General features: G+C 57.1%; 96 protein-coding genes and 8 pseudogenes. 54 read left to right on the top strand and 50 right to left on the bottom strand.

The window, feature by feature from the left end; genetic code table 11:
- Nucleotides 1-1,149 precede the first annotated feature (1,149 nt).
- Nucleotides 1,150-2,520 (top strand): DUF3696 domain-containing protein, encoded by a 1,371-nt coding sequence (locus PL599_RS19055; RefSeq protein WP_271359635.1) that lies wholly within the window; start codon nt 1,150-1,152, stop codon nt 2,518-2,520.
- On the top strand, nt 2,520-3,017 hold the full coding sequence (locus PL599_RS19050) for a hypothetical protein (RefSeq protein WP_271359633.1): 498 nt from the start codon (nt 2,520-2,522) through the stop codon (nt 3,015-3,017). Before PL599_RS19055 ends, PL599_RS19050 begins: the two co-directional genes overlap by 1 nt.
- A 229-nt stretch (nt 3,018-3,246) precedes the next feature.
- Here the strand turns inward: PL599_RS19050 and PL599_RS19045 are convergent, their stop codons facing one another.
- On the bottom strand, nt 3,247-3,609 hold the full coding sequence (locus PL599_RS19045; protein WP_271359631.1) for a type II toxin-antitoxin system RelE/ParE family toxin: 363 nt from the start codon (nt 3,607-3,609) through the stop codon (nt 3,247-3,249).
- 2 nt (nt 3,610-3,611) lie between these two features.
- On the bottom strand, nt 3,612-3,863 hold the full coding sequence (locus PL599_RS19040; protein WP_271359629.1) for a ribbon-helix-helix domain-containing protein: 252 nt from the start codon (nt 3,861-3,863) through the stop codon (nt 3,612-3,614).
- Between the two features lie 570 nt (nt 3,864-4,433).
- Between PL599_RS19040 and PL599_RS19035 the strand changes: the two genes are divergently transcribed.
- The 3 genes from PL599_RS19035 to PL599_RS19025 are packed head-to-tail and all read left to right on the top strand — an operon-like array spanning nt 4,434 to nt 8,139.
- Nucleotides 4,434-5,687 (top strand): glycosyltransferase family 4 protein, encoded by a 1,254-nt coding sequence (locus PL599_RS19035; RefSeq protein ID WP_271359640.1) that lies wholly within the window; start codon nt 4,434-4,436, stop codon nt 5,685-5,687.
- The gene (locus PL599_RS19030; protein ID WP_271359627.1) at nt 5,684-6,967 is read left to right on the top strand and encodes a glycosyltransferase family 4 protein; all 1,284 of its coding nucleotides are present in this window, start codon (nt 5,684-5,686) and stop codon (nt 6,965-6,967) included. The genes PL599_RS19035 and PL599_RS19030 overlap by 4 nt, the downstream gene beginning before the upstream one ends.
- The gene (locus PL599_RS19025) at nt 6,964-8,139 is read left to right on the top strand and encodes a glycosyltransferase (protein WP_271359625.1); all 1,176 of its coding nucleotides are present in this window, start codon (nt 6,964-6,966) and stop codon (nt 8,137-8,139) included. Before PL599_RS19030 ends, PL599_RS19025 begins: the two co-directional genes overlap by 4 nt.
- On the opposite strand, the gene PL599_RS19020 is transcribed toward PL599_RS19025, so the two are convergent.
- From PL599_RS19020 to PL599_RS18995, 6 genes are all read right to left on the bottom strand, one after another.
- A complete protein-coding gene (locus PL599_RS19020; RefSeq protein ID WP_271359623.1) occupies nt 8,103-8,711 on the bottom strand; it encodes a putative colanic acid biosynthesis acetyltransferase in 609 nt (202 codons plus the stop codon). The genes PL599_RS19025 and PL599_RS19020 overlap by 37 nt on opposite strands.
- A gap of 3 nt (nt 8,712-8,714) precedes the next feature.
- Complete coding sequence (locus tag PL599_RS19015; RefSeq protein WP_271359621.1) at nt 8,715-9,992, bottom strand: hypothetical protein; 1,278 nt, start codon at nt 9,990-9,992, stop codon at nt 8,715-8,717.
- On the bottom strand, nt 9,989-10,552 hold the full coding sequence (locus PL599_RS19010) for a YdcF family protein (RefSeq protein ID WP_271359620.1): 564 nt from the start codon (nt 10,550-10,552) through the stop codon (nt 9,989-9,991). The genes PL599_RS19015 and PL599_RS19010 overlap by 4 nt, the downstream gene beginning before the upstream one ends.
- A 142-nt stretch (nt 10,553-10,694) precedes the next feature.
- Nucleotides 10,695-11,840, bottom strand: coding sequence for an MraY family glycosyltransferase (locus tag PL599_RS19005; RefSeq protein ID WP_269825027.1), 1,146 nt, complete (start codon nt 11,838-11,840; stop codon nt 10,695-10,697).
- 477 nt (nt 11,841-12,317) lie between these two features.
- Nucleotides 12,318-13,577, bottom strand: coding sequence for an apiosidase-like domain-containing protein (locus PL599_RS19000; RefSeq protein WP_269825026.1), 1,260 nt, complete (start codon nt 13,575-13,577; stop codon nt 12,318-12,320).
- 64 nt (nt 13,578-13,641) lie between these two features.
- Complete coding sequence (locus tag PL599_RS18995) at nt 13,642-14,841, bottom strand: glycosyltransferase family 4 protein (protein ID WP_269825025.1); 1,200 nt, start codon at nt 14,839-14,841, stop codon at nt 13,642-13,644.
- Between the two features lie 270 nt (nt 14,842-15,111).
- Here PL599_RS18995 and PL599_RS18990 point away from each other — a divergent pair, with 270 nt between their 5' ends.
- The 3 genes from PL599_RS18990 (at nt 15,112) to PL599_RS18980 (ending at nt 19,035) form a co-directional block, all read left to right on the top strand.
- Nucleotides 15,112-16,344, top strand: coding sequence for a polysaccharide pyruvyl transferase family protein (locus tag PL599_RS18990; protein ID WP_269825024.1), 1,233 nt, complete (start codon nt 15,112-15,114; stop codon nt 16,342-16,344).
- Nucleotides 16,345-16,567: 223 nt separating this feature from the next.
- Nucleotides 16,568-18,079, top strand: a complete 1,512-nt coding sequence (locus PL599_RS18985; RefSeq protein ID WP_269825023.1) for an oligosaccharide flippase family protein — start codon at nt 16,568-16,570, stop codon at nt 18,077-18,079.
- The gene (locus tag PL599_RS18980; protein ID WP_142914180.1) at nt 18,076-19,035 is read left to right on the top strand and encodes a glycosyltransferase family A protein; all 960 of its coding nucleotides are present in this window, start codon (nt 18,076-18,078) and stop codon (nt 19,033-19,035) included. Before PL599_RS18985 ends, PL599_RS18980 begins: the two co-directional genes overlap by 4 nt.
- Before the next feature lie 32 nt (nt 19,036-19,067).
- On the opposite strand, the gene PL599_RS18975 is transcribed toward PL599_RS18980, so the two are convergent.
- On the bottom strand, nt 19,068-23,351 hold the full coding sequence (locus tag PL599_RS18975) for a CheR family methyltransferase (protein ID WP_442866955.1): 4,284 nt from the start codon (nt 23,349-23,351) through the stop codon (nt 19,068-19,070).
- 789 nt (nt 23,352-24,140) lie between these two features.
- On the opposite strand from PL599_RS18975, the gene PL599_RS18970 reads away from it, so the two are divergent.
- The 4 genes from PL599_RS18970 (at nt 24,141) to PL599_RS18955 (ending at nt 29,019) form a co-directional block, all read left to right on the top strand.
- A complete protein-coding gene (locus PL599_RS18970; protein ID WP_142914179.1) occupies nt 24,141-24,863 on the top strand; it encodes a LuxR C-terminal-related transcriptional regulator in 723 nt (240 codons plus the stop codon).
- A gap of 214 nt (nt 24,864-25,077) precedes the next feature.
- Nucleotides 25,078-26,472 carry a glutamate-1-semialdehyde 2,1-aminomutase gene (locus PL599_RS18965; protein ID WP_269825021.1) on the top strand — a complete coding sequence of 465 codons (1,395 nt, stop codon included), beginning with the start codon at nt 25,078-25,080 and terminating at the stop codon, nt 26,470-26,472.
- A 117-nt stretch (nt 26,473-26,589) separates the two neighbouring features.
- A complete protein-coding gene (locus PL599_RS18960) occupies nt 26,590-27,660 on the top strand; it encodes an NAD-dependent epimerase/dehydratase family protein (protein ID WP_269825020.1) in 1,071 nt (356 codons plus the stop codon).
- A 15-nt stretch (nt 27,661-27,675) separates the two neighbouring features.
- Nucleotides 27,676-29,019: a DUF4910 domain-containing protein gene (locus PL599_RS18955; protein WP_269825019.1), complete on the top strand. Its 1,344-nt coding sequence runs from the start codon at nt 27,676-27,678 to the stop codon at nt 29,017-29,019.
- A gap of 4 nt (nt 29,020-29,023) precedes the next feature.
- Here the strand turns inward: PL599_RS18955 and rfbC are convergent, their stop codons facing one another.
- Entirely contained in the window at nt 29,024-29,551 is a 528-nt protein-coding gene (gene rfbC / locus PL599_RS18950; RefSeq protein WP_269825018.1) for a dTDP-4-dehydrorhamnose 3,5-epimerase, read from the bottom strand.
- Nucleotides 29,552-29,857: 306 nt separating this feature from the next.
- Between rfbC and PL599_RS18945 the strand changes: the two genes are divergently transcribed.
- The 6 genes from PL599_RS18945 to PL599_RS18920 all read left to right on the top strand — a co-directional run bounded on the left by PL599_RS18945 (nt 29,858) and on the right by PL599_RS18920 (nt 36,881).
- Nucleotides 29,858-31,150, top strand: coding sequence for a class I SAM-dependent methyltransferase (locus tag PL599_RS18945; protein WP_269825017.1), 1,293 nt, complete (start codon nt 29,858-29,860; stop codon nt 31,148-31,150).
- Nucleotides 31,147-31,959 carry a glucose-1-phosphate cytidylyltransferase gene (locus PL599_RS18940; protein ID WP_269825016.1) on the top strand — a complete coding sequence of 271 codons (813 nt, stop codon included), beginning with the start codon at nt 31,147-31,149 and terminating at the stop codon, nt 31,957-31,959. Before PL599_RS18945 ends, PL599_RS18940 begins: the two co-directional genes overlap by 4 nt.
- A complete protein-coding gene (locus tag PL599_RS18935; protein WP_026330955.1) occupies nt 31,956-32,609 on the top strand; it encodes a PIG-L deacetylase family protein in 654 nt (217 codons plus the stop codon). The genes PL599_RS18940 and PL599_RS18935 overlap by 4 nt, the downstream gene beginning before the upstream one ends.
- An 87-nt stretch (nt 32,610-32,696) precedes the next feature.
- Entirely contained in the window at nt 32,697-33,401 is a 705-nt protein-coding gene (locus PL599_RS18930) for a response regulator transcription factor (RefSeq protein WP_269825015.1), read from the top strand.
- A 54-nt stretch (nt 33,402-33,455) separates the two neighbouring features.
- Nucleotides 33,456-35,618 carry a GumC family protein gene (locus PL599_RS18925; protein ID WP_269825014.1) on the top strand — a complete coding sequence of 721 codons (2,163 nt, stop codon included), beginning with the start codon at nt 33,456-33,458 and terminating at the stop codon, nt 35,616-35,618.
- A gap of 3 nt (nt 35,619-35,621) precedes the next feature.
- Entirely contained in the window at nt 35,622-36,881 is a 1,260-nt protein-coding gene (locus PL599_RS18920; RefSeq protein ID WP_269825013.1) for a polysaccharide biosynthesis/export family protein, read from the top strand.
- Between the two features lie 152 nt (nt 36,882-37,033).
- Here PL599_RS18920 and PL599_RS18915 read toward each other — a convergent pair whose 3' ends face one another.
- Both PL599_RS18915 and gmd read right to left on the bottom strand, forming a co-directional pair.
- A complete protein-coding gene (locus tag PL599_RS18915; RefSeq protein ID WP_271359610.1) occupies nt 37,034-38,026 on the bottom strand; it encodes a GDP-L-fucose synthase family protein in 993 nt (330 codons plus the stop codon).
- Nucleotides 38,010-39,080, bottom strand: a complete 1,071-nt coding sequence (gene gmd, locus PL599_RS18910; RefSeq protein WP_269825012.1) for a GDP-mannose 4,6-dehydratase — start codon at nt 39,078-39,080, stop codon at nt 38,010-38,012. Before gmd ends, PL599_RS18915 begins: the two co-directional genes overlap by 17 nt.
- A 300-nt stretch (nt 39,081-39,380) precedes the next feature.
- On the opposite strand from gmd, the gene PL599_RS18905 reads away from it, so the two are divergent.
- From PL599_RS18905 to PL599_RS18885, 5 genes and pseudogenes are all read left to right on the top strand, one after another.
- On the top strand, nt 39,381-40,475 hold the full coding sequence (locus PL599_RS18905; RefSeq protein WP_271359607.1) for a class I SAM-dependent methyltransferase: 1,095 nt from the start codon (nt 39,381-39,383) through the stop codon (nt 40,473-40,475).
- A gap of 202 nt (nt 40,476-40,677) precedes the next feature.
- A pseudogene (locus tag PL599_RS18900) lies at nt 40,678-41,225 on the top strand (cupin).
- 276 nt (nt 41,226-41,501) lie between these two features.
- Complete coding sequence (locus PL599_RS18895) at nt 41,502-42,485, top strand: TAXI family TRAP transporter solute-binding subunit (protein WP_137411073.1); 984 nt, start codon at nt 41,502-41,504, stop codon at nt 42,483-42,485.
- Between the two features lie 84 nt (nt 42,486-42,569).
- A complete protein-coding gene (locus PL599_RS18890; RefSeq protein ID WP_269825010.1) occupies nt 42,570-44,618 on the top strand; it encodes a TRAP transporter permease in 2,049 nt (682 codons plus the stop codon).
- Nucleotides 44,619-44,942: 324 nt separating this feature from the next.
- The gene (locus PL599_RS18885) at nt 44,943-45,617 is read left to right on the top strand and encodes an RES family NAD+ phosphorylase (RefSeq protein ID WP_271359605.1); all 675 of its coding nucleotides are present in this window, start codon (nt 44,943-44,945) and stop codon (nt 45,615-45,617) included.
- A gap of 42 nt (nt 45,618-45,659) precedes the next feature.
- Here the strand turns inward: PL599_RS18885 and PL599_RS18880 are convergent, their stop codons facing one another.
- The 10 genes and pseudogenes from PL599_RS18880 to PL599_RS18835 all read right to left on the bottom strand — a co-directional run bounded on the left by PL599_RS18880 (nt 45,660) and on the right by PL599_RS18835 (nt 58,585).
- Nucleotides 45,660-47,522, bottom strand: a complete 1,863-nt coding sequence (locus PL599_RS18880; RefSeq protein WP_269825008.1) for an ABC transporter ATP-binding protein — start codon at nt 47,520-47,522, stop codon at nt 45,660-45,662.
- A 364-nt stretch (nt 47,523-47,886) separates the two neighbouring features.
- A pseudogene (locus PL599_RS22860) lies at nt 47,887-48,063 on the bottom strand (RHE_PE00001 family protein); the annotation flags it as partial.
- A gap of 463 nt (nt 48,064-48,526) precedes the next feature.
- On the bottom strand, nt 48,527-50,923 hold the full coding sequence (locus PL599_RS18870; RefSeq protein ID WP_269825007.1) for an aldehyde dehydrogenase family protein: 2,397 nt from the start codon (nt 50,921-50,923) through the stop codon (nt 48,527-48,529).
- 10 nt (nt 50,924-50,933) lie between these two features.
- Nucleotides 50,934-51,893, bottom strand: a complete 960-nt coding sequence (deoC, locus tag PL599_RS18865; protein ID WP_269825006.1) for a deoxyribose-phosphate aldolase — start codon at nt 51,891-51,893, stop codon at nt 50,934-50,936.
- A gap of 19 nt (nt 51,894-51,912) precedes the next feature.
- The gene (gene rbsK, locus PL599_RS18860; RefSeq protein ID WP_271359602.1) at nt 51,913-52,851 is read right to left on the bottom strand and encodes a ribokinase; all 939 of its coding nucleotides are present in this window, start codon (nt 52,849-52,851) and stop codon (nt 51,913-51,915) included.
- 24 nt (nt 52,852-52,875) lie between these two features.
- On the bottom strand, nt 52,876-53,958 hold the full coding sequence (locus PL599_RS18855) for an aldose 1-epimerase family protein (protein WP_269825004.1): 1,083 nt from the start codon (nt 53,956-53,958) through the stop codon (nt 52,876-52,878).
- A 4-nt stretch (nt 53,959-53,962) separates the two neighbouring features.
- Entirely contained in the window at nt 53,963-54,961 is a 999-nt protein-coding gene (locus tag PL599_RS18850; RefSeq protein ID WP_269825003.1) for an ABC transporter permease, read from the bottom strand.
- A gap of 14 nt (nt 54,962-54,975) precedes the next feature.
- Entirely contained in the window at nt 54,976-55,953 is a 978-nt protein-coding gene (locus PL599_RS18845) for an ABC transporter permease (protein ID WP_269825002.1), read from the bottom strand.
- A gap of 13 nt (nt 55,954-55,966) precedes the next feature.
- Nucleotides 55,967-57,466 carry a sugar ABC transporter ATP-binding protein gene (locus tag PL599_RS18840; RefSeq protein WP_269825001.1) on the bottom strand — a complete coding sequence of 500 codons (1,500 nt, stop codon included), beginning with the start codon at nt 57,464-57,466 and terminating at the stop codon, nt 55,967-55,969.
- Nucleotides 57,467-57,538: 72 nt separating this feature from the next.
- Nucleotides 57,539-58,585, bottom strand: coding sequence for an autoinducer 2 ABC transporter substrate-binding protein (locus PL599_RS18835; RefSeq protein ID WP_173991742.1), 1,047 nt, complete (start codon nt 58,583-58,585; stop codon nt 57,539-57,541).
- Nucleotides 58,586-58,922: 337 nt separating this feature from the next.
- Between PL599_RS18835 and PL599_RS18830 the strand changes: the two genes are divergently transcribed.
- The gene (locus PL599_RS18830; protein ID WP_269825038.1) at nt 58,923-59,654 is read left to right on the top strand and encodes a DeoR/GlpR family DNA-binding transcription regulator; all 732 of its coding nucleotides are present in this window, start codon (nt 58,923-58,925) and stop codon (nt 59,652-59,654) included.
- A 265-nt stretch (nt 59,655-59,919) separates the two neighbouring features.
- Here PL599_RS18830 and PL599_RS18825 read toward each other — a convergent pair whose 3' ends face one another.
- On the bottom strand, nt 59,920-60,819 hold the full coding sequence (locus PL599_RS18825; RefSeq protein ID WP_269825000.1) for a LysR family transcriptional regulator: 900 nt from the start codon (nt 60,817-60,819) through the stop codon (nt 59,920-59,922).
- A gap of 142 nt (nt 60,820-60,961) precedes the next feature.
- On the opposite strand from PL599_RS18825, the gene PL599_RS18820 reads away from it, so the two are divergent.
- The 3 genes and pseudogenes from PL599_RS18820 to PL599_RS18810 all read left to right on the top strand — a co-directional run.
- Entirely contained in the window at nt 60,962-61,735 is a 774-nt protein-coding gene (locus tag PL599_RS18820) for an SDR family oxidoreductase (protein ID WP_269824999.1), read from the top strand.
- Nucleotides 61,736-61,803: 68 nt separating this feature from the next.
- A complete protein-coding gene (locus PL599_RS18815) occupies nt 61,804-62,073 on the top strand; it encodes a hypothetical protein (RefSeq protein WP_269824998.1) in 270 nt (89 codons plus the stop codon).
- A 4-nt stretch (nt 62,074-62,077) separates the two neighbouring features.
- Nucleotides 62,078-62,320: pseudogene (locus PL599_RS18810) on the top strand (hypothetical protein); the annotation flags it as partial.
- Between the two features lie 238 nt (nt 62,321-62,558).
- Here PL599_RS18810 and PL599_RS18805 read toward each other — a convergent pair.
- A complete protein-coding gene (locus PL599_RS18805) occupies nt 62,559-62,756 on the bottom strand; it encodes a hypothetical protein (protein WP_112346404.1) in 198 nt (65 codons plus the stop codon).
- Here PL599_RS18805 and PL599_RS18800 point away from each other — a divergent pair.
- Complete coding sequence (locus PL599_RS18800; RefSeq protein WP_269824997.1) at nt 62,658-62,864, top strand: hypothetical protein; 207 nt, start codon at nt 62,658-62,660, stop codon at nt 62,862-62,864. The genes PL599_RS18805 and PL599_RS18800 overlap by 99 nt on opposite strands.
- A 196-nt stretch (nt 62,865-63,060) precedes the next feature.
- The gene (locus PL599_RS18795) at nt 63,061-63,462 is read left to right on the top strand and encodes a hypothetical protein (RefSeq protein WP_112346403.1); all 402 of its coding nucleotides are present in this window, start codon (nt 63,061-63,063) and stop codon (nt 63,460-63,462) included.
- On the opposite strand, the gene PL599_RS18790 is transcribed toward PL599_RS18795, so the two are convergent.
- Both PL599_RS18790 and PL599_RS18785 read right to left on the bottom strand, forming a co-directional pair.
- Nucleotides 63,437-64,549, bottom strand: a complete 1,113-nt coding sequence (locus PL599_RS18790) for an ArdC family protein (RefSeq protein ID WP_269824996.1) — start codon at nt 64,547-64,549, stop codon at nt 63,437-63,439. The two genes, PL599_RS18795 and PL599_RS18790, sit on opposite strands and share 26 nt — an antisense overlap.
- A gap of 597 nt (nt 64,550-65,146) precedes the next feature.
- A complete protein-coding gene (locus PL599_RS18785) occupies nt 65,147-66,013 on the bottom strand; it encodes a LysR family transcriptional regulator (protein ID WP_269824995.1) in 867 nt (288 codons plus the stop codon).
- Between the two features lie 94 nt (nt 66,014-66,107).
- Here PL599_RS18785 and PL599_RS18780 point away from each other — a divergent pair, with 94 nt between their 5' ends.
- The 9 genes from PL599_RS18780 to PL599_RS18740 all read left to right on the top strand — a co-directional run bounded on the left by PL599_RS18780 (nt 66,108) and on the right by PL599_RS18740 (nt 75,686).
- Nucleotides 66,108-66,521 (top strand): VOC family protein, encoded by a 414-nt coding sequence (locus tag PL599_RS18780; protein ID WP_269824994.1) that lies wholly within the window; start codon nt 66,108-66,110, stop codon nt 66,519-66,521.
- Nucleotides 66,522-67,327: 806 nt separating this feature from the next.
- Nucleotides 67,328-68,362, top strand: coding sequence for an ABC transporter substrate-binding protein (locus tag PL599_RS18775; protein ID WP_269824993.1), 1,035 nt, complete (start codon nt 67,328-67,330; stop codon nt 68,360-68,362).
- A 4-nt stretch (nt 68,363-68,366) separates the two neighbouring features.
- Nucleotides 68,367-69,170, top strand: coding sequence for an ABC transporter ATP-binding protein (locus PL599_RS18770; RefSeq protein WP_137412171.1), 804 nt, complete (start codon nt 68,367-68,369; stop codon nt 69,168-69,170).
- A 56-nt stretch (nt 69,171-69,226) separates the two neighbouring features.
- The gene (locus PL599_RS18765) at nt 69,227-70,003 is read left to right on the top strand and encodes an ABC transporter permease (RefSeq protein WP_173991752.1); all 777 of its coding nucleotides are present in this window, start codon (nt 69,227-69,229) and stop codon (nt 70,001-70,003) included.
- 10 nt (nt 70,004-70,013) lie between these two features.
- A complete protein-coding gene (locus tag PL599_RS18760; protein ID WP_269825037.1) occupies nt 70,014-71,387 on the top strand; it encodes an FAD-dependent oxidoreductase in 1,374 nt (457 codons plus the stop codon).
- The gene (locus PL599_RS18755; protein WP_149147399.1) at nt 71,384-72,541 is read left to right on the top strand and encodes a CaiB/BaiF CoA transferase family protein; all 1,158 of its coding nucleotides are present in this window, start codon (nt 71,384-71,386) and stop codon (nt 72,539-72,541) included. The genes PL599_RS18760 and PL599_RS18755 overlap by 4 nt, the downstream gene beginning before the upstream one ends.
- Nucleotides 72,538-73,323, top strand: coding sequence for an enoyl-CoA hydratase-related protein (locus PL599_RS18750; RefSeq protein WP_137412168.1), 786 nt, complete (start codon nt 72,538-72,540; stop codon nt 73,321-73,323). The genes PL599_RS18755 and PL599_RS18750 overlap by 4 nt, the downstream gene beginning before the upstream one ends.
- Before the next feature lie 49 nt (nt 73,324-73,372).
- Nucleotides 73,373-74,296, top strand: coding sequence for a LysR family transcriptional regulator (locus tag PL599_RS18745; protein ID WP_137412167.1), 924 nt, complete (start codon nt 73,373-73,375; stop codon nt 74,294-74,296).
- Between the two features lie 4 nt (nt 74,297-74,300).
- Nucleotides 74,301-75,686, top strand: a complete 1,386-nt coding sequence (locus PL599_RS18740) for an amidohydrolase family protein (RefSeq protein ID WP_269824990.1) — start codon at nt 74,301-74,303, stop codon at nt 75,684-75,686.
- Between the two features lie 16 nt (nt 75,687-75,702).
- Here the strand turns inward: PL599_RS18740 and PL599_RS18735 are convergent, their stop codons facing one another.
- Nucleotides 75,703-76,023 carry a 4Fe-4S dicluster domain-containing protein gene (locus PL599_RS18735; protein WP_173991728.1) on the bottom strand — a complete coding sequence of 107 codons (321 nt, stop codon included), beginning with the start codon at nt 76,021-76,023 and terminating at the stop codon, nt 75,703-75,705.
- Between the two features lie 460 nt (nt 76,024-76,483).
- On the opposite strand from PL599_RS18735, the gene PL599_RS18730 reads away from it, so the two are divergent.
- The 6 genes from PL599_RS18730 (at nt 76,484) to PL599_RS18705 (ending at nt 84,271) form a co-directional block, all read left to right on the top strand.
- Nucleotides 76,484-76,981, top strand: a complete 498-nt coding sequence (locus tag PL599_RS18730) for an RNA polymerase sigma factor (protein ID WP_173991727.1) — start codon at nt 76,484-76,486, stop codon at nt 76,979-76,981.
- Between the two features lie 90 nt (nt 76,982-77,071).
- Nucleotides 77,072-78,040 carry a FecR family protein gene (locus PL599_RS18725; protein WP_269824989.1) on the top strand — a complete coding sequence of 323 codons (969 nt, stop codon included), beginning with the start codon at nt 77,072-77,074 and terminating at the stop codon, nt 78,038-78,040.
- A gap of 6 nt (nt 78,041-78,046) precedes the next feature.
- Nucleotides 78,047-80,596 (top strand): TonB-dependent siderophore receptor, encoded by a 2,550-nt coding sequence (locus PL599_RS18720; protein ID WP_269824988.1) that lies wholly within the window; start codon nt 78,047-78,049, stop codon nt 80,594-80,596.
- A complete protein-coding gene (locus tag PL599_RS18715; protein ID WP_269824987.1) occupies nt 80,590-81,489 on the top strand; it encodes an ABC transporter substrate-binding protein in 900 nt (299 codons plus the stop codon). Before PL599_RS18720 ends, PL599_RS18715 begins: the two co-directional genes overlap by 7 nt.
- A 1-nt stretch (nt 81,490) precedes the next feature.
- On the top strand, nt 81,491-83,482 hold the full coding sequence (gene fhuB, locus PL599_RS18710) for a Fe(3+)-hydroxamate ABC transporter permease FhuB (RefSeq protein WP_269824986.1): 1,992 nt from the start codon (nt 81,491-81,493) through the stop codon (nt 83,480-83,482).
- A gap of 36 nt (nt 83,483-83,518) precedes the next feature.
- Nucleotides 83,519-84,271: a siderophore-interacting protein gene (locus tag PL599_RS18705; protein WP_269824985.1), complete on the top strand. Its 753-nt coding sequence runs from the start codon at nt 83,519-83,521 to the stop codon at nt 84,269-84,271.
- Between the two features lie 125 nt (nt 84,272-84,396).
- Here PL599_RS18705 and PL599_RS18700 read toward each other — a convergent pair whose 3' ends face one another.
- From PL599_RS18700 to PL599_RS18690, 3 genes and pseudogenes are all read right to left on the bottom strand, one after another.
- Nucleotides 84,397-84,669 (bottom strand): hypothetical protein, encoded by a 273-nt coding sequence (locus PL599_RS18700; RefSeq protein WP_269824984.1) that lies wholly within the window; start codon nt 84,667-84,669, stop codon nt 84,397-84,399.
- A 227-nt stretch (nt 84,670-84,896) separates the two neighbouring features.
- Nucleotides 84,897-85,028: pseudogene (locus PL599_RS18695) on the bottom strand (transposase); the annotation flags it as partial.
- A 72-nt stretch (nt 85,029-85,100) separates the two neighbouring features.
- Nucleotides 85,101-85,571 carry a hypothetical protein gene (locus PL599_RS18690; protein ID WP_269824983.1) on the bottom strand — a complete coding sequence of 157 codons (471 nt, stop codon included), beginning with the start codon at nt 85,569-85,571 and terminating at the stop codon, nt 85,101-85,103.
- Nucleotides 85,572-85,678: 107 nt separating this feature from the next.
- Here PL599_RS18690 and PL599_RS18685 point away from each other — a divergent pair.
- Nucleotides 85,679-85,840 (top strand): annotated as a pseudogene (locus tag PL599_RS18685) (IS3 family transposase); the annotation flags it as partial.
- Nucleotides 85,840-85,986, top strand: a pseudogene (locus PL599_RS18680) (transposase); the annotation flags it as partial. The pseudogenes PL599_RS18685 and PL599_RS18680, both read left to right, overlap by 1 nt.
- 108 nt (nt 85,987-86,094) lie before the next feature.
- Here PL599_RS18680 and PL599_RS18675 read toward each other — a convergent pair.
- From PL599_RS18675 to PL599_RS18630, 10 genes are all read right to left on the bottom strand, one after another.
- Nucleotides 86,095-88,044, bottom strand: coding sequence for a MacB family efflux pump subunit (locus PL599_RS18675; RefSeq protein WP_269824982.1), 1,950 nt, complete (start codon nt 88,042-88,044; stop codon nt 86,095-86,097).
- Nucleotides 88,045-88,052: 8 nt separating this feature from the next.
- On the bottom strand, nt 88,053-89,261 hold the full coding sequence (locus PL599_RS18670) for an efflux RND transporter periplasmic adaptor subunit (protein WP_271359590.1): 1,209 nt from the start codon (nt 89,259-89,261) through the stop codon (nt 88,053-88,055).
- 231 nt (nt 89,262-89,492) lie between these two features.
- Nucleotides 89,493-90,842 (bottom strand): sensor histidine kinase, encoded by a 1,350-nt coding sequence (locus PL599_RS18665; protein ID WP_269824980.1) that lies wholly within the window; start codon nt 90,840-90,842, stop codon nt 89,493-89,495.
- A 1-nt stretch (nt 90,843) separates the two neighbouring features.
- Complete coding sequence (locus PL599_RS18660) at nt 90,844-91,518, bottom strand: response regulator transcription factor (RefSeq protein ID WP_173991717.1); 675 nt, start codon at nt 91,516-91,518, stop codon at nt 90,844-90,846.
- A 207-nt stretch (nt 91,519-91,725) separates the two neighbouring features.
- Nucleotides 91,726-92,010, bottom strand: a complete 285-nt coding sequence (locus tag PL599_RS18655) for a YMGG-like glycine zipper-containing protein (protein WP_077984381.1) — start codon at nt 92,008-92,010, stop codon at nt 91,726-91,728.
- A gap of 469 nt (nt 92,011-92,479) precedes the next feature.
- Nucleotides 92,480-92,902, bottom strand: a complete 423-nt coding sequence (locus PL599_RS18650; RefSeq protein ID WP_269824979.1) for a hypothetical protein — start codon at nt 92,900-92,902, stop codon at nt 92,480-92,482.
- 251 nt (nt 92,903-93,153) lie between these two features.
- On the bottom strand, nt 93,154-93,516 hold the full coding sequence (locus PL599_RS18645) for a hypothetical protein (protein WP_271359586.1): 363 nt from the start codon (nt 93,514-93,516) through the stop codon (nt 93,154-93,156).
- 180 nt (nt 93,517-93,696) lie between these two features.
- The gene (locus PL599_RS18640) at nt 93,697-94,008 is read right to left on the bottom strand and encodes a hypothetical protein (protein WP_269824977.1); all 312 of its coding nucleotides are present in this window, start codon (nt 94,006-94,008) and stop codon (nt 93,697-93,699) included.
- A 272-nt stretch (nt 94,009-94,280) separates the two neighbouring features.
- A complete protein-coding gene (locus PL599_RS18635) occupies nt 94,281-94,910 on the bottom strand; it encodes a hypothetical protein (protein WP_269824976.1) in 630 nt (209 codons plus the stop codon).
- 169 nt (nt 94,911-95,079) lie between these two features.
- Nucleotides 95,080-95,472, bottom strand: coding sequence for a winged helix-turn-helix transcriptional regulator (locus tag PL599_RS18630; protein WP_269824975.1), 393 nt, complete (start codon nt 95,470-95,472; stop codon nt 95,080-95,082).
- An 81-nt stretch (nt 95,473-95,553) separates the two neighbouring features.
- Here PL599_RS18630 and PL599_RS18625 point away from each other — a divergent pair, with 81 nt between their 5' ends.
- A complete protein-coding gene (locus PL599_RS18625) occupies nt 95,554-96,285 on the top strand; it encodes an SDR family NAD(P)-dependent oxidoreductase (RefSeq protein WP_269824974.1) in 732 nt (243 codons plus the stop codon).
- 88 nt (nt 96,286-96,373) lie between these two features.
- Here the strand turns inward: PL599_RS18625 and PL599_RS18620 are convergent, their stop codons facing one another.
- Complete coding sequence (locus PL599_RS18620) at nt 96,374-97,126, bottom strand: SDR family oxidoreductase (protein ID WP_269824973.1); 753 nt, start codon at nt 97,124-97,126, stop codon at nt 96,374-96,376.
- 94 nt (nt 97,127-97,220) lie between these two features.
- On the opposite strand from PL599_RS18620, the gene PL599_RS18615 reads away from it, so the two are divergent.
- The gene (locus PL599_RS18615) at nt 97,221-98,171 is read left to right on the top strand and encodes an AraC family transcriptional regulator (protein ID WP_269824972.1); all 951 of its coding nucleotides are present in this window, start codon (nt 97,221-97,223) and stop codon (nt 98,169-98,171) included.
- A 19-nt stretch (nt 98,172-98,190) separates the two neighbouring features.
- Nucleotides 98,191-98,613 (top strand): hypothetical protein, encoded by a 423-nt coding sequence (locus PL599_RS18610; protein ID WP_269824971.1) that lies wholly within the window; start codon nt 98,191-98,193, stop codon nt 98,611-98,613.
- Here PL599_RS18610 and PL599_RS18605 read toward each other — a convergent pair.
- The 6 genes and pseudogenes from PL599_RS18605 to PL599_RS18575 form a co-directional block, all read right to left on the bottom strand.
- On the bottom strand, nt 98,606-99,091 hold the full coding sequence (locus PL599_RS18605; protein WP_269824970.1) for a GlcG/HbpS family heme-binding protein: 486 nt from the start codon (nt 99,089-99,091) through the stop codon (nt 98,606-98,608). The two genes, PL599_RS18610 and PL599_RS18605, sit on opposite strands and share 8 nt — an antisense overlap.
- A 184-nt stretch (nt 99,092-99,275) precedes the next feature.
- Nucleotides 99,276-99,878, bottom strand: a complete 603-nt coding sequence (locus PL599_RS18600; RefSeq protein WP_269824969.1) for a TetR/AcrR family transcriptional regulator — start codon at nt 99,876-99,878, stop codon at nt 99,276-99,278.
- A 2-nt stretch (nt 99,879-99,880) separates the two neighbouring features.
- On the bottom strand, nt 99,881-100,345 hold the full coding sequence (locus PL599_RS18595; RefSeq protein ID WP_077984391.1) for a nuclear transport factor 2 family protein: 465 nt from the start codon (nt 100,343-100,345) through the stop codon (nt 99,881-99,883).
- 569 nt (nt 100,346-100,914) lie between these two features.
- Nucleotides 100,915-101,351, bottom strand: a pseudogene (locus PL599_RS22800) (winged helix-turn-helix transcriptional regulator); the annotation flags it as partial.
- Nucleotides 101,352-101,658: 307 nt separating this feature from the next.
- Nucleotides 101,659-102,597: an SRPBCC family protein gene (locus tag PL599_RS18580; protein WP_269824968.1), complete on the bottom strand. Its 939-nt coding sequence runs from the start codon at nt 102,595-102,597 to the stop codon at nt 101,659-101,661.
- Nucleotides 102,594-102,935 (bottom strand): ArsR/SmtB family transcription factor, encoded by a 342-nt coding sequence (locus PL599_RS18575; RefSeq protein ID WP_020009926.1) that lies wholly within the window; start codon nt 102,933-102,935, stop codon nt 102,594-102,596. Before PL599_RS18575 ends, PL599_RS18580 begins: the two co-directional genes overlap by 4 nt.
- A gap of 286 nt (nt 102,936-103,221) precedes the next feature.
- On the opposite strand from PL599_RS18575, the gene PL599_RS18570 reads away from it, so the two are divergent.
- The 4 genes from PL599_RS18570 (at nt 103,222) to PL599_RS18555 (ending at nt 107,185) form a co-directional block, all read left to right on the top strand.
- A complete protein-coding gene (locus tag PL599_RS18570) occupies nt 103,222-103,440 on the top strand; it encodes a hypothetical protein (protein ID WP_269824967.1) in 219 nt (72 codons plus the stop codon).
- A gap of 46 nt (nt 103,441-103,486) precedes the next feature.
- Nucleotides 103,487-103,891 carry a hypothetical protein gene (locus PL599_RS18565; protein WP_003505769.1) on the top strand — a complete coding sequence of 135 codons (405 nt, stop codon included), beginning with the start codon at nt 103,487-103,489 and terminating at the stop codon, nt 103,889-103,891.
- Nucleotides 103,892-104,140: 249 nt separating this feature from the next.
- The gene (locus tag PL599_RS18560) at nt 104,141-105,034 is read left to right on the top strand and encodes a DMT family transporter (RefSeq protein WP_077984396.1); all 894 of its coding nucleotides are present in this window, start codon (nt 104,141-104,143) and stop codon (nt 105,032-105,034) included.
- Between the two features lie 147 nt (nt 105,035-105,181).
- Nucleotides 105,182-107,185 (top strand): hypothetical protein, encoded by a 2,004-nt coding sequence (locus PL599_RS18555; protein WP_269824966.1) that lies wholly within the window; start codon nt 105,182-105,184, stop codon nt 107,183-107,185.
- A 41-nt stretch (nt 107,186-107,226) separates the two neighbouring features.
- Here the strand turns inward: PL599_RS18555 and PL599_RS18550 are convergent, their stop codons facing one another.
- The 3 genes and pseudogenes from PL599_RS18550 to PL599_RS18540 form a co-directional block, all read right to left on the bottom strand.
- Nucleotides 107,227-108,039: a nickel-binding protein gene (locus tag PL599_RS18550; protein ID WP_137412124.1), complete on the bottom strand. Its 813-nt coding sequence runs from the start codon at nt 108,037-108,039 to the stop codon at nt 107,227-107,229.
- A 184-nt stretch (nt 108,040-108,223) separates the two neighbouring features.
- Nucleotides 108,224-108,412, bottom strand: coding sequence for a hypothetical protein (locus tag PL599_RS18545; RefSeq protein ID WP_269824965.1), 189 nt, complete (start codon nt 108,410-108,412; stop codon nt 108,224-108,226).
- A 16-nt stretch (nt 108,413-108,428) separates the two neighbouring features.
- Nucleotides 108,429-109,040: pseudogene (locus tag PL599_RS18540) on the bottom strand (ABC transporter ATP-binding protein/permease); the annotation flags it as partial.
- A 280-nt stretch (nt 109,041-109,320) separates the two neighbouring features.
- Between PL599_RS18540 and PL599_RS18535 the strand changes: the two are divergent.
- On the top strand, nt 109,321-110,225 hold a 905-nt coding region (locus tag PL599_RS18535), incomplete at its 3' end, for an MFS transporter (protein WP_271359573.1).

Here is a 110,225-nt window from a genome sequence, read left to right as displayed (position 1 = left end):
GGGATGGATTTGATTGGAATGGAATTCAGATTTGAGTGGCGATCGATCATAATAACAATATCATGATATTGTTATTATGATCGATCGCCACTCAAATCTGAATTCCATTCCAATCAAATCCATCCCGCTCATATAGTTTCCGCGCATAACAATTCTCCATTCAAATCAGAAAATTCAACATAAAACTCATATATTTGCGCGTAGTTGGCCCGTAATCCGCAAATTGCAGGTCAGTAAAATCGGTTTTGCCCGCGGATTCTCATCCGCCCTCAGTCAAAAATACACAATCCATCAACGCATATATTTTATATGTTTTTCGTAGGTTGTTATATAAATATATGTTTACGGAAGCCGCCCAGATCGCAAATGGCCTGCCCTCTTCATATCAACCATCGAATCAACACTCTCCTTCTGGTTGCGTAAATACTGCTTCTTGAGCTTCCGATTTCGAAGCCTTGCCCTGGCATAAAGAGATCGTGCCAGCCTTCTCCTCATCAGGGCAGTATCTGCACGAGTAGCAAGGACGTACATTTCATAGAGACCCATTTGAACACACCTTTCCTATCACGCGACGCAGTTGCGACCGTGTTGTGAGCTTCATCTCTTTTTCCATCAGCCTTTCAGCTCAATGGGCATTGCAACGGGGCACTGAAAATTGCCACCTGTGGAAAATAAAGACACTTATCAGTGCCCCGCTTCAGCGGTTTATGCCTGCAAAGCCAATCCTCAGCCAACCACCTTCAGAAAAATAGAAAGGTCCACCACAAACCCCATCCATCTCTCGTCCGGTCAGCGTCAGAGACCTTTTCCTACCACACACCGAAATATGAGAGTGACGTCTCTCTCACAACGGGTGCCGGTTCCGCAAGAACCGAATATCGGTTTATCGCGGAACGAGAGCAGTATAAGTCAGGTCACAAGGCCGGGGATACACGGGGAAATAAAAATGCTATACAAACAGCGCCTGAGAGATTTTGCATCTCCCTCTCGGCAATAGCGCATCAAACTTGCAGGAAAAATGAATAACGGCCGTCCGCAGGGGTGACGTCCGTGGACGTCGTCCATTTTTTTAAGTTAATGTTTCTAAAGCTAGATCGACGCGAGCCTCTTACAGGCTTATGAATAAAATGAAATTTACAGGGTCGTCCAATGCTCGCTTCAATCTACTTCACGAATTTCAAATCTTGGGCGAAAGCTGATTTGGTTTGCAGTCGTATCACCGGTATTTTTGGGACTAACTCATCTGGAAAATCCAGCCTCATTCAGTTCTTGCTGTTAATGAAGCAGACAAAAGATGCGACTGACAGAGCAGCATCTTTGGAACTGAACGGCGACCTTGTGCAACTTGGCACGATAAAGGACGCCATCCACCAACATGATGAAACGCTGTCGATAGATTTCAGCTTGTCCTTTAAGCTGGAGCATTCCCTTTCATTGAGCGATCCAAGCAGTAAAAAGAGCGCCGTAATTGCGGAAGGAAATGTTCTCTCGATCTCTTCGACGTTGGACGTTCAAAACAAGGCACCCACTGCCACAAAACTTTCGTACACTTTGGACCATTTAACTTTTGAATTGGCTCCAAAAGTGCCGGGTGGCAGTCAGTTCGAACTGAAAGCTAAGGGAACGTCCGAAGCCAAGACTGATTTCAGATTCCTCCGCACCCCCGGCAGAGTTTGGCAGTTACCCGGGCCGGTTAAATCCTACGGCTTCCCAGATCAGGCTCGCACCTATTTTCAGAACGCGGGCTTTCTGGCTGACCTAGAAGCCGAATACGAGATCGAGTTAGATCATCTGTTCTACCTCGGCCCACTTCGCGACCCGCCAAAACGAGATTATCTATGGGCACGTTCGCGACCCTCTGATGTCGGCCAAAAAGGCGAGAGGGCGATTGAAGCAATCCTAGCCGCCACGGAATCTGGCGAAACACGAAACCTCAAATACAAATCCCGACAGCGACCATTTCAGGAAATGATCGCGTATTGGCTTCGCGAAATGGGACTAATTGAGAGTTTCAGAGTTGCTGAAATCGTGGAAGGATCAAACAGATGGCAAGCTAGGGTTAAGACCAGTGCCGGCGCGAGTGAAGTGCTTCTCACAGATGTCGGCTTTGGCATCTCCCAGGTACTGCCGGTCATCACCTTACTCCAATATGTGCCTGAAGGTTCAACTGTAATTTTGGAGCAACCCGAAATCCATTTACATCCCTTGGCACAATCAGGCTTGGCCGACCTCATAATTCAAGCTGCAACTCATCGCAATGTGCAGGTTATCTTAGAAAGCCATTCCGAACATTTGTTGTTGCGCCTTCAGCGCCGCATCGCAGAGGAGGCCATTAAGCCAGATGACGTAAAACTTTACTTCTGCGATGCCCCAAAGGGAACTTCGTTACTCATGCCTCTCGAAGTTGACCTTTACGGCAACATCCGAAATTGGCCCGATAAATTCATGGGAGATGCGTTTAACGAAGTCGCCGCTGCAGAACTGAAGAGGATCGAACGAAGAAGGCAGGACAGCAAGTAATGGAAGTCATCATCGATACGAATGTCGCGATGGTGGCAAATCACCAAAACGATGATGTTCAACAAACATGCCAAGACGCGTGCACTTTTTTTCTGACCGATGTAAAAAATAACCACATCGTTCTCATGGACAGCGGTGATGAAATTCGAAGCGAATACGCAGGCGCTCTTCAACAAAGTCGCCCCTATCAGTTGGGAGCGCAGTTTCTTATTCACCTCTACCAAAATCAATGGAACCCTAAAAGAGTTCGTATTGTCGATCTGGCGAAAACGCCAGCCGGAGAATTTGCAGATTTCCCTACCGCAACCGACCTAGCGAATTTCGATCCTTCCGACCGAAAATTTGCGGCAATGTCTCGAAACACCGGTGTCGCTGTAACAAACGCAATCGACAGTGATTGGGCTGATAGCCTTGTTGCACTGAATGCAAATGGAATTGCTGTCAATTTTCTATGCGGTTGCGACAAATCAAGTTGGCTCCATGACAATGACAGTTAGCGAGGTGCTGCCGCGTTTTGCTACGATATTCACAGCGAAAATTAGCAAACCGGACTGGTAACCAGCAGCCCAGAACAAGCGCTATCTATTTTTTATTTTGTAATATTTTCGCCGTGCCTCTTCCTGTGACCGGCACTGTTTCCGGCCTTCGTCCAAGCCTAACAACGGTGAACAAGGTCGCCGAAGAGGCCGCTCCCCACCCTGACGCCGTTCACCCACACTACACGTTCTAGCCGGATTGGATAATGCCTCTAGCATCGAGCGCCGTGAGATCTTCTCTCAAGCGTACGGCCATATCCATCCGCTCGTGCAGAATACTCATCACACCCAGGTCGCCGCTATCAAGCTTTCGGAAAAACAGGTAATGATACTGATACCGGCTGAAATAAGCCTCTCTCTTGAGGTCACCGGGGACAGCAAGTCTTTGGGGCAGACGCCGCCAAAGCAGATGGTTGTCGCAAAGGCGCTGCAAATGCGCATGCAAGCCACGTATATAGGTCTCAGCCTGATCTTCACCCCAAGCATCAACGGTGTCGCGCCAGATTTTATCCTGTGCGGCATCGGCAGGCGCATAAAAGCGATAAGCTGCCATAACTAGCGACGCTTATTTCGGCCGATTACATCATCAGCAGAGACGGCTATAAACTCGCTATCATCCGCGCGCATGGCGGGAGCCAGTTCCTTTTGCAGGGCGTCCCATGCCTCGTCGCGGGTTTGCAGGTCGTGCCGGATAAGCGCTCGAATATATTCGCTCGCATTCTCATAAAGACCGTCATCACCAATCTGCTGCTGGATGTGGTCTTGCAACGCGCCGCTGACTTTGACGTGAATGCTACCTGACGGCATGGCCTTTTCCTCTCATATCCTCAACTATGGGAAGTGTAGCATATATTGTCAATATTCATCATAATGTTCCAGCAACTCGTGCCCACGTAGCCTGCGATAAGTCCATGAGCGCCACGGTTGTCTCTCTATTTCCGTCTCCGAGCCGGCCCTTCTGGTGTGAGATATTTCCAAGAGAGACGGCTTCATGGAGTAATCGGACCGAAAGGGGTAGCATCGGGCGCATTCAGCATAAGGAGCGCAAAGGGGAGCCGTTGTTTTTCGCCGCCCCACAGCGTCTAGTCACAAGGCACTTCGTCCTCGATCTTGTCCCTGAGTTGTATAGTGACCAGCATGCGACCTACGCCAACCGCCCTACCATTCGCTGGCTGCGGTATTTTTCTGGATCTTATAACCCATAAGGGCGTCATCTGGGTTTCAGCTACCAAATGGATAGTACAACGCTAACTTCGGAGTACTGGCCACTCCGTATCATGAGTCCACTAGTCCTTACGACCAGCTTGCCGCTTGTCTTCACGTCGCCAAGAATGCTCCATCAAGACCGGACATTGGGCGGGAGAAAAAAGCGTGAGGATGATCTTCCTGAACAGATACGGTTTCCCCGACCAGTCGGCAACAAGCCGGATGATATCGTCGCTCGCCGTTTCAATGGCGCAGCGCGGAGTGACTGTGACTGTTGTTGCAAGTCGCGAAATACACAATCATCCCGGCAGCGTCTTGCCCGCGGCCGAAACGGTTCGGGGTGTACAGATCCGACGGCTCGCAAGCGGTCGCTTCGGCCGGCACAGCCTCATGCGCCGGAGCATTGATTATTTTCTTTTTCAGGTGCTGGCATTCGCCTGGCTTCTGCGCAACGTTCGGGCGACGGACACGGTCGTTGTCTGCACCGATCCGCCGCTCCTCTCCGTCATGAGCAGCATCGCGATCCGCCTCAAGGGCGCCCTCATGGTGAACTGGATCATGGATCTTTTTCCTGAGACCGCAATCGAGCTTGGATTTTTCAGGAAACGTGCACGGTGGCTTGCGCCATGGCTGACGCAGGCGCGCAACTGGTCTCTGCGATCCCCCGGCATGGTCGTCTGCCCTACCGAAAAGATGGCAGAATTCCTCTTCACGCAAGGCCTTGCAAAGGATCGAGTCAGCGTCCTGCATCACTGGTCGGATGGCGAGGAAATCTATCCTGTCGCGCGCGCCGACAACAGCCTGCGAAAAGCGTGGGGCCTGCAGGATGTGTTTGTCGTGGGCTATTCAGGAAACTTCGGGCGGGCGCATGAGTTCGGCACTATCCTGGCAGCGGCGAAACGTCTCGAACACCGGCAGGATATCCGGTTCCTTCTCATTGGCGGTGGACACCAGCACGCGGCTGTGAAGACTGTAGTCCAGGATCTCGGCCTTCAGAACGTCATCTTCAAGCCGCTGCAGCCCGTGGAGAACCTTGCTGAAAGCTTGAGCGTTGCGGATGTGCATCTGGTCTCGCTGCTGCCGGAACTGGAACACTGCATCATTCCAAGCAAATTCTATGGCATCCTGGCGGCCGGGAGGCCGACGATCTTCGTCGGCGACCCTGATGGAGAGGTGCCGCGTGTTCTCAGAGCCAAGGGATGCGGCAGCAGCCTCGAAATCGGAGAGATCGATAAGCTCTCCGGCATCATCGAAAAGCTCTGCGACGATCCGGATACCACGACAGCAATGGGGGATGCGGCACGGCGGCTGCTTTGTGCCGACTATTCCCGAGAAAAGGCGGCAGATGCCTGGGCAGTGCTGATCGCCGGGCTGCAGACTGTCGAGCCTTCCAGGCCCCCTATCGCTCAAGGTATCCCGTCATGAAAGACAAAGTCGTCGTCAGCCAACTCGGCGCCCGCATGCATTATGCCGTGCCGAGGATATTCGCATCCGCCGGCCGCCTTGCGCATTTTTACACCGACATTTGCGCCACGAAAGGCTGGCCCCGGATCGTCAATTCGTTTCCGGCAACCCTTTATCCCGCACCTGTCAAACGGCTGGCCGGCCGGCTTCCCAAAGGCGTGCCGACGGCGCTGACGACGGTGTTTTCCAGCTTCGGCCTCCGTTCCGTCCTGCGCCACATGCGCACCAAAGACATTGTCGAGGAAACCTCTCACGCGATCTGGGCCGGGTCGATTTTCTCCGAAATGGTGGCCCGGCGCGGCTTCCATGGCGCAGCCGGGCTCTACGCCTTCAGCGGCGACGCACTCGAACAGATGCGGGCCGCAAAGCAGCAGGGGCTGTGGACCGCAGTCGAGCAGATGATTGCGCCGCGCGATGTCGTTGAAGCGCTTCTGGATCAGGAAATGAAGCGGTTTCCCGCATGGGCAGGTCCTGTGCAGGAAAACCCACATGCGCGTCTGTTCGCCGAACGGGAAAAAGCCGAGTGGCGTCTGGCGGATGTCATCGTCTGCCCGTCGGAATTTGTCCGCAAGCACGTCGTTGCATGCGGCGGGCCGAAAGAGCGGTGTGTCGTCGTACCCTACGGTGTCAATGCCGCGGCTGCCATCGACCGGCCAGCACGCATGCCGGGACCAATCAGGGTTCTGACGGTGGGCGAAGTCGGGCTGCGCAAGGGTTCGCCCTATGTCGTGGAAGCTGCCAGATTGATGGAGGGCGCCGCCCGCTTCCGGATGGCTGGCCGCGTTCGCATACCCGATGACGTCAAGCAGCAGATTTCACAATGGGTCGAGCTGAGAGGGATCGTTCCGCGCTCGCAGATCGTCGAGGAATTTAGATGGGCGGATGTCTTCCTGCTGCCGTCGCTCTGCGAAGGCTCCGCGACCGCCGTCTATGAAGCCCTGGCAGCGGGCCTGCCGGTTATAACGACCGAGAACACCGGCAGCGTCGTTCGCGATGGCATCGAAGGTTTCATCGTTCCCGTCTGCGATCCGGAAGCTATCGCGACCGCGGTGCGTGCGCTTGCCGACAATCCCGAACTCAGGCGGACCATGTCTGCCAATGCGCTCCTGCGCGCGGCCGAACATACCGTGGAATCCTATGGCGAGCGGCTTCTTGCCGCCCTGTCCGGGCCGCATCTGTCGGGGTCCGCGGGACTTTGCCAGACGGTTGAAGCACGATACCTGGGGAACAACGAGATATGAAGATCATCCATGTCATCGCTTCGATTGATCCCAAGCATGGCGGCTTGCAGGCCGTTGCCATGCGCCTTGCCGCTGCACAGGCCGGCCTCGGCCTCGATGTGAATATCGTCAGCTACGGCGACGCCGCGATTGAGGCGCAGGTCAAGGAAATCGGTCGTAGCATTCCGCATTTCGAAAACATCCATTGGCATCTCTTGGAGCCGGCCGGGAGGCTGGAAACACTGTTCTGCTTCAGGGGCCGGCGCATGCTGAAAGCCTTGCTGAAGGATGCCTCCTTCATGCATATTCACGGCGTGTGGGAGCCCTTTCTGCTCTATGCGTCCAAGCTCGCCCGCGCTGCCGGTGTACCCTACTGCATCTGCCCGGCAGGCATGCTGGACCACTGGAGTCTCGGCCAGCGATCATGGAAAAAGAAGATCGCGCTGATGCTGTGCTATCGCAAGATGCTGAACGAGGCTGCGTTCCTGCACCTGTTGAACGTCGATGAAATGGCAGCTGTCGAGCCGCTGAATTTCCAGGCTCGAAATCTCATCATACCGAACGGTGTTTTTGCCGAGGAATTCGATCCCCTGCCCACTCGGGGACATTTCAGGCAGAAAATCGCCCTGGCGCACGGCAGGCGTTACATCCTGTTCCTGTCACGCCTGCACATCAAAAAGGGTATCGACATTCTTGCCTCGGCCTTTGCGGCTATCTCTGACACCTATGTCGACGTTGATCTCGTCGTCGCAGGTCCACCCGGTGGCGCAGAGGGCCACTTTATGCACCTCGTCAAAAAACTGAACATCCGGCACCGCGTCTTTATGGTCGGGGCCATTTACGGCGAAACAAAGCTCGAAGCCATGGTCGATGCCGACTGCTTCTGCCTGCCAAGCCGACAGGAGGGATTCAGCATGGCGATAACAGAAGCGCTCGCCTGCGGCACACCTGTGGTGATCACCGACCAGTGTCACTTTCCCGAAGTCGGTTCTGCCGATGCAGGACTTATCGTCTCGGTTGACGCGGCCGAGATTGCGAAGGCGTTGGCAAGCGTGCTCGGCAACCCGGCCAGGGCGAGAACGATGGGCGAAAATGGCCGCCGGCTTGTACTGGAGAGATTCACCTGGCCGGCCATTGCCCATGCCACGCTCGAAGGTTATCGGCTGAGCGCGTTGGAGGCCGCCGCTTCCTGACGGCGGGAGCCAACCGCCCTTGCCGGATTGCCGACATAAATCGTCCACGGCTCCAGTGACTTCGCGGTGACGGCGCGCGCGCCGAGTACAGCCCCCCTGCCGACGACGACACCGGGCCCGACGAAGGCTTCCGCAGCCACCCAGGCATCCTCCTCGATCACCACCGGCCGCGTCACCAGGGGAAACGCGCTGTCCTGAACGTCATGCGACCCGGTGCACAGATGCGCACGTTGCGAGACCGAGGCATATTGGCCGATTGTGATCATGTCGACGTTGTAGCAGATCACCCCAGGCCCGAGAGATGAATGACGCTCCATGACGAGGTGCCCCGGCCACCACACAATCGCGCTGGAATACACCATTGCCGTGGCGTGCAGGCGCGCGCCAAAACTGCGCAGGAGAAAATTGCGCCAGCGGCGCATCGGCGGGGGCGTCCAGGAGGCAAGAAGCCGCCATACGATCATCCAGGCCAGCCGTTTCAACCGCAAATTCAGTGCAAAGGTCGGACCTCCGAAACGCGGCAGGGGCGTCTTTGCATGCTGGAAGGCAGGATCGTCGTATCGTGAGCGCATGGCCTATCCTCCAGCTTGAGACGTCAAGGATGGTATCTCGTATCGCCGCTGCCGCACGCGGGCGGGTATCACGGCAAATGCCAGCGCCGGCGCTGCAAACATCAGCATATGCACCCAGACCATGAGAACCCAGTCGGTCTGATGCGAGATGGCATGCATGGACGGTATGATAGATAACAGATAGGTGAATTGCGCAGCGAACTCGCCCGTGTTTGCGGTCACCCAGATCCGCCGCACCAGATAGGCGAGCAGGAAAAACTTGAACGCTCCCAGATACCAGAAGGATCCGAACGCATCCGCCATTCCGGTCTCCGTCGTGCCGAGGACAGGATTGTAGTCGCGCGATTGAACCGGCACCGGCAGCATGAAGGATTGCTTGACCTCTACGCCCACGAGTTGCGCGGGCACGAAGTTGAACACCAGCCTGTTCCAGTGGAACTTGCCGTAATCGAATTGCAGCGTGTTTGCCGTGTTGTCGATCCGCATGATCGCGTTGCGCATCTCGTCGCCGCCATCCCGGAACACTTTCTCAAGATTGCCGACGAAATCTATCTTCTTGATGTCATCCCAGACCGGCGCGTCGTTGGCCTTAGTGATGGCGCGGTAGTCACCCATGCTGTTCATCGACAATGTGCCGAGGAAAAGCGCAATGATCACGAAGATACGCGGGATCGTCCATCCCTTGTAAAACCACCATGCCAGCGCGAACATCATGATGAGTTCCACCGCTTCGGCACGCTTTCCCGTTATCACGATGCGATCCAGGTAAAAGACGAGGTCGAACGCAAGGACGATGAGCGCCAGCCAGGAAAACCGCCGTGCAAGACAGAGCACCGCAATCGCCAGACCGTAGCTCAAAAGCCGCGAAAAGAAGATATACATGACCGGAACTCCGGTCATCTGCACCGCAATGGTCAACTCTCCCGGCAGCCGGCTGAGCTTGAAATAGAAGTAGGCACCGGCGACCGAGAGAACGGCTGCGACGATCAGCAGACGTGTTTCATCGAAATCGATACGGAAGAATGCAAAGGGTTTCGCCGTTCTGCTCCATCCCCACCAGCACATGAAAAGGCACAGCATCATGAACAGCGCGGCTCTGGCAAACGCGCCTTCCGGCAGGAATCTTTCCGACGCCAGTCCGGGAACCTGCGGCAAGATGAAACTGAAGGTGATGACGCCCGTCAGAAACGGGAACTCGTAAATTCGCTCCCGACGCATCATTCCCCAACAGATGAGCAGGATAACCCCACCGAAGAGGCAAAAAACCAGAAGCGTGTTCATGAAGCGAGCCCCGCCTGAACCGGAGGCAAATCCCGCACGAAACTGCTTCTGAGGTCGTAGAAAAGCGCTTTGGCGTATTCCTTGAACACCTGCACCCCGTCGCCGTTGATGGCAAGTCGCCACAGCGACACGGTTCGTTGCGCAGGAAGTGAAATCCACTGGATTTGTGGCATCACAAACCGGAAGCGTTTTACTGCGCGCCGTGAATGAAACCAGCTCGTGACCAGAATGGCGCTTTTTGCCCCCATTCCAGTCAGTATAGGCTGTGCGAATGTCGCGTTTTCCCAGGTGCTGAGCGAAAGACATTCCGTTGAGACGGCTGCGGAATCCACCCCCAACCGCACCAGCGTGTCACGGATGAAGTCGCAATCCCCATAACCAGTCACCAGGACGCGCGGCGCCTTTCCCTCGTGCCATAGTTTTGCGGCCCGGGCAGCTCGAGGAGGACCGTCGCCGCCCAGAACAACGATGACGTCGGCTTGCGCAGGCGGGTCCTCCACGACAAGAAGCGACCCCGCTGAAACGAGGGCAAGTCCGTAGAGCCCGACTGCACTCAGCATCATCAAGCCCAGTAAAATCGCGTTCCGTTTCAATGGCGGAGCGTTTCTGATGTTCTGGGAAATGCGCGAAGGCGAAAGCCGTCCTCTCGAAACCGGTGTCGAGGGAATTCGCGGTCCGGGCCACGGCGCTTTCATGATGGGGCTACTCTTCATTCGCCGATTGAATGGCTCTTGGCTCCGGCGCGGCGCTGGCGGCGACCGGTAGACGCACCACCTCGCGGTAGAGATCGAAATTACCCCTGTGAAGCAAGGTTTTCGAGAGGTAGCCCGTCGCGGTAAGGACGAACGCGGTGTGAAGGGCAATCGGCACGAGAAGGCCGGCGGCCATTATTTCCGCCGGAATACCGGCTTTTATCCCTGCAAAACCGATGCCGCCGCAAATGAAGGAAATCACGACCAGCGTGTTCGTTGCAGCCGCCGGCGTGAAACCATAGTCCAGCAGCAGATGATGAAAATGCCAGCGATCGGCCGACATCGGACTGCGACCGTGCATGATACGACGGACAATCAGGCTAAGCGTATCGGTGATCGGCAGGATCACGATCCAGAGCAATGCCGGAAAGGATACGGCAGCGCTTGTGGTCGCCAGCAGGACGATCACATAGGCAATCGTCGCCCCCAGTGCGGTACTGCCAGCATCGCCGAGGAATATGCTCGCCCTTGCACGCCATGGACCGCGCATGTTGAAGACCAGAAAAGCGCAGAGGCATACGCAGAGTGCCTGAAGCGGCGCGATGATGTCGCCGACACCTGCGAAGATCGCCACGATCATCAGCCAGATCAACGCGACACCCGCTGTGCCACCTGCAAGCCCGTCGACACCATCAAGCATGTTCCACGAATTCACCAGCCCGGTCACGAAGAGAACTCCGATGACGAAAAACAGCGGCAGGAACAGATCCGAATGCTGCGTGAACAGCACGCCGATGGAGAGAGAGCCGATATCGGCGCCGCCTACGAGAGCGATCGCCATTGCCAGTTGCATGACAAGGCGTCCTGCTGCGGGTAGCGGCCGGCGATCATCGACGACGCCCATCAACAGGATGACCGCCAGTCCGAGCCAGAAGTTCATGCCGAGAGCCTCGCTCCACCCACCAACAAGGGCGGAAACAGCGAAAGCGGTAAAGATTGCAATGCCACCGCAAAGCGGAACCGCCCCAGTGTGACGTTTGCGGATGGAATCGGGGCGATCCACAAGCTGATACGCAATGGTCAGGTGCCTGAGAACGACGATGAAGGATACGCACAGGATGAAAGTAGCGATGGTGTTGAAGAGTATCCCCGACATGTCTGATCCCCACGCTGAAGCTTGGCGGCGCATCTGCAACGATATTTGCCTTCTGACGATCCTAAAAAACACCGGCCCTGAGGGGTATGCGGGCAAAAGGCGTGTGAAATCCACCAAAGGGAGAGGGTGTCGAAATTAACGTCTACCCTCCCTACCCACAAACCGGATCGACCATCGAAAGAGCTAGAGCGGTTCATTGTTAAATGGAAACGGTTCTGCCGGAGCAGGTTTTCGTCAGGGCAAAGGCGATTGGCGAAGGGCATACCCCCAGGGACTTTCGAGCCGATCGCCTTTGATCCTGGCGGAAAGATGCCCGGCCCTTCGGGTTGGCTGAAACGGGCCGCCTGATCGTCCGGCCGACTCCGTTTGAGCCAACACAACCGTTTCCATTTAACAATCAGCCGCTCTAGGTTTGAGACCTTGTCGACAAGCGGCCACAAATGGACGACCCGGCAACGAGCGGCATCTTGCGAGTGATCATTCCTGTGCGGAGAGAACGGCGATCCAGTCCTGAAAACCGAAAGCATTCGCCGATGCCGGCACCGTCACGTTGCGAAGACCGCTGCGGCCAAGACGCTCGCTCGGTTCGATGTAGATTCCATTCGAGGGATCATACCAGCGAAGGGTTTTCTCGCCTGCCGCCAAACTGTCGAGATCGATCGCAACGGAAGGAGCGTCGAGATAGATCACCGCGAAAGACCCATCCCTGTCGCGCGCCGCAAATGCGCCCGCATCGCTTTTCAGCAGACTTCCCTGATCGGGCACCAGCTTCCACCATGTCAGTTGTCTGAAAAGCGCGGCCAGATGGGTAATGCTTTGAGCACCACGGCTTTTCAGCGAACCTTGCCAGCTGTCCTTCGCGTCATAAAGCCCGGCGGCGGAAAAATGCCAGACCGGATTGTTGCCGAAGAGCTGGCCGCTCGCTCCTGAAAGCAGTGCACTATAGGCAATAAGACGAACCTGACGCTCCTGCACATCGTTCTCGCCTTCATAGGCGCTTTCAATGAGGAAAAAAGGGCGTCTCGGTCCAGAGCGGTACCGATTGAGCACCGCCGTCGCGACATTGCTGTAAGTATAAATTGAATCGATATCGAGCCAGGAAGCGTCCCGCCAAAAATCGCTCGTCACGGTATCGGGATTGCCATGCACGGTCTGCAATGCCGAAGGATCAGTTTCAGCGATCCCCATTGCAACAGCCATGACCAGATTGCGATCGGGCGGATCGTAATCCCCGCCCTGCACCCAGATGATATTGGTGTATTTCGCAAAACGCTGCCCGACGTAACGTCCATAAGCCCGCAGCTTTTCAGGCCCGGCCGCGACCATTTCCTGATACCATCCTTCGGGGCCACCGCGTGCGCCGCTATAGGCCGGACAGAGAAGCACCAGCAGGTTGCGACTTGCGGCTGCCTTTATGACGGCTTCTGCCCTGTCGAAATAGGCCTCGTTCGGTTGCTCGAAGGCATCGCCTGCGAAAGGTTTCTCGTCGTAGAAGTTCGCTGGCGCCTTGCGGGAGAACTGATGCTCGATCAACGATACAAGCACGGTGTTGAAGCCCTGCCGCTTTCGCGTTTCCAGATAAAATTCCGCATCGGGAATAGAGGTATCGCCAATAAGCGACCAAGCACTGTCCCCGACAATCAGGAACGGCAGACCCTTGCTGTCTTCAAGATAACGCCCGTCCTGCGACGTCTGAAGCGGAAAAACGGTATCCTGTGCGTTGCCGGTCGAAAACATGCATAACCAGAGAAAGAAAACACTGCACAGATGTCCAAGTCGCCGCTGATCGCCGATCATTGCTTCAGAGCCGTTCACGAACGACGCGAAGCCAGTTTTTCAAGGGCAACGGCAGATAGGTTCTAAGACCCGGCCTCAAACCGGCGGGAATAGACCAGTCTTCCATCTTGAGCACCGTAGACAGGCCAGGACGGTCGTTCAGTGTCAGGGTAATGACTTCGTTATAGCGTGCGGCCATCCGTTCGATGCTGAAGCGGTTCAGGACCATCTCCTTTCCCGCAATCGACATGCGCTCGAGAAGATCGCGATCGGCATGCAAGCGCGCGATCGCATTCGCCGCTGCCGTATAATTGCCAATCGGGAACAGGAAGCCGTTTCGGCCCGGCTCGACAATCGTATCCGTCACACCCCGGATGTGAGAGACGACCGGGACGCATCCGCCGGCCATTGCCTCGATCATGGTCATGCCAAGCCCCTCGAAGCGGGACGGCATGATGAGAACATCGTGGCTGGCCATGATGACCGGTATGTCTGAAAGCTGAACGGATCCCGCGTAACTGACGCGATCGCCATGGCCGTCTAGCCTTCGCCTGAGCTTGCCCATATCCGGCCCATCTCCGACGATCGTCAAGCGCACAGCCTCGGGCGAGGCATCCAGTATTTCCCGCAGCCACATAACGCCTTTCGAGGCATCTTCAATGCGGCCGACGAAGAGAGCCTTGAGTTCCGGCCTCCGGTTGAACCGCCGAACCGCCTGGCTGCGGAACGCGTCGCTATCCACCGCATTCGGTATGGCGTAGGTGCGATCTTTGGAAAAGCCGTTGCGCGCAACCAGATCGGCACGGCACCGCTCCGATACGCCGATGGTGACATGGGCGTAGTCCCGCACCGAGCGCGCCGCTGCATATGTTCCAGGCGAGATATTATGGACGACGAGAATACGCAGGATACCTTCTGGCAGATAGCGCGCGATATTCGTCTGCAACTGATCGCCAAGAACGTTGACGATGACACCGTCGAACCCGCCGTCTTCGATGGCTGCCGCCATTCGCTCTGCACATTCGCGTTCGCTGAGATTGACGGGCATGCGCAGCAGTTGCCCGAAATCCTTTTCACCCTGGAGGTCGAGAGGCAGCCCGTATGTTTCCTTGCACACGCCGAGCCATCGCACGTCTGTGCCATAGGCGGCGAGGCCTTTGCGAAGATGTTTGAAGACGGAATAGGTGCCGCCGATATGGGGGAGAACAAAATAGGCAAGCTTCATGGGACACTCTCGCTCTTGCACCCACAATCCTGCCGCAACGGATCGACGACGGATAGTTCGAGTGGCTGCTAACGCGACATACTAAAAAGCCACGGGATGACAGTCAGTTGCATCTTAGGCTTAGCCGTATCTTCCTTTGAGCGGTTTGCGTCAGTCAGACTATTCGTTTGACGTAAGACGCAACCCGAAGGTCGAGGTGGGGCGGTACTGCTCCAGCAGATATCAATGCCATATCGAGCGTGTCGGCGCCGGGCTGCGATTGGAAAATAAATGAGGATCACTCTCCTTGGACAATTTGGCTCTGGTAATTCGGGCAATGACGGATCGCTTGAAGCCATGCTCATTTACCTGCGCAGGATGAGGCCCGATGCCGATCTGTTGTGTCTCTGTGCAAGTCCGACAGTCGTCAGTACGAAGTTCAATATTCGCGCTATGGGCGTTGGCGGTCCTCCCCTGAAAAACGCGTGGATGAGGCAACTGGACAGGCTGCTCGGCAAGGTGCCCTCACGGCTGAGGTTATTGGTCAGCTCCCTCTTCAGTTTCGACAAGGCTGACCTGATGATCATACCGGGGACCGGGATCCTGGATGATTTTCAGGAAAAGTGGTTCGGTTGGCCCTTTGTCGTGTTTTGCTGGTGTCTCGTTGCACGCCTTCGCAACACACGGATCGCCTTCGTCAGCATTGGCGCCGGTCCGATGAAAAGCCGTCTCAGCCGCTGGTTCCTGCGCTCGGCCGCACAGATGGCCTCCTATCGATCCTATCGGGACGATTTCTCGCTCAACTACATGAAAATGATCGGTGTCGACGTGTCGCGAGACCACCGCTACCCCGATATAGCCTTTGATCTTCCTGTTCCTGTGCCCCACCGGCAGAGCCCCGCCAGCGGCCCAATGAGAATAGGCGTCGGCGTCATGGACTATCGCGGCTGGCGTCACAACGATCCCGAGGCCGCCAGAATTTACAAGACCTACATCCATAAGCTCGCACAGCTCGTGAGCTGGTTGATCGGTGAAGGCCATAACATTATCCTTTTGATGGGGGATGTTACCGACAGGGTCGCCTGCGCGGATCTGATGTTTCTGCTGAACGACATGCTCTCCGAGGACGAGCTGGCCCATATCGACATCAGCTCGGCCGCAACGCTGCGCGATATCATGCAGCAGATGGCAGCGATCGACCTTGCCGTGGTGTCGAGATATCATGGATTGGTCTGCTCGCTGAAACTTGGAAACCCGACAATATCAATAGGTTATGCTCGCAAGTTCAGCGATCTGATGAACGATTTCGACCAGGAAAAATTTTCCCGGCACATCGATACGTTCGAAGTCGAGGAAGTTATCGAGCTGGTGAAGGAGATAGTCGCCGGAGGCGGGGCGGTGAGGCAGCGGATCGCCCACGCCAATGACCGCTTCAAGCGCCAGCTTTCCGAGCAGGAGGCGCTACTTGGCCGGGAATTTCTCTCAACTGATGCCGTCGCAACGCCGCAAAGCGTTACCCTTTAGACACGCAGTCATGCAACCTAATGCTTTCGACGTAATAGCGAGGCTCTTTAACACTAAAAGGGGTTAGACCGCACGTTGTCGCACGCCCTTTTACGGACATTCTCCAAACGTCCTACACCTACGGATCCGGCTGCCATCCGAACGGTCAGATTTCCAAGATAAAAGTCGCCACTCTAGATTTGACGCTACCGTCGATTATCGGCGACGCTGTCGGAGCCCTTCGATGCACAAAGTCCGCCGCGCCTTTTTCATGGCCATGCTGGAACAGCACCTCGGAATTGCGATCAATTTCGCTCTGATCGCGATCGTATCGCGGCTGCTCTCGCCGGCGGAAGTGGGCTTCGCCGTCATCGGCTACGGGGTGACGTCGGTGATCTTCGCCTTTCGCGAATTCGTTTCGTCCGATTTCCTCATTCAACTCGATGTCGTTGAACGCGATGACATCAACACGTCGCTTACACTCTTGCTCCTCGTCAGCGGCATTCTCGGGATCGTTCTCTATCTATGCGGACCCTATCTGGCGATTTTCTACCACCACCCCGGTCTCCAGCATTATCTTATTCTCGCAATTGCCGCCGTCATGGCCGAAAGCCTGGGGATGCCGGCGTTTTCCATGCTGCGTCGCCGGCTGGCCTTCGGCACCATCGCACGCGTCCGAACCATCGGACTCGTCGTTATGTCCGTTGTGACGATCTTCGCCGCCAGCAATGGATGGGGCTTCGTCAGTTTCGCCCTCGGCCTGCTTGTCGGCAACAGCGTAGCCAGCGCCCTTGCCGCCTATGCCGATCCGGCCCAGCGGTCAGCGCGCCTCTCGCTCAAGTCGTGGCGCCGTATGGCCGAATTCGGCCGTTACAGGGGCGCTGCCACCATCGTCGACAAATTATACGAGTCCCTGCCGCAACTGGTGCTCGGCTTTGCCATGACACCGACCGCGGTCGCGATCTACAATCGCGCCAATACCGTCTGCTCCATTCCCGATCGCATTTTTCTCTCGGCAATCTTTTCCTTCGCCTTCCCGGCGCTTGCCGCCGAAGTGCGCCAGGGTGGAGACGTCCGAAAGTCCTACCTGCGCGCCCTCAGTTACATCACCGTGCTGTATTGGCCGTCGCTGATCATGGTCGCCATTCTCGCCGATCCCATTGTACGCCTTGCACTCGGAGACCAGTGGCTTGCCGCCGTACCGATCACCCGGATCCTCGCGCTTGCGTCGATCTTCTGGTTTCCAATGGTGCTGACCGCACCGCTGCTGATCGCCCTCAACGCCAACCGGGAGGCTTTTCTGGGCAATTTCGTCTGCCGCAGCGTCTCGGCAATTGTGCTCTGCTCCGCCAGCTTCTTCGGCCTCACCGCAGTAGCACTCAGCCAGTTCATCACACTGCCCTTCCAGATGCTTGTCGCCTTCTATCTGGTAAGACGCCATGCGCACTTTAAACTACCCGAACTGTTCGCAGCCATCGGGACAAGTGCTGCGGTGACCCTTGCAGCGATTGCGGGGCCGCTCGCCATATCCGTCTGGATGGGATTCCGCTTCGATTACTCCCTCGCCCAGGCAGGCGGCGCCATCCTCCTTTCGGTGGCGGGCTGGGGCGCCTGTCTGTTGCTTCTGCGTCACCCACTCGTCAGCGAAATACGTTCGACGCTCGATGCTTTTGCCGGGCGTCTGCGCAGGGTCGGAAAACCTCCTGCATCGGCTTCCATTCCCGACACCGTCGTTCCCGCAGCGGTGGAACCATGAGCAGCATCGATATCGTCATTCCCAACTACAATTACGGTCGCTTTCTGAAAGGATGCGTAGAGAGCGTCCTTGGCCAGAACATCCCCAACATGCGTATCCTCATCATCGACAACGCCTCCACAGACGACAGCGTTGCGATCTCCCGGTCACTCGCGGCAAAAAATCCCCGTATCGAAACGAGCCTGCGCGCAAGGAACCTCGGCGGTCACGCGTCTTTCAACGAAGGCATTGATTGGGCTCGGGCAGACTATTTCGCCATCATCTGCGCCGACGATGTCCTGTCGCCCGGCGCCCTTGCGCGCGCAATGGAGGCGCTCGACAATAATCCCGGTGCGCACATGGCCTTCGGCCGAACCGCCTTCTTCCGCGACGACGCCGAAATAGCATCGTTGCCTAGCAGCGACGTCGATGGCATGCAGCTTCATCGCGGCATGGACTTCATCGCCAACGTCTGCGCGACGGGACGCAGCCCGGTACCAGGCCCACTCGCCGTCACCAGGACGCACATTCAGCAACATGCCGGCCATTACCGGCCAGCACTGCGCCATACCGACGACGTCGAGATGTGGATGCGGCTCGCGGTGCTGGGCGACATCGTCGAACTCGATGCCGTGCAGAATTTCACGCGTATCCACGGTGCGAACCAATCGGCTATGCTTGATAATGTGCTTGCCTGGAATGCCGAAATCGAAGCAGCACTCGAAAGCTTCTTCCGCAACGAAGGAGCTTTGCTCGCCAATGCCCAGACCCTGCTAAGGCGCGGCCGCGCGAGCCTGAGCGACCGCGCCTATTGGTGCGCGCTTTCCAATCTGGTCCAGCGTCGGCCCGGCGCGGGTCCCCTTCTCGCACAGGCATTCCGCCTGCGACCCGCCTCGGCGTTTCTGCCACCGGTAAGTTATCTTGTGCGCCGGCCTGATGCCTTGCATCGCATTCGCGCAGCAATCACCCGTCGATAGCGATCGACCGGCCAGTTTTCGATGATGAAGGCCTATTCCTCGGCATTCAGGACAAGCCGCAACAGCGCCGGCAACGAAGCTGATTTCGTTCGGCGCATGATCGATGCGCGATGATTTTCGACAGTGCGCTGACTGAGCTTCAAATCGGCTGCAATGACCTTATTGGCCTGCCCCTGAACAATCCGGTCAAGGATCTGCCGTTGCTTGCGAGTAAGCGTTGCCAGCGTGGCACGAGCCGTTTCACGCCGCTCTTCGCGCTCGTTCGCATCACGCGATCGCTCGAGGGCCGACTGCACGCTCCGATATATTTCCTGATAAGAAAAAGGCTTCTCGATGAAATCGGCCGCTCCATAACGCATCGCATTGATGGCCATACGCACATCGCTGCGACCCGTGATGACAATCACCGGAAACCGATGATGTCTTTCTTTCAGCAAACGCAGCAACTCCATGCCTACCATGCCGGGCAGATACGCATCGACAAGCAGACAACCTGATCTGTCGGGCTTGTAGTCTGCAAGATACGCTTCTGCCGAAACATAGGTTGCAACCGTCCAGCCCTCACCTTCGAAAACAGCGCGCAAATTGTCCCTGATGTCCTGCTGGTCATCGATGACTTCGATGCGCCGGCCCGTCATCGGCTCCGTGTCTTCGGGGTCGACTGTGTGCTCCACCGTCTCGCCGGTTTGGCGAACAACCAGTGTCTCGACCACCTGCACGACGTCCCCGAGTTTCGCCGGCTTATGCAGATAAGGAATTTCGTGCTGCGCAAAATCCCTCAGCGCCTTGCTTGAAATATCGCCTGTTAGAATGAGTGCCGGAACATTTCGGCGGAGTGCTTGCCGGATATCTTCAATCGCAACTATGCCATTCCCGCTTGTGGGAAGATTGTAGTCTGCGAGAACAACGTCGGGCATGAACTTCAGCCCTCGAACAATCGCGATTGCTTCGGCAGCCGTTGAGGTTGCAGCGACCACGTATCCAGTCTGCTCAAGCCCCATCTTGAGCAGATCGCGCATTCCGTTTTCATCTTCAATGATCAAAATCGACGCGGAAGACAGGGCAACCGCTTGACGCGAATGGTTATCGACGGGCGCACGCAGCAGCACAAGCGGCTCCCCAGCCGGTGCTCTATCGATCTCGATCATGAATGCGGAACCTTCATGCAATCGCGACCGCACCGCAATTTTCAGTCCCAAAAGGTCGCTGAGCCGCTTGACGATTGACAGTCCGAGTCCCAGACCACGGTCTTCCGCGCCAGCGGGTACGTCGAGTTGAAGATATTCCTGGAAGACGTCCGCGATATGGCTTTCGGGAATGCCTATACCGGTGTCCCAAACTTCGAACCGAACTTTTGCACCGACCCGGCGACAGCCAACCAGAATTTTGCCGCTCGGCGTGTATTTCAGTGCATTGGACAGAAGGTTGCGAACGATCTGCTCGAACAGACGGGGATCGGTGTGAACGGCAAGGCTGGACGGTACGACACGAAGTTGCAGCCCCGCCGCCCGAGCGGGATAATAAAATTCCTTGAACAGCCGCCCCAGAAGATCGCCGATCGCAAAGCTGACGATCTGCGGTTCCACTATCCCCGCTTCGATCTGGTTGATGTCAAGAACAGAGTTGAGTATGCCTAGCATCGAGGACAGCGTCTCTCCCATTCTCTGGACGAAAGTGCTCGTCTGCCCTTCCCCCACGCTCCTTTCCAAAAGCCCATGCAACAGCTTCAAGGTTTGCAGCGGCTGACGAAGATCGTGGCTTGCCGCAGACAGGAACTGCGACTTGGCCTCGGTCGCTCGCTCAGCGGATTTCTTTGCAGCTTCCCTGCTTTCGGCAACCTGTTTCTGGGCGCTCATATCGATGAAGGTGATGACGACCCCGTCGACGGTCTCGTTCTCGCCGCGATAGGGTTTGACGCGGCGGACATACCAGCGGCCGTCAGTTCCTCCTATCTCCCTGTCGACTGTATTGCCGTCGTGGAGGGTCGCCATAGCATCGGCTTGAAGCGTACTGTCGCCGCCAAAGCCGCTGAGGTCCGAGAGGGGGCGGCCGACATCGGACGATATAATCTTGAATACCGACCGGGTGGCTGGTGTGAAAAACCGTATACGAAGACTGGTATCCAGAAAGAGCGTCGGGACATCGGTACTATACAAGACATTTTGCAGATCGTTGGAAACTGCACGCTGACGCTCTAGTGCTTCGTGCAATTGATTGTTGAGAGCTGTCAGCTCTTCATTGAGGGATTGCAGCTCCTCTTTCGAAGTAACGAGTTCCTCATTCGTCGACTGATACTCTTCATTCAGAGACAGTGCTTCGGCGGTGATCTGCTTCTGTTCTTCGCCGGCAATTTCCAGATTGCGTATGGCGCCCTGCAATTCCGCCCGGGTCTCCTCCAATTCGAATTCAAGCTCGGTAATGGGCGACGCATCTGTCGTCGATAATTTCTGCGATCGGACAACCCTGTTGGCTTGCGCAGGATCTTCCACGAAACATATAAGGAACAGCTCTTCACCCTGACTGAACAGCGGCTCCACATGAATGCTGAACTCGCTATGCGCGCCGTTGCTGTCGAGTTTTACATTCTTGGCTACGAACGGCTTCTGATCCCGGGTCGCACGGTGGATCGCAGACCTGATCTTATTGTGGAGCGCCTTCGGTGTTATGGCGAACAGATCATGTGATGCCGGGCCTGAAGCGATCCGCAGGAACCTTGCTGTGGGGCCGATGGAATAAAGATATTCATACTTTCGATTAACGAGGACTGCGGCGGGCACGTAGCTACCCAGCAGAAGCTGGGCAACCGCGTCGGCATATGCGCTGCGCCTCGATGCTGAAGTCACCTTTCCTAGCGAAGAGGGAACCCTGACATTCCCGCCTTGGACAGCGCCGAACTGAAGATCACCGAACACTGGAAGTCCGATGCGCCGGTATACCCTTTCGGATTCCGAAATCAGCTTGAAACGGTCATCCATTCCGCCGACGGTTTCGGATTTTCCGATTAGTAAAATACCGTTTTCACGCAAGGCGAACCTGAAAAGCGACAAAACCTTTGCTTGGGCGTCTGCCTCGAGGTAAATCAACAGGTTGCGGCAGGAAATGAGATCGATCCTAGAGAACGGCGGATCGCTCAGGACATTCTGTACGGTGAATACCACCACGCCACGCAGCTGCGACGTCACGGTGTATCCGTTGTCGTCCCTCACGAAATATTTTTCCAGGAAGTCCGGCGCCAGCGATTTGACCGCCTCATGTGAATAATGTCCATCTCTGGCAATCGCGACCGCCGCGCCATCGGCGTCCGAAGCAAACATCTGTAACTGGAGACGAAGTCCCATGGACTGAATGAGCTCGAGGAAGAGAATAGCCAGCGAATATGCCTCTTCCCCTGTGCTGCAGCCAGCGACCCATACTCGCACTGTTCCGTGCGCGGCCTTTGCGCGGAGAATATCCGGAATAATGGAGTCGCGTAGAAAGTCGAACACCTTGCTGTCGCGGAAAAAGCTGGTGACGTTGATCAGAAGATCTCTGACGAGATTTTGGCGCTCTTCTCCGCTGTTTCCAAGCATATCAAGATATAGGTCTATGTCTTCGATCTCGATACCGAGAACCGCCATGCGTTTTTCGACCCGACGCTGGAGCGTTCCGTGTTTATAGGCCGAAAAATCGTTGGCTGTGGAAACTCTCAATATCTCGATGATCTGCCCCAGTTGGGGCATTGGGCGCTCCATCGAGTGGTCGGTTTGAAGCCGCGACAACAGCGCAATATGCTTGGCGATGGCCGCCGGCATCTCCGCGACGGGCAAAACGGTAGCGCCGATGCCCAGCGAAATAACGCTTTCGGGCATGCCATCAAACTGTGCCTCTTTGGGCTCCTGGACCAGAACAAGTCCCTTTAAGTCCTTGACTTGCTGGACACCGGATGAGCCGTCATATCCCGTGCCGGACAGGACGACCGCTATCGACCATGGTCCATATTCCCTGGCCATGGAACCCAGGAGAAAATCAAACGGCAAAGGTGCCTCATGCAGTTCCCGCCGGGGCGACAGATATATCCGTCCTCCGTCAACCGACATCAGGAATCTAGGTGGGATGACATAGACGTGCTCCGGCTCTATCAAAGCAAGATTGACCGCCTCGGTTACGACCATAGTCGTTTCGCTCGACAGAAGTTCTGCGAGTATGCTTTCATGCGACCGGTCAAGATGCTGAACGAGAAGAAACGCACAGCCGGTTTTTTCAGGCAACGCTTTGAGCAGGGCTCTGAACGCATTCAGTCCACCCGACGAAGCTCCGACGCCGACAATCGGGAACATCCTAACAGGACTTGCTTCCTGTGATCCGGACATCGAACCGGCGTCTACCTCGACAGTAGAAGGAACCTTGTTACTATCTGCATCGCGTTCCGCCATATTCACTCTCGTTAAAATTGACGCATATTCCAAACAAAAATCGACCCTTACGAAGCGTTGGGCGTGGTGGGTCAACGAAGTCTTGAAAGCAGCCATCAAGGCCTTGAGATCATTCGTCAGGGATACGTCGTCACCAAGCCCTGTCACGTGTGGGGTGCAGCGCGTCCGATTGTCGTAAGGTGCAATTTCAAAATGCGATAAACACGCATAAGTTGCTTACATCACAAACAAAAGTACGAAGGGAGGATGTTAAATCAATCCGGGCGCGATTATAATTCATCCAATATGGTTAGTGGTGGCGCACGAAAAATGACGATGGCCTGAAAGAGTTATATTTCTACAGTTCCGGCGTGTCTGAGTGTCTGCCCACATCATGCCCGATTGAACACCGCCTCGAAATCTCAATCAAAAGTGAGTAATTTCCGAACCTTTTCCAGTTGTGATACTCCATTGTAGGATGCCGGGGTAGAAATTCGGGTAGTGCCACGTCTGTTGATTTCTGGCCGATTTTAAATTCCGAAAAATCCAGACCGCAACAGAGGCTCTTCCGAAGTTCTGATTGATGACGGCGTTCCGGGTTGGATTACCTCAAACTTCCGTTGTGCCGAATCTTGGATAAGAAAACTCTTCGGTTGCGTCTCTGCCAAGCCAGGCAGATCCGCAAAGCACTCTTTAGCGCGGATAGGACATAACATGCTGACGTCAGTTCCCAACAACGGACAATTCCCGTCGAATTTCCATCTGGTTGCGCATTCTAAACCTATCGAAACTTCGGTCAGAAAGCTGGCGATCATCGACGACCGCGCGCTCGACCGTGAGTGTCTGGCGCAGAGCCTGATCGCATACGGCCTTGATATGGAAGTCGAGTTGTTCTCATCGCTTGACGACTGGAGACATGCTCCTAACGGCCATCATAGCGGCATCCTGGTCAATGTCGGACGCAGCGATTTTTGCGATGATGTATCCCTCCACGAGCTGCGGGAATTTATTGCCGATTACCCTTATCTGCCGGTCGTCATTCTAGCGGAAAACCGCGATCTGCGGCAGGTCATGAGGGCGTTTGACGCGGGAGTCCGGGGATACATCTCCTCGTCGATAGGACTGGCGGTGTGCGTGGGCGCCATCTCACTTGCATTGGCGGGCGGCGCTTTTGTGTCGGCTGAAAATCTGAGCGATCTCAGGCAGTTGCTCGTGGTTGCGGAGGACAAGGAACGCCAGCGCACGGCCATGTTCACCCAGCGTGAGGTCGATGTCATCAACGCCCTGACGCAAGGCAAGCCAAACAAGATCATCGCCTATGAGCTCAATCTTCGTGAGAGCACCGTAAAGGTACATATTCGCAATATCATGAAGAAAGTGGGCGCCAAAAACAGAACGGAAGTGATCTTCAAAATATCCGATCTCTTCAAAAACTAACGTCAGCGTGGCGCCGTGAACCTGTTTTTATCCTTAATTGCCTGCGGATGTCAGGGCCTGCACGATGCGAAACCATTGGAGCGATTATGACGAGAAGGTTGTACAGCTCCTCTAAGTCTTTCGGCTAGCATTCCCAACATAAAGACGGGGTAACGGCCACCGGGCCGGATACGGTAATCTCTGGTCATTGGACATATGGACCCGGGATTGCGCCATGCAAACTTTCGTCGAAAATTTCGAAAACTCGGATCGACTGCGCCTGCGCTCCCGCAATATCATACCGGGCGGCGCACATACTTACGCAAAGGGTGACGACCAGTATCCTGTCCTGTCTCCCGGCTTCATTGAAAGGGGGTATGGCTGCCATGTCTGGGATGTCGATGGAAATGAATATATCGAATACGGCATGGGCAATAGGGCTGTCGGCCTTGGCCATGCCTATGCCGACGTCGTAGAGGCGGCGCGTGCGGAACTATACCGCGGCTGCAACTTCACGCGCCCGTCAAAGATCGAGGTGGATTGCGCCTCGACCTTTCTCGATACGGTCCAGACAGCCGAAATGGTCAAATTCTGCAAGAACGGTTCCGATGCGACATCCGCTGCGATACGACTTGCGCGGGCCGTTACCGGCCGTGACCTGATCGCGCGCTGCAGCGACCACCCGTTTTTCTCCACCGACGACTGGTTCATCGGAACAACGGAGATGAATGCGGGCATTCCCCAGGCGATCCAGAATCTGGTCCTTGGCTTTAACTACAATGATCTGGCGAGTGCGCGCAGTCTGTTTGAACGCTTTCCTGGCCGCATCGCCGCCTTGATTCTGGAGCCGTCACGCGGTGATCCGCCGCGGGATCAGTTTCTTCACAAACTGCAAAAGCTTTGCCACGAAAACGGCGCGCTTTTCATTCTCGACGAAATGATCACCGGCTTCCGCTGGGATGCGGGTGGCGCGCAGAAGACATACGATATCGTCCCCGATCTATCCTGTTTCGGCAAGGCGCTGGGGAATGGCTTCTCGATTTCCGCCCTTGCCGGCAAGCGTGAGTTCATGGAACGGGGCGGTATCGATCAAACTGACGCCCCCCGCGTCTTCCTGCTTTCGACGACGCATGGTGCGGAAACGCATGCGATGGCGGCGGCCATCGCAACCATGCAGGTTTACACCCGGGAGCCCGTGGTCCCTCATCTGGTCCGACAGGGAAATGCGTTGCGTGCCGCCATTAGCCAGATCGCAATTGCGCACGGGCTCGATTCCTACTTCGGCATTCAGGGCCATTCTGCCTGCCTCAGCTACTTCACGCTGGACCAGACCGGAAAGCCGTCGCAGGCTTTTCGTTCGCTGTTTCTGCAGGAAACCATCCGTCGTGGCCTTCTCGCACCGTCTCTCGTTGTGAGCTACACGCATGAGGATGAGGATATAGCCATAACGCTTGACGCCATCGATGGAGCGCTGGCCGTCTACCGTAAAGCGCTGGAATATGGCGTCGACAAATTCCTGACAGGACGCCCATCCGAGGTCGTCTTCCGACGTTTTAACGGAAATGCGCAGCATCAGGCCAGCCATGAGCTGGCCATGGCCGACATATCGGAAAGCATCCGAAAGCCTTAACCGGCCGGGGCACCTAGACCGTTCGCATTATCGCTACAGCCGCTTTGCGCGGTGCATCGATCTCGCCTGAAAAGATACGCTCTTTGCAATCGAAAATGGATATTGAGGGGAAGTTTCATGCACGTTCTGGTCACCGGGCATCGCGGATACATCGGCTCCGTCATGGTACCCATCCTGCGCAAGGCGGGTCACGAAGTACATGGCTACGACACTGAATTCTACCATCGCTGCGCTTATGTTCCAGGCGGCCCCTTGCCGCAGGTCCCCGGCGTCTGCAAAGACATCCGCGATATCCAGCCTGCGGATATGGAAGGTTTCGACGCTGTCATTCATCTTGCGGCGCTGTCCAACGATCCGCTGAGCAATCTCAATCCGGAAATTACCTATGAGATCAATTATCGCGGCAGCGTTCGGGCAGCGCGAGCCGCAAAGCAGGCAGGCGTCAAGCGTTTCATCTTCGCCTCGTCGTGCAGCAACTATGGCGCCGCCGGCGAGGGACTGGTCAACGAGACGGCCGAGCTGAAACCGGTATCGGCCTACGGCACGTCGAAGGTCTTGGCGGAGCGGGAGATTGCAAGCCTCGCGGGCCCCGGCTTCTCACCGGTCTTTATGCGTCCGGCAACAGCCTATGGCCTTTCGCCCATGCTGCGTTTCGATATCGTCCTCAACAACCTGACCGCCTGGGCGGTGACGGAAGGACTGATCCTCCTGAAATCCGACGGGTCGCCGTGGCGCCCAATCGTTCATGTCGAGGATATTTCGCGCGCCTTTCTGGCTGCGCTCGAAGCGCCGACCGATGTCATACACAATCAGGCTTTCAACGTCGGACAGGATGCCCACAACTATCAGATCCGGGAGATCGCCGAAATCGTCGCTCTCACGGTGCCCGGATGCCGGCTGCAATATGCCAGCGATGCAAGCCCCGATACCCGTTCCTACCGCGTCGATTTTGGCAAGATCGCCCGTGCGCTTCCGGCGTTCAAACCGACATGGACGGCGGCCGCAGGTGCCGAGCAACTCTACCGGGCCTACAAGAGCGCCGGCCTGACAATGGCCGAATTCGAGGGACCGCACTATCAGCGGATCGGCCAACTCCAGAAGCTGATCGGCGACAAGGATATCGACATCAACCTGCGCCGCCCCATGGCCGCGCCGCGCCAGAACGGCGATATTACGGCATCGGTTTAAACAGGAGAGGCCCGGATGGGCAAGTTGGAGCCTAGTGCAAAGCTGACAGGCGAAGCCTGGCGAGAGGAAGGTATGGGCCAGACCATTCATGATCTGGCTTCCCGCCTGTTTCCGATCTGTCGTAGCATCACCGGCAAGGGCGTGTGCGACACGATCGATATCCTTAGAGACTATATCGATATCGAGCAGCGCGCGGTCCCGAGCGGGACGCGGGTTTTCGACTGGACGGTGCCCCAGGAATGGGTCGTCCGGGACGCCTATGTGAAGAACGCGGCGGGACGCAAGGTGATCGATTTTCAAATGTCGAACCTGCATCTCATGAACTACAGCATCCCTCAACGTCGCTCGATGCCGCTGGCCGAACTGCAAGCGCATATTTACACCCTGCCGGCACAACCCGATCTCATTCCTTACAAAACAGCCTATTACACGGATGCCTGGGGCTTTTGCATGTCGCATCATGAATTCCTCAAGCTAGAGGAAGGCGACTATGAAGTCGTCATCGACACCGAAAAGGTGTCAGGCAATCTGTATTACGGCGAATATCTGCATGTCGGACAAAGCACCAAAGAGGTGCTTCTCTTCGCGCATATCTGTCACCCGTCGCTCGCAAACGATAATTGTTCCGGCCTTGCATTGCTGACGTGTCTTGCCGCCGGCCTGAAAAGCAGGTCCACACATTACAGCTACAGGTTCGTGTTCGCACCCGGAACAATCGGCTCCCTGTCATGGCTTGCCCGGAACGAAGACGCGACATCGAACATCGCGCATGGTCTCGTAGTCTCATGCATTGGAGACGGGGGCGGGCCGAACTACAAGCGCAGCCGCAGGGGAGATGCACCGATCGACCGGATCGCCGCCTGCACCCGCTGCGGAGCGGATCGCAAACATCTGGCAATCGCCGACTTCATTCCCTATGGCTACGACGAGCGCCAATTCTGTTCGCCTGGCTTCAATCTTCCGGTCGGACTGCTGCAGAGAAGTGCTTTCGGAACCTTTCCCGAATATCACACCTCGGCCGACAATCTCGACTTCATACGGCCCGAACATCTCGACTCATCCTTTTGGATGATCATGGACATGATCGATGCTCTCGAAGACAACTGGACGCCGTTGAACCTTCGGCCCAAGGGTGAGCCACAGCTCGGGAAATACGGGCTTTTTCCTGCGATAGGCGGCCATAAGACGAATGACGACCGGACCATGGCCTATCTCTGGATACTCAACCTCGCCGATGGAACCAACTCGCTGCTCGATATCGCCGAAAGGTCTAAAATGCCGTTTGTCGATATTGCGAGCGCTGCCGGCAGGCTGCTTGAGGCAGGCCTTGTCTCGAACCTCGGCTTCCTGACGCGCTAGCCCTTCATTGCCAGGCCGGCCAACCGAGGTCCTTTTCCGATATGACGGAGGGTGGCGCAGGCCATTCAATACCGATCGCGGGTTCGTCATGGCGGACCCCGGCTGCGCTCGCCTCGGCATAGGGCACCGAAATCAGATAGGACACAGCAACGTCGTCGCTGAGCGACTGGAAACCATGCGCAAAACCTTCGGGAATATAGAATTGCGCGCCATTGTCGGCCGACAACACCGTAGCAACCCATTGCAGATAGGTTGGCGAACCGCGGCGCAGATCGACGGCGATATCCCAGATCGATCCTTTGACGCAGGACACCAGCTTCGTCTCCTGATGTGGCGGTCGCTGGAAATGCAGCCCCCTGACGGTGTGTTTCAGCTTTGACAGGGAAAGGCTGTGCTGAGTGAAATCAGACACCAGCCCGTTGCTATCGAATTCATGCTTGCAGAACGTCCTGGCAAAAGAGCCGCGACTGTCCCGGACGGGCACCGTATTGACGATCCAAAGCCCCTCGATCTTCGTCTTCTCAAACAGCATTCGGCGCTCCTGATGCAACCCCTTATCCAAGACGAATTCTCCGCCATTTCAGCGGCTCCGGAATACACCCACAGGCAGCACCATACCTTGAAGCCGGCTTGGCAAATAAGTCATCCTTTTGGTTGCCGAAACCAACGGCTGAAGAGCATTTTAGAGGATTATCATATCAACCTACGGCTTATGGATGACGTTTTCGAGCCGAATGCAGTATCGTCACTCACCCTGATCCATAGTATTTTTTCCAATTAATAAAAGAATTTTCCCAAATCCACTCGAAGACATTGCGATGAAATCAGGGGACGTCAGATGAATAATGAGGCGGTTTTTTCTGCACGATTGAACAAGACGCATAATATCAGGCTTTGCCGTCTTTGCAGCTCGCCATTGGTGCATACCTTTGTCGATCTTGGAATGTCTCCTCCCTGCGAAAGCTTCGTCGCAGCCGATGCAGCCAACGACCTGGAGCCATTTTATCCGCTTCACGCATTCGTTTGCGACGAATGCTTGCTCGTTCAGCTTCAGGAATATGTCGCGCCCGAGAATATTTTCACGGAGTACGCGTATTTCTCCTCGTTCTCGGACAGTTGGGTCGCCCACGCAAAGCGGTATTGCGACATGGTCATCGAGCGCTTCGCGCTCGATGACTCCAGTTTCGTTGTCGAGCTTGCCAGCAACGACGGTTACCTGTTGCAGCATTTCATGACCAGCAACATCCCGATGCTCGGAATTGAACCGGCGATCAACGTCGCAAAGGTGGCAATCGGGAAAGGTATTCCGACACTGACGGAATTTTTCAACGAGGCTCTGGCGACCGATATGGCGGCCAAGGGACAAAAAGCCGATCTCATCATCGGTAACAATGTCCTTGCCCAGGTGCCTGATATCAACGATTTCGTTGCCGGCATGAAAGTCCTGCTCAAACCTGAAGGCGTAATCACCCTCGAATTCCCGCATATCGAAAAACTTATCGCGGAAAACCAGTTCGATACCATCTATCACGAGCACTTTTCCTACTTCTCACTGCTGACAATAGAAAAAATGGCCCGCCGTCACGGGCTCAGGGTATTCGATGTCGAAGAGATCCCCACACATGGCGGTTCGCTGCGGGTCTTTTTCTCGCACGAGGACAGCAAGTTTCCGCGTGAAGCCCGCGTGGATAGCCTTTTGGAACGAGAGCTGAATGCCGGGCTCGACAGAATAGAGACCTATACGGCCTTCGCCGAAGCCGTGCGCCAGACCAAGCGGAACCTCCTGTCTTTCCTCATCCGCCTCAAGGAGCTGCGCAAATCCATCTGCGCCTATGGCGCACCGGGAAAGGGCAACACGCTGCTGAATTATTGTGGCATCGGCACCGATTTCATCGATTTTGCAGTCGATCGCAATCCTTACAAACATGGCCGTCTCACGCCGGGAATGCATATCCCAATCCGGCCCGTCAGCGAAATCGAGCGCATGAAGCCGGATTACGTCCTCATTCTTCCCTGGAACCTGAAGAATGAGATCGTTGCGCAAATGAACGATATCAAAAACTGGGGCGGGAAATTCATCGTTCCAATTCCCGACATATCCATCATTGATCCGAAGGAGTTGGCACAATGAAGGTCGTCTTGTTCTGCGGCGGCAGGGGAACCCGCATCAGGGAATATTCCGAAAGCGTCCCGAAACCGCTGATCCCGCTCGGGTCTCAACCGATCATGCGGCATGTCATGCAATATTACGCCCGTTTCGGGCATGAGGACTTCATCCTCTGCCTCGGCTATAAGGCGCACGTCATAAAAGAATTCTTCCTGAACAGTCGGCCGGAAAGCTATGCCGATTGCGTCATATCAAGCCCCGGACGCGTGGAGTTGCTCGAAGAACTGCCGAGGGACTGGCGGGTATCCCTGATCGATACGGGGATATGGCGCAATATAGGCGAGCGCCTCTGGGCCGTACGTCATCATCTCAAGGGCGAGAAGATGTTCCTTGCCAATTATAGCGACGGCCTGACCGACGTCGATCTCGATGACATGATCACCCAATTTGAAAAGAGCGACAAGCTCGCCTGCTTTCTGGCTGTCAGACCGCCCCTCACCTACCACCTTGCGGAAATAGACGAGAGCGGAAGGGTCCGGGAATTTCGGTCGTCGGAAACATCCGACATGTGGATCAATGGCGGCTACTTCCTGATGCGGCCGGAAATTTTCGACTACATGCGCGAGGGTGAGGAACTCGTGCTGGAACCGTTCTCCAGGTTGATTTCTGAAGACAAATTGATGGCCTACAAACACGAGGGTTTCTGGCGGTCAATGGATACGCTGCGCGACTGGCAGACGTTGGAGGCGATGGTCGAGCGCGGCGACATGCCATGGATTGGCGACGATGCGTCAATGGCACGCAAATCGTCAAACACGAAGCTGCTGCCATGAAAAACATGTCCCTCGCCTCCGCCGGTGATCGGCTGTCGATCCTTTGTCTGGGAGCTCACTCCGACGACATTGAGATCGGCGTCGGAGGCACGGTCCTCAGTCTGCTTTCAAAGGGCGTATTGCTTGACGTCTATTGGTGCGTCCTCAGTGCCGGCAACGAGCGGGCCCTGGAGGCACGCAGTTCCGCCGAAGCTTTTCTGGCAAAAGCAGCATCCTACTCGATTGAGCTGGCATCGTTTCAGGACAGCTACTTTCCCTCGCAGAGCCGCGAGATCAAGTCATGGCTGCTGACATTGCGTGACAAAGTCAGCCCCGACGTCATATTCACGCATAGCCGCGAGGATGCGCATCAGGATCACCGCGAAATCAACAGGCTCACATCCAACATCTTCAGAAATCACCTGATCATGGAATACGAAATCCCGAAATGGGACGGCGATTTCGGCAGAAGAAACGCCTACGTGCCGTTGAGCGAAGACGCGATGAACATGAAGGTCGAGCTTCTTCTGCAACACTTTGGAACACAGAGATCGAAGGACTGGTTCGATGCGGATACCTTTCGTGGCCTTGCGCGGCTGCGGGGAATGGAATGCCGTGCGCCTACACGTTTTGCGGAAGCCTTTACCGTCAGAAAGCTGACGTTCGCCTGAAACAGGCGAACGCCTTTTTGACGGTACAAAATCGGCGTTGTTCGGAAATTAAAAGAAACGAAAAACAATACAGGGGGCATTTTCGTCATGATCCATAACCACATCTCCGATAACCCGCCGGAAGGCGCGCCGCAGGCGATAGCCGATGCCGCCGGCTATATCGGCATCATAGATCGTCGCATGCTCGAGCGGGAATGCCTCGCCCATAGTCTCAACTATCAATATGCGGACAGGCGCATCCTGACTTTCTCCAACCTCGGCGAATGGCAGCAGGCACGTGCGGAAATCGGCATGCCTGCGGCGGTTCTGGTCAGCGTCTTACCCGGTCAATCGGCGGAAACAAACCGCGAGCTTGCAGAGATTGTCGCTGCGGTCTCCCCGGCCGCCGTCGTCGTGCTTTCCGACGATCAGGATATCAATACCATCCTCGATACGATTGCTCTTGGCGTGCGCGGCTATATATCGAGTTCCGTCAGCGTCGACGTTTGCGGCCAAGCGATCAGTCTTGCAATCGCGGGCGGCCGTTTCATACCGGCAAGCAGCGTCATGAACATGAAAAGTCTGTTTGGCCTTACGGCGCACGCATCCGTTCCACCGACGAAATTTACAAGCCGTCAGTCGGCTATTGCGGAAGCCTTGCGGTGTGGCAAGGCGAACAAGGATATCGCTCTGGAGTTGAACCTGTGTGAAAGCACAATCAAGGTGCATATCCGCAATATCATGAAGAAGCTTGGAGCAACAAACCGCACGGAAGTTGCCTGCAAGATTGGTGACATGGCGTACGACCGCTAAGCACACGCCATCCACCGACCGTTACCGAACGCCCCGCTTACAGCAGGAACCGTCATGATCCAGTCGTCATCATCTCCGGTTGAGCAGGAAGGTATTTCACGCTTCATAACCATCCTGCGGGAGCGGCGCAGAGCCGTCTTCATCTGCTTTCTCGCCAGTTTCGCAATCGCGGCAATTGGCTATGTGCGAACCCCCATCCGTTACAAGGCCGAGGCGACCCTCGCGCTTAATGTCCGAAAGCTTCAGGCGCTCCCCACCGAATCCGTGGTCTCTCCGCTGCCTCAGGAAAGCCCGGTGCTTCGAACCGAACTTGATATCATCGGCTCGAGGTCGATGGCCGAACGGGTTCTCGTCATCCTGCAAAAAGATCGACTGCTCGAAGGGCGGCAAACCAAATCCGACCGGGCTGACGCCAACGCGATCGTGCTTGGCAACGACGCCGAGACATCGAAAATGATCGATGACCTCATGACCAACGTTCGTGTGATGAACGATGGCCGGTCGTATACGATTTACATCTCCTATTATGCCGGTGATCCGGCGCTTGCCGCGAAAGTCGCCAATGCTTTCGGGGAAGCCTATATCGACTATCAGATCGACCTCCAGACAACAGCAACCCGGCGTGTGAGCACATGGCTCGGGGAGCGGCTGGTCAGTCTGCGGACTGCACTTGAGGAGTCCGAACGCCAGGCGTCTCAATTTCGCGAGAAATCCGGATTGATAGACACGGGTGGTCTTCCGCTGCAGTCGCAGCGTCTTTCAAGTCTGAATGTCGAGCTGACGACGCTACAGGCCAAGCTGGCGGGGTCAAGGGCGCGCTTGACCACAGCGCTCGAACTTCAGAAAAGCGGCGATGGGCTCGGGATCACCGAAGTTCTGTCCTCACCATCGATCCAGCTTTTAAGGGCCGAGCAGGCAAGGGTCATCAGAGCCATTGCCCAGATCGATGAAAGCGGCGCCGTCATGAGCCCGGAGCGGCCGCAATTATCCTCCCAGCTCAGTTCACTCAACAAGCAGATCGATTCAGAGATCGCGCAGATCATCGCTGCCTTGCGCAATGAGATCGAGGTCAACGAAAAACAGCGGCAGGAAGTCGAGTCCAGCCTCAATGACGTGCAACGCGCCATTTCAACGACTGACATGGCAATGGTTCAATCCGGGCAACTTGACCGGGAAGCGGCGGCAAACCGCTCGATCTACGAGACGTACCTCGCTCGCTACAAGCAGACCATCGAACAGGACGGTATCGCAACCGCCGAGGCGCGGATCATATCGAGCGCCATGCCGTCGCGTAAACCGACCAGTCCTGACGCGCGTCTGTGGGGCTTGGTTGCGCTTCTTCTCGGTTGCAGCACCGGTTTGGCGGCAGCTTTTATCCTGAATTACACCGACCGGTCCGTTGGCTCCATCACGTCTCTTCAGCAGAAAACCGGCCTCAACGTTATTGGGCGCATTCCGCGCATTTCCTTCAGAGAGTTCCAGAACACGCCCGGGAAATTCAGCAGCGGCGCTGCGGATTTCTACAGCGCGTTTGCCGACCTTCAGACCCACATACAATTGACCGAGAGCAAGGCGAACGTGATCGCCTTCACCTCTTCGGCCGATGGGGAAGGCAAGACGTTCGTGATTGCCAACCTTGCCAGATCTCTTGCGATGAGTGGCGTGAGACTGCTGCTGATCGACGCCAATCTGCGCAACCCGGCTCTCGGGGCGGAATTCGATGTCGGATTGACGTCGCATGTCGCCCAGGCGGTCAACCGTGAGGTGTCCCTGGACGACGTCATCCAACGCGATCAGGCCTCCGGGGTCGATATCATCGTCGCCGAGAAAAGCGACCTGCCGCCAAATCTTGTTCTTGGCAGCAAGCGCTTCGCCGGCCTGATTGCAGAGGCAAGACAGCGATATGAACTGGTATTGATCGAGGCCCCATCCGTTGCCCATGACCTCGACCTGTTGCGGATCGCCAGTCTGTCTGACGCCGTATCCTTCGTGGTCCGACAGGACGTCGCCGATGGCACGGGCATGAAAAACGCCGTCATCAAGCTGCGGGTCGCGGGTCGGTCGATCACGGGCATCATCCTCAACGGAATACGGCGCCCGAGAAAGCGTCAGCCCCCGGTCTGGCCGAGGATTTTCCGGGACTGGAACCCTCATTTCAAGCTGCGGAAACGGGCAACCAGTCTACGCCCCCCGGCTGTCGTCCATAACGAGAGGTGAAACATGCGCTTCGTGACAGGGTCCAGGGGTTTTTCCCTGATGATTGCCAGCACCACTTTCCTGTCTCTGATCGTTTGCCAGTTGCCGGCCGCGGCAGATGGCACCGAGTACAAGGTCGCTACCGGCGACGTCCTGACGATCTCCGTCTATGGCGACCCGGGCCTGACCGGCCTCTTCCCTGTCAGTGCAGATGGAACGATCGGTTATCCGCTTCTTGGCAACGTCAACGTGATCGACCAGACGGTGAACGAAATCGGTGCGCGGATCAGCCGCGATCTGGCAAGGCATGTGGCAAACCGCTCCGTTGCCGTCGCGGTCAAGGAATATGCTCCGATCTTCGTTGTCGGCGACGTCCAGAAGCCGGGAAAATATGAATATCGTCCCGGCATGATCGTGCTTGAACTCTTCGCACTCGGTGGGGGATTGCGCGAGTCGAATACACAGAGGGATACCTCGGGCATACAGTTGATCGCTGCCCAGCAGGAATATGAAGACATGTCGATGCAGCTCCTGTCGCAGGACATCCGGCGCGTCCGGCTGGAAGCGGAACTGAACGACACAGAATTCGAATATAAGGGGGACGAAATCGGACTTGTGCGGGATCGCGCCGCGCTGGAGAAGATCGTCGCATCTGAAACAAGTTTGTTTCGCCTTCGCCTGTCGGCGCAGCAGGACGAAAAAACCAATCTCGAAGTCCAAAGACAGAACTTCATCCAGGAAATAGACACGCTTCAGAAAAGCAACGTCATGCGCAGCCAGCAGCTTGAGTTGCTCGACATGGACGTCAACGCCTCGAAGGAACTTGTCACGCGCGGTGCGGCTTCGGAATCTGCCCTGAGAGAGCGCAAGCGCGAACTGCTGTCCATGAACCAGCAGGTGCTGGAATCGACATCGTTTCTGGCGCGCGCGCAACAAAACAAAAGCGAGGTGGAGCGACGTATTCTGGAACTGAAGAGCAAAAGGCACAATGACGCCGCAACCGAATTGCGAGAGACATCCCTGGACATCATGCGCCTGAAGAAAAAACTGGCCTTCAGCCTTCAATCCATGGCCGAGATTGGCTCGACGGCGCGGCGGGTTTCTAGCCTCGAGGACATGATCCAGACCAAATTCTTCATCGTGCGTCAGGTTGCAGGCACATACAGCGAAATCGCTGCCGACGAGCATACGCAGGTCCGCGCGGGAGACGTCGTCCGCGTCCGCCTGTCGGTATCCGGCAGAGATCCGGTTTCGGCAGCGGTCGTCACAGGAAGTGTCAACTAGAAGCGAGCGTATCTGTTGGGTTCCCGCACCGACTGTCAGATTGAACCGATCCGATACACGCAGATTTTAAGACCGCCCCTTGATACCTTAGAGCGTCTTCGGTCACTCGCAGGGCTCAACCGGACCCGGGTTCTTCTGCCCTTGAAGCCTTATCAAATGGCTTGTCGTAACAAATCCGATTGCAACGACTTCGGTTGTCGCCACCACTCATATAAATCCTGAATTCCGTATCTGAGTTCGACTGTCGAGGTCCAGCCAACCGCGTTGAGCCGCGAGCAGTCAAGCAGCTTTCTGGGGGCGCCATCCGGTTTGCTGGTGTCAAAAACGATCTGCCCCTCGTAGCCGACGATACCTGCAATCAGATGGGCGAGATTGCGGATGGATATCTCCCGCCCCGAACCGATATTGATCAGCGGAAAATGCGCCGATGATTTCATGAGGAAACAGCAGGCATCCGCCAGATCGTCCACATGGAGAAACTCACGCAGAGGACTGCCCGTGCCCCATAGCATAATCTTGTTCTGACCGCTGATTTTCGCTTCATGCATTCTCCTGATCATCGCAGGAATGACGTGCGAGCTTTGCGGATCGAAATTGTCGTTCAGTCCGTAAAGATTGGTCGGCATGACAGAGACGCAATTCAGGCCGTACTGACTGGAATAGAATTGGGAAAGCTTGAGCGCCGCGATCTTCGCAATCGCGTAGGCCTCGTTGGTCGGCTCCAGCGGACCTGTCAGAAGCGCATTTTCCGTGATCGGTTGTGCCGCGAATTTCGGATAGATGCAGCTAGACCCCATCCAGAGAAGCTTTTCGACACCGATATCGGCAGCCGATTTCATGATGTTCATCGCAATGAGCGTGTTGGTGTAAAGAAAGTCCGCCGGATAGGCCGCATTTGCTGCGATGCCTCCAACCTTGGCGGCAGCAACAAAAATGACCTCCGGTCTTGCCGCCGCCATCCACTGTTCGGTCTCGTATTGTCGGGTCAGATCAAGCTCGCTGCGAGAAACTTTGAGGATTTCGCAATTCTCGCGCTGGAGACGTCGCACGAGTGCCGAGCCGACCATTCCGGTATGGCCGGCAACCCAGACGCGCTTGCCATTCAAGCGGAACGGGATTTCTTTCGATTTATGCGACGAATTCATTTCTTCCCTCTTCCAACATCACGAGGCGAAGATCCGCTTCGACCATTTCCTGAACGAGGTCGCCAAAGGAAGTCGAGTGGCTCCAGTTGAGCTTCCTGCGCGCCTTGCTGGGGTCGCCGAGAAGAAAATCCACTTCCGCCGGACGAAAATATCTGGGATCGATTTCGATGATCGTATTGCCGGTTTTGGCGTCGTATCCCACCTCGTCACGGCCATCGCCATGCCACTCGATGGTCCTGCCGACCACGCCAAAAGCAAGCTCGACGAATTCCCGCACCGTATGTGCCTCGCCGGTTGCGAGCACGTAGTCCTCGGGTATCTCCTGCTGCACGATGCGCCACATGCCTTCAACATAATCGCGCGCATGCCCCCAGTCCCTCTTTGCGTCGAGATTGCCAAGACGCAGCTTGCTCATGAGACCGCGCTCGATGGCCGCAACGCCACGCGTGATCTTCCGGGTGACGAATGTCTCGCCGCGAATGGGGCTCTCATGGTTGAAGAGAATGCCGTTGGATGCGTGAAAGCCGTAACTTTCCCGGTAATTGACCGTCATCCAGTATGCGTAGAGCTTTGCCGCAGCATAGGGGCTTCTCGGATAGAACGGCGTACCCTCGTGCTGAGCGACCGTGCCCATCCCCCCGAACAGTTCCGATGTAGACGCCTGGTAAAACCGGCAGCGGTCGCCAAGGTTCAAGATGCGCATGGCTTCCAGCAGTCTCAGCGTGCCCAGCGCATCCGCATTTGCGGTATATTCCGGCGTCTCGAAGCTGACCTGGACATGGCTCTGGGCGCCGAGATTGTAGATCTCGTCAGGCTGCACCTCCTGAATGACCCGGCACAGGTTCGTGGCGTCCGTGAGGTCACCGAAGTGAAGACGAAAGCGAAGGTTTTCCTCGAAGGGGTCTTGATAAAGATGATCGATCCGGCCGGTATTGAATGAGGAAGACCGCCTTTTCAGGCCATGCACGATATACCCCTTGGCAAGCAGCAATTCGCTGAGATAAGCGCCGTCCTGCCCGGTTACGCCGATAATCAAGGCTCTCTTGTCTACCATCCACCACATCTCCCAGCGGTTCCGGCCCCGGATGGCGCCTCCTTGAAAGGTATAACGAGGCCCTGCGCATCGGCAGCATACCAAAAGGGAGAGGACAGCTGGTCAGGACTGGCTGATTCACCGTCCACCACGTCGATTTCTGCCTTTAAGAGGAGGCAGGGTGGGTATCCCCGCTACCGACTTAAGCCTTTTGGTCGGGTTGCAGGTCACGCAGGCCGTGCCAGACTTCAAAAATACAACGCCGGGTCGCGCACGATCTTTCCAATTGCAGGCAGCGCGAGACGACATCATCTACGGTTCATGGAGGCGGATTGGATGGGTACGTTCGCGACGACTTACGAGAAAACGCAGAACTTCAACTGGTTGACGCGCTTTCTGCATGCAGGCCGCTATCGAAAGCTGCTTGAGGTCCTCGAAACGGTGCAGAAGGACGTCGGCAATCGGAAGGTCAGAATACTGGATATTGGCTGCGGCCCCGGAACCGCTGTTGGACATATCCTGGAAAAATTCGACGTTGATTACGTCGGTATAGACTACGATCCAATCTTCATCGAGGCCGCGCGCAATCGCTACAGCAATCACGAAAACTGCCGTTTCATCGTCGGCGACGCCACCGACGAGAGCCTTTACGAAACGATCCAGGCCGACATCGTTATCGCGCTGGAAACGCTCGAGCATATCCACCTCAACCGCACGGTCCGCGTCATCGAGCATGTGTGCACGATCGTCCGTCCCCGGATTTTCCTGGTGACAGTGCCGGTCGAAGTTGGGCCAGCGGTATGGATCAAGAACTGGGGTTCCGCCCTGATGGGCTACAACCGGCAATCCGGCAACCTGAAAGAGACTTTTTGGGCAGGCTTATACCGGCTGGACCGGGTGCCCGCGCACCACACGTCACATCAGGGCTTCGACTGGCGGTGTCTGGCGCAGCTTATCCGGGTCAACGCTCCCTTGCGCGAAATCCGCAGCCTGCCTTTCTCTTTCGTTCCGCGCCTGCTCAGCCCGAACGTGGCGCTGATCGCCGAGCCAGTAAAATCGACGATCGATCTGGCCAACGATGACCCCGAGGCATGGAAGATCAATCACTGTCAAACCGCCTTTCAGCGTGTGCATATTGTCGATGAGACCGATGCTGCCCGCCACGCCAAATCCTCGGAAACATGGTCGATGCGTCTTAAAGGATTTTTGGGAATGACACTCGCCATCATGCCATTTGCCTGGCATCGCTGGTCTTACATTTCCATTTCGCCCGGTGAAGCGCAGTCATCCCATTTCCTACTGACGATCGACAAACACCTGCTGCCACCTCATCAATCCATTGCAGGCGACACGATCGTCCTTGCGGCGCAGGCAATTGTTCAACGCGCATCCGACGCCAGCTATCTGCTGACCTAGGGTGGGGATTTCCAAGCCGAAGCGAGGGCATGGAGAGGTCATCAAACCTACAGCGTCACGAGGCGATATTGTTTGAAGCGGCAAAAAAACGGCCCCTACGGCCCGCTTTTCGATATTGGGAAAGCTGCACGCGTCTCTTAGATGCGTAATGGGCCGGCGTCTAGGCATGGGCGTCGCCGGCTCGTGCCGATGTCGCGATAAAATGTCCCTCGGCGCCAGGCAAGCGACACAACGAGACAGGCATGAGAACCGAAATATCCTCCCAGAGGCCGGTGATCAGATACCCAATAACCAGACATTTGCCGTGATCATCTATCGACAGGTCGATCCGCAACCGGACACCGGGTCGTTTGAAGCCATGTTTTCTCGGAAGGGCTGGACAGGAATCTGGCGAAACGGCGTGTTCGACTATCACCACTACCACAGCGGCGCGCGTGAGGTTCTCGGCATCGGGCGTGGTCTAGCAACATTGCAGATCGGCGGCCCCCACGGTCAGCGGGCACCGGCCACAAAAGGCTCAAATCGTCCGCGGATTCTCAGGTCGTGAGCGCATATCCTGCCGGGCAGCAGGCTGACATGCAGAGCACAACGCCAACGCCAGAAATGTGCGCAAGAATAAGGTCGTTACCCAAGCCGAACACCGATCCAGTAACCGGTGCGTCAGGCGGTCTGGCCAAAATTTTGGTAGCCTCTTGTCTGGCGTTGAACGAACCCCGACGGGCAAAGTGCCCGATCGAGGCAGATTCGTAGAATGCAAGACACCTAGAGCGCGTCCACTTTACTCGTGGTCATATCCGCACGATTTGAAGTAGTTGGTGTATTCTTGCGGCTCGACCAAAGTGACGATCTGGCCACCCGAAAAGCTTTTGATCCCAAGGACACTCAATCTGACGTCACAGAGCCTCACCTCTTAACGACTGCGGTAAATCCCCTGCAGGCAACAGGCAACTGCTGCGGGTCATACTCACGGTTGACAATGGACAGGCACTTTCTCATGCTGGTTAAAACAGGAGAAAGGGAACATCCATGAGCATCCGCAAACGTTTTCTGTCGATAGGCGCGGTCGTCGGCGCAATTGCTCTCGGCGTCAGCTTGGCAGGGGCCCAGGCGCCAGTATTTTTCAGGATTGGTACCGGCGGCACAGCTGGGACGTATTATCCGATTGGCGGGCTGATCGCCAATGCCATTTCGGGTGCTGGCGATAAGGGTGTCACTGGACTGGTGTCCACTGCAGTCGCCTCGAATGGATCGGTTGCCAATATCAACGCCATCCAGGGCGGCTCTATGGAGTCCGGCTTCACCCAGTCGGATGTCGCTTTTTGGGCACATAGCGGCACAGGTCTCTACGAAGGCAAAGGCAAGGTCGAGGACCTTCGACTGATTGCCACCCTCTATCCAGAAACAATTCATCTGGTCGCCCGGAAAGATGCCGGGATCAAATCGGTGGCGGACCTTAAGGGCAAGCGGGTTTCTGTTGATGAGCCCGGTTCCGGCACCATCGTCGACGCCCGGATTGTTCTGGGGGCCTACGGTTTGAAGGAAAGCGACATCAAAGCCGAATACCTCAAGCCTGGCCCCGCTGGCGACCGCTTGCGGGACGGTGGACTGGACGCCTATTTCTTTGTCGGTGGCTATCCGACCGGTGCAATCTCGGAACTCGCGACGTCAAGCGGCATCTCACTGGTACCGATCAGCGGTCCGGAAGTCGACAAGCTGATAAGCGATTACACGTTCTTTTCGAAGGATACGGTTCCGGCCAACACCTACAAAGATGTTGCGGAGACACCGACGATTTCCGTGGCAGCTCAATGGGTAACGAGTGCCAAGCAGCCGGACGATCTGGTCTACAAGATCACTAAGGTCATGTGGAACGACGCCACCCGCGCAGCACTCGATGCAGGGCATGCCAAGGGCAAGATGATTACACTCAAGAACGCGACAACCAGTCTTGGTATCCCGCTCCATCCCGGTGCGGAGAAATTCTATAAGGAAGCCGGCGTCCTCAAATAAACGTTGGAAACCCGATTTGTGATGCGGGGACAGGCTGAGGCCGGTCTCCGTATTGGCCATCTATACAAATGCAAGGATTTCCGCATGGGCGACGATACGGCCGGCAAGGCCTCTCCGATGGAGCTGGATGAAGCACGGGCGCGCGAGCTTGAGGAGCAGTTCGATGCGGAAATCCGATTCCGGCGGCTGGCGCCACTCGCTGCCCGCTTGGTCGGAGCGCTGCTGATCGCATTGTCGATCTTTCATTATTACACTGCGGGTTTTGGCCTTTTGTCGGAGGTTATGCATCGCGGCATCCACCTGTCCTTTGTCCTCGGTCTGATTTTTCTCGTTTTCCCCGTATCACGACGTGGTTACGGCGAAGTGGCGGCCTCCACTGTGCTGCGGCCTCTGGGCATATCGCTTTTCGACTGGGCGCTGGCAATCGGTGCCGTAGTCGCCGTGATGCACGTGCCGTTCATCCCGCTTGACGACCTTGCCTTTCGTGTTGGAAATCCCACGAACACAGACGTCGTCCTGGGCGGCCTGCTGGTACTGGTTCTTCTTGAGGCGACCCGCCGTTCGGTCGGCTGGCCCCTGCCGATCATCGCCGTCCTGTTCATGGCCTACTCCCTGTACGGGCCATCGATGCCTGGCATCCTGGTACATCCCGGCGCGACCTTCTCGCAGCTGATCAATCACCTCTATCTCACCAGCCAAGGCATATATGGCATCGCACTCGGTGTCGTCGCCACCTATGTCTTCCATTTTGTACTATTCGGGGTTTTTGCCACACGCATCGGGCTCGGTCAGTTGTTCCTGGATTGTGCCGCGTGGGTCGCGGGGCGGTATGCTGGTGGTCCGGCCAAAATATCGATTTTCGGATCGGCGTTGTTCGGCATGATCTCCGGCTCGTCCGTTGCCAATACGGTCACAGTTGGCTCGCTCACAATACCGGCGATGATCCGGCTCGGCTACAAGCGCACCTTCGCCGCGGCAGTCGAATCCGCATCGTCCACCGGTGGCCAGATCACGCCGCCGATCATGGGTGCGGCAGCATTCCTGATGATCGAGTTCCTCAATCTCCCCTACACTACGATCATCCTGGCAGCGCTCGTTCCGGCTTTCATGCACTTCTTCGGAGTTTTGGTTCAGGTTCACTTCGAAGCAAAGCGCGAAGGTCTTCGTGGCATGACCGACGACGAAATGCCGGATCTCAAGGAGGCCTTCAAGCGCGACTGGCCGACCGTCATCCCCCTCGTCGTGCTGATCGGTATCCTGCTCTCGGGTTTCACACCATACCTCGCGGCATTCTGGGGAATAACGCTCTGCATCGCGGTCGGCCTCATCAATCCGCGCCGACGCATGTCGTTGACGGAGGTCTTCGAGGGACTGCGGGACGGCGCCAAGTACGCGCTTGCCGTTGGCGCAGCGGCAGCCACCGTTGGCATCATCGTCGGGGTCGTCACGTTGACCGGCGTCGGCTTCAAGATTTCCTACATCGTCACCACGACTGCAGCAGAAATAGCCGGCTGGATCGGTACGATGGTTCCGGCTGCCTGGTTCGGACCGCAGACACTGACGCTGTTGTTCACGCTGATTATGACTGGCGTCGTCTGCATCCTGATGGGCTGCGGTATTCCGACGACCGCCAACTACATTATTATGGCGACCATCGCCGCCCCGACGCTCGGTATGCTTGGCGTGGAACCTATCGTCGCGCATTTCTTTGTCTTCTATTACGGTGTTCTTGCCGACATCACGCCTCCCGTCGCGCTCGCCGCCTATGCGGCGGCAGGCATGGCAGGAGCCGACCCATTCAAGACCGGAAATACAGCGTTCCGTCTTGGCTTGGGAAAAGTCCTCGTCCCATTTGTTTTCGTGTTCTCGCCGTCGCTGCTGCTGGTGACAACCAACTTCTCTTGGGGTGATTTTACAGTTGCCTTCGTTGGCTGCGTGCTGGGCATTACATTTCTCGGGTCCGCCCTCTCCGGTTTCCTGCTTGTCAGAACCTTTTGGTGGGAGAGAACAATGCTGATCTTGGCGGCGATCCTGTTAGTCGTTCCCGAACTCGTGTCGTCGCTCATAGGACTGCTTTTGGCCGCTCCTGTATTAGGGCGGCAATTCACCGCCGCCAGACAGATGAAGGTGTGAGAATTGACCGTCATCGCTTCTCTGCGATCCCCCGATCGAAGAATTTGCCTGTGACGATCCCAACAATACCCTGCCGCCACCACGTTCTTTGGCGTCAAACTTTGAATGAGAATGGAAATCCCAATCAGGAACGTCATTATCGAGACGAGGACTTTTGGGTTCGAGCGAATAACGTTCCCGGTAGTTGTGCCTGAGAGGCTGACTCGAAAAAGAACTCAATAAACGTAGGGTGCCAGCCAACGGCTGGCTATCTTCAATACATGGATGGCGGCCACAAAATCGGCACGGAATACAAGCCGCTCCCACCATGCCCAATCTTGCATCGTGCTGGAGGAGCAAGCAAAGCTGCGGCACGCCTCTCTCAAAGGCCAGCGCCGTCGTCTACTGGTCGACAGCGACGAGGAACTAGAGGTTCTGGCCGAGATCGAGGGGTTGACCAGCGCCCGTTTGCTCGCCGAGCGCGGCCGCAATCCGCATCTCGATCCGCGAGAGCTTGCCTGGCGGCGGCGCAACCGTGATCTCAGGATCTACGGCGACACGCATGTCAATGCGGCCTTCACCTATACGCGGACAGGAGGCAATCGCTTCAACTCCGAAGATCGCGGAGCCTGGTATCGCGCCTGGGACGTGATGGTATCGGTCGCGGAGGTCGCATGGCACAGAACCCGCGAGCTTCGTTTCGCCGGCTCGTTCCATGACAGCGCCCGTTATGTCGAACTGATCTCCGACTTCATCGGAGAATTCGACGACCTGACCGATGAACCCGAACACGCCGCGCTCAATCCGGACCCGGAGGTTGGCTATCTCGAGGGACAGGAACTGGCCGCCCGGTTGCGGAGAGATGGAAGCCGCGGCCTTATCTATCCCTCCGTCCGTGCGCCCGTCGGAAACTGCCTGGTTTGTTTCGATCCGGGGGCTGTCCAGAACGTCCGGCCCGGCGCGTCCTGGGATCTAATCTGGCAAGGCGCGCCGGACTATTCGATCGTCGCAATCTCGTAGCAGCGACGAAGCACAGGTTTCCGCGGGATGGTCGACTGCCGGTTACGACGTCACCCCCTCATCTTCGGGAATGAAGCCACCGATCTGGCGTTTCCAGAGCCGTGCAAACAGCCCGTCCCGCTCGACCAGTTCGTCCGGTCGTCCCTCTTCGACAATCCGGCCGTGATCCAGCACGATAATCCGGTCCATCCGTGCAATGGTCGACAGGCGATGGGCGATGGCGATCACCGTTTTGCCATCCATCACAAGATTGAGCTTCTCCTGAATGGCGGCCTCGGACTCGCTATCAAGCGCGGAGGTGGCTTCGTCGAGGATCAGGATAGGCGCGTCTTTCAACAGCACGCGCGCAATGGCGACCCGCTGTCGCTGCCCGCCGGAAAGCTTGATGCCACGGTCTCCGACAAAAGCGAGATACCCTTTCCGACCCTCACTATCGGCGAGATCGGCAATGAAGGCATCCGCCTTCGCCACTTTCGCCGCCCGCTCGATATCTTCCAGCGTCGCATCCGGCCGACCATAGCGAATGTTATCCCCCACGGACCGGTGCAGCAGCGCCACATCCTGGGCAATCACCCCGATATTGCGGCGCAGGCTCGCCTGCGTAACATCACGAATATCCTGACCGTCGATTCGAATGGCGCCCTCCTGAATGTCGTAGAACCGCAGGAGCAGATTAACCAGCGTGGTTTTTCCCGCGCCGGACAGACCTACAAGTCCGACCTTCTCCCCGGCGCGCACGGTCAGCGACAGATCATCGATAACCGGCTTGCCAGACTTGTAGGCAAAGCGGATATGGTCGAAATCGATGTTCCCATGTGAAACACTCAGCTCCGCAGCACCTGCCCTGTCGGTTATGGTCGGTGGTGTCGTCATGACAGGCATGGCATCCTTGATGGTCCCAATAGCCTGAAATATTTGCTGCCCCATCTGCAGGAAAGTGAATGTGTGCCCCGACAAGCGTTGCAGGATATAGACGGCGCCGACGAATTCCCCGACCGTGATGAAGCCCTTCACCAGACCGGAAAACCCCACCGACAGGATCGCCAGCCACAGCGCCATGTTAAGCGCCACGACAACCAGCTCCGACGCGCGGTAAACACGCTGCTCCCTGTGCTGCGTCTGCACCGCCTTCATCAGAACGCGACGAATAGCGCCCGCCTCGCTGTCTTCGGCGGCGAACTGCTTGATCATCTGCATGTTGCTGTAGAGATCGGTGATCGCCCCCGAGACAAGGCTCTTTTGTTTCGCCGAGCGCCGTGACCGCTCCGTGAAGACGGGAGCCAGTTTAACGGCGAGAACCACATTTAGCACGATCCAGATGAACACCGGCAGCGCCAGCTGCCAGGACAAGGCGGCAAGGAGCGCAAGAGAGCCGATCATTTGCAACAGGAAACGAGGCCCGATCTGGAATGCGTTGATGATCTGCTGCTGAACTGCCGACGAAACTTGCGAGAGACGCGAGGTAACCTGTCCCGCATAAAGCTCATGGAAAAATGCCAGATCCTGCCGCTCCACGGCTTTGTGGCCCTGCCACTGGATGGCCGCGGGCATGGCGATGCCGAGCGTGTGCGAATTGAGCGTATTGAGAAGAAATGACGCCATCGGCATCGCGGGAAATATCAGCAGTCCGAGCGCAGCAAGCAGCGGCCATTCATTGCGCAAGAAAGCCTCCGCACCCTGCGCCGTCACGCCATCGACGATCACGGACAATCCCCAGATAATCGACAAATTGATGGCTTCGACCGCCATGGAGGACAGGGCAAGCGCGATGAGGACGCCGCGAAACATCCCGATGAAATGCAGCAGTACCGCCACGGGGCCTTTTGACGGCAGCGGCCGGAAGGGAATGTCGAGCGGCCGTATCAGCCTCTCGAAAGGGCGAAAGATCGTATCTGAAATCGACATGGGCCTCTCGGATCGCGGTTTGGCATCGACGGGGAGGAATCAGCTACGCGTCCGTCATGGAACCATGCGTGGCGCTCAAGCTCAATTACCGGATGTATTTTTTGCCAGAGCTCGTGATTGAGGCTCGGCGAGGGTTGCGCTTGAAATGTTGTCCACCCGGCGAAAACTGTTCCGCGATTGTAGCTACAATCGCGCGATTGCCCATGGGTTACACGTGACAAAAGTCGCAACAGTACTCCTGACAAAGCTCCCCGCGATCCGCGTTAAACCGCCAACGAACCGGAACACCCAGGTTATGTAGATAGTCTGTTGGAGCGTGCATCAAACTACTATCGACTGCACGCCTTGATAGGAATCGAACGGCGTCGACCCACAGCGAGGCGCAGGCGTCGGCAAAGTGGGTGCGCTCGAGGAAGCCCTGCCCGGCCGGCGAACGGGCAATGCGCTCGTCGAGACGCGTCAGAGCGACACCGGCGTCAAAAACCGGCCGCATCAGGGCCGTCATGCTGATTTTCGCGAGATCGTAAGCCATTGAAATCATGGTAAATGTTTTCCTAAAAGAACTCTATATAAATATTACGGCTCCTCACATGGTATGATTGGGAGTTGAGCTTCTACCCATCGATAAGTATCTCGTATCAACAATAGAGTTCTATTTCGCTATAATAGCCGATAATTCTACATATTATTGGTAACCAATGAATTTTCACTCGGCACTACGATTTTTAGCTGAATTTAATTCAAAAATATATTTTCATCATCTAAAAGCCCATTTACGAATCCCTCCTTTGGAGCTTAAGCATTCCCGAACATAGTCGCGTGGACAAGAACTCAATTTGCCCGTCGCTATTGCTTGAGTTACCGCCTTTATCATCCTCACAGCACAACAGGTGACGGCAACAGTGGGTAGGTGCAGTTGCAGGGTTGATTTCTACGGAAAACCTTACGGGGGCCACTGGTCCCCGTCGGCAATCTTGTTAGTCACAGGCCCCGCATTGTCCGGGTCAGGCTCCGTATGGCACCCAGATGTTCTTCACCTGAATCGCCCTGCGCAAATAGTCACGGCCCTGCCCTTGTGTACGGTCAAGCCAATCGGGCTGTCGCCCATTATTGACCCAGGTGGCCTTCAGGTTGCCCGCAGAAGCTTGCTCGACCATCGCGCTTCCGTCAGCCGATCCGAAATACCAGATAGCTGCAACCTCATCATGCTCCGCCAGCGTCTTTGCAAGCAGATCGCGTTCGCCAGTGACAATATTGATGACCCCGCCGGGTACATCCGACGTGTCCAGCACCTGATAGAAATCGCCGGCAATCAATGGATGGCGCGATGACGGGATGACCACGACGCGATTACCCATGGCAATTGCCGGCAGCACCAGCGACACCAGCGAGAGGAGCGGCACCTCATCGGGGCAAACGATACCGACGATGCCCCACGGCTCATTCATGGCAAGCGTGACGTGACGCGACTTGGTCGAGTGCACAGCGCCATCGAACTTGTCGGCCTGGGCGGCGTAATAGGAAATGCAGCGCAGAGACACGTCGAACTCGTCCCTCGCCTTCTTTTCACTCACACCGGTGCTATCGATGATGCGGGCAACGAATTCGTCGCGCCGTGTATCGAGGTTCTCCGCGAGATAATAGAGCACCTGCGCGCGGTTATGCGCGGTTGCGGAACTCCAACTGCCTGCCTTTGACGCGGCTTCGACAGCATTGCGGATGTCCTTGCGGTTGCCTATTCCGGCCATGCCTATCACGGCGTTGCCCTTGCCGGTCACCGAATAACTGTAGCCGCCATCGGGGCGGGCCTGCTTGCCGCCGATATAGTTCTTCATGGTCCGATCAAGGCCATCGATCGCCATTTTACTGTCAGCATTCGGCAATGCTGATGGTTTGAAGGCTTCAGCGGGCTTTGTGACCGGCACGTTCTTTTCCCAGTCTGCCGCCAGATATTCGTAAAGCCCTTCGCGCGCACCTTCACGGCCGAAACCGCTTTCACGGTAGCCACCAAAACCTGCACCGGCGTCCAGCATATTGGTACAGTTGATCCAGACCACGCCTGCTTTGACCCGGGCAGCCAGATCAAGCGCGACATTGATGTTTTCCGACCAGATCGAGGCGGCAAGGCCGTAACGGGTGTTGTTGGCCAGCGAAACGGCTTCGTCCGGCGTGCGGAATGTGGTTGCCGCGGCGATCGGGCCAAAGATTTCTACCTGGCAGACCGTCGAGGCCTGATCGACATCTGTGAAGAAGCCGGGAGCGACGTAATTGCCAGTAGACGGCAACGGGTTGGAACTCTGCCAGAGTTCACCACCCTCCTCCACGCCCTTGCGAACCAGATCCGTGATGCGTTTCACCTGCGTGGCGGAAACAATCGCGCCGACATCAGTCGACTTGTCGAGCGGATCGCCGACCCGCAGGGTTTCCAGCCGCTTTTTCAGCCGGGCATAAAATTTCTCGGCGATACCCTCCTGCACCAGCAGGCGGGAACCGGCGCAGCAGACTTCGCCCTGGTTGAACCAGATCGCGTCAACAACACCTTCAACCGCCGCATCGAGATCGGCGTCCTCCAACACGATGAAGGGTGACTTGCCGCCCAGTTCCAGCGACAGCTTTTTGCCCGAGCCGGCAATCTGCTCGCGAATAACGCGGCCGATCTTGGTCGAACCGGTGAATGCAACCTTGTCGACGCCGTCATGGCCGCAGATCGCAGCGCCTGTCGACCCATCGCCCTGCACGATGTTGACGACACCGGCCGGAAGGCCAACCTCGTGGCAGATTTCCGCAAACGCGACAGCCGTCAGCGGCGTCAGATCGGCGGGCTTCAACACCACGGTATTGCCGGCCGCAAGCGCTGGCGCGATCTTCCAAGCCAGCATCAGCAGGGGGAAATTCCACGGGATCACCTGACCGCAAACACCGACCGGCGAGAAACCACGGAACTCGTCTTCCACCATTTCAGCCCATCCGGCGTGATGGTAAAAGTGTCGCGCGACAAGTGGAATGTCGATATCACGGGTTTCGCGAACCGGCTTGCCGTTATCCATCGTTTCCAGAACGGAAAGGAAGCGCTCGCGCTTCTGGATATGGCGGGCGATGGCGTAGAGGTAACGGGCGCGTTCGTGACCCGACAGTTTTGACCATTTTCCGAAGGCCGCGCGGGCGGCCTTGACCGCCTGATCCACGTCTTCCTCATTGCCACAAATAATGTCCGCAAGCTTGTCCCCGTTTGCGGGGTTTGAGACGGCAATCGTCTTGCGGCCGTCGGGAGAAACAAACCGGCCGTTGATATAATGTCCGAACGAACGTCCGTGAGTGTCGAGCCACTGCTTCACATCACCATTGGCTTCGGGGGAAGGTCCATATTCCATGGTTTCCAAAATGTCCTTAATGGGTCGCATTTTTCAGTCCTTATGCGGCAGCGTGATGGTGAGCGCTGGAATAGCGGCCGGTTACGAAATGTTCGAGCTGCCGCTCGATATCGCCAAGCATCGAACTGGCGCCAATGCGGAACAGGTCCGGCTCCAGCCAGCGATTGCCCAGCTCCTCCTTCATCAGCGTCAACCACGACAGTGCGTCCTTTGCCGTTTTTAACCCGCCTGCGGGTTTGAAGCCGACCATCTGGCCGGTCAGTTCGCCATAATCGCGCAGTGCCCGTACCATGGTCAGACTGACCGGCAGGGTGGCGTTGACCTCCTCTTTGCCGGTCGAGGTCTTGATGAAGTCCGAACCCGCCTGCATCGCCACCATCGAAGCGCGATAAACATTGGTCAGCGTGTTGAGATCACCCGTCGCCAGGATAGCCTTCATATGGGCGTCGCCGCAGGCTTCACGCATCGCGGCAATCTCGTCGTAAAGTGCTGTCCAGTTCTGCGTCAGAACGAACTCGCGGGTTATGACGATATCGATCTCCCTGGCGCCTTGCTCGACGGCATAGCGGATTTCGGCCAGCCGTTGCGGCAGCGGCGTCAGGCCGGACGGAAAGCCCGTCGCCACCGATGCGACCGGAATAGCCGTGCCTTCCAGCGCCTTGACGGCGTGGGGCACCATGGTCGGATAAACGCAGACGGCGCCGGTGGTGATACCGGCATCTGCAAGGCCTAGTGCTTCGAGAATGTCTTCCCGGACCGGACGGCGCGCTTTCGCGCACAGGCGGCGCACACGGCCGGGCGTGTCGTCGCCGGAGAGCGTCGTCAGATCGATGCAGGTGATGGCCTTGATCTGCCAGGCGACCTGGTATTCCTTCTTGACCGAGCGCCGGGCAGTGATTGTCGCGGCGCGCCGTTCGGAGGCGCTGCGATTGACCGATATATCCTCAAACCATTCCGGTTTGAGAGCGGTGCCATTGTTTCTGGGAAATGCTTCGCTCATTTTCTGTCCATTCTTCTGGTCAGGCTGCGGCATTGGCATGGTCGCGGCAAAATGCCTCGAACTCTTCAAGGCTGGCGTAGGCCTTCTGTGTTCCGGGACGGGTGATGGAATGCGCCGCGTAAAGCGATGCCTTCTTCAGGGAGGATACGACCTCGTGCGTTTCGGCGTAAAAGCGGGCAAAGGAGCCGATAAAGGCATCGCCCGCACCAGTGGTATCCTTGGGGGTTACTTTGACGGGTTCGATGTTGACGATCTCATTTGACGTAATCATGCGCGCACCGCGCCCGCCCAGGGTCACGATGACGGTGCGAATGCCACGAGCGATCAGCGAACGGGCGGCTGTGACGATGTCTTCGTCGGTATCGGTCGGCAACCCCGACAGCAAGGCGAGCTCGCTCTCGTTCGGCACGAGGAAGGTTACCTGGCGGATGCGCTCAGGATCGAGATTGGCAGCGGCAGGCGCGGGATTGAGGATCGTCTCGATACCGTTCTGGGCTGCAAATTCGACAGTATGGTAGACGGTCTCAACTGGCACTTCCATCTGCATCAGGATCAAGCCGCACTCTTTGAGATCGGCGGCCGCCTTGTCGACCTCAACAGGTAAAAGGTCGGCATTGGCTCCCTTGACGATGAGGATGGAATTCTCGCCTGATTGTTCGACGAAGATCGGCGCGACACCGCTGGATTTGCCGGCAACCTTCACCACATGACGCGTGTCAACGCCAAAGCTCTCGAGGTTGCGGATGGTGTTATCGGCGAAGACATCATCACCGACCCGGGTGACCATCATCACTTCAGCACCAAGGCGCGCCGCGGCAACCGCCTGGTTGGCACCCTTTCCGCCGCACCCCATCTCGAAGGTGGGCGCCTCGAGTGTCTCGCCCGGTCCGGGCATACGGTCCACGTAAGTGATGAGATCGACCATATTGGAGCCGACGACCCCGATTTTCTTACTCATGCTGATATTCCCTGCTTATCTGTTTTAAAGGGCGCTGATCCTGGCGCCGAACTGATCGGCGGCAGCGCAGTCGAGATAGCCCAGCCGTACAGGAAACACCCTGCGTTCACCCGGTGATAGTCTCTGCACGTTGTTCTTGGCCTTCTCCGCCAGATAGCCTTCCGGCTCGCAGGTGGATGGCAGGGCAAAAGCGGCAACCTGCGAATCCCCATTGACCAGGATCCAACGCACTGTCTTGGGGAAGGCCGCGAGCGGATAGGAGATGGCAAAGCCATCTCCCTCACGTCGTTGCATCATCAGATGCGTCAGCCCCTCACCGTCCGCCGGCAGGCCGTTGACGTAGAACACCTGTTCGGGGTCGTAACGTTGTGGTTCGTCGAGCACTTCCATGGCCGAAGGCTGCCTTGCCAGCGTATCCAGCAGGGAAAGGTAATCGGGATTTGGTGTGACGTGGCCGGGTACGACCGTTCGGACCTTCACCTGCTCGGGCGTGTAGGGCACCGGCTGAACGATTTGCGCACCCTCGGCATAGGCAAAGTTCACATGGCACATATACATGAGATCCATGGACGCTGAAGACAGGTTCTGGATGTCCATGACCATGTCAAAAAGCGTTTCCTCAGCATGCAAAGTCACGCTGGGTCGGGCCAGATAATTGGCACCGAAGCCCATGACATATTCGACTTCGCCTGTTACCCGAACATAGGCGCCGCGCGCATCGTGACCGATGACGAAACCAGCCTTGTCCATGGCGGCACAGGGCATTTCGCCATGCAGGGCATGATTATCCTGCGGCGACGGGCAGCCGTTTCGCAGCATGCCGCTATGGAATGCAAAACATCCGTATGTCTCAACAATTGAACCGGCAGGTCGCGGCATCGAAAAGCGGCTTCCCATAGTCAGGTCCACACCGTTGAACTCAACGCTCCAGATCATCTGCCCCATGAATGGCAATATGACGATCCGGCCGTGGCGGTTCTCCAATTGCAGCGCCTCAACGCCGGTGGCGTAGCGGAAGGTGGTAACCTTCAGCCCATCGGTTGCGGCTAGAAGATGCGGGAGATCGGTGAAGTCCTGCCTGCGAAGATGAAATTCTGTTACCTGCATGGGCTCACCTGCCGGGGTTTCGCCATGCATTGATGGCGATGACGAGAATGAGGAATGCGCCCCAGATGAAGTCGATAAGGTGGTTGGAAAACCGCATCATCTGAAAACCGGAGGACAGCAGCATGAGGGCGATCAGCGCAATGGCGATGCCGAGAACCCGCCCCTTCCCGCCTGCCGGGTTTGTGCCGCCGAGAACGGCAATCAGCACCGCCTGCAGCAGATAGGACGCGCCGTAGTCGGATTTCGCTGCATTGGTCCGCCCGGATAGAATGATGCCCGCCAGCGACGCCAGAACGCCGGTCAGCATATAGGAATAGAGCATCATGCGATCCTTGCGGATGCCTGCAAAGACGGCTGCCCGCGGATTAGTGCCTATTAGCATCAGGTTAATGCCGAGCGTCGAGCGCGTCAGCAGGATCGCCACGGTGATGCAGACGCCGATGAACAACAGAAACGGCGTCGCTATACCCAATATCTTGCCGTTGCCGATCCAGTTCCACGCGTCAGGAAATCCGACGATTGCCGGGCCACCGGTCAACACCAGCGCCAGCCCCATCAGAACCTGACCTGTGCCGAGTGTGGCCAGTATCGGGGTAATACGCAGCTTCGCGACCAAAAGGCCGTTGATCAGACCGGCCAGCAGGCCAACCGCCATGGCGAGGACGATGCCAAGCCCGGTGGAAAACACAACACCCGAAGTGGAGGATTGCCCCGCCTGAACCATGGTGGAATGGAAATAGACGCCGGCGATGATGCCCGCCAGATTGGCAATCCCCACCACGGAAAGATCGATGCCACCGGTCAGCATGGCAATCATCATGGCGATGGAGAGGATCCCCAGTTCGGGCATGATGTAGCTGATGGATTCAAAGTTGTAGTAGTTCAGGAACTTGCCCGGGTTCATCCAGGTCATCAGCGCAAAGACGATGACGGTGATGACAAGAAGCTGAATGATGTTGCTGTCGTTGCCGAAAAGCCGACGTATGTCGAACGAATTTTTCATGATGCGCTCTCCCGTCACGCTATGCTTTTACGGTCGCGCCATGCCGTGATGGCAGTGGCAATGATGATAATCAGGCCGACAACGACGCGCTGCCAGGTGGTGTCCACTTTCATGATGATCAGCGAGTTTTTGACCATCACCAGCATGAACACGCCCATCAATGTGCCGAGAACCGTGCCGCGTCCGCCAAAGATTGACGCACCGCCCAGAACCACGGCCGCGATCACGTCGAGTTCGAGACCGACAAAATCACGCGGGTTGGCAAGCCAGATCATCGACGAATGCAGCAGGCCCGAGAAGCCCGCCAGCGCACCGGCGAGGCAATAGACGAAGAAGATCGTCGCACCTGTATTGAAGCCAACACGTTTGGCTGCTTCAGGAGAGCCGCCATAGGCATACACGCTGCGCCCGATCATGGTGTAGGTAAGGATGAGATGAATAACCAATGCCAGCCCCAGATAGACCAGGAACATCGCGGTCAGGCCGAAAGTCGATCCAGTGGCCGACGTCAGCGAGATCACATCGGTCTTGCCGAACTCGATCAGTTCCTTTGGCATCTTGTTGATGTTGACGATGCTGGTACCGACGAGGCCGAGAACCAGACCACGCACAATCGAACCCGTCCCAAGAGTCACAATCAGCGGGATCATCCTGAAACGATGGATAATGAAACCGTTGAAAGCACCGAGAACGAGCCCAATCAGCGTTGCCGCAACAAAGGGAATGAGCACGCCATCATAGCCGAGATAGACCATGCTGCGCACGGTCAGATACATCGCCGCAATGGCAAAGGCCGTGAACGATACGTCGATGCCGCCGGAAATCATCACGAGTAATACGCCGAGCGCCATGATGCCGATCACGACATTGGAGCGCAACAGGCCGAAGATGTTGTCGAGCGACCAGAAGGCTGGATTGATGAGACCGATGATGATCATGGCCGCGAGCAAGACGCAGGCGATAATAAATTCTGTGCTTTTCAGGAATTTCATGTCTTGCGGCCCCTCAATTCAGCATCTTGAGCCGGTCGTTAACGGCGTCTTCGGTCATGCTCTCTCCAGACAACTCGTCAACGAAACGGCCGCGATGCATGACCAGCACGCGATTGCAGTTCTGCACCAGTTCCGGCACATCGTCGGAAATCATCAGCACGGCGAGGCCTTCCTTTTCGGCCAGCTTGCGGATGATGGTATGGATCTGTGCTTTGGAACCGACATCGACGCCAACGGTCGGGCCGTTCAGGATCAGCACTTTCGCGCCCGTCAACAGCCAGCGAGCCAGAACGACGCGCTGTGCGTTGCCACCGGACAAATGGTTGACCGGCGTGTGCGGTCCCGGCGCCACGATCTGCATGGCCGAGAACATTTCGCGGGTCGTCTCGTCCGCCTTTTTGCGATTAATGAAAAGACCTCGAACGAATTTCTCTATCGACGTGACAATGATATTGCGCTCAATGGATTGCGTCAGGAATAGCCCCTCGGTCAGGCGATCCTCCGGCACATAAGCGACGCCGCAAGCAATACTCTCCTGAACGGTCCTTGGGTGAACCTCGCGGCCTGCAAGGCGCACTGAACCGGTAAAATCGGGGCGCATGCCAAACAGCGCCAGGGCAAGTTCGGTACGCCCCGAACCGATCAAGCCCGAAATACCGACGATTTCACCTGGCCTTAACGTTAGGTCGGCGTTTTCCACGGAACCCGGAACCGAGAGGTTGCGCACGTCCAGCACTGGTGTATCGGCGCCTTCCTGCGGTACCCACTGGTAGCTGTGGGCCGTTAGCTCCTGCCCCGTCATCGCGCGAGTGATTGCCGGCTCATCGAATTCGGCGATCGGCCCTTCGGCCACCTTCTTGCCATTGCGGAAAACTGTCAGGCGCTCGCTAATTTCCAGCATCTCGCGCATTTTGTGGCTGACGAAAAGCACGGCGATGCCCTGCGCCTGAATATCGCGCACAATCTTGAAGAGGGCATCAACCTCATGGCGCGTCAGCGCCGTCGTCGGCTCATCCATGATGATCAGGCGTGCATCAGCCATGACGGCACGGGCAATCGCCACGATCTGCTTTCCAGAGGTCGGCAGGGTTTCGACATCCGTATCAAGATCGATGCTCACGCCGAGGCGGTCCAACGCCTTTTGGGCCAGTTCACGGACATGTCGCCAGTCTACCGTCTTGCGACCTTCCATCAGAAAGGTATTGATGGCCAGATTCTCGGCGACCGTCAGGTTCCCAAACAGCGAAAAATCCTGATAGATCACCTGAATACCGTGGTGAACGGATTTTACCGGATCGAGTTTGCCGACAGGCTTCCCGTCGATCAGAATCTCACCGTCCTCGGGTGTGTAAACCCCTGACATGATTTTGATGACGGTGGATTTTCCGGAACCGTTTTCACCGGCAAGGCAATGGATTTCGCCCGGGCGAATGCTCAGCGATACGTCGTCGAGCGCCTTCACGCCGCCAAACCGCTTACCGATGTGGCGCAGCTCGATCAGATTTTCAGTCATAATGGCCTCGTGCAAGGCTGGAAAACACGGGGGTGCACGGAGAGAGGGTTGCCCCTCCCTCCGTGGTTCGGATCAGAAGTCGTACTTGTCCATGTTTTCTTTGGTGACGCCGACCCAACCTGCGCCATAGAGCAGGTGTGGCTTGGAGGCGTCAGGAACCAGCAAGCTTTCATAACCGGGTAGACCCATGTTCAGACCGGCCTTGATCTGCTCGCTCTTCTTCTCGAGAACCGCGACAGCCAGCATGTTCATCGCATAACCGGCAACGGCCGGATCCCAGAACTGGATGTATTGGATATTGTCGTTCTTGATGTATTCGCCGGCAACGGAAACCAGGCCCGTGCCCGAGAAGAAAACCTTGCCCGACAGGCCGCCCTCGGCGATCAGGCGGCCAGCGCCTGCAGATGTCGGCATCGGCGCGCCGAGAATACCGGTAATGTCCGGATAGGCGGTCATTGCTTCCTTGAGTTTGGTGTAGTCGGTGTTGGCGTCGTCATAGGTTTCCAGCCGCTCGGTCGCCTGCGACATTTCCGGGAAGTTTGCCTTCTGATACTCGACGGCGCCGTCGATCCATTCCATCTGCGACTTGGAGGTCAGACTGCCAACGGTGGCGACATACTTGCCCTTACCGCCCATGGATTTGCCAAGTTCCTTCATCAGGTTCGCGCCATAGGCCTTGTTGTCGAAGGCTTCGATGTCGAAATCGACGTTCTGGATGTTGGAAGCCTCATGGCTGATGACGACGATGCCGCGATCTCGGGCCTTCTTGAGCACCGGCTCCACCGCTTCGACCGAGAACGGCACGATGGCGATGGCATCAACGCCCTGCGCGATGAGGTTTTCAACGATCTGCACCTGAGCGGCGGCATCAGCCTGGCTTGGGCCAACCATCCAGACATCGTTTCCGGTATCGCCCTTGAACTGCTCCACGCCATCGCGCATGCGGTCAAACCACGCAATACCATCCACCTTCACGACAGTTGCAATGGTGTATTTTTTGCCGCTCGCCGTTGTGATCAGCTCCTTGTTGACCTTCGACGCATCGACGGCGCTTTGCGCAAAGACAGCCGAAGCCGAAAGCGTTGCAGCAAGCGCGATGGTAGTGAAAATCTTGTTCACGAATAACTCCTCCCTTTGAAACTGCAATGTGCCGAACCTACTCCAGTCGCAGCACTCGATAATGTTCGATTCCTCACGCCGGGAACCGCTGCTCACGCGTCCGACGCCTCCTCATTCTCCCGTAAAGGCCTCCCGTGCCCCGATGCATAGGCCACGATGTGACCTAGAAACCTGTTGTTTTCCTCTCCCGATAATGCGAACTATTATGATAGAATCCGATCATTATGTTTCGATCGTTTCATGTTTGTTATTCTTCTGTCAAGCGCAGAGATGGGCGATTGCGAGCAAAGTAACACCGAAATATGAAGCGCAGCGAGAAACCGAAAACGGAGACAAGGTGAGCAGAGTAAGTGCACACAATGCCAGGTTGGACGCGCTGGCCAAGCTAGTTCAGGAAACGGGCGTTCTAAGGCTGCGGGATGCCGCCTCCCGGCTTGGCGTATCCGAGATTACCATTCGACGCGACATTGCCGCCGACGGCGAACGGCTGAGTTGTCTTGGCGGCTACATCATTCCGGTTCAGGACGGCGCAATCAGCAGCGACTATGTCCTGGAGCAGGAAAAGGACAGCCATGCAGCGGCCAAGATGCGCGCATGCGTGCAGGCTGCGGCTTTGATCGAGCCACATGACACGATATTCATCGACTGCGGAACGACGATGCCACATCTGGCGCGGCAGATTCCGGTACATGGCCATGTCACCGCCATCTGCTATTCTCTTAATGTTGCCGAGGAACTGGCGAGCAGAAACGATGTCCGCCTGATCATGCTCGGCGGACTCTATCATCCGGAAGCGGCCTCGTTTTCGGGGGATGAAGGCATTGAGGTGCTGAAGCGCCTCAATATCAACAAAGCATTTCTGTCTGCCGGCGGCGTGGACGGACATCACGGCGTGACTTGTTCGCATTTTCATGAAGTGCCGATCAAACAGATGGTCATGCAACGCTCAATGCAAAAGCATCTTGTGGTGGACAGCAGCAAGTTCAGCAAGGTGCGGGCCGCACGCTATGCTTCAATAGGCGACTTCAATTCAATTGTGTCGGATCAACCCTTACCTTGGCTAAAATAAGCCGAAATTGGCGCGCGTTCCCTGCTGCTCGTAGAGGGCGGCGCAGGCATCGGCCTTTTCGGCCTTTTTTTTGCACCACAGCAGCACATGGGCAATCGGCTTTTCCGGCCGTACCTCGACATAAAGATGGTGGCGTAGGATAGGTTCTCATACGCTCGAGCAACTTTCTTGTTCTGCAATTTCAAAGACTTACTTTAGCCGCCGATTGCCCTCTGGTGCCGCATAAACACCGTCATTTTCGATCGGCTTTTTCGGAGTCTGCTCATTACAAGAGTTCCCGCTTAAGCAGCGCTTCGAGCCAGTCCGCAAAGACCTGCAATCGGCGCGAGAGATGCTGCCTGTGCGAATAGAGCAAGGCCATGGGCATGGGTTCGGCGCGATGGTCGGGCATCACTTCAACGAGTTCGCCGGCGTCGATGTGGCGCTTCACGTCGTAAGCCGGGATCTGAATCAAGCCGAGCCCGGCGAGGCAACAGGCGATATACGCCTCGGCGCTGTTGACCGTGACACGGCCGCGAATCGGCATCATGCCCACCTCGCCGTTCTCAACCCACTCCCAATCTTCGACGCGACCGGTCGATGGCGGCGCATAGTTGACGGCGAGATGCGCGCCGAGATCGTCTGGCGCGCTTGGCGTCCCATGTTGGGCGAGATAAGCGGGGCTGGCGACATTGATCAGTGAGAGATCGCCGATCTTGCGGGCGATGAGACCGGAATCGCTCAATGGCCCGACCCGAAGCACGCAGTCGACGCTCTCCTCGACCAGGTTCACCGTCCGATCGGTGACGCGCAGTTCGATGTCGAGCTGGGGATGACGGTCGAGGAATTCTGGCAAGGCGGGCGCGATGATCAAACGGCCGATCCGGCCCGGCACATCGATCCGCAGCTTGCCTGACGTTTGGCCCGCCGTCTGTCGGAACAGGCCCTCGGTCTCCTCGACATCGGCGATCAGCCGCAGGCAGCGTTCATAAAATGCCGCGCCGTCCTGGGTTGGCGAGACCTTTCGGGTGGTCCGGTGAAGCAGGCGCGCGCCGACCCGCGCTTCGAGCTCGATCACCGCGGCTGACACGGACGAACGTGGCATCCCGAGCGTATCGGCAGCGCGGGTGAAGCTCGCGCATTCGACGACGCGGGCGAAAGTGCGGAAGAGATCGATACGGTCCATGCGCTTCAACTAACTTGATTGGTCGGCCAGCCTGACAGGTGATGTCAGAACGAGCGTCTTTATGATGAATCTATAGACGATATGGTGTGATGTAGGAAGCGGTCGCCTGATGGCCGCGAGGCAAGCGAAGGAGCCAACGCCAATGACCGATCACAGCATCAATGGCAAAACCGTCATCATCGCCGGCGGCGCGAAGAACCTGGGCGGGCTGATCGCCCGCGATCTCGCCGCGCAGGGCGCCAAGGGGATCGCCATTCACTACAACAGCGCGGCGACCAAGGCGGACGCCGACGCGACGGTTGCGGCGGTGAAAGCGGCCGGCGCGGAAGCGATCGCCATCCAGGCGGACCTGAAAACGGTAGGCGCCGTGGAGACGCTGTTTGCAGATGCGGTCGCCGCCCTCGGCCGCCCGGATATCGCCATCAATACCGTCGGCAAGGTGCTCAAGAAGCCCATGGTCGAGATTTCGGAAGCCGAATATGACGAGATGAGCGCGGTCAACGCCAAGACGGCCTTCTTCTTCATCAAGGAAGCAGGCAAGCATCTCAACGACAACGGCAAGCTGGTGACCCTCGTCACCTCGCTGCTCGGCGCCTTTACCCCTTTCTATGCGGCCTATGCCGGCACCAAGGCCCCGGTCGAGCATTTCACGCGCGCGGCTTCCAAGGAGTTCGGCGAGCGCGGCATCTCGGTGACGGCGATAGGTCCCGGACCGATGGACACGCCGTTCTTCTATCCGGCTGAAGGCGCAGACGCCGTCGCCTATCACAAGACGGCGGCGGCTTTGTCCGGCTTCTCGAAGACCGGTCTCACCGACATCGAGGATATCGTCCCCTATATCCGCTTCATGGTGTCGGACGGCTGGTGGATGACCGGCCAGACCATGCTCGTGAATGGCGGCTATACCACGAAGTAAGAACGGATGGACGGCCTGTCCTCCCGGCAGGCCGTCCGGTCTTTATCGCGACACAGGGGGACGCGCTCATGCATATGCTGTTGGTCATCGTCGGAGGCGCCGTCCTGCTGGGCGTGTTTTCCCTGTTCGGGAAACTCTGGGGCAGCGATCTCGCCGGTATCGCCACGGGCGCGAAACTCTTTATTCCTGCCTGGCTGGCGGTGGCGCTCGTCAATATGTGGGTCGGCGTAACGAGGGCGGGCTACACGGTCGCCCAGGAGCTGCCGATCCTGCTGGTCGTGTTCGCCGTGCCGGCGGCCCTTGCGGCGGTCCTCGCCTGGCAACTAGCGAGAGGCTGATTTCATGGCAGCGCAAACTCTTTCTCATACTGTCGAGGCCGCTGCGGCCCATGGTTTCAACCTCGTCCCGATCGTCGTCCTGCTGGGGGCGGCGGTCATCGCCGTGCCGCTGTTCAAGCGGCTCGGCCTCGGCTCCGTCCTCGGCTATCTGGCCGCCGGGCTTGCCATCGGGCCGTTCGGCATCAGCCTGTTCTCCGCCCCGCAATCGATCCTGCATGTGGCCGAACTCGGCGTCGTCATGTTCCTGTTGCCCCGCAAACCTCCAGCTATCGATTATCGTACGTTCGCTCACCCCCCCGCTGACGGCGCAAATAGTCTTCATAGGCTGCCCGTAATTCCATCCGCGCGGCCTCTTTTGGCGATAGCGCCGGACGCTCCCTCGTCACGCCACGCTCCGCAAGAACGCGCACAAATCGCTTCATCATGTACTTCGCGTAGGTCTCTCGGGATTCTATCCACCCCATGGCTGCGACGAGTTCGGCGGCTTACCTTTGATCGAGCTCAGATGCAGCCATCCCTGCCCCGTGCATTGCTTTCGCAACATCGTTGATACAGCTCAGGTAGAAGGTGATCGTGCTTTCTGCATGATCGAGCTCGACCATCTCATCGACAAAGGCCACGAGATGGTCCTCGAACAGCGAGAAGGCACAGGCGTAGAAGTAGCGGTAGCGACTGATCGTCATGGTATTCTCCTTGTTTCGAACAAGGAAAGACAGCGGTCAATTCACATGCCTCGCAAGATGTGTCAGGCGCTGGAGGATGCGATCGTGGTCATTTCGCTCCACTGCTGAGCGTTGCTGTTTGGCGTAGGTCCCGTTCTCTAACGCGACAAAACACACGTGTTGCTTCGTCCACTCAACCAGTTTCAGGCGCGCCCGTTTTCGACGAAAGCTCTGTTCGTCAGAATGTTAAAATCCGCTAGGAAAAAATTACCAAGACGAAAGATATGCAATCCTAAATTGTCTGCATCAAAGGAGCGGACACCCGATGGATTTCAAATCAAAGCTGCGATTTCTAGTAGCCGTGACCATCTTCATGTTTTCGAACGTTCAGCCCTCAGGAGCGGAGCATCTCGATCTCTACGAGGGAACTTGGAAACAGGTGAAGTCAAATGCCGGCGAATGTTCACAATGCACGATCACGATTAAACGTAATGGAAAGACACTACAGGTCGTGGCAAACAACGGCTGGTCTGCCGTAGTCAGGTCTGCCCCCAAGCGTTTCGCTGCAGAATTACCTTCTATCCAAGGGGATGGTGTCTGGCAGAACTCCGGCAAGGCCCGACCGCTAAAGATCGCATTGGTTCATGATGAAGGCGAGCTGCAGGTTTTGCTTCTCATCGCGGAGCAGAGCCGGCCCCGCACTATTGCTGCGACATTCCGCAAGTGATCGAAGCTAAGAATATATCCCGCTGAAGCGCGACAAGGGCATGAGCTATGACGAGCATCGTGAGGGTTGTCGATTTCGTGATTGATGTTCTTGGCACAGCGATGGGCAACCGTCCTGAACCAGGATTCTGGAGAAACGTAGAACGTATTCTGATTGTCCTCTTGGTTTTGGGCTTGCTTGCCACGCTTTGCGTCTGGCTCGCCCAAGCGAAAACGGTTGCTTGAAACCTGTGCGAGCTCAAGCATAACTGTGAGGCATTGCCGCAAGCGGCTGTTTTGCAACACCCACGAGGTCCATAGCGGCCGAGTTTCTGATGAGCACCGACAACGGGATGGACAATCGCCGACAGCTTTCCCTTTTGCTTTGTATTATGCCGGAATCCACGAGCCGGAGGCCAAGGCGTCTGGCTCATCCGGGGATTTATCGGCATAATCTGGATATCGGCATTATGGGTGAGTTCGTGGCAGAGCGTGCTGTAAAATCCTTCGGCGGCACTCGTGGTGGCGGTGCCAGTGAAGCGGCGGCGCTCCGGCATGCAGATGATGTCAGCCGACGGGACATAGTAGGCTTTATCGCCACCCTCCTCGATGACCGCACCGGTTGCCTTGACGAAGGCTTCAGCCTGAGCGATCGGGTCGAACGAAGGCTGGGTTGGGATATCGGTCTGATCGAGAGGGAAGCCGTCCACCTGGGCGGCATTGAAGACCCAGCTGGCACGCGCAACCATGCGTTCGGCTTGCTCGGCCTGACCGGTCTGGTCATTGATCTGCTCGACATCGAAAGTCTTGTAGAAGACGACGAGGGAGGATTTCTCGCCCTTGCGCACTTGGCACCCGACATCTTGCCACTGGCGGTAGGTGCCCCAGACATTCGAGGGATACTGAGAAGCCTGAGCAGAGACCCAGAGGCTGACAATGTTCACGCCGTTATAGGGCTTGCGCGATGCGACATTGACGGGGCGAGCAAAGCTTCCGGCTTTGTTGGCGATCCAGGGGAGCTGGAATTCGCCTGCGTTTTCGAGAGCATCAACGATGCGGCTGGTGATTTCCTGATGGACATCGAATTTGGGTGAAGATGATTTGGACATTATTGTCTCCTTTCGCTGTGGAGACCGCGACCATCGCGGCCTGATGGCGTCCGGAGAGACAGGCCAAAGCAGCCCTTGCACCCCGAAGGGGCGGGCGAAGCGAAAAGACGGTGCATACCGTTGCATGGGATGGGAGGGGCTGTCAGAAAAGCCTAAAGAAGGCAGCTATGGCCGTGGCTCTTTGCGACAGGGACGATCCTTGATCAGCAAGCTTCCAAATTTTTGGGCAAACATCATAACGCATCTCGTCATGAGCACGCATACATAGTAGCGTCATGACATGAGCAACAAAAAGCCGACGACGGCCTCGAGCTAACACGCTTTATTTTAGTCTGGTCGAGCCTAAGCCCGGTCTTCGTGCTGTGGGCTATTCCCGAAGCCAAGGGGTCAACAACGACCGCGAAAATCCAAAACGCCGCGCCGTCACCGAGCCTTGGCAAGGCTGAGAGTGATCTGGTCGATGGCTGCTGCAACCTCTTCCATCGAAGCCCCTTGTACCCTGCCCTACCGGACAGATCTTCAGCACTGACACGAAGCTCACGGCTGCCATGGTCAAGACCGTAAGCAAGAAACTTGAACTTCGGAAATACGCAATCTTCAATGATCGTCGGGCTGGAGTAATTCCAGAAGAAAAGCAACAGCTTTTGGCCGTGCCGGGATAGCTTCATGCAAAAGCACTATGTTGCGGGAGAATGTCGTGCCGGACGAAGCGGAGACGATGTTAAAACCCGTTGGCACCAGGCCTTGCCATGCCGGAACGAGAGCGTTTCCCAGTCCCTGGGCCACCAGGATCGCAATTGTCTCCAGCGCATCGAGATCACAAACGACATCGGGCGAGAGATCGAAAGTCTCCATATATCTCCCAACGATGCGGCCTCCCCAGGATACGGGATCATACCGGATGAACGGTTCGCCCGCAGCATGCTTCAAGACATCATCCGCAACTATCTCAGCCCTGGTCATGTAAACTAGTGGTTCGCTTCTGATTCTGTGGCCAACGAGTGATTTAGGCAGCGCAAAAGGCGGCTCGACAAGAATTGCGATATCGAGAGCGCCAGCAAGCAGTTGTTCGAATAGATATAGCGACGATCCCGGGACAAGCCGCAACTTCAGATCGGGAGCTTGCCGTGCCGTTTCGCGGATAAATGCAGGCAAAAGTCCGGTTAGCACCGTCGAAATCGCACCGATCTTCACCTCGCCTCTCAAATCTCCATCAAGCGCATCATCCATGAGATGAGCACTCTCCCGGACCAGAAGCCGTGCACGAGGCAGCAATGCCAGACATGTTTCGGTCGGCTGGATGGAATGCGCTCCGCGCGAGAAAAGCTTGCAGTTCAGGCTGCGTTCCAAAGCCTGGATACGTTGGCTGATCGCGGCAGGCGTCAGCTTCTCCCGGCGGGCTGCACCCGTGATAGAGCCGGTTTCTATGACAGCAAGCAGGCTTTGCAGGAAGCGAATGTCCATATAGAGATGCTTATCCTCAGAGACACAATTTCATAGTTTCACTTGCCCTACGGTAAACCTATGATGGGATCAACATCATTCTGGAGAACCGCCAATGAGATCACTTTTTCACCTCGCCTACCACGTGACCAATCTTGACGAAGCACGGAGTTTTTACGGGGATGTCCTTGGATGCGAAGAGGGGCGCAGTACGGATACCTGGGTTGATTTCGATTTCTTCGGACATCAGATTTCGCTTCATCTTGGCAAGCCCTTCGAAGTATCGCGCACAGGAAAAGTCGGCGACCACATGGTAATGATGCCCCACTTGGGCGTGGTACTGCCGCTGGAGGCATGGTTTGCGCTTGCCGACCGGCTGGAGACAGCAGGTATTGCTTTCGATATTCCGCCCGTCGTGCGTTTTGAAGGAGAACCCGGCGAACAGAGGACGATGTTCTTCTTCGATCCGAGCGGTAATCCCATCGAAGTAAAGGGTTTCAACGATTTCGACAGCGTTTTCGCCCATTAGATCGGTTGCAGCAGCGCTTCCCAATCCGTGAGGCACTGCATAACTGCGCGGCTTTCGGCATGCCCCCGGGGCTAGGGAAGACGGCCTCCATGACGCCGACTGCAATCACGGCTTGCAGTCGCTTTCCCTGATAACAGGGAATCATCTTCCGTTGCCACAGAGATGGTCTCGGCAACATTGCCCCCAAGGATATGCTCGCCCACGCCGGCAACCCACGGCCCCGTGTCGAATCTCCGTGACGCCCTGATGCCCGTTACCATCAGGTTTGCAGCGCGACCGTAAGTCTGCGAAATCATGATGATTGAAAACACACCAACGGCAAAACGCATTGCGGCAACGGCCTCGCTAATGTTGCCATTTTGCGGCGACGGCTTTCGCGTGAGCGTTTCATTCCGCCCTGCACCGGGGACAAGAGTGGGAGCGTCGCTTATCTCTACCGCCCGCATCATGCTTTCGGAAATGTCGCCAGTCCGGGAGTTCCCAACGGATCACTGATTCTATTACCGTCATCTGAAAATAAGCAGCCGGCATACGCGCTTTTCGCGTGACGATACGCAAAATCCTCCCGAGGGAAGTACCAGTGTCTGTTCAGTCGGCATGCAGGGCACGATCTGTCGTGCATCAAATCTGTTCCCGATGATGAAAAACAGGGCAGACAGGGCCACGATCCATGCGTTGCCTTTTCGGCAAGGAATGCGGCGAATAATTGTTCTTTATTAGAACGCCTATGTTCGGCATGATCCCCTCAACGGCGGATAAGCCGTAGCACGCTACCCGCGAAGCTAGTTCTTATAAGGGGAACATACATGAGCAGTTTTTTAATGAATCGCCGCCGTTTCATTGCGAACGCCGCCATTTTGGGTGGCGCGGCGACAATGCAGAGTTTTATCAGCGTTCGCGCCGGAAATGCAGTCGATATAGCCGACGTCAAAATGCAATTGGGCTGGCTTGGCTCGAACGGCGTTCTTGGCGAAGTCGTGGCGAAGAAAAAGGGATTTTATACCGAACAGGGCGTCAACCTTGAAATCGTACCGGGTGGCCCGAACATCGATGGTGTCGCGGGTGTGGCGTCCGGGCGTGCTACCGTTGGCCAGACATCGTCCAGCCCGGCCGTGATGCTGGCGCGTGGCGCGGGCATTCCGATCAAGGCCTTTCTCGCCGGTTATCAGAAACACCCTTTTACCTATTTCTCGACAGACAAAAATCCGATCCGCATGCCACAAGATATGATCGGCAAAACCATCGCCACCCAGCCGACTGCCGTTATCCTACTCCGCGCATTGCTTGCCAAAAACGGCATCGCGGAAAACAAGGTCACCATCGTCAATATGGGTTCGGATATGAACCAGCTTCTGACGGGCCAGGCACAGGCGGTGACCGGCTGGAATACGAATATCAACGCCATGAAGGTGCTTGGCACGGACTCCGTACAGATGATGCTGTGGGATGCGGGCCTCAAGCTGTACGCAAACGTCTATTTCACCACCGACGACCAGATCGACAAGCACGGCGATGTTCTGGCGCGCTTCACAATGGCGACTGCAAAGGGCTGGTCCTATGCCCGCGACAACCAGGCAGAAGCGGTTGATATTCTGGTCGAGGCATTCCCTAATCTCGACAAGGCCAGCGAGCTTGAAGCTGCCGTACCGGTTCTCGGCTATTCGTTTGGCGAAACCACCAAAAAAGATGGCTGGGGGACAATGAACAAGTCGACCTGGGAAGACCAGATCAAGGCTTATGCCGATCTCGGTCAGTTCAAGCAATCTGTCCCCCTACTCGATGATGTCGTGAGTTTCTCCGTACTGGAGGCAACAAGCGATTTCCGCAAGAAGCTGGGCTGAGATCATGCTGGCAATAAGGACCATCCAGGAAAGCCCGACCACGGCGAAAGCGGCAATTTCCATCAGAAACGTCTCTGTGCGTTTCGGAAAAGGCCCGAGCGAGTTTACCGCTCTTTCGGATGTCTCTCTGGACATTCCGGAAGGAGGCTTCGTGACCATGCTCGGGCCGTCAGGCTGTGGAAAATCAACGCTGCTGCGCTGCATGGCCGATCTTGTACAGCCATCGCATGGGCAGATATCTGTACTTGGCCAGACTCCGCGGGCCGCACGCGGGAATAGAGATTTCGCGTTTGTCTTTCAGGACGCGACGTTGCTTCCATGGCGCAATGTGATCGACAATGTATGCCTTCCCCTTGAAGTCGGGGGAGGCAAGGCACGCGATCACGCCGACGCGCACGATTTGCTGGCAATGGTCGGTCTCGGCGGGCGCGAGAAAGCGTTGCCGCATGAGCTGTCTGGCGGCATGCGCCAGCGTGTTGCGATTGCGCGGGCGCTGGTGACCCGCCCGCGTATTCTGCTGATGGACGAGCCGTTCGGCGCACTCGACGAAATCACCCGTGACAAGCTCAATGAGGAGCTTCTACGCCTCTGGCAGGAAACGGGAACGACAATTGTCTTCGTCACCCACTCGATCCCTGAAGCCGCGTTTCTTGGCCAGAAGATTCTGATGCTGAAGGCCAACCCAGGTCGCGTAAAAGAGTTTCTGGAGGTGAACCTTCCTGCGGGACGGTCGCTGGCCATACGCGATACCATCGATTTTATTCAGGTTACCGCCCACCTGCGCACATTGCTGGAGGAATGCCTGTGAGCAATTCCATCTCGACCAGAGATACGATCGAAATACAAACCGCGTCCCGGAAGGCGATGTGGGCTGATATGACCATTGGCGTCTTTAGCCGTAACATGCCTGTCATCCTGACGACGATCGGTCTCGTCGCAGCTTGGCAAATCGGGGTGACGGCCTTCGAAGTGCCGACATTCATGGTGCCAAGTCCGTGGGAAATCGTTCTTGCCTTCAGGGACAATGGTCCCATCCTGTGGAAGAACTTTCTTCCGACATTGCTGGAAGCATCGTTGGGCTTTATTTTCGGAAACCTGATCGCCATTCTTCTGGCTATCTGGTTCGTGCACAGCAGCGTGGCAGAACGGGCGATCTATCCGATTGCTGTCTTCATCAAGGCCATTCCGATCATAGCCCTCGCACCTATCCTGGTGCTGATCTTTGGCAACGGCATCGCGCCCAAGATCATTATCGCCGGTCTCATCTGTTTCTTTCCCACACTCGTCAACATGGTTCAGGGGCTCAAATCCGTCAGCCCGGCCATGTTGGATCTGATGCGGGTTCTGTCGGCCAACAAGCGGGAAGTCTTGTGGAAAGTTCAGCTCCCGGCATCCCTGCCCTTTCTGTTTGCCGCGCTCAAGATCGCCGCCACCAGCAGTGTCATGGGCGCGATCGTGGCGGAATGGATCGGTTCGAGTTTCGGGCTTGGCGCCCTCATCATCGAGGCCACCTATAATTTCCGCTCGCCGCTGCTTTACGCAACCGTGGTGATCGCAGCCCTGACTGCGGTGGTTCTGTTCTCAATCGTATCGCTGATCGAAACAAAAGTTGTCCGGTGGAAGCCGGCTGCTGCTCACTAAAGCGGCTTATCTGGAGGCAAATGAAATGACATCGATAATTGAATTGCCAGCGCGCGGCGTAAAAGTCGTGGATCGCTCGGATGTCGTCGTGGTCGGCGGTGGCCCTGCGGGCATTTCAGCGGCCGTCTCGGCGGCACGCAATGGCGCGAGCGTGACCCTGATTGAGCGCTACCCGTATCTCGGTGGCCTCGCATCTGGCGGCATGGTGCTGGTGCTTGACGATATGGTCAATGAAACCGAAGTCACCGTGCAGGGCATCTGCGTCGAGATGATCGGGCGCATGCAAAAGCGTGGCCTTTGCGTGGTTCCGGATGAGCGTGACCGCATGATCGAATTTCGCGATACGCCGGCGGCCTGGCAACGCTGGGCGCGCTGGGGCCTGTTCGATTTCCATACGCAAACCATGCCTCACCCCATCTGCTATTCCGCGGCCTTCGACCCCGATGCCTTCAAGCAGACCTCCTACGATCTGATTGCCGAGTCGGGTGTCAAACTCCGTCTGCACAGTTGGTTCTCGTCCGCTATCATGGAGGGCAACCGTATCACCGGTGTGGTCTGCCAGACCAAAGCTGGACTGGAAGCCATCTTGGGTAGTATCGTCATAGATACGACTGGCGATCTCGACGTCGCGGCCAATGCGGGTGCGGCAAACACCGAATCCGATTTTATTCTTACCACTGTGTCGCGGTGGGGCGGCGTCGACACCGATGCCGCTGAGCGTTTCGAGCGCGAGGAGCCCGAAGCATTCAAGCAGCTCGATCATGAAGCGAAACGCCTGATCGGCGGATGCTGGTCGTTCTGGTGGTTGAAAACGCCACTGCCGGGTGTCGTATGGCTGAACTGCCCGCATATGCCGAAGCTCAGCGGCCTGAAGGTTGACGACCTTACCACTGCGGAGATCGAAGGCCGCAGCCGCATCGGCCATTTGCTGGATTTTGCCCGTGAAAAAATGCCCGGCTTCGAAAATGCCTATGTGGTTGATTTTGCACCGCAAACAGGCGTTCGCCAGACGCGTCTTCTTGAAGGCTCCTATGTCGTGACAAAGGATGACGTGATGAATCGCCGGCATTTCGCAGATACGATATGCCGTGGCCGCGACTATTACACGCCCTATCGCGCCATGCTGCCAAAGGATGTGGAGCAGATGATCGTCGCAGGACGCCACTATTCGGCGACACCGCAGGCCCAGAAATCAAGCCGCGAAATCCCCCCCTGCATGGCCATGGGCGAAGCCGCAGGCGTGGCTGCAGTGGTTGCTCTTAATGCCGGTGTCACGGCGCGACAGGCTGATATCACGAAGATCCGCAGTATGCTTCGCAATCAGGGGGCCGACCCCGGTGATATCCCCTCTGCAAATGCAAGCTATCTGGAGGCAGCAGAATGACAACTCTTCCGCTCGAAGGTATCCGTGTCGTGGACTTCACGCAGGTGATGCTTGGCCCTTGCTGCACCCAGATGCTGGCCGATTATGGCGCCGACGTTATCAAGATCGAAAAGATGAAAATCGGCGATCTCTCCCGTTGGTCAGTAGGGTCGGACCCGGACGGGCTGAATAATCCGGTCTTCACCTCACTGAACCGTAACAAGCGCAGCCTGTCCGTCGATCTGAAGGACAAGCAATCTTGCGATGTCGTTCGGGAACTGCTTCGCCATGCCGATGTCGTCGTGAACAATTTCCGCCCCGGCGTGATGGAGCGCATGGGTTTCGGATACGACGATCTCAAAAAGATCAATCCGAAGCTGATCTTTGCCGTTGGCACAGGCTTCGGCCTCGAAGGCCCCTATCGCCACAAGGGTGGACAGGACACCCTGGCGCAAGCAATGACCGGCGTCATGCAGCGCAAGTCAGATTATACCCATCCAACGGCGATCTATTCGACGACGATTGCCGATTATTCGGCTGGCATGCATCTCGTACAGGGCATTCTGCTGGCACTCCTGCATCGTGAAAAAACCGGGGAAGGCCAGCAGGTTGCCGTCAGCCTGTACAGTTCGCTGATTGCCATGCAGATGCAGGAAGGCACCATGCACATGATGCGTGGCAAAGAACTCAACTGGTCGTCCTTTCCGCTCAGCGGTGTTTTCGAAACCACCGATACCGCAATCGTCATGGTCGGCGCCTTCAAGGAAAACCCGCTTCGCGATATTTGCAATGCACTTGAGATCAATGATCTCTCGGCATTGCCCGAACATGCGGATTTCGATGCCCAGGCGCAGACACGCCCCCAGTTACACGCCATTTTCCGGGCGCGTTTTGCCACGAACTCCACAGCACACTGGTTGAAGCGGCTTGAAGACGTCGATATTCTGTGCGCGCCAGTGCGCTCACTTCCCGAAGCGCTCGAAGATGAACAGACGTTGATCAACGGCCTGATTCTGGAGGTTGGCGAAACCGCCGCTGGCCCGGTTCGTGTCATCGGCTCACCCATCGAAATGTCTGCGGCGAAGGTTTCTGTTCGTTTGCCGCCACCAAAACTTGGCGAACATAATGATGAGATCATTCATTCGCTGGGTCTGCTCACAGGAGACGCAGCGTGAGCGTTGTCTTCAATATCGAGAACCGCATCGCTCGCGTGACGATAAACCGACCCGAGCGCATGAACGCCATCGATCCGGCGACAGAGCTTGAGCTTGAGCGTATCTGGCACGACATCGAGAAACGCGACGATATCAGTTGCGTGGTGCTGACCGGTGCGGGCGAACGGGCATTTTCCGCTGGTGCAGACCTCAAGGGCGGCGCGACCGGCATCCAGAAAACCGGCCTCGAATACTGGGCCGAAAGCCGCCCGAACGGGTTTGGCGGTATCGCGTTTCGAAAAAGCCTTGATATTCCCGTCATCGCCCGCGTCAACGGTTTCGCTCTCGGCGGCGGCTTCGAGATGGTGCTGGGCTGCGATATCGTTATCGCCAGCGACACCGCCCGTTTCGGACTGCCGGAAGCCCGCGTTGGTCGCATGCCGCTGGACGGTGGAATGGTCATGCTACAGCGAAAGATTCCGTTTAACCAGGCCATGGGCGTCATGCTCACGGGTCGCCAGTTCAGCGCATCGGACATGCAGGCATTTGGGATCGTCAACGAAGTCGCCACACCCGAAAATCTGGACGAGGCGGTGAACCGTTGGGTTGCCGACATCGTAGCCTGTGCGCCTTTGTCACTCAGGGCGATCAAACAGACGGTCAACCGCACCGGGCATCTCGTGCCTTCCGAAGCGCAGGCGCTGAGAACCCCCGCCTTGCTGAAAGCCTTGAGTAGTGAAGATGCGCAAGAAGGCGTGCTGGCATTCCAGGAGAAAAGACCCCCCGTTTGGCGAGGGTGCTGAGCGTGTTATTGATTTCCGAAATGCGCACTGATGCTGACCGGAGATAAGCATGCATGCAAGTATCCTGAAATATTTTACGGAAGTCGCGCGATCCGGCTCTATCCGAAAGGCGTCGGAAGAGTTGAACGTCGCGACATCCGCCCTGAGCCGACAAATCAAGAAGCTGGAGGATGAGCTGGGAACTCCGCTGTTCGAGCGGTTCTCCGATGGTCTCCGGCTGACCATGGCGGGTGAAATCGTGCTCCGCCATGCCCGCGAAACGTTACACGACTATTCGATCATGAGATCCGATCTTGGCGACCTGACAGGCAAGAAAACCGGACGGGTTCACATAGCCTGTCTTGACAGTCTGACAGTGCAGTTTTTGCCGGAATTGGTGCGTGGGTTCCACACACGCCACCCCGCGATCGATTTCCGCGTCCGAACAGAGAGCTACAACAACATCTTCCGGTTTTTGACAGAGGGCGACTGCGACATCGGCGTCACATTCGATCTGGCGCGACCCAACGATATCGAGTGTGTCTTCAGCGTCAAAATGCCGTTGATGGCAATCGTTGCCGCGCACCACCCGCTATCCAGACAAAAGAGCCTTACCCTACAGGAATGCGCCCAGTTTCCGCTTTTACTACAGCTCGATAACGAGGTGATGAGTTCTATGGTCGCGGTCGAACTCGGCGCACTCGATCGTGTCAGCCGGACGTTCGTTGCCACCAATAGCCAGATGATGCTGAAACCGCTGATCCTTTCGGGTGCAGGAGTGGCATTCTTCACCCCGCTTGGTTTTCTTCGTGAACTGGAGGCTGGCGAGGTTGTCGCGATCCGCATATCCGGCTCGCGCGTTAATGATATCGAGGTCGGCATCGTCACGCCACGGCGTCGACAACTGACCCGTGCGACCGAGCTGGTGATCGAGTATCTAAGCACCGAACTTGAAGAATTCACATCCAGATTAAAAGTCTACATAGGGGAATAGCCTGATGCAACTGAGCCTATTGCACGTGCCGGCCAAGGGTAACCCCACACTTGAAGACGTGCAGGACGCTTCTGTTTCAGACCGGTCAGGCGCACGCGGCGGCGACCTGATCATGCCAGCTCCGATCAACGCACATGACCACGGCTACGGCATCCGGACACTCGATTTTGCTGCATTCGATGACGCACTGGAAGTTTGGATTCCTTGGCTACGCCTGCGCCCACGCACTGACCCTTATCTGGAAGCACTCGTCGCCTTCTCCCGACTTGCTCTGAATGGCGTTGGCGGAACGATGCATTGCCACAACTCGCTGAATGCGGAAAGCCTGATCACCGAGGCCGCGCTTGTGTGCAAGGCGGCGTCGGATGTTGGCATCCGGCTTGCTCTTTCCTGCCCCATGCTCGACTTCGATCCGTGGGCCTATGGCGGCGGTCCACCGCGGCTCAGGCCTTTTATGTCGGCAGACGAATGGGACGCAGTTGAGGACACCATCCCACGCTACGCTTCGATCGCGCGCCAGCTGGAGGCTGTGGATATTGTCGCAGCCGAAAATAAAGGGGGGCTGTTTGATATCCAGTATGGACCGATCGGGCCGCAGTGGTGTTCGAATGCCCTGCTTGAAGCCATCGCAGATGCATCTGCAAACAATAACCGCCGTGTGCACATGCACCTGCTGGAAAGCCCACGGCAACGCGCCTGGCTCGACCGCCGGTTTCCGAATGGCGTCGTCAGATATCTCGATGATATTGGCTTTCTGTCTCCGCGGCTTGCCGTCGCGCATGGCGTGCAACTGACACAGGCCGAATGTGAACTGCTCGCCGAACGCGGCGTCCAACTGGTTTCGAACCCGTCTGCCAATCTCCGCCTGCGTTCAGGTATCGCACCTGCATCAGATGCGATGCGCGCCGGTCTGAAAGTCGCCATTGGTCTTGACGGAACGAGCCTGGATGATGATCAGGATCTCTGGCGTGAGATGAGACTTTTTCGCCTTCTGCAGGCAGGGTGCGACCTGGATGAGAAAATGACAGCGCAGACCACATTGAAAGCCGCCATTCATCACGCAGCACAGGTTATCAATGCACCCCCCGCCCGAGACCTTGTCTGTATCGACTATCGTGGTCTGACGCAGGACGCGATTTTCACGGATGTCGATGTGCCTGAGACGCTCATGACGCGAATGACCGGCCGGTATGCCCGAGGGCTGGTTGTCGATGGGTCGACCGTGATGAGAGATCGCAAGCTCGTCAATGTGGATTTTGATAATGCCCGCAGCGAACTCCGCGCTCAGGCAAAAGCCGATCTGCCACGGCTCGAAAAGCAGCGTGGTCTGGCAAAGTCACTCTCCGATGCGGCCCGCCGGTATTATCGTGAACAGATGGCCGGCGCATAGCTCTGCCTGAAGCCCCCTATCGTCCGAACTGCTCCACCTGCGGATGATCCATGGCGGTAGAACGCCATTTTTCCCACCCCCCGGGTGAGCCAATATTACTAATATCGGCACCGAAGAAGTCGCGGTTGATAGCCATAAAATCCATTCGACCAGCTGCGGCGTCATCCGAAAGAATGGCATCGACGGGACAGACAGACAGGCAAAGCCCACAGTTAATGCACTCATCGGGATGAATGTAAAACATCCGGCCACCCTCATAGATACAATCCACCGGACAGACCTGCGCACAGGCTCCATCCTTGACGTCGATACAAGGCTCCGTGACGATATATGCCATTGAAATTGCTCCTTTTTGGCATAGTGTCAAAGGAATGCGTTCTTGAACAGACCAATGTTTAGCAGGCTATGTTGCCGAAATGGCAATGCCCATCCCTGCCTTTCAGCAAGTGTATGCACTGATCCAGATAGCGCTGTTTTCCTGCTGACTGCATCGCGAGCTGTGGGTTCGAGAATGGCTGTTGAGGGCCAAGCTCTTGAACTAAATCGAACCTTCGACCACTGCGCGCCGCGTTCTCTAAACGACTGATCTTTCTTATTTTCCATGTCTTAGGCCGCATTCTTGGATGCCTGTGCGATAAACAAATATCTAGATGCTCAAGTCCGGCTACATAAAAACATGAGCAGTACCCCCTAGTTTAACTGCCCCGCCTAAGCTATGTGTTGCCGTCTGTGACTTGGTTGAGTTCTGCCGTGCCCGGTTGCGTCCATTTGAACCCAGTGTCGATGGCCCATTTGTGATGGTTTGGGATATTCAAGACCTGTTTGAGCGCTACTCGAAGGAGCTTCGAAGCTTCCTGCGTAACCGTGGCCTGACGGAGGACACCGCCGCAGATCTGACGCAGGACAGTTTTCTAAGGCTGATAACGGCCAAGCCGACCGCCCTGGAACACAACCCGCGCGCCTATATTTTCCAAATTTCCCGCAATGTCCTGATTGATCACCGTAGACGAGAAAGCAAGGCGCCTTTCAGCCAGGTCTCGGAGGCCAAGGCCAACGCGGTTGCCGACCCCAAGCCGTCTGCGGAAACTGTCGTCTACGACAAACAGCGTCTGGCACTCTCGGATGCAGCACTCGCGGAACTGCCCGAACGGACACGCAGGGCGTTTGAACTTTACCGGCTGGAGGAAATGACCATCGCCGAGGTCGCAGAGACGATCGGGCTTTCGACCACCCGAACCTGGTCTCTCATCCGCGAGGCCTATCGCCACATCCGCGCACGGCTGAAGGATGTCTAACATTCCGCGTCAGACTGCAGAAAAAGCCGCCTTTTCATTCGTTATCCCCTATGCGGGACCGGAAATGGCGCAGAAATCGTGTGGGGAAAAATGTCGTTGAGTGATGATAAAACCGACGAGGATCGGCTGTTCGAAGAAGCGGTGGATATACTGATCCGTATCAAGAGCGATCCGGACAATCCGGTGGCGCTTGACGTTGCAACCCGTTGGCTTGGTCGCAGCGATCTGCATCGCCAGGTTTTTGCAGAGGCGCTCGAAATCCACGGCATGACAGGCAAGCTTCTGACGGACAAACGTCGAACCGAACGCAGCAATGCCTATTCGATATCGCGTCGCACCCTTGTCGTCGGTGGTCTCCTCGGCGCTGGGGCACTAATGGCGGCCGGCTATTCCGCTCCCGGCCTGATCCTTCAGGCGCGCGCCGATGTCATCACTTCGACTGCGGAAATCAAACGCGTGGAACTTGCCGATGGCAGCATCGCGACGCTTGGGCCAGACAGTGCCATAGCCTCTCGCATCGACAGCACACGACGCGACGTCGAACTGATCCAGGGCATGGCATTTTTTGAAGTCGCCAGAGACAGCGCACGTCCATTTGCCGTTCAGATGGACACCATGATCGCCACGGCACTCGGTACCGCCTTCGATATCAGCGAAGACGGCGGCCAGTTCAATCTTTCGGTGAGCCACGGGATCGTTCGGGCCGACCTGCCGCCCGAGATCAAACGGCCAGCTATGACCTTGAATGCCGGAGACTGGTTAAGCCTTTCGACATCCGACGGAACGCTTTCCACCGGAACACGTGATGTCGGCCAGATTGGCAGTTGGCGTGACGGCATGATCGTTGTCGAAAAAGAGAAGATCGCTACCGTTGTGACAAGGATCGCCCGCTGGAAACGTGGCCGGGTGCTGATTGCGGGCACGGACCTGGGAATCCAGCCGGTCAGCGGTGTCTATGACCTCAGAAACCCGGATCTGGCGCTCGAAGCCGTCGTCCGACCCTATGGCGGCAAGGTCAGGAAATTATCCCCTTATCTCACCATAATTTCGGCCTTCTAAAAAAACTTGAGAAAAAAGAGAAAATTTTGCGGCCCCTTCCGTTTTCTGTATCGGGGCGCCGATGAAAAAGCTTCATCGCGCCTTGAAACTGCGTATTTTGAAGGGGCACCTATGGGACTTTGGGGCAAATTGGATGTCGATTACAGGCATCGAGGTCGAGTTTCGGCAGTAACGCTGCTGTTGTCGTCGGTTGCGGCAATCGTGACGATGACGGCGGAAAAACCTGCCATCGCGCAGACCGCCGAAACGACGTACTCAATCGCACCCGGACCTTTGAACCAAGCTCTGGCTGCCTTTGGTCGCCAGTCCGGCATTCAGGTCACCTATGCCCCATCGAATGCAACAGCCAAACAGTCTCCCGGCGTCAGCGGGCGCCTGTCGGCCGATACAGCCATCGCGCGCATCCTTTCAGGCTCCGGCCTGAGCTATAGTTTCACCAATTCCAGAACAATTGTCATTTCGCCTGCGGCCGCCGGCACAGCAGATGCAGGGGGCGGCTCCACAAACCTTGCACCGATCGTCGTATCCGGCGAGAGTGCCTTCGGCCCGGTCGACGGCTATGTGGCAAGAAACGCCTCCTCGGCAATGAAGGGTGACATCTCGATCCTCGAAACGCCACAGGCGGTGTCCGTTGTGACCGCCGACCGCATCGAAGATCAGGCGGCACAGAGCGTCAACGAAGCGCTTCGCTATACTGCAGGTGTCCGATCGGAAACGAGCGGCGCGCAAATGATGGACAATCCGCTCTATCTTCGCGGCTTCCAGCAGAGCAGTCTGGAAATGTATCAGGACGGCCTTAGGTCCGTCACCCCCGGCTATTTCGGATTCTTCGCTGTCGAACCATACGGCCTTGAACGTGTCGAGGTTCTCAAGGGGCCCTCTTCCGTTCTTTATGGTCAGCAGGCTCCGGGCGGATTGATCAATGTGGTTTCCAAACGACCGACAGAAAACCCGGTCAATGAAGTCGAAGCAACGGTCGGCAGCTTCGATCATTATCAAGGCGGTTTCGATGTTGGCGGCACGACGGAAGAAAAAAACATCATGTACCGCATGGTCGGCATGGTGCGTGAGGCCGATACACAGGTCGACTACGTTGAAAACAATCGCCGCTACTTTGCCCCGAGTATCACCTGGGCGCCGAATGAGGATACCAAGCTGACCGTTCTCGGTTCCTATCAGCGCAACGAGGGAGATTTCTACGCGCAGGTTCCGGCCACCGCCGTTCTCTTGCCGAATCCGAACGGCCACATCCCATTCAGCCGGTTCCTCGGCGAACCGGATTGGGAATATGAGACATCCGAACGAACAGCGGTCGGGTACGAGTTCGAACATCGTTTCAACGATACCGTAAAGTTCGAGCAGAATTTTCGCTACACACATATGTCCAACCATCGCCAGTACCTGCAGGCCAGCGGAGCGCTGGTGGACAACCGGTTGCTCAACCGCACCTATAACCTGCGTGACATTGAAAACGACGGCATTGCCGTCGACAGCCGCTTCCGGTTCGATTTCGACACCGGTCCGATTGAACACAAGGCGATCGTCGGTCTGGATTATCTCTGGGGCACATCACGCTGGTTGGAGCAGCGCGGCACTGCAAGCGCGATCGATATCTACAACCCCGTCTACGGATCGTCCGTCAACACTAACGTCTATTCGACCAAGTCACTTTCGGACATCGACGCGTCTCAGGCAGGTCTGTACGTTCAGGATCAACTCAAGCTCGACAATCTCATTCTGACACTCGGCATGAGGCAGGACTGGGCGTGGCGCGATACGGAAAACCTCATCGCCGGAACGTCGACCAAACAAAACGATCATGCCTTCACCAAAAAGGCCGGTCTGACGTATCTCTTTGACGGCGGCATTGCGCCGTACGCCAGCTATTCCGAGTCCTTCAACCCTGTCGTCGGCACCGACAGCCTCGGCAATGTGTTCGTTCCAGAAACGGCTCAGCAATGGGAGGTTGGCATCAAGTATCAGCCAGATGGCTTTGATGGCATATTCACCGTGAGCGCCTTCGATCTCGCACGCCAGAACGTCCAGACCTACGATCCTGCCGATCCGCGCTATACCCTGCAGACCGGTGAAATCCGCGCCCGTGGTTTGGAATTCGAGGCCGTTTCCAATCTTGATAACGGCATCAGCCTCGCGGCAGCCTATACCTACACGGATGCAGAGATCACGGAAACAAAAACGGCAAGTCAGCTCGGGAACACGCCTTACCGTGTTCCCCGCCATGCGGCGTCGCTCTGGGTGAATTACGAGTTACAGCAGGAAGCGCTGGAAGGTCTCAGTGTTGGTGCCGGTGTGCGCTATATCGGCGAGACCTGGGGCAATGACGATAACACCTTCAAGGTGCCGGGGTTCACACTCGTTGACCTTGCACTCCGCTATGACTTCGGCAAAAAGTTTCCGGAAGCCAAGGGGTTGAGCGCGTCGATCAACGTCAGCAACCTGTTCGACAAGTATTACGTGCCCGGATGCTTCACCAGCAACGGCTGCAACTATGGTTCGCAGAGAACCATTTTCGGCAAGCTCAGCTACCAGTGGTAAGATCCAAGTATCATCTGCAAGGTCGTATTTGCCGACGCACCGTCATTTTCGGTGCGGCGGCATTTCTTTTGCAAGGCCTTACGGCGCGCGCGGCGTCTACTGACGCCCCGCGCGTCGCCGCCATTGACTGGGCCGCTGCAGAAACTTTGATTGCAGTCGGGATAACGCCGATTGCGATTGCAGACCTTGCGGGGTTTCGCGCCAGCTTCGCACATCTTCCGGACACGGCCGGCACCATAGATCTGGGCTCGACCTGGGAGCCGAACTTCGAGCTTCTCGATCGCTTGAAACCTGACCTGATTTATCTTCCATCGTGGAGCAGCCTGTCACGCGCCCAGCTTGACCAAATCGCCACGGTTCGTCTTTGCGACATCCACGGTAACGGTGGCGATCCGATAGAGAAGGCCAGGAGCTTTGGCGAAAGCGTCCTCAATGAACTAACAACAATGTCAGAGCCTTCCGCGATCAGGCAACTGGAAGCGCGCCTACAACGGATCACCGGCCAAACATCACCGCAACCCGTGTTTCTTCTTAATCTGCGCAGTACCAGCCGTTTCGTAAACGTCTACGCTGCCGGCAGCCTGCCAGACAGCGCATTGATGCATGTCGGTCTTCAGAATGCCTGGCAAGGCCCCGTAAACGGCTTTGGTTTCGCCTCGATCGGAGCGGAAAAACTGCTCCAGTCTCCCGATGCGTCGATCGTGATCCTCAATCAGAACGATCGGACGACCGAGATGCTGTCGCGGCTCGAACGCAACATTTTCTGGGCGTCGATGCCGGCCGTGCGCGCGGGCCGTATTCATGTCTCGCCGCCGATCTCGGTTTTCGGCGGATTGCTGTCAGCGACGACCTTTGCAGAATGGCTGGCTGATACGTTCGACAAGGCGACATAACATGGCAAAGGCACTCGAACGACGCTCCCGAATATCGTCCCCACTTCCCTTTTTCGTGCTGCTGGTCGGGTTGCTCAGCCTCCTGCTGGCAGCAATCAATCTCCAACGCGTCCTGCCCGTATCTGAGTGGTTCAATGCCCTGTCATTGCAGCAGTCGGAATCAATACAGCAGCTTCTTTTCGCCTGGGCCGCACTTCCGCGTCTGGCCGTTGCATTTCTCTGCGGGACGGCGCTTTCCCTATCGGGTCTGCTGTTCCAGCAATCTCTCCGCAATCCGCTGGCCGAGCCGACGACACTTGGAACGTCGGCGGGTGCGCAGGCAGCCTTGCTCGCATCCCTGGTATGGGCCCCCGGCCTACTCGGTATCGGCCAAGGCCCGATAGCCATAGCCGGCGCTGCACTTGCCACCGCGGGGGTATTTGGTATCTGTTTGCGCGCGGAACGATCTCCGATCGTAATCATTCTCGCGGGCCTCGTCGTCAATCTAACTCTCGGCACGATTTGCGCAATCATCATCCTTCTCTATCCGGAACGGAGCGAGGATCTCGCACAATGGCAAACCGGACGGCTGGAACAAACCGGCTGGATACCTGCGCTCTGCCTTGGTCTATGCCTGTTCCTCGGATGGGCGATCACCGCCTTTCTGTGCCGAGCTCTTCGCCTTCTCGAAATGGAGGATACGGTCGTCATTTCGCTCGGGATGAAACCAGCATGGCTGCGCGGCATATCGCTCGCCATCGCCATTATCATGTCAGGAACGGTGGTTGCCACGATCGGCACGATCGGCTTCATCGGCATTGCAGTGCCGGCCCTTGCCCGTGCGCTCGGAGCACGGGAGTTGCGCACGCTCGTCCTTTGGGCACCTCTTCTAGGAGGCCTGCTCCTCGTCCTGGCCGATCAGATCGTGCAATTACCGGCCTTTTTGAACGGCCAATTCCCGACAGGCACATTCGCATCGCTTCTGGGTGCGCCGGTATTGCTTGTGCTTCTATCCGGAACGAGATCCCGCACGTTGCAATCAGTCGCGAGGCAGATGACATTCCCACGCGTCCTGATCAGGCCGCGGCATCTGCTCGGTATTTTTCTCATTATGGTCGCCGTGCTCGCCGTGAGCCTCGCATTTGCCCGCGGCCCGGCGGGATGGGAATGGTGCACCGATATCGAGGTGATCAAACGTTGGCGCGTCATGCGGGTCGAGGCTTCGCTCTCAGCCGGCATTCTTCTCGGCATTAGTGGTGTTCTCGTTCAGCGCGTAACAGCTAATCCGATGGCAAGCCCGGAGGTTATGGGAATATCCGCCGGCGCAACACTCGGAGCAATCGCGCTTCTTTTCGTCTCTACGACATTCACCTCGGGCGACCTGTTCACTGCATGTGCCATCGGTTCGCTCCTCGTGACATCCGCGATCGTCATTCTCGCCGGACGCGCCAACTTTGCCCCAGACAGAATCATCCTGATCGGCATAGCCCTTTCTTCGATCGTCGGTGCCATAGGTTCCTTTGTGATTGCCATGGGAGGACCCGCACGCGGCCTGCTTCTGACATGGTTTTCCGGTTCGACCCATCGTGTAACGCAGGATCAGGCCGTGCTCGTGGCAGCCGCCGCAACCCTGGCAATGGCCGTGGTGCCGCTGTTCAGTCGTTGCCTGGATGTACTGGAGCTCGGAGAAGACAATGCCCGCGCTCTTGGACTGCCCGTATCGGCAACACGGGGCGCCATCATCCTCTACAGCGCAATTTCGACCGCCGCAGCGACAATCATCGTAGGGCCTGCAACCTTTGTCGGCCTCCTGGCCCCCCACATGGTGCGGCAATTCGGTATCCATCGTCCTTTGCCCCAGATCTTTGCCTCCGCTTTTGCCGGAGGCGCCTTGATGCTTGTTGCCGATTGGCTCGGCCGGACGCTGATCTTTCCGTGGCAGATGCCCGCCGGGCTCCTGACCGCCCTGATCGGTGGGCCACTATTCCTCTATTCCATTCGCCAGCGACGTTGAATCCAGACCAACACTTGAAACGGGAGACCCTACTCCATGAAACAATGTTACCGCGCCGAAGTTCTCGACAAGCATTGGCTGACACCATCAATGATACGCGTTGAAATCGGCGGCGGGGATATGGCGCAGTTTCAATCGAGCGGATTTCCGGATGAATGGGTGCGGCTGGTTTTTCCAGCGGAGAACGGGAAAGTCACGATGCCTCGGCTGGTTGATGACCGTTGGCAGATGCCGACCGACCTGCCAAGGTCGCGCCTTAGACCTTACACGATCAGGCAGGTGAACGAGGAAACGGCCTCCGTTACTGTCGATTTCGTGGTCCATGACGGTGGACTGGCCTCGGATTGGGCTCGTTTGGCACGCCCAGGTGACGAGATCGGCGTCACCAGTCCGCAGGGCAAATATGCACCGCCTGACGATGCAGAGTGGATAATTCTCATTGCCGACGCAACAGGATTGCCCGCCGCCGCAAGGATACTTGCCGAGAAGAAATGTAATCGCCCATGTGTCTCTCATATCGAGATTCCGGACATGCATGACGCGCTGCTCGACCTCGACGCGCTTTGCGACATGAATTGGCACACCGGATTCGGCAACATTCCAGGATCGACAAACCTGCTCGAGATCGCCCAAGCCGTTCAGCTCCCAGCGGGTATCGGATATATATGGGTTGCGGGAGAAGCAAAGGTCACGACAGCGGTCCGCCGTCTTCTATGCGACGAGCGAGGCATGCCCAAAGATTCCATCACGGCAATCGGCTATTGGATCCTAGGAAAACCGAGGGATTGAAAAGTATGAAGGTTTAGATGTGAATCGAACCGTCGGCCCCACGCGATCGTGATCGATCAGTTTACCGGCAGATACACTGGTTCGCCTTGAAGGGATCGTAAGCGCCGTTTTGAGAGCACGTCGGTTTACGCTTGAGGGAATGGAATAACGTTGTTTCCGCGCATGAACGCAAGGGCACCCTCTGTCTCAATGGCTTGCACCGCTACGTCCTGTGCCTCTGTGTCGGATCGGAATTGCTCGTCCCAGACGTGACTTGTGTTGTTGTAGTCGACCACCTCAAGCGTCCATGTTGTATCGGTTTCCAGTCGGAATATGTCGATGGAGAACGGATAGCCATCAACGACGATCCTCTTACTTTTGCCAGAAGTCACCAGATTGGGTTCGTCGTCTTCGATCATTTTGCAAGTCCAGCTCCTGTATCACGACGACGAGTATGCCGGTGGAGATGAACCCGTCAAGTGGCTGGCTTGATGGTCCTTTTGAATGCCACGGCAACAATTCATCGTTCCGGCTCTGCCTGTGACCATTCACGATGGCGGCGAGTGTGCTGGTCAAGTAGGCCGTGGCCTCATTATGGCGGAGAGTAAGACGAATACACGCCAGCTTGGTCATGGCGAGAAAGGTCACCTGATCGTAGAACCCAGAAGATGCCGTTGAGCACCCGTCGGTCATCGACGCGAGGCACGCCTCGCGGCTTGTTAGGCAGGAGTGTCGAAATCATGCGCCATTCAAAGTTGGTCAGATCATAATGGCTCATCCCTGAATCTGAATCAGGTGATACGACTACAGGAAAGGCACGAAACTGAAGTAGGAGCGCCAATCTAGGCCATCAACTTGGGAAAAAAGACCAATCCTCGGCCATGAATTCGAGCGTTTCGTCGCGGAAATAGTATAGAAAATGCCGAGAACTGACGGTGTCTGCACCGATATTTTCCCAAGACACGGCATCGCGGTCGGGGTCAGGACCGATTAACTCATAGAACTCGCCCCAACGAGGAGTAACGCCGCTGTAGCGGCCATGGCCGTCCGCCTTATACCATTCATGATCGTTGGTGCTGTCCCAGCGCCAGCGGCTGCAACCAGCAAATCTCAAAGTGCCCCGTGTTTCTTCAAATTTCGAACTGGGCTTCGAAAACAGGGCCAAAGCCCTGCGAATACCCGTTGGCTTTTTGTCGTCCACGACCCTGTACGAGCGGAAGCGGACGTTGGCGGAGGAGGCCTCAACTGAAACCTGCGGCTCTGGGGCATTTGGATCGGCCACCCAACCCTGGCCGAGTTGCAATTTGACAAACTTTAACATGCATTACGATTAGCCAACTTGCATAGCCTATACCACTCAATTAGTTCACGGCCTAATCGAGAAGAGAGGATTTTCGGCTCATCGTAGCTCACTCAAAGGAAGCGAAGATGAGACAGAAAACCGGGCCGCAGACATTGGCGGCCGAGAAGACGGTCAAGGACATCCGCTGGGCCACACGCAAGCACCATTCGTGGGAGGAGAAAATCCGCATCGTGCTGGAAGGCCAGCGTCGCGAAGACAGCATTGCCGCGATTTGCCGCCGTGAGGGGTCTATCGACACCGCAACCTTGTCGAACGGTTCTTCAACAGGATCAAACAGTTTCGAGGCATCGCAACCCGATATGACAAGCGTCCGGAAAATTACCTCGCCGCCATAAAGCTCGTCGCCGCAAGGATCTGGTGTCAGAGTTTATGAGTCGACGCCGTAGTTCTCCAGCAATTTACGAGACTGATTTCCAATTGGAACTCCAAACGGCAATGCCCACTGCTATTCTTCACTACGCCATCACATGCTTTCCAGCCATCAATCGCGTGCCAAGGCTTCTATCGGGTCCAGCTTTGCAGCGTTGCGGGCGGGAAGGAAGCCGAAGACGATTCCGATCAGGGTGGAGCAGGCGAAGGCCACAATGATGGAGCCAGGAGAGAAGATCATTTTGAAGTCTGGGCTCAGTAGATTAAAAAGAGCGCTGATCCCGAGGGCGAGGATCACTCCCATGAAGCCGCCGACAAGGCAGACCATGACGGCCTCGATCAGGAACTGTGATAGGATGTCGCTGCGGCGCGCGCCAACCGCCACACGAACGCCGATCTCCTTGGTGCGTTCGGTCACGGACACCAGCATGATATTCATCACGCCGATGCCACCGACAATCAGCGAGATTACGGCGACAGACGAAATCAGCAATGTCAGGGTTTGTGTGGTGGTCTCGATAGTCTCGCGAATGGTCGCGGAGTTGGTGAGGAAGAAGTCTCTCGCCCCATGCCGACGCTCGATAAGGCGCGAAACTGCGGCCTCGACATTGCCTGGATCGACATCGTCGCTGATACGGACGGTTACGCCGTCGACGTTCGAACGACCCAGCATGCGGCCCATGACGGTTGTGTAAGGCGCATAAACGGTCAACGTATCAACCGCCGGGCCGAAGGAGTTTTCCCGTTTCGTCACACCTACAACCCTCGCCGGCATTGTGCCCAGAAGGATGACCTGCCCCACCGGGTTTACCCGGTCTGGAAAGAGGTCTCGCGCGGCGCTTGCGTCGATCACCACGTTTTGGCTGTAGGCGATAACATCCTGGGCGTCGAACAGTTGTCCATGCGCCAGCTCAAGGCCCCGTACACGAAAGAAGTCCGCGCCAACTCCGGTGACTGACGCATTGACGGCCACGGCGGCACGTTTGACAGTTGCGCTCGTCGTGACGGTTGGTGTCACGCTGTCGACATAGGGCTGGTTCTCCAGCGCTTCTGCATCGGCGGGAACCAGGGTTCGTATCTTGCCCGCTTCCAGATCGCCGAAGCCTTTACCGGCCCGCACCTCGATCGTGTTGGTGCCGAGCGAGCTGATACTACTCAGGATTTGTTGCCGCGAGCCGGCGCCCAGTGCCGAGATTGCCGCTACCGAGGCGATACCGATGATGATACCGAGCATGGTCAGAAGCGAGCGCATCTTGTGCGCCCATATTGCCGCGCCCGCCATACGAAAGGCCTCGGCCATCCGGTCAATTGCGCCACGCCAGCCAGCGCCCGGCGCGTGCTCGCGGATGGGACGGGCCGTCGCGGCGGATTTGGATATATTTCGCTCGTCGGAAATGATAACGCCGTCGCTGATCTCCACGACCCGATCCGCATGTTCGGCGATCTTCTTGTCGTGAGTGACGAGGATGATGGTATGCCCCTCGGCGTGAAGCTCGCGAAGGATCTTCATGACTTCGGCACCACTGTGCGTATCCAGCGCTCCGGTCGGTTCGTCGGCCAGAATTATCTCGCCGCCATTCATCAGGGCACGGGCGATCGACACCCGCTGCTGCTGGCCGCCCGAAAGCTTGCCCGGGATATTGCCCGTCCGCTCGGCGAGGCCCAGTCGGGTCAATAAGGAGATCGCTCGCTTGTGCCGGTCGGATCGGCTGCGTCCGGCATAGATGGCTGGCACCTCGACGTTGCTGGCCGCGCTGAGATCGCCAAGCAGATGATAACGCTGGAAGATGAAACCAAAACGCTCACGGCGTAGCGTCGCCAGTTCGTCCACGGACATCTTCGACGTCTCGCGCCCTTCGATCCAGTAGCTGCCGTCCGTCGGACGATCGAGGCAGCCAAGGATGTTCATCAGCGTCGACTTGCCGGAGCCAGAAGCCCCGATGATGGCCATCATCTCGCCGGCCTCGATGTCGAGGTCGACGTCTTTCAGCACCCGCACCATCTCGTCGCCAGCGGGGAAAGCGCGGGATACCCTACGTACGCGGAGCAGTGGTTCCGTCATAGCGCGCCCTACCGCTTCGCCGCGGCCAGTTGAGCCTGGCCATCCATGCGTTCGTCCGTGGATGCTCCCAAGACGATGGTCTCGCCTGCCTGAAGACCGCGAAGGATCTGGATGTCCGCGCCGTTATCGATGCCGACCTGGACCTGTCGAATCTGGACCTCGCCCATCGCGTCCAGTATGCGCACACGCGCCGTATCACCGGCCCGGCGCGCGCCTTCCACTGCACTGAGCGGAACCAGCACGGCGCCACCGACTCGGCTCAAGACGATGGACACCTGCGCCGTCATAGAGGGTCGCAAGACCCCATCCGCATTCGCCACGTCGATCAGCCCGGTGTAATAAACCGCGCCGTTGGTTGAGCCAATCCGGCTAGCGGCGCTGCTGCTCTCGTTGGCGATGGAGGCCGGGGCCGGTTCCACCTGTCGCAACTCCCCATCGAAACGGCGCTTCGGATCGCCAAGAATGCTGAACCAGACCGGCAGGCCCCGCCGTACACGCACGACGTCAGCCTCGGAGATATCCGCGCGCACCGTCATTGTGTCCAATCGTGCGATCATGACGATCGTCGGCGCGGTCTGCAGGGCATTTACGGTTTGGCCCTCGTCGGTGACGATCGCGACCACTGTGCCGGCGATTGGGGCAGTGATGCGGGTATAGTCCAGCTCTATACCCGCAGACTCCAGCGCGACCTGCGCTTGGGCGACCTGAGCGTCCAGCGATTGAACCTCAGCCCGTGCTGTGTCTCGCATCGCAACCGCAGCGTCATACTGGGCGCGCGGCGTGGAACCACCTGCCAGCAGGTCACGCTCGCGCTCGAAATCCTTCTCGGCCTTCACCAGACCGGCGCGGCGCGCGGCGTGAACGGCGCGGATGTTGGCCAAAGCGGCCTCGCGGTCCCGCAAGGTGTTGCGCCGGGTCTGAGAATCGATCTCGGCCACCAATTGGCCAGCCTCGACGATGTCACCGATCTTGACAGCCAGATGCTCAATGCGACCCGACGCCTGGGCGCCGACACGCACCAGCTCGAGCGGTTCGAGAACCCCGGTCGCCAGCACCACCTCTTCAATGTCACCCGTTCGCGCCTGCGCCGTCACCAGTTCAGGCTTCGCCGGCGAACGCAAAAACAGGAGCCAGACGACCAGCATACCGACAAGGGTTGCCGCCGCCAGGATGAAATGCTTGCGGGTGATGTGCCGTGTCATGTAGTCGTAGTCCATGCTATTGAGATTTGCGGGCTTTCTCTGTCACGAGAGTTACCTGAAAATTACGGGGAGCGGTCGTCGGGCGTATCCGTTTGGCACGCGCTGTAAAACCAAGCGATCGGCACAGAATGCTCGCAATGGCGATGGTGTGCCAGCGATCGCCCGCCACACATCACGCGATTGCGGACGTGCCCAGCCAACATCGACGAATAAGATGCGTTGACCCACTGGCGCAGGCGACGGTCCCTACCGCTGCTGGAAAACGCGCTTCTCGCGCCAGCGTACGGCAAATGTGCTGCCCTTGCCTGGAGCGGACGAAAGCTCAACATAGCCGCCGTGACGGGTGACGATCTCGTTGACCATGCTGAGCCCCAGGCCCGCACCTGAGCCGTGAGGGCTGACCCGGTAGAACGGCTCGAATATACGCGACTGCTTATCCCCGGCAATTCCGCAGCCCTGATCGGCGACGGTCACGCTGCCGTCAGCCTTAATACTGACCGATATCTGTCCTCTTCCGCCTCCGTACTGGACTGCATTACGGACCAGATTGACGAATGCACGCTCCAGAGCTTCAGCATCCCCGGGAACGAACAGCTTTTCCGCATCGCTATCGAACGAAACCTCGTAACCTTCGGCGATTGCTAAGGGAGCAAGGTCCGCAACCACCTTAGACACAACGCTGTTGAGATCGACAGGTGCATTCTGCTGGGGCTTCTGCCGGTACTTCTCGGTGTCGAGAAGCTGGTTTGCGATCGCTGTAAGTCGCTTGATGGCAGTCTGCAGGTGTGTCTTATCCGCACCCGGTGAAAGCGTATCAATTCTCACCTGCAGGACAGCAATCGGCGTTCGAAGTTCATGGGCCGCGTTGACAAAGAAGCGCTCCGTCGCCTCGAATCCGCTATCGAGACGGCGCAGCGCCCTGTTGATATCGCGCACCAAACGAAGCACCTCAGTGGGCAAGCCCCGCTCTTCCACCAGGGCGCCACGTGTGTCGAGATCGATCCTGTCGAGACGCCTGGTCAGGTCGCTGAAGGACCGCAAAGCCCAGCGTGTGACAAACGGGACGCCAATCAGGGAAATGGCGACGAGGATCAGCGCCGGCACGCCGATGGCAAGGTTCCCCAACAGCACGGTCACACCATATTGGGACATCGAAACACCACCTGCAAAAATCGTTGCCTCACCGGCCTCTGTGTCGAAACGCTCCATGCGGGCGACACTCAGCGGATCGTTCAGGTCACCATGCAGCTCGACACTTCTGAACGCCCGCAGGAATGGCATGTTGTCGGCAATTTTCTCAGGAGGCGTACCGTGTGCAAGGACAATATCTTTTCCAAGGTCTGCCACGAACCAAAGGTCAGGCGCTTCTTGTATAATCTCTTTAAGCTCGGCCGTCGGAACCAGATGGGGTCGGCCATTCGGCTCGAGACGAACCGAGTCTGCGATTTCCTGAGACAGCCAGATGGACGTGATCGCCACATCGGGCTTGAGGCCAGAAAGGAGATAGAAAACCAGGCTGAGCGAGGCGATGACCGCGCAGAGCTGCAGGACAATAAAACCAAAAGTGAATCGCCAGCGAAGGGATGTGCTGGTCATCCTATTTCTGCTCATGAAGGTAGTAGCCTATGCCACGAATGTTCTTGATAACAATGTCGGCCTCCGCTTCGCCAAGCTTTCGGCGCAGGCGAGACATATTGGATTCCAGTGAGTTCGACTGGATTTCGTCGTCAAAGGAATAGACCTGCCCCTCAAGAGACGAGCGCAACACGGTACGACCGCGGTTTCTCAAAAGAGTCTCGATGATGAGCAGTTCCCTTCGGGTGAGCCCAAGCCGGACGCCGTTGACATGCACATCGCACGAAACCCGATCATAGGTGACGTTTCCTGCCGACAGGACGGACGGGCCTGCTGTCGGCACCCGCCTCAGCACAGCGCTCATTCTCGCGACCAGTTCGGGGATTTCGAAGGGCTTCGGTAAATAATCATCAGCACCGTCATTGAGCCCGGATATGCGCTCGTCGGTAGACCTCAGAGCTGAGATGATGATCGATCGCGTGTTTGAACCTGCGCCACGCAAATCCGCAAGGAAGGTACTGCCATCACCATCAGGCAGTTGCCGGTCGATAAGGACGATATCGTAGTCCGCCATGGCGATCGCTTCCCGCGCCGTTGCCAGATCGCCAACCGCGTCAAGAACGATGCCATGCTGCGAGAGGGCCACCCTCAAGGCATCCGTCATTTCTGGATCGTCTTCGATAAGTAGAAGTTTCATAGTCGCCTACTCAGTCAAGTCGGACTATCGTTTCCGATCATCCTTACAGCAAAACGACGGCCATTGGTCGAGATAAACTCGACGTTCGCGATGTCATGACCGTCAGATTACCGGATGTCATAAAACTGCCGCGGACGCGGAAACCGAAGAACCGGAGTCCGTCGGTATCACTCTAACCTTTGACGTGCGGCAGCCCGGCTGCAATCTCTACCGGCAGCGACCGTAATAATCCCGGTATTTGCAGCTGTAGTCGCGGCGATCCCGTTGTCCCCAGCGGTCGCGGCGGTTCCTGTCGTTACGTTCGCTGATGTTGCCTATCACAGCGCCACCCGCGCCGCCTGCGGCGGCTCCCACTGCTGCGCCTTCCCAGGTACCGCTTGCCAGCCCACCGATGATAGCACCGCTCGCCGCACCAATGCCGGCGCCCTTTTCCGTCTGGCTGCACGCGGTCAGTGCCACGCAAACGAGTACGCCCGAGATAATCTTTTTCATGCCTGTCCTTTCATTCACCGCCACGGCGGCCGTCCATCGACCGTTGAGGCAGAGACGTATGGCCGCCGAAAATTACGGGGAAGTTACGCAGAACCGGCGCCGTCGACGCCTGTCGAAGGGGGAAATTCTTGTAGGACGCGCGTCTTAGCGATCACCCATTCTCAAGTGACCGCCGTCCATTTATAGGCTCCGGATTCTCGCTGTTCCTCACTGCGTTTCAGGATGAAGAGCCGAAATGACTAAGCGCAGTCCCTCGCCAACGTTCTTGCGGCGCGCAAACACGACAGTGAAACCTTGTCGGTGCAGATTAACGAGGGCGACATGCTTCGCACAATCGATGAGTTCGCCAGGACGAGATCACATTGATCGATGGTAGCCCCGAGCTAATCTTGCCTGCTCTTCAGCCGCATTGACGGTCACGTTCCCAAGCTCTGACCCGCACGCGACGCAGTGGGCGGAATGTGATGTTTCAAGTGGCTTTTTCGAATACATCTGCCTCACTCTGGGTCGTGAAGGTGAACGTGACCTGTTCGCTGTCATCGTCCTGTCGGAGACCCATTGCAGTTACAATCAAACGCGCGATCTCGTCCTGTGCTTCACGTCCCGAGCGGTACGACCCCACCGCCTTCTCGATGGCGGGACCGAATACCTCGCTGATTACACCGAGGCGCATATTGTATTTCATGATGATGTCGCGGTCCTCGATGATCGCTGCCTGTTCGGCCTTTGGGATGCCGGCGTTCTCCATGGCGGTTATTGTTGCGTTGGTCGCGAGCTTGATCGGACCTTCGTCCAACCACCGATCAACCATCTGATGGAACTGGCGCATCCGCTCGGCAGGAATTGTTCTCTGTACACTGATCGACATCCGGATTCCTTTATCAGCTTTCATGCGAATACACTTTTTGCTTCGCTTCAGCTGCGACGCGCTACCCTGATAGTCAAAACACGTCGGCAATTCCAGATGGAGTCCACGCAGAAACGGTTTGTCAAGAATGTCGCATCGGGTTAAGCGGTCCATGAGCGTGAAGATGCCTCGTTCGCTCTACAAGGAAAACTTCAGGCCTTTCTTCCTACAGCACTCCCTTGAGGACCCTGCGCGAGCTGTTCCTAAACTAAAGACCTGCGTTGGTCGGCCTTAAATCAGCCGTGGTCTTCGAAGACCCCAATGGCTCCACGCTTTTGCAAGACGTACCGACTTTCAGCAAGAATTTCCCGATACCTCTGGACCTTTGCGGCGCCCATCCTGCGCAAATCGACCCTCGATGGAGGTGCTGACTGGACTGGAAAAGCTGCTTCGTTTTCCAGAAGGTCCAGCAGAAGATTACGCATGACCGCATTTGCCTCTTGCAGCTTCGCCAGTTCGATAACCTTTCCGCTCGATTCAAACCGCCTTGCGATGGCCTTGTCGATTTCGCTTTGGACAAGCAGAGCCTTGGCGGCGAAATGCCGACAGGCAGAGAATGTTGCCGCAAGCGCGCAAAACGCGAAAATAACGGAGATCATGTCGACCTCCAGGTTATCACCTGAAATCGATACTCTGTCGCCGATTTTCAATATGGATTCGGGTCAGTCAACTGAAAAATCACTTGCCGCTGAGACCAGCAACTTGTGAATTCCGAAGACGGCCCTCACTCCGAGGCTGTAACCCTCAGGCGGTCCGCCGTCCGACGTTTCGTGATCTCGTCACCATGAAAGGTAGGTCGCTTTTTTTACAGGGTATGCGAAAGGCTCACCGTTCTCTACGACGAAACCCTTGCTATACATGCAGCTGCGCACCTGGGCGGAGCCATAGGCACCTACATAGAAACCCACGTCGCCATATGATCGGTAACGTTCGATACTGCATCTGTCGAGGGCTGCCTGATAGGCCATCTCCAGTACACGGTTACCCGTCACCGGAACGGTGCCGTAAAGATGCAATTGGGTCCGCGCTTCCGCCGCTGCCGCAGTAAAGGTAACGCTTAGAACCACGCTTAAAGCCAGCTTGAGTCTCATGACGTGCCTCCAAAGAAATTATTGTGACGAGCAACGGGAATTTTGTCCTGTTTGTTCCCTCAATCAGAAGTTTCTCTACATACTGGTGGGGGCGGCTTCCGTGACGTCCCGGCCGGAAGTCTATGCCACCTTCCATTCCGCGAAGGGTCGACCCAGGCCCGCGGCCACGATCGATGCTGCGTGATAACAACAGAACGTTCCGTAACGCTGGAGGGAGAGCCTCGCGAAATCGCTGGAGGCACCATCTTATCGACGACCTTGGGTCCGATTGCTTATCGAAGGAACCCATCCCGGTCGAACTCTCCCCATCCATGAAGGTCGGCTGCGCCTTCGTCGGCCTTATGACCCGCCTTGTCTCCCGGTGTCATCTTCTTTTTGAGCGATCGAGCCAGCCGCCTCTGATAGGCCGCTTTCTGTCGTTTCTCTGCCTTCGCCTCCGCATCCTCCACCCGCCACTCTTCCACGACCCCGCGATCGAGGAGGTCCTCGACCACCTTTGGATCGAAGACATGGAAGGTGATCCGCCGGGCACGGCCGTTCAGCCGCACGGTTCTTGTCCCGGCGCTCTTGAGACGCCCATCTGCGAGCCAGCGATGTCGCTCGCTCGTCTTGATGGCGAGGATGTCCTGTATCTCTCGCGGGATCACCGGAAGAGTTTCGGCTTCCATCATCACGCCGGCCACGATCCTCGCAGCTGCGTCGAACGCGTTTTTGTCGCGGGCTGGCATCGCGAGCGTGATCTCGTTGCCCTCCAGGCTAATCGCTTTCTTCAAAGCCGCCGTCAGTCGGGCCTGCATTTCCTGCAGAATGCCTTTCGCTCGAACGGACGACCCGAGCGTCATCGCAGGCGACAACACCCACGTTCTAATCAGTTCGATATCGCTCTTCTCCAGTTTCCGCATCTCTCCTAGATAGTGCCGATCTCTTTTCGTTCAACGAGGTGAACTGTTCGGCGACCGTAGATTCAAACCATCCTACGATTAGCGGAAACGCCCTGCTTAGCGAGCATGGCTCTCCGGTTAAAAACGACGAGCCTTCCGGCCAGCATGTGCTCAAGCGGCCATCGCGATATCAGCGATGATTTGCCTTGTTGTCATAACGCAGCGCAGCCGCCTCGACCTTATCGCCGTTTGCTGCTGCCCATGAGCACAGGGCCTCAAACGGTTGCCGCAGCGAATGGCCCAGCGGGGTGATCGCATATTCCACACCCACAGGCTGAGTCGGCAGGACAGTCCTCGTCACAAGACCGTTCCGCTCAAGCCTCTTTAGAGCATCCGCCAAAGCCTTGTGGGTGATGCCGTCGAGACGGCGCTTGATCTCGTTGAAGCGCGAGGGCCTGGGACAAATCACCGTCAGAATCAGGATTGTCCATTTGTCCGCGATCTTGTCGAGCACGGGGCGAACCTGCGCCATGTCTCTAAGGGCGCACTGAGAGCGCGCTTCAAGGTCGGTATACTCGTCCATATCTAGGCTACTTAAGGTGCGTAATTGATACCAGATATCTAACGTATATCATGCAGAGACCATCAATTGAAAGGACTTACGATGGCTCGGATGAGTAACAAGGTTGCCCTGATTGTCGGGGGCGCCAAGGGTATCGGCTTGGCAATTGCAGAGCGGCTTTCGGCCGAAGGAGCGATGGTCTTCATCACCAGTCGCCGAATCAAAGATGCCGAAAAGGCGGCAACTGCCATCGGTCATGGTGCGGTCGGCATTGTCGCCGATGCCGCGCTTCCCGAAGATATGCGGGAGGCGGTCGAAAAAGTGAGACGGGAACACGGCCGTATCGACGCGCTGGTCTTGAATGCCGGTCTTTCTGAGCCCGCCCAGATCACGGAGATAACGCCTGAACACTTTGACCGCCACTTCGACGTCAACGTTCGAGGAATGGTCTTCGGGTTCCAGGCGGCTCTGCCGGCGATGAGGCAAGGCGGCTCGGTCGTCCTTGTCGGATCAATTGCAGATAGCGGCGGTTACACTTCCTATGGGACATATGCTGCGACCAAGGCAGCGGTGCGTTCCTATGCACGAACCTGGACGGCAGAACTGGCATCCAAAGGTATACGCGTTAACGTCGTCGCACCCGGTCCAACCGATACGGAAATGATGGCTGCGGTGCAACCAGATATGCGCGCGGCGATTGTCGCTCCGATCCCGATGGGACGAATGGCGCGCCCCGCCGAAGTGGCTGCAGCTGCCTTGTTCCTGTTGAGCGATGAGGCGAGTTACATCGCCGGTGCCGAACTGTGCGTCGATGGTGGCCTGCGGCAGGTCTGAGCCAGAATTCGAAGCGCTGTGCCCGATCTTGAATGGTCGGGTACAGCAAACACTCGACAGAAAAATCCACGGATCGCAATTTCGCTGATTACAGACCCGCCTCAGCCATCCATTGCGCTGCATCTGCACCTGCCGGTATACGCAGTGGCGCAGACGGATCGGTGGCAGCCTTCCAGATCGCTTCGGCGACGTCGCGCGCGTGGGTTACGGGGCCCTTGTCGTCCTGAACATTCCTGACGAACTGCTGCAGAAGAGGCGCATAGTCCGCATCGTCCATGCCGCGCAGGTGTGGGCGGGCACTGGCGCCGAAACTCGTTTCCGGCGAACGTCCGGGCAAAACGATGTGGACGCGAACGCCGAAGGGCTCCATTTCAATAGCAAGGGACTCGCTGAGCGCATTCACTGCGGCCTTGCTGGCGCGATAAACCCCGATGACCGGCAGCGGCTTCAGTGTCACCGATGACGTAACGTTGATAATGACGCCGGCCCTGCGACGACGCATTTGCGGGGCGATGGCCTGGATCATCGCCAGAGTGCCTATCGTGTTCGTCTGAAAGAGTGCCTGTGCGGTCTGGGATGCAGTCAGTTCGACAGGAGATGGTGCTCCGAAGCCGGCGTTATTGACGAGCACATCGATTTGACCCGTTGCCTTCGCAAGCTGTGAGATGCTGTCCGGGACGGTGACATCGAGTGCTAGAACACGCAGACGCCCGGACGCAGGGAGTAAGCTCTCGTCGGGCGTTCTCATCGTCGCGATCACGTCCCAGCCTTTTTCGAGGAACAGTTTTGCAGATTCCAGGCCAAAACCCGAGGAACAACCGGTTATCAGAATTGCGGGCATTATTTTCTCCATAAGTGGTGTGTCATTATGGTAGCGACCCGAAATAAGACTTTATATATTCTCACGTCCTCATTTCTTTAGCATTAGTCCCGATATGACAAGAGACCCGCTCACCGAGATCGTCACACTCCTGCAACCCGCCGCCCGGGCGTCCAAACTGGTGGAGTGCGCCGGTGCATGGCGTATACGTCGTGAGGGCACCGGCGAGCCGTTTTATTGTGCCATCATGGAAGGGCAATGCCGGGTCACTTTCGGTGGCCGACAAACGTTTATCCTGCAGGCCGGAGACTTCATTCTCGCGCCTGCTATGCGCGATATCATCAATGAAAGCTCCAACGCCACAGCCGACTTGCCGGCGACGGTTCCGACGAAGATCAATGAGGGACATTTTCGTGTGGGACCACATGACGGCCAACCCGCACTACGAATGCGTATCGGACATTGCAGCTTCGGCACACCGGATGCGGCCCTGCTCGTTTCCCTGTTGCCGGACGTGATTCTGGTTCGGGACAAACCCCGACTTGCGACGTTGATGCAGTTGATCGACGAAGAGACGCAGGAACGGCGCGCAGCGCGCGAGCCCGTTCTTGAACGACTTATTGAGGTGCTGTTGATCGAGGCACTACGGTCCTCAACCGACACCAATTCGGCACAGGGCCTTGGCAGAGGGCTTGGTGATGAGCGCCTTTCGGCGGCACTTCGGGCTATGCATGACCGTCCCGGCCATCCCTGGACCGTCGTTGATCTGGCGAAAGAGGCGGCACTCTCCCGTTCGGCATTTTTTGCGCGCTTCAGCCGAATAGTCGGAGTTGCGCCGATGGAATACCTGCTGACATGGCGTATGGCGTTGGCAAGGCAGCTCTTGCGGAGCGGTGATCTCGCAATCGAGGACGTAGCCGAACGGGTCGGATATGGATCAGCAAGTACGTTCAGCGTGGCTTTTGCCCGACGCACCGGCATCCCACCTGCTAGATACGCCCGTATGGCAGCACAGAACGGCGAGGCAGGAGAAAACCGGTTGATACGGCCACTGACAGAATTATAACAATGCAGTTGACCTATCGGTGAGTTCGTTCCTGGCCCGCCTGCTGAACGGCTTCCAAAACTTCGATACCGGCAACTCCAAGCGCCATCAGTCGATTGTGTTCCGCCTCGGGCGCCGCGTAGGATTTACCATCGACTTCGATCAATCGATTTCAATTCCTGACCTTGATGCAACTCCTGTTTGCCCTGATAAGCTTGTCGCCTTCAAATATGTGAAGAACATCGGTAACGGAGGAGCGCCTGACGCCAAGCATAACAGCGAGATTCTGCAGGGCTTCGACCACGAAGAGATTTTCCTCCCCGGAGATGCCAAGAATTTTTTTCTACGCCCTCATTCTCAAGGGCCCGAACGAGCAGTTCCGCGCCAGTCATGTCCAATCTCCAAAGTCACCGAGCCTTCGACGCGGCTTCAAGAAACACAATTTTGCGGGGATCTCACTTGAGGAGGCTTTTGACTTCCTCGATTGCGACGTAGGCGCAATCTTCGTCCAAGCCGCCATCCGGCGCGCCCGCAACGCCAAGCGCGCCGATCGTCTCCTCGCCGGCTTTGATAGGAACGCCCCCGGAAACAAAGTAGCCTGAAGTATCTGTGAATGCTGCCTCATGCGGGCTGTCGATGAAGTTCTCCACCATCGCGCTTGTGGGGCTGTGCAACGATACCGAGGTGACTGCCTTCTGCGCAGACGTGTTGATCGTGCGTGGATCGGCTTTTTCATAGCGTATCAGGGCGAGGAGGGCTCCAAATCGATCTGTCACCGCCGCCGACACATTGTAACCGTCTACCGCACACGCCGCGACGGCCATCTCAGCGATTTTGACCGCAAGCCGCGCTCTGAGGCCGGTCTCATGCTCAGTGTCGTGGCCAAGCACAGAACTGGCGCCAAGCACACCTATGGCGGTGGCCAGTAATAAGGTCTTCATGTGGGATCTCTTTAGTTATCGACCGCTGAGCGGCTCCGTTGCGGCAGATTACGTCGTCGCAAAAAACCACTCGGGTTATCGCGACGACGATGAATTCCCGAAATGCAAGACGTCCGCAGCCCGCACTCCCGCCATAGCGGTGAGCCTGCAGATAAAATGCCTCAGGTCAAGGAGCAGCGAGAGATCAAAGCGACCCGCTACCCGAAGCATTATCGTCGAGCTTCTTTCTATCGGCTGCCAATCGAGAATGAAGTTGATCGATTGCGCGTTGGAAGACGGCGGGATCGTCGAGTGCCCGGGAGAGGACGATCGCTCCCTGGATGGCGAGAACGGCGTCCTCCGAGAGGAGGCGTGCCTGCTCAGCGTCACGGCCTTGCCGGACGAGCGCTGCTTGCAGAGCGTCCACCCAAGCGACGAAGTAACCTCGGATGGCTTGGGCGAATAGGTCTCGGGTATTGGTAACAGCCAAAGCGCCGACGAGACAGACGCGCCTGCCCGACCTGAAGTATTTCGCGGTTTCATCGAGCATCGCCGTGATCGCGGCATCGGCATCGTCTCCGTCTCGCAGTGGAGAATAGACGGAATCTTCAAACCATTGCTCGATTTCGACGAGCACAGCCTGGAGCATTTCCTCCTTCCCATTCGGGAAGAAGTGGTAGAGGCTGCCCTTGCCAAGACCAGTGGCCTTGCCGATCAGGGCAAGGCTCGCACCTTCGTATCCATGCTCGCGAAATACTTCGGCCAGGGCGGTGATGGCGTCGGATCTTTCAGCGACCATGCGGGCCATGATTAGAGACCCAGATCGCTCAGGCTGGCGTGGCCGTCCGGACGACGGCCGAGCGGCCAATGGAACAAGCGGTCGCTTTCAGCAATCGGCATTTCGTTGATGCATGCGTGGCGGTGCGCCATCAGGCCGTCCTCTGCGAATTCCCAGTTCTCGTTACCATATGCACGGAACCATTGACCACTGTCATCGCGATATTCGTAGGCGTAACGCACAGCGATGCGGTTGCCGGTGAACGCCCAGAGCTCCTTGATGAGGCGATATTCATGCTCCTTGTTCCACTTGCGCTCCAGAAAAGCCTGGGCTTCTTCGCGGTTGGTGGCGAATTCGACGCGATTCCGCCAGCGGGTGTCCAATGTGTAAGCCAAAGCGACCTTGGCGGCGTCGCGGCTGTTCCAGCCGTCTTCGGCCAGACGGACTTTTTCGATAGCAGTTTCGCGTGTGAAAGGGGGGAGCGGAGGACGTGACATGTTGGTTTTCCTTTGTAAATCGTTGGATTGTACTGTTTGGTAAACTATTGACTGATTGGTACAGTAGCTACGGCGATTTTGGGTGTCAACGATTTTTTGAGGCGGAACGAATTTTTCCCGACGGCCTTTTCCTGTCGCGTACCGAGGGCGCCGATGTCTAAATTGGCCAGACAAGAGCTGGCAGAGCGTGCGGCCGCGCGCTGGTTTATTTTCGGCAAACCTCAGCCGCCTTAGGCATGCACCGCTCGATAGCACCACGCGCGGTGGGCGGGGGGTTTGGTGCCGAAAGGGGTGAAGACCTAGGAAGACGCTGTCCGTGCGACCAACACATTTCTGCGGAAATTGCATCGTCATCGGACACAAAAGTAGAAATCGAAAGGTAGATGGGGGCTAACTCCGCATCTGTGCGGATTGTACCAACCGGATAGCATCGCTCCATGATCTGACGAACCACATCGCGCTTAAGCGCTTCGCCAGGGTGCTCTTCGAGCCGCAATTAGAAGAGAAAGTTTCTAAAAATTCAGTCTTCTCCGCCTTGATGAAAGTCGCACCTTCGGCCCCTCTATTTGTCATGAATTGAGAGGCAAGGGATTGGTGCCTTCTCCTAGAATCGAAAGGTATCGTTGATAGCTGAACACCCGGCCACGCTTGCGGCCGGTAACCTCATCAACGATGCCCAATCGCTTTAGGTCGGCGAGTGCGGCGTTGACCGTTGGAGCGGACAAACCCGTCACCTGAACAATCTGGTTCGCTGTGTGAAAAGGATCCTGCTGGAAAAACGTTAATACGAAGGGTCGACCCTGCTCTACCACTCTCCATGGTGATCCGCTCGCGATCTTCCTTGAAAAGATCGACGATCTGAATAGCTGCCTCAAACGCTTGATTGGCAGTGTCGGCGACGCCGGCTAGGAAAGTCCAGCCAAGCTTCCCAGTTTCCATGCTCACGGACCCCTTGTAATAACCGATAGTATTCTCTCCGATGGGACTTCAGATAAAGGCTGAGGAAGCAACATCCCGCCATGCGCTACGATACCAACCGGTCAATGGGCACGTTTGATGCTTCCGCCCCACTCCTCGCTTGGGGCGTAGCAAACTTGCTCACCTATATACAGTTGCCACTACCCCGCTGATCGGATGGACTATAGCCGTTGCCTCATCAAGGAACTTGCCTCTGATTGCAGCCGTATGTGGTTCTGGGGTCCGGCCCGGTCTGCCTACGACCGCCGTCACCCCATGTGCTGGCGATTAATATCGCGCTCCCCTCGCGCGGCTCGTGCGGGTCCGGTTGCTGCGTACGACGCGGAACAACATTCTCAAGGCGAGAGGATCGCTGCTGAAGAGGCAAGGCGTTCCAGTTTGCCCAGCGTTTGCTGACCCAGCTCCACGGCGCCGAAACCCTTCGCTTGCTGGAATTCAGCTTCCGTGCTGAACACCATGCCCAGCACAACTTTTGTCCCGCCATCCTGATCTTCGAAGGAGGCCCAGGCGTCTGCATGTTTCGGCCCGTTTTCGCCCCACAGCAGCGTATAGGCAAGCCGCTCTTCGGGCCGGATCTCGACATAGCGATGATGGTTCGGGAAGACTGTGCCGTCAGGGCCGATCATGTCAAAGACCCATTCCCCGCCGGTTCGCAGGTCAATTCTCTTCGTGCGGCAGGAAAACCCTTCAGGGCCCCACCATTGCGGTAGCGTCTTCTCGTTCATCCAGGTTTTCCAGACGATGTTGCGCGGTGCCTTTATCACTCGTTCCAGGACCATGGTTCGCCCGGCCACGCTGGCCAGATTGTTGAGACCGGCGCTGAAACCTTGTTGATAGCCATCGCGCATATCCTCGGCCAGCGAGGAAAGCTGCACCGTTACGGTCAAGCGGCTACGCTCTTCCGCGGCCTGAAAATCGGCGGTCACCAGCGCTGCCGATTGCGTTGAGCCGCCGGATGAGACCACCTCGTAATTCACGCTGCGGCGGGTTGGCTGCAGCTCCAGCCAGCCGCACTCACAGCGAATATCCGGCTCGCCGGCGACCTTGCAGAGCGACACTTCGCGCCCGCCCAGCCTGCTGTCCGCCTCCAGGAATTCCACTGTGACCGACGGCGAGGGAGAGGCCCACACCGCCCGAGCGGCGGGTGACAGCCAGACCTGCCAGAGAGCCGATAACGGAACGGCAATTTCCCGTTCGAAGCTGAGCGTTGCAAAACGGTCTTGCGGCTGATGCGGTTCAGCGTGTGCGCTTTTTCGACCTGATTTCGTTGTCATTCTGAATCCTCCTTCATGGCCTGCATTGCAAATGCCTCCAGCCGGTCAAGCCGGCTCTCCCACACGGCCCGCTGCTCATCGAGCCATGTGCTTACCGGCTCCAGCGCTTCGGGCACGATGGCGCAGGTGCGCACCCGCCCATCCTTGGAGGTGATGATCAGCCCTGCCTCCTCCAGCACGGAAAGATGCCGCATCACCGTGGGCAGACGCAGCCCCGTGGGTGCGGACAACTCCATGACCGGTGCCGGCCCGCCGCCGAGGCGCGCAAGGATCGCCCGTCGCGTCGGATCGGCCAGAGCCTGGAAGATCAGTGAAAGTTCCTGATGATGCTTAGTCATATTGCTAACTATCATGCTTCATCGTGACGGGGCAAGGGAAAACTTAGCAAGTTAACTAAGTTTTATCGCGGGGAATGGTCCTTGGGATGAAATGCCGATGCGTCTCCCGGCCGTTTCATTTGCGTAACCGGGCCTTTCCCCCTTCAAGCGCCTTGCGTTCGGCAACGGGCAGCGGATGCAACTGGAGCGCCGGAAACGGGCCATCAAAAGTTGCAGAAAAAGATTGACTCTCGCTGCCGCCTGAGTGAGCTTCGCCGGGAAAAGACGGGGAAAACATCAAATCATCATGTCACCAGAACGCTTTAATCAATGCCTGTGGGTGATCCGCTGGACGCCGATCAATATTGCGTCCGCGCTGCAATGCGAACTTTCATGGATTGAGGCGCTGGAAGCGGGCAACGAGGAGGTTCCCGCTGGCCTGGCGACATGGCTTGAAACGCTGGCTCAGGCCCATGAGGGTCTTCCGCCTCCGTCCACCTACAGAGGAAAACGGTCGACATTCTGATGCGGCCGGCAGTTTTCAGCCCTTACCCACGATTGGATTATCCGAAATGAAATATGTCATAGCAGCTCTTGGCCTGATCGCCTTCTCAAGCCCTGCCCTCGCCGCATCCTGCGAGAAGAACTTCACTGTCTCAGGCGTACCGATGGTGACGGCCGTCTCTTACAAGTCCTGGCAGGAACTGCCGAAGGCGAAAGCGCCTGCCGTGCTTCAAAAGCTGGCTCAGGCCGTGGCGGCGGAAGGTTTTTCAGGCATCCAGATCAACAAGGCGCTGTCTTCCATCGATGCGCACCAGGAGACCAGCGGCAGCGGCAGAATTCAGACGCTGCGGGTCGTGGCCCGGCAGAAGGGCGCCGCGGTGCGGATTGATGCTGTCTTCAACATTCAGGCAGGACAGATCGCGGACAAGAACGTCATCCGCGAGGGCATCTGCAATATCATCAATGGCGCGTGACGCACGGTGTATGAACTGCCGCTTCGCGGTCTTGATGCCGGTGCACACCGACATCGAGTAGTGGCGGCTGAGCGAGTGCGGCGCATCTGTGGCGTAGCGACCGTGCCGGCTGGCGCGGCGCGGGTATATGCGGGTTCATGCCGTTGATGGCAATGCTTATGGTATGGCGGGCAACCCCGGAATCTGCGATGGGTGCAGACAGGGATAGTGTCCGCAGCCGGAAGCAGGCTGTGAATCGACGGGGAAAATATGCCGATCTATGAACTGGCTGCCGTGGGCGCCGCGACGTGCTGGGCGATAACCGGGCTTCTTGCCGCGGGTCCGGCGGGGCGGCTTGGCGCGCTCGCCTTCAACAGGACGCGGCAGCTTTTTGTCGCCGCTCTGCTCGGGGTCTATGTGCTCGCGTCAGGCTCCTGGCGGGAGCTTCAGCCCGAAGCATTGTCGTCGCTTCTCCTATCCGGCTTCATCGGCATTTTTGTTGGCGACACGCTGCTCTTCACCTGCCTCAACCGGCTGGGGCCGCGCCGTTCGGGAATCCTGTTTGCGCTGAATGCCCCGATCGCCGCGCTGCTGGCATGGGTGGTGCTTGGCGAGCAGCTTCCCACAAGGGCCATTGCCGGCATAGGCCTGACACTCAGCGGCGTGCTGCTGGCAATCCTCTTCGGCAAACGTAAGGCCCAGCTGCATGAATGGGAGAGCGTTAAGGGGCCTCTGTGGCTTGGCGTGCTCTTCGGCCTTCTGGCGGCGCTCAGCCAGGCGGTCGGCTCACTCATCGCACGGCCCGTGATGGCGACCGGGATCGATCCTCTTGCCGCTTCCATGCTGCGTGTCGGGGTGGCCGCCCTTTGCCTCACCGCGTTGACCATGCTGCCCATCGAAGCTGTCAGGCCCAGAGGCCCGATGACCAGAAGCCTGTTCCTGCAGACAGCGTTCACGGGCATCATCGCCCTGGCTTTCGGCATGACGCTGCTTCTCTTTGCCCTTTCCGGCGGCAAGGTCGGCATCGTCTCGACACTGTCGGCGACGACGCCGGTGATTATCCTGCCGCTTCTTTGGCTGAGAACACGGGAAATGCCGGCGCCCGGCGCATGGGCAGGCGCCGCCCTTGTCGTTGCCGGTATGGCGCTCATGTTCTGGAGATAGCTTCAACCCGATGGGGTACGGGTGCGGAAACACATCATCCGCGTCGAGACATTTCACGCCAGGATTCAGACAGCACGGCCCCTTGCTAAGCAACTTTTGCGTGCTTAAAAGGCCCAGAATATCAGTTCGTTAGAGAGGACTCACTTCGTGGAACAGGAAACCATCCAGACCGGCAAGGGTCGAGGCAAGGCGCTTTGGGCGGCGGTTGCAATTATTGCCGTTGCTGCCGCAGGCGTCATCGGCGGCAAGACCTTCTACGAAGCAAAGGTGAAAGAACTTGTTGCCCGCAGCGGTGCGACGGCCACTTCCATCGAGGTCGATTTTCTCGGAAAAATTCATGTTCGCGATCTGACGTTGCCGCTTGAAGATGGCAAGAATATCAAGATCGCGGCTATCGACGGACGTCCGAAACTTCCGTTTCTGGACGGCGCGCTTGATATGAAGACCATCGATATCGATGTGCCGACCGGAAAGATTTCGATGGCGCAGGCCCGCGTCGAGAATGCCGCATTCGAAAAGCCGGCACAAGCTGAAGAAAACGGCAACTCCCTGCCCCGGCGCATCGAGCGCTTCGCGGCAACAAACATCTCCACGCCGGAGGTGACGTTTACCCAGTCCGTCGCCACCACCGAGCAGAAGACCGTTTACAGGAACCTCGCTTTCTCTGAGATCACCGGCGGTCGCATTGCCCGATACTCTATCGACAATGGCAGCTACGACATCAAGATGCAGCTTCCCGACAGCGAAGGCGCGATAAAGGACAAGCATATGGTTGTGTCGACCGGCGCAATCGCCGGCGAGAACATCGATGTCGCTTATCTCGCCCGGCTCTATTCGGAAAAGGCCGGCCCGGACGACAAGGAAGCGAAGCCGCTCTACGGGCCGCTCTCCGTCAAGGCTGTCTCCTTTTCTGACGGAGACGGTCATTTCAGCTACGATGAAATCCGCAGCGACGGCTTTACCGCCCGGATGCCAGCCGAGCCGCTACTGGAGACTCTGAAAGTACTGACAACGACCCAAAATCCTGACGAGCTTTCACCGGAAGCGCGCCAGGCGCTTTTCTCAAAGGTCGTCTCAATTCTCGACATGGTCGGCAAAAGCGACATGCAGCTCATCGGCTTCAAGGTCGACGCACCGGATGAACAGCAAGGGGCGGCTGGCAAAAGGGTCAAGGCCACCATCGACCGTATCGACATGCAGATGGACAGCCGCAAGCTCGACTTCGGCTTGAATGGCATGTCGATCGGCGACGACGATGGCAAGATCGAAGTTGCGGAAGCAAGCCTCAAGGGCTTTGACTGGAGTTCGACGATCAAGGGAATTTCCGAGATCATCGCGCTCGACGAGACGCAGATCGAGACCTTTCAGTTTAACCGCCTGATACCAGAACTTGGCCGGGTGCGCGTCGGCGGCATCAACGTCGACATGGCCGCGCCGGAAAAGCCGGAGGAAGAAACGACGGGAACGCCTGAGCGTATCAAGTTCTCACTCAAGAATTTCGAGATGGGGCTGACCAAGCCCTTCAACGGCATCCCCACCGATATCGAGATCAGGCAGGACGAACTCACGCTTCCGATCCCCGCGGACTCGCAGGAGGAAGTTTTCGTCGAAGCCCGCAAACTGGGTCTTGAAACGCTCGCCTTCTCTTATGGCCTTGCGGCAGGCTGGGACGAACCGAACAGCAATCTGGTGATCCGCGACATCTCGCTAAGCAGCAAGGACTTCGGCAGCGTCAATTTTGCCGGTCTAGTAGGCGGCTTTACCGAAGAGTTCTTCTCTTTCGACGTCAATCGCGCGCAGGCGGCGCTCTTCGGGCTCGCCGGCCGCGAAGTGAAGCTCACGATCAAGGACGAAGGTTTGATGGCGAAGGCGATCAAGCTTTATGCCCTGCAGAATGACATGACGGAAGATCAGGTACGCGCCACTCTGACTCTGGTGGCGAGCATGATGTTGCCGCAGGTGGCCGCTGAACAGCCCAAGCTGCAAAACGCCGTGGAAGCGCTCGTGCAGTTCATCAGCAAACCCGGGACCCTGACGGTCACGGTCAAATCCACCGGCGCAAACGGCCTCGGCATTTTCGATCTGGTTGCCGCCTCCGACAATCCGATGGGTCTTCTCGACAAGGTCGACATTCAGGCGACGGCTGAATAAATCGAGCGACCTCTGCCCCTTCAGTGGCTGCACAAGCGTAGCTAGTGCAGCCACTCGCAACTATAGGCGAGGACCGGCTCGGCAAAGCCTTTCAGCCTGTAGCGATCGCCGTGCACGAGGACATCGGCGCCGCCATATTCCTGAAAAGTCTTGTCCGATATCAGGATCTGGTCGCTCCCGGCGGCGGCACAAAGCCTTGCCGCCAATTGCACTGTAGTCCCGAAGAAATCATTGCTGTCCTCGACAGGCTCCCCGCAATCCAGACCGATACGGATGTGAATGGGCTCGCCCCTGTCGCTGTTGTAGCGATGGAACTCGCGCTGGATATCGATGGCGCAATCCACGGCGAATGGCGTGGAGGAGAACACGGCCATTATGCCATCGCCGGTGTGCTTGACTTCCCGCCCCGAGCGCCGCCCCAGACAACCGCGCACGAGGGCATCGTGTGCCCGGATAAGTTCCGCCGCCATGCGATCCCCGAGGCGGGCCGTCATTTCGGTTGAACCGACAATGTCCGTGAAAAGGATCGCGCGGTGGCCGGGGTCCATATTTCTCGAGGCGGCCCCAGGCGCCACCGGATCCTGTATTCGCCCGAGAAACGCTTCCACGGCCGACAGGGCGACTTCCACCACCTCGCTGGCGACGAACCCGTGCGCTTCCCGATGCACGCACTGCGCGGTTTCGGCGTCCGGAGCGTCCATAAGGCAAAAGGCCGTACCGCGCCTTTCATCGAACCAGTAGGTCAAGAACCTGACGCCGTACCGATCCTGGATGTTAAGATCTTTAAGATGTGCTGCGGCGATATCCGCAGCCGAAACGCCGGCAAGCTCGTGCCGGTCCATGAAGATAGGCATTGGTTTCCTCCCAAGAGTATATCGTTGCCTCCTCTGTCAGCCATTTTATGACGTCGCCGAATTGCCGTCTATCGTTCTTACGGGTGACGCCGGACAAGGCGGGAACACCGGAAAGGGCGAAATTCCTTCGCCTTAGAATGCCGCAGGCTGTATGCCCGCAAGGCTTCCCGACAGCCGCAGCGACTTACCTGCGCTTGACCATGCGCCGAAGCAGGGAGCGGGATCGGACTTTATGGGGAATGAGGTGGATATCGCTGACCAGCTTTGCGCCGCCTTCGCGTCGCTCCAAGGTTATTTTCCGGCTATGGAAGGCCTCCAGTTCGGCACGATGCGCCACGCTGATGATGGTGGCGTCGGGCAATTCATCGATCACCTTCTGCATCATCCTAGGCGGCAATGACGCCCGCCACGAAATCCACGGGCGCTTCGGTGGCGATCCGCATATCTTCCGACAGCCGCGCCTCCGGATTTTGATGGTCGCCGTCGATCAGGTCGAGCTGGTAATAGCGGCCATTTGCGATCCATCGGGAGACCAGCACCTTGGTCAGCCACGACCGCCAGCGCCGTTGAATGCGCATTCGGACGTAAACCTGCGAGGTCACAATAAAGACGCTTCCAAGAACCAGCGGCGGAAATATGGAAGCGAGAAAGTAGATCGTCGATGCGTCCCGTTTTTCAATCGCGTCGAAAATCCCGCGATTCCAGATGTTGATGCCATATTGGAAACCGACATTGACGCCGATCATCACCAGAAGCCCGATGGAGAACGGCCACGCAAGTCCATCCCCACGGCGGCTCCAGAAACCCCGCGCGCTGATCAGGAACCGCTTCAGAAGATATCGCTTGCGAAGCTCTTCGGTCTGCTGCGGTGTCAAGCCCAAGACGGGCCCTATTTCCTCCGGCGGGAGTGGATCATCCGGTGCGTCATTGGCATGAACGTTCTCTGCACCCTTTTGGCCGGCGCCATCGACTGGTTCAGGATTTGCGTCAGCATCGGTCATGGATGGATAAACGGATGACTGTTTGAAAAGTTGCCGGCCCGGAAGGGTTTGCAGTCGGGCAAGAAAGCTCCGCTGGCCCTGTCTCCGTTGCAAGGGCGAAGCATGCCGAGACCGGACGCCTTGTTTCTAGAAGGTCCGCGGGGCCAATATCTCGTACGCACTGCCGGCCAACATTGTGCAACGCACAAAGTTCGGAGGAATAGGCATGAAATTCGGATTTTTAGATACATATCATCCGGAAAAATTCGTCTAAAACTCTCTCAACTCAAGGAGAGAGACCATGACGGACACGACATCAGATTTTGATGGGTCAACAATTGCCCTGGAGGCCGCAGAAGAACCCGCATGGACAGCTGCGACCTGGTTCGCGGTTCTTTCGATGGCGGCCACCAGTTTTGCGCTGGTTTCGGCCGAGTTCCTGCCAGCGGGATTGTTGACGCCCATGGCGCGCGATCTCGGCATTACCGAGGGTACAGCCGGACAGGTTGTGACGGCGACAGCTTCCGTGGGCGCCGTGACGGCTTTGCTGAGCAATGTTCTCATCGGCAAACTGAACCGCAAGACCGTGCTTGTCGGTCTTAGCGCCCTGGCGATCGGCTCCAACATTCTCGCATCGGTTGCTGCCGATTTCTGGCTATTGCTGCTGGGCCGGGCCGGGCTGGGGATTGCGCTCAGCGGTTTCTGGGCGCTTTCGGTTGCGGTCGTGGCACGGCTCGTCGGCGCAAATTCGACCGGGCGCGGCATGGCTATCGTCACCCTCGGCGTTTCACTCGCCACCATTGCGGCTCCCTCCATGGGCGCCTTGATCAGCGACTGGGTGGGATGGCGCGTAGCCATGTCGATGACGGCGGGGCTTGCCATCATTGCCATGCTGCTGCAGATATTCAGCCTGCCATCGCTGCCGGCAAGTACGAGCAACAGTCTTTCCGATGTTTTCCGGCTGACGCGGCGGCGCAGCGTTCAACTGGGGATGCTGGCAATCCTGTTGCTGATGACAGGGCATTTTGCCGGCTCGGTCTATGTGCGTCCCTTCCTCGAACAGGTGACGCTGCTTGACACCACGCCGATTGCCCTCGCCCTGCTCGGCTTTGGCGTTGCTTCCGTGATCGGCAATGTGCTGGGGGGCCGGATGGCTGACACCAGCATCCGCCTCGCACTCATCGTAACCGCCGCCCTGATGGCATT

The organism is Agrobacterium sp. ST15.16.055 (assembly GCF_027956555.1).
GTDB classification, from domain to species: domain Bacteria; phylum Pseudomonadota; class Alphaproteobacteria; order Rhizobiales; family Rhizobiaceae; genus Agrobacterium; species Agrobacterium salinitolerans.
This window is presented reverse-complemented; position numbering and strand designations above follow the sequence as displayed.

Coding starts and splice junctions, on each gene's coding strand:
- PL599_RS19055 (WP_271359635.1), top strand. CDS start 1,150: ATGCTCGCTTCAATCTACTTCACGAATTTCAAATCTTGGGCGAAAGCT.
- PL599_RS19050 (WP_271359633.1), top strand. CDS start 2,520: ATGGAAGTCATCATCGATACGAATGTCGCGATGGTGGCAAATCACCAA.
- PL599_RS19045 (WP_271359631.1), bottom strand. CDS start 3,609: ATGGCAGCTTATCGCTTTTATGCGCCTGCCGATGCCGCACAGGATAAA.
- PL599_RS19040 (WP_271359629.1), bottom strand. CDS start 3,863: ATGCCGTCAGGTAGCATTCACGTCAAAGTCAGCGGCGCGTTGCAAGAC.
- PL599_RS19035 (WP_271359640.1), top strand. CDS start 4,434: ATGATCTTCCTGAACAGATACGGTTTCCCCGACCAGTCGGCAACAAGC.
- PL599_RS19030 (WP_271359627.1), top strand. CDS start 5,684: ATGAAAGACAAAGTCGTCGTCAGCCAACTCGGCGCCCGCATGCATTAT.
- PL599_RS19025 (WP_271359625.1), top strand. CDS start 6,964: ATGAAGATCATCCATGTCATCGCTTCGATTGATCCCAAGCATGGCGGC.
- PL599_RS19020 (WP_271359623.1), bottom strand. CDS start 8,711: ATGCGCTCACGATACGACGATCCTGCCTTCCAGCATGCAAAGACGCCC.
- PL599_RS19015 (WP_271359621.1), bottom strand. CDS start 9,992: ATGAACACGCTTCTGGTTTTTTGCCTCTTCGGTGGGGTTATCCTGCTC.
- PL599_RS19010 (WP_271359620.1), bottom strand. CDS start 10,552: ATGCTGAGTGCAGTCGGGCTCTACGGACTTGCCCTCGTTTCAGCGGGG.
- PL599_RS19005 (WP_269825027.1), bottom strand. CDS start 11,840: ATGTCGGGGATACTCTTCAACACCATCGCTACTTTCATCCTGTGCGTA.
- PL599_RS19000 (WP_269825026.1), bottom strand. CDS start 13,577: ATGTTTTCGACCGGCAACGCACAGGATACCGTTTTTCCGCTTCAGACG.
- PL599_RS18995 (WP_269825025.1), bottom strand. CDS start 14,841: ATGAAGCTTGCCTATTTTGTTCTCCCCCATATCGGCGGCACCTATTCC.
- PL599_RS18990 (WP_269825024.1), top strand. CDS start 15,112: ATGAGGATCACTCTCCTTGGACAATTTGGCTCTGGTAATTCGGGCAAT.
- PL599_RS18985 (WP_269825023.1), top strand. CDS start 16,568: ATGCACAAAGTCCGCCGCGCCTTTTTCATGGCCATGCTGGAACAGCAC.
- PL599_RS18980 (WP_142914180.1), top strand. CDS start 18,076: ATGAGCAGCATCGATATCGTCATTCCCAACTACAATTACGGTCGCTTT.
- PL599_RS18975 (WP_442866955.1), bottom strand. CDS start 23,351: ATGTTCCCGATTGTCGGCGTCGGAGCTTCGTCGGGTGGACTGAATGCG.
- PL599_RS18970 (WP_142914179.1), top strand. CDS start 24,141: ATGCTGACGTCAGTTCCCAACAACGGACAATTCCCGTCGAATTTCCAT.
- PL599_RS18965 (WP_269825021.1), top strand. CDS start 25,078: ATGCAAACTTTCGTCGAAAATTTCGAAAACTCGGATCGACTGCGCCTG.
- PL599_RS18960 (WP_269825020.1), top strand. CDS start 26,590: ATGCACGTTCTGGTCACCGGGCATCGCGGATACATCGGCTCCGTCATG.
- PL599_RS18955 (WP_269825019.1), top strand. CDS start 27,676: ATGGGCAAGTTGGAGCCTAGTGCAAAGCTGACAGGCGAAGCCTGGCGA.
- rfbC (WP_269825018.1), bottom strand. CDS start 29,551: ATGCTGTTTGAGAAGACGAAGATCGAGGGGCTTTGGATCGTCAATACG.
- PL599_RS18945 (WP_269825017.1), top strand. CDS start 29,858: ATGAATAATGAGGCGGTTTTTTCTGCACGATTGAACAAGACGCATAAT.
- PL599_RS18940 (WP_269825016.1), top strand. CDS start 31,147: ATGAAGGTCGTCTTGTTCTGCGGCGGCAGGGGAACCCGCATCAGGGAA.
- PL599_RS18935 (WP_026330955.1), top strand. CDS start 31,956: ATGAAAAACATGTCCCTCGCCTCCGCCGGTGATCGGCTGTCGATCCTT.
- PL599_RS18930 (WP_269825015.1), top strand. CDS start 32,697: ATGATCCATAACCACATCTCCGATAACCCGCCGGAAGGCGCGCCGCAG.
- PL599_RS18925 (WP_269825014.1), top strand. CDS start 33,456: ATGATCCAGTCGTCATCATCTCCGGTTGAGCAGGAAGGTATTTCACGC.
- PL599_RS18920 (WP_269825013.1), top strand. CDS start 35,622: ATGCGCTTCGTGACAGGGTCCAGGGGTTTTTCCCTGATGATTGCCAGC.
- PL599_RS18915 (WP_271359610.1), bottom strand. CDS start 38,026: ATGAATTCGTCGCATAAATCGAAAGAAATCCCGTTCCGCTTGAATGGC.
- gmd (WP_269825012.1), bottom strand. CDS start 39,080: ATGGTAGACAAGAGAGCCTTGATTATCGGCGTAACCGGGCAGGACGGC.
- PL599_RS18905 (WP_271359607.1), top strand. CDS start 39,381: ATGGAGGCGGATTGGATGGGTACGTTCGCGACGACTTACGAGAAAACG.
- PL599_RS18895 (WP_137411073.1), top strand. CDS start 41,502: ATGAGCATCCGCAAACGTTTTCTGTCGATAGGCGCGGTCGTCGGCGCA.
- PL599_RS18890 (WP_269825010.1), top strand. CDS start 42,570: ATGGGCGACGATACGGCCGGCAAGGCCTCTCCGATGGAGCTGGATGAA.
- PL599_RS18880 (WP_269825008.1), bottom strand. CDS start 47,522: ATGTCGATTTCAGATACGATCTTTCGCCCTTTCGAGAGGCTGATACGG.
- PL599_RS18870 (WP_269825007.1), bottom strand. CDS start 50,923: ATGCGACCCATTAAGGACATTTTGGAAACCATGGAATATGGACCTTCC.
- deoC (WP_269825006.1), bottom strand. CDS start 51,893: ATGAGCGAAGCATTTCCCAGAAACAATGGCACCGCTCTCAAACCGGAA.
- rbsK (WP_271359602.1), bottom strand. CDS start 52,851: ATGAGTAAGAAAATCGGGGTCGTCGGCTCCAATATGGTCGATCTCATC.
- PL599_RS18855 (WP_269825004.1), bottom strand. CDS start 53,958: ATGCAGGTAACAGAATTTCATCTTCGCAGGCAGGACTTCACCGATCTC.
- PL599_RS18850 (WP_269825003.1), bottom strand. CDS start 54,961: ATGAAAAATTCGTTCGACATACGTCGGCTTTTCGGCAACGACAGCAAC.
- PL599_RS18845 (WP_269825002.1), bottom strand. CDS start 55,953: ATGAAATTCCTGAAAAGCACAGAATTTATTATCGCCTGCGTCTTGCTC.
- PL599_RS18840 (WP_269825001.1), bottom strand. CDS start 57,466: ATGACTGAAAATCTGATCGAGCTGCGCCACATCGGTAAGCGGTTTGGC.
- PL599_RS18825 (WP_269825000.1), bottom strand. CDS start 60,819: ATGGACCGTATCGATCTCTTCCGCACTTTCGCCCGCGTCGTCGAATGC.
- PL599_RS18820 (WP_269824999.1), top strand. CDS start 60,962: ATGACCGATCACAGCATCAATGGCAAAACCGTCATCATCGCCGGCGGC.
- PL599_RS18815 (WP_269824998.1), top strand. CDS start 61,804: ATGCATATGCTGTTGGTCATCGTCGGAGGCGCCGTCCTGCTGGGCGTG.
- PL599_RS18800 (WP_269824997.1), top strand. CDS start 62,658: ATGATCGAGCTCGACCATCTCATCGACAAAGGCCACGAGATGGTCCTC.
- PL599_RS18805 (WP_112346404.1), bottom strand. CDS start 62,756: ATGACGATCAGTCGCTACCGCTACTTCTACGCCTGTGCCTTCTCGCTG.
- PL599_RS18795 (WP_112346403.1), top strand. CDS start 63,061: ATGGATTTCAAATCAAAGCTGCGATTTCTAGTAGCCGTGACCATCTTC.
- PL599_RS18790 (WP_269824996.1), bottom strand. CDS start 64,549: ATGTCCAAATCATCTTCACCCAAATTCGATGTCCATCAGGAAATCACC.
- PL599_RS18785 (WP_269824995.1), bottom strand. CDS start 66,013: ATGGACATTCGCTTCCTGCAAAGCCTGCTTGCTGTCATAGAAACCGGC.
- PL599_RS18780 (WP_269824994.1), top strand. CDS start 66,108: ATGAGATCACTTTTTCACCTCGCCTACCACGTGACCAATCTTGACGAA.
- PL599_RS18775 (WP_269824993.1), top strand. CDS start 67,328: ATGAGCAGTTTTTTAATGAATCGCCGCCGTTTCATTGCGAACGCCGCC.
- PL599_RS18770 (WP_137412171.1), top strand. CDS start 68,367: ATGCTGGCAATAAGGACCATCCAGGAAAGCCCGACCACGGCGAAAGCG.
- PL599_RS18765 (WP_173991752.1), top strand. CDS start 69,227: ATGTGGGCTGATATGACCATTGGCGTCTTTAGCCGTAACATGCCTGTC.
- PL599_RS18755 (WP_149147399.1), top strand. CDS start 71,384: ATGACAACTCTTCCGCTCGAAGGTATCCGTGTCGTGGACTTCACGCAG.
- PL599_RS18745 (WP_137412167.1), top strand. CDS start 73,373: ATGCATGCAAGTATCCTGAAATATTTTACGGAAGTCGCGCGATCCGGC.
- PL599_RS18740 (WP_269824990.1), top strand. CDS start 74,301: ATGCAACTGAGCCTATTGCACGTGCCGGCCAAGGGTAACCCCACACTT.
- PL599_RS18735 (WP_173991728.1), bottom strand. CDS start 76,023: ATGGCATATATCGTCACGGAGCCTTGTATCGACGTCAAGGATGGAGCC.
- PL599_RS18730 (WP_173991727.1), top strand. CDS start 76,484: ATGGTTTGGGATATTCAAGACCTGTTTGAGCGCTACTCGAAGGAGCTT.
- PL599_RS18725 (WP_269824989.1), top strand. CDS start 77,072: ATGTCGTTGAGTGATGATAAAACCGACGAGGATCGGCTGTTCGAAGAA.
- fhuB (WP_269824986.1), top strand. CDS start 81,491: ATGGCAAAGGCACTCGAACGACGCTCCCGAATATCGTCCCCACTTCCC.
- PL599_RS18705 (WP_269824985.1), top strand. CDS start 83,519: ATGAAACAATGTTACCGCGCCGAAGTTCTCGACAAGCATTGGCTGACA.
- PL599_RS18700 (WP_269824984.1), bottom strand. CDS start 84,669: ATGATCGAAGACGACGAACCCAATCTGGTGACTTCTGGCAAAAGTAAG.
- PL599_RS18690 (WP_269824983.1), bottom strand. CDS start 85,571: ATGTTAAAGTTTGTCAAATTGCAACTCGGCCAGGGTTGGGTGGCCGAT.
- PL599_RS18675 (WP_269824982.1), bottom strand. CDS start 88,044: ATGACGGAACCACTGCTCCGCGTACGTAGGGTATCCCGCGCTTTCCCC.
- PL599_RS18670 (WP_271359590.1), bottom strand. CDS start 89,261: ATGGACTACGACTACATGACACGGCACATCACCCGCAAGCATTTCATC.
- PL599_RS18665 (WP_269824980.1), bottom strand. CDS start 90,842: ATGACCAGCACATCCCTTCGCTGGCGATTCACTTTTGGTTTTATTGTC.
- PL599_RS18660 (WP_173991717.1), bottom strand. CDS start 91,518: ATGAAACTTCTACTTATCGAAGACGATCCAGAAATGACGGATGCCTTG.
- PL599_RS18655 (WP_077984381.1), bottom strand. CDS start 92,010: ATGAAAAAGATTATCTCGGGCGTACTCGTTTGCGTGGCACTGACCGCG.
- PL599_RS18650 (WP_269824979.1), bottom strand. CDS start 92,902: ATGAAAGCTGATAAAGGAATCCGGATGTCGATCAGTGTACAGAGAACA.
- PL599_RS18645 (WP_271359586.1), bottom strand. CDS start 93,516: ATGATCTCCGTTATTTTCGCGTTTTGCGCGCTTGCGGCAACATTCTCT.
- PL599_RS18640 (WP_269824977.1), bottom strand. CDS start 94,008: ATGAGACTCAAGCTGGCTTTAAGCGTGGTTCTAAGCGTTACCTTTACT.
- PL599_RS18635 (WP_269824976.1), bottom strand. CDS start 94,910: ATGCGGAAACTGGAGAAGAGCGATATCGAACTGATTAGAACGTGGGTG.
- PL599_RS18630 (WP_269824975.1), bottom strand. CDS start 95,472: ATGGACGAGTATACCGACCTTGAAGCGCGCTCTCAGTGCGCCCTTAGA.
- PL599_RS18625 (WP_269824974.1), top strand. CDS start 95,554: ATGGCTCGGATGAGTAACAAGGTTGCCCTGATTGTCGGGGGCGCCAAG.
- PL599_RS18620 (WP_269824973.1), bottom strand. CDS start 97,126: ATGCCCGCAATTCTGATAACCGGTTGTTCCTCGGGTTTTGGCCTGGAA.
- PL599_RS18615 (WP_269824972.1), top strand. CDS start 97,221: ATGACAAGAGACCCGCTCACCGAGATCGTCACACTCCTGCAACCCGCC.
- PL599_RS18605 (WP_269824970.1), bottom strand. CDS start 99,091: ATGAAGACCTTATTACTGGCCACCGCCATAGGTGTGCTTGGCGCCAGT.
- PL599_RS18600 (WP_269824969.1), bottom strand. CDS start 99,878: ATGGCCCGCATGGTCGCTGAAAGATCCGACGCCATCACCGCCCTGGCC.
- PL599_RS18595 (WP_077984391.1), bottom strand. CDS start 100,345: ATGTCACGTCCTCCGCTCCCCCCTTTCACACGCGAAACTGCTATCGAA.
- PL599_RS18580 (WP_269824968.1), bottom strand. CDS start 102,597: ATGACAACGAAATCAGGTCGAAAAAGCGCACACGCTGAACCGCATCAG.
- PL599_RS18575 (WP_020009926.1), bottom strand. CDS start 102,935: ATGACTAAGCATCATCAGGAACTTTCACTGATCTTCCAGGCTCTGGCC.
- PL599_RS18570 (WP_269824967.1), top strand. CDS start 103,222: ATGTCACCAGAACGCTTTAATCAATGCCTGTGGGTGATCCGCTGGACG.
- PL599_RS18565 (WP_003505769.1), top strand. CDS start 103,487: ATGAAATATGTCATAGCAGCTCTTGGCCTGATCGCCTTCTCAAGCCCT.
- PL599_RS18560 (WP_077984396.1), top strand. CDS start 104,141: ATGCCGATCTATGAACTGGCTGCCGTGGGCGCCGCGACGTGCTGGGCG.
- PL599_RS18550 (WP_137412124.1), bottom strand. CDS start 108,039: ATGCCTATCTTCATGGACCGGCACGAGCTTGCCGGCGTTTCGGCTGCG.